This window comes from Halochromatium salexigens (genome assembly GCF_016653295.1).
Taxonomy (GTDB): domain Bacteria; phylum Pseudomonadota; class Gammaproteobacteria; order Chromatiales; family Chromatiaceae; genus Lamprobacter; species Lamprobacter salexigens.
Genome location: NZ_NHSF01000010.1, coordinates 1 through 82577, shown reverse-complemented (window position 1 = coordinate 82577; position 82577 = coordinate 1). Strand labels below are relative to the sequence as shown.

The 82577-nt window shown below is 62.7% G+C and carries 86 protein-coding genes, 1 other RNA gene, 1 pseudogene and 1 CRISPR repeat array; of the genes and pseudogenes, 37 read left to right on the top strand and 51 right to left on the bottom strand.

Annotated elements, in window-relative coordinates:
* Nucleotides 1-272: 272 nt before the first annotated feature.
* The 10 genes from CCR82_RS01670 to cas3 form a co-directional block, all read right to left on the bottom strand.
* Entirely contained in the window at nt 273-584 is a 312-nt protein-coding gene (locus tag CCR82_RS01670) for a HigA family addiction module antitoxin (RefSeq protein ID WP_201243586.1), read from the bottom strand.
* A gap of 269 nt (nt 585-853) precedes the next feature.
* Nucleotides 854-1135 (bottom strand): hypothetical protein, encoded by a 282-nt coding sequence (locus tag CCR82_RS01665; RefSeq protein WP_201243584.1) that lies wholly within the window; start codon nt 1133-1135, stop codon nt 854-856.
* Between the two features lie 141 nt (nt 1136-1276).
* A CRISPR array of direct repeats spans nt 1277-2586; the repeat unit is 29 nt; unit sequence GGGCCTATCCCCGCGAGCGCGGGGGAATC.
* A gap of 67 nt (nt 2587-2653) precedes the next feature.
* On the bottom strand, nt 2654-2950 hold the full coding sequence (gene cas2e / locus CCR82_RS01660; RefSeq protein ID WP_201243582.1) for a type I-E CRISPR-associated endoribonuclease Cas2e: 297 nt from the start codon (nt 2948-2950) through the stop codon (nt 2654-2656).
* Entirely contained in the window at nt 2922-3812 is an 891-nt protein-coding gene (gene cas1e / locus CCR82_RS01655) for a type I-E CRISPR-associated endonuclease Cas1e (RefSeq protein WP_201243579.1), read from the bottom strand. The genes cas2e and cas1e overlap by 29 nt, the downstream gene beginning before the upstream one ends.
* Nucleotides 3806-4534 (bottom strand): type I-E CRISPR-associated protein Cas6/Cse3/CasE, encoded by a 729-nt coding sequence (cas6e, locus tag CCR82_RS01650; protein ID WP_201243577.1) that lies wholly within the window; start codon nt 4532-4534, stop codon nt 3806-3808. Before cas6e ends, cas1e begins: the two co-directional genes overlap by 7 nt.
* Complete coding sequence (gene cas5e, locus CCR82_RS01645) at nt 4531-5256, bottom strand: type I-E CRISPR-associated protein Cas5/CasD (protein ID WP_201243575.1); 726 nt, start codon at nt 5254-5256, stop codon at nt 4531-4533. The genes cas6e and cas5e overlap by 4 nt, the downstream gene beginning before the upstream one ends.
* 1 nt (nt 5257) lies before the next feature.
* Nucleotides 5258-6463: a type I-E CRISPR-associated protein Cas7/Cse4/CasC gene (gene cas7e, locus CCR82_RS01640; RefSeq protein WP_201243573.1), complete on the bottom strand. Its 1206-nt coding sequence runs from the start codon at nt 6461-6463 to the stop codon at nt 5258-5260.
* Between the two features lie 2 nt (nt 6464-6465).
* Entirely contained in the window at nt 6466-7065 is a 600-nt protein-coding gene (gene casB, locus CCR82_RS01635) for a type I-E CRISPR-associated protein Cse2/CasB (RefSeq protein WP_201243570.1), read from the bottom strand.
* A gap of 140 nt (nt 7066-7205) precedes the next feature.
* On the bottom strand, nt 7206-8765 hold the full coding sequence (gene casA / locus CCR82_RS01630; RefSeq protein WP_201243568.1) for a type I-E CRISPR-associated protein Cse1/CasA: 1560 nt from the start codon (nt 8763-8765) through the stop codon (nt 7206-7208).
* 72 nt (nt 8766-8837) lie between these two features.
* Nucleotides 8838-11456 carry a CRISPR-associated helicase Cas3' gene (cas3, locus tag CCR82_RS01625; RefSeq protein ID WP_201243594.1) on the bottom strand — a complete coding sequence of 873 codons (2619 nt, stop codon included), beginning with the start codon at nt 11454-11456 and terminating at the stop codon, nt 8838-8840.
* 301 nt (nt 11457-11757) lie between these two features.
* On the opposite strand from cas3, the gene pmbA reads away from it, so the two are divergent.
* Together pmbA and CCR82_RS01615 are read left to right on the top strand one after the other, a co-directional pair.
* Nucleotides 11758-13107 (top strand): metalloprotease PmbA, encoded by a 1350-nt coding sequence (gene pmbA, locus CCR82_RS01620; protein WP_201243566.1) that lies wholly within the window; start codon nt 11758-11760, stop codon nt 13105-13107.
* Between the two features lies 1 nt (nt 13108).
* Nucleotides 13109-13381 carry a hypothetical protein gene (locus CCR82_RS01615; protein WP_201243564.1) on the top strand — a complete coding sequence of 91 codons (273 nt, stop codon included), beginning with the start codon at nt 13109-13111 and terminating at the stop codon, nt 13379-13381.
* A 6-nt stretch (nt 13382-13387) separates the two neighbouring features.
* On the opposite strand, the gene CCR82_RS01610 is transcribed toward CCR82_RS01615, so the two are convergent.
* Nucleotides 13388-13771, bottom strand: a complete 384-nt coding sequence (locus CCR82_RS01610) for a hypothetical protein (protein WP_201243562.1) — start codon at nt 13769-13771, stop codon at nt 13388-13390.
* 166 nt (nt 13772-13937) lie between these two features.
* Between CCR82_RS01610 and CCR82_RS01605 the strand changes: the two genes are divergently transcribed.
* Both CCR82_RS01605 and CCR82_RS01600 read left to right on the top strand, forming a co-directional pair.
* On the top strand, nt 13938-15293 hold the full coding sequence (locus CCR82_RS01605; protein WP_201243560.1) for an ABC1 kinase family protein: 1356 nt from the start codon (nt 13938-13940) through the stop codon (nt 15291-15293).
* Between the two features lie 70 nt (nt 15294-15363).
* Nucleotides 15364-16560 carry a TsoY family (seleno)protein gene (locus CCR82_RS01600; protein ID WP_201243558.1) on the top strand — a complete coding sequence of 399 codons (1197 nt, stop codon included), beginning with the start codon at nt 15364-15366 and terminating at the stop codon, nt 16558-16560.
* 9 nt (nt 16561-16569) lie between these two features.
* On the opposite strand, the gene CCR82_RS01595 is transcribed toward CCR82_RS01600, so the two are convergent.
* The 5 genes from CCR82_RS01595 to CCR82_RS01575 all read right to left on the bottom strand — a co-directional run bounded on the left by CCR82_RS01595 (nt 16570) and on the right by CCR82_RS01575 (nt 21207).
* Nucleotides 16570-17862 carry a RuBisCO large subunit C-terminal-like domain-containing protein gene (locus CCR82_RS01595; protein WP_201243556.1) on the bottom strand — a complete coding sequence of 431 codons (1293 nt, stop codon included), beginning with the start codon at nt 17860-17862 and terminating at the stop codon, nt 16570-16572.
* Between the two features lie 6 nt (nt 17863-17868).
* Nucleotides 17869-18306: a secondary thiamine-phosphate synthase enzyme YjbQ gene (locus tag CCR82_RS01590; RefSeq protein ID WP_201243555.1), complete on the bottom strand. Its 438-nt coding sequence runs from the start codon at nt 18304-18306 to the stop codon at nt 17869-17871.
* 78 nt (nt 18307-18384) lie between these two features.
* Nucleotides 18385-18825, bottom strand: coding sequence for a DUF29 domain-containing protein (locus tag CCR82_RS01585; RefSeq protein WP_201243554.1), 441 nt, complete (start codon nt 18823-18825; stop codon nt 18385-18387).
* 312 nt (nt 18826-19137) lie between these two features.
* Nucleotides 19138-20589, bottom strand: a complete 1452-nt coding sequence (locus CCR82_RS01580) for a phospholipase D-like domain-containing protein (RefSeq protein ID WP_201243553.1) — start codon at nt 20587-20589, stop codon at nt 19138-19140.
* 21 nt (nt 20590-20610) lie between these two features.
* Nucleotides 20611-21207: a hypothetical protein gene (locus CCR82_RS01575; RefSeq protein WP_201243552.1), complete on the bottom strand. Its 597-nt coding sequence runs from the start codon at nt 21205-21207 to the stop codon at nt 20611-20613.
* Between the two features lie 200 nt (nt 21208-21407).
* Between CCR82_RS01575 and CCR82_RS01570 the strand changes: the two genes are divergently transcribed.
* From CCR82_RS01570 to CCR82_RS01560, 3 genes are all read left to right on the top strand, one after another.
* Entirely contained in the window at nt 21408-22991 is a 1584-nt protein-coding gene (locus tag CCR82_RS01570) for an AmpG family muropeptide MFS transporter (protein WP_201243551.1), read from the top strand.
* 416 nt (nt 22992-23407) lie between these two features.
* Nucleotides 23408-25108, top strand: a complete 1701-nt coding sequence (gene leuA / locus CCR82_RS01565) for a 2-isopropylmalate synthase (RefSeq protein ID WP_201243549.1) — start codon at nt 23408-23410, stop codon at nt 25106-25108.
* A 4-nt stretch (nt 25109-25112) separates the two neighbouring features.
* Complete coding sequence (locus CCR82_RS01560) at nt 25113-25577, top strand: Lrp/AsnC family transcriptional regulator (RefSeq protein WP_201243547.1); 465 nt, start codon at nt 25113-25115, stop codon at nt 25575-25577.
* A 94-nt stretch (nt 25578-25671) separates the two neighbouring features.
* Here the strand turns inward: CCR82_RS01560 and CCR82_RS01555 are convergent, their stop codons facing one another.
* Both CCR82_RS01555 and CCR82_RS01550 read right to left on the bottom strand, forming a co-directional pair.
* Nucleotides 25672-27273, bottom strand: a complete 1602-nt coding sequence (locus CCR82_RS01555) for a methyl-accepting chemotaxis protein (RefSeq protein ID WP_201243545.1) — start codon at nt 27271-27273, stop codon at nt 25672-25674.
* Between the two features lie 114 nt (nt 27274-27387).
* Nucleotides 27388-27786, bottom strand: a complete 399-nt coding sequence (locus CCR82_RS01550; RefSeq protein WP_201243543.1) for a thioredoxin family protein — start codon at nt 27784-27786, stop codon at nt 27388-27390.
* Between the two features lie 147 nt (nt 27787-27933).
* Here CCR82_RS01550 and CCR82_RS01545 point away from each other — a divergent pair, with 147 nt between their 5' ends.
* The 5 genes from CCR82_RS01545 (at nt 27934) to CCR82_RS01525 (ending at nt 31725) form a co-directional block, all read left to right on the top strand.
* A complete protein-coding gene (locus CCR82_RS01545) occupies nt 27934-28380 on the top strand; it encodes a DUF29 domain-containing protein (protein WP_201243541.1) in 447 nt (148 codons plus the stop codon).
* Nucleotides 28381-28517: 137 nt separating this feature from the next.
* A complete protein-coding gene (gene hemB / locus CCR82_RS01540) occupies nt 28518-29531 on the top strand; it encodes a porphobilinogen synthase (RefSeq protein ID WP_201243539.1) in 1014 nt (337 codons plus the stop codon).
* Nucleotides 29532-29555: 24 nt separating this feature from the next.
* On the top strand, nt 29556-30524 hold the full coding sequence (aroE, locus tag CCR82_RS01535; RefSeq protein ID WP_201243537.1) for a shikimate dehydrogenase: 969 nt from the start codon (nt 29556-29558) through the stop codon (nt 30522-30524).
* A gap of 75 nt (nt 30525-30599) precedes the next feature.
* Nucleotides 30600-31295: a hypothetical protein gene (locus CCR82_RS01530; protein ID WP_201243535.1), complete on the top strand. Its 696-nt coding sequence runs from the start codon at nt 30600-30602 to the stop codon at nt 31293-31295.
* 58 nt (nt 31296-31353) lie between these two features.
* A complete protein-coding gene (locus CCR82_RS01525; RefSeq protein WP_201243533.1) occupies nt 31354-31725 on the top strand; it encodes a DUF6164 family protein in 372 nt (123 codons plus the stop codon).
* Nucleotides 31726-31742: 17 nt separating this feature from the next.
* Here the strand turns inward: CCR82_RS01525 and CCR82_RS01520 are convergent, their stop codons facing one another.
* The gene (locus tag CCR82_RS01520; RefSeq protein WP_201243531.1) at nt 31743-32330 is read right to left on the bottom strand and encodes an anthranilate synthase component II; all 588 of its coding nucleotides are present in this window, start codon (nt 32328-32330) and stop codon (nt 31743-31745) included.
* Nucleotides 32331-32541: 211 nt separating this feature from the next.
* On the opposite strand from CCR82_RS01520, the pseudogene CCR82_RS19220 reads away from it, so the two are divergent.
* Together CCR82_RS19220 and CCR82_RS19215 are read left to right on the top strand one after the other, a co-directional pair.
* Nucleotides 32542-32733, top strand: a pseudogene (locus CCR82_RS19220) (IS481 family transposase); the annotation flags it as partial.
* A gap of 310 nt (nt 32734-33043) precedes the next feature.
* Nucleotides 33044-33214: a hypothetical protein gene (locus CCR82_RS19215; RefSeq protein ID WP_242513164.1), complete on the top strand. Its 171-nt coding sequence runs from the start codon at nt 33044-33046 to the stop codon at nt 33212-33214.
* On the opposite strand, the gene CCR82_RS01510 is transcribed toward CCR82_RS19215, so the two are convergent.
* Both CCR82_RS01510 and CCR82_RS01505 read right to left on the bottom strand, forming a co-directional pair.
* On the bottom strand, nt 33211-33354 hold the full coding sequence (locus tag CCR82_RS01510) for a hypothetical protein (RefSeq protein WP_201243526.1): 144 nt from the start codon (nt 33352-33354) through the stop codon (nt 33211-33213). The two genes, CCR82_RS19215 and CCR82_RS01510, sit on opposite strands and share 4 nt — an antisense overlap.
* The gene (locus tag CCR82_RS01505; protein ID WP_201243524.1) at nt 33354-33599 is read right to left on the bottom strand and encodes a hypothetical protein; all 246 of its coding nucleotides are present in this window, start codon (nt 33597-33599) and stop codon (nt 33354-33356) included. The genes CCR82_RS01510 and CCR82_RS01505 overlap by 1 nt, the downstream gene beginning before the upstream one ends.
* 276 nt (nt 33600-33875) lie before the next feature.
* On the opposite strand from CCR82_RS01505, the gene CCR82_RS01500 reads away from it, so the two are divergent.
* Nucleotides 33876-34190: a DUF1840 domain-containing protein gene (locus CCR82_RS01500; RefSeq protein WP_201243522.1), complete on the top strand. Its 315-nt coding sequence runs from the start codon at nt 33876-33878 to the stop codon at nt 34188-34190.
* A 12-nt stretch (nt 34191-34202) separates the two neighbouring features.
* On the opposite strand, the gene ppa is transcribed toward CCR82_RS01500, so the two are convergent.
* The 12 genes from ppa to CCR82_RS01440 form a co-directional block, all read right to left on the bottom strand.
* Nucleotides 34203-34751 carry an inorganic diphosphatase gene (gene ppa / locus CCR82_RS01495; RefSeq protein WP_201243520.1) on the bottom strand — a complete coding sequence of 183 codons (549 nt, stop codon included), beginning with the start codon at nt 34749-34751 and terminating at the stop codon, nt 34203-34205.
* A 119-nt stretch (nt 34752-34870) separates the two neighbouring features.
* A complete protein-coding gene (locus CCR82_RS01490) occupies nt 34871-36907 on the bottom strand; it encodes a sodium-translocating pyrophosphatase (protein ID WP_201243518.1) in 2037 nt (678 codons plus the stop codon).
* A gap of 31 nt (nt 36908-36938) precedes the next feature.
* Nucleotides 36939-39134 carry a sodium-translocating pyrophosphatase gene (locus CCR82_RS01485; RefSeq protein ID WP_201243516.1) on the bottom strand — a complete coding sequence of 732 codons (2196 nt, stop codon included), beginning with the start codon at nt 39132-39134 and terminating at the stop codon, nt 36939-36941.
* Nucleotides 39135-39271: 137 nt separating this feature from the next.
* Nucleotides 39272-40048, bottom strand: a complete 777-nt coding sequence (locus CCR82_RS01480) for a hypothetical protein (protein WP_201243514.1) — start codon at nt 40046-40048, stop codon at nt 39272-39274.
* A 97-nt stretch (nt 40049-40145) separates the two neighbouring features.
* Nucleotides 40146-41399 carry a 6-phosphofructokinase gene (locus tag CCR82_RS01475; protein ID WP_201243512.1) on the bottom strand — a complete coding sequence of 418 codons (1254 nt, stop codon included), beginning with the start codon at nt 41397-41399 and terminating at the stop codon, nt 40146-40148.
* Nucleotides 41400-41650: 251 nt separating this feature from the next.
* Nucleotides 41651-41947: a DUF29 family protein gene (locus tag CCR82_RS01470; RefSeq protein ID WP_201243510.1), complete on the bottom strand. Its 297-nt coding sequence runs from the start codon at nt 41945-41947 to the stop codon at nt 41651-41653.
* A gap of 102 nt (nt 41948-42049) precedes the next feature.
* Nucleotides 42050-43732 carry a dihydroxy-acid dehydratase gene (ilvD, locus tag CCR82_RS01465; protein WP_201243508.1) on the bottom strand — a complete coding sequence of 561 codons (1683 nt, stop codon included), beginning with the start codon at nt 43730-43732 and terminating at the stop codon, nt 42050-42052.
* Between the two features lie 208 nt (nt 43733-43940).
* Nucleotides 43941-44519, bottom strand: coding sequence for a Uma2 family endonuclease (locus CCR82_RS01460; RefSeq protein ID WP_201243506.1), 579 nt, complete (start codon nt 44517-44519; stop codon nt 43941-43943).
* Nucleotides 44520-44554: 35 nt separating this feature from the next.
* A complete protein-coding gene (locus CCR82_RS01455) occupies nt 44555-45871 on the bottom strand; it encodes a UbiH/UbiF/VisC/COQ6 family ubiquinone biosynthesis hydroxylase (protein ID WP_201243504.1) in 1317 nt (438 codons plus the stop codon).
* Nucleotides 45864-47237 (bottom strand): 2-octaprenyl-6-methoxyphenyl hydroxylase, encoded by a 1374-nt coding sequence (ubiH, locus tag CCR82_RS01450; protein WP_201243502.1) that lies wholly within the window; start codon nt 47235-47237, stop codon nt 45864-45866. Before ubiH ends, CCR82_RS01455 begins: the two co-directional genes overlap by 8 nt.
* 29 nt (nt 47238-47266) lie before the next feature.
* Nucleotides 47267-48682 carry an aminopeptidase P N-terminal domain-containing protein gene (locus CCR82_RS01445; RefSeq protein ID WP_201243500.1) on the bottom strand — a complete coding sequence of 472 codons (1416 nt, stop codon included), beginning with the start codon at nt 48680-48682 and terminating at the stop codon, nt 47267-47269.
* 4 nt (nt 48683-48686) lie between these two features.
* On the bottom strand, nt 48687-49397 hold the full coding sequence (locus CCR82_RS01440) for a UPF0149 family protein (protein WP_201243499.1): 711 nt from the start codon (nt 49395-49397) through the stop codon (nt 48687-48689).
* A gap of 174 nt (nt 49398-49571) precedes the next feature.
* Between CCR82_RS01440 and CCR82_RS01435 the strand changes: the two genes are divergently transcribed.
* From CCR82_RS01435 to CCR82_RS01420, 4 genes are all read left to right on the top strand, one after another.
* Nucleotides 49572-49781 carry a TIGR02449 family protein gene (locus CCR82_RS01435; RefSeq protein ID WP_201243496.1) on the top strand — a complete coding sequence of 70 codons (210 nt, stop codon included), beginning with the start codon at nt 49572-49574 and terminating at the stop codon, nt 49779-49781.
* Nucleotides 49781-50143, top strand: coding sequence for a cell division protein ZapA (locus CCR82_RS01430; protein ID WP_201243494.1), 363 nt, complete (start codon nt 49781-49783; stop codon nt 50141-50143). The genes CCR82_RS01435 and CCR82_RS01430 overlap by 1 nt, the downstream gene beginning before the upstream one ends.
* A gap of 13 nt (nt 50144-50156) precedes the next feature.
* Nucleotides 50157-50343: non-coding RNA, 6S RNA (ssrS, locus tag CCR82_RS01425), on the top strand.
* 110 nt (nt 50344-50453) lie between these two features.
* Nucleotides 50454-51041 carry a 5-formyltetrahydrofolate cyclo-ligase gene (locus CCR82_RS01420; RefSeq protein WP_338073074.1) on the top strand — a complete coding sequence of 196 codons (588 nt, stop codon included), beginning with the start codon at nt 50454-50456 and terminating at the stop codon, nt 51039-51041.
* 16 nt (nt 51042-51057) lie between these two features.
* Here CCR82_RS01420 and ilvA read toward each other — a convergent pair whose 3' ends face one another.
* On the bottom strand, nt 51058-52587 hold the full coding sequence (ilvA, locus tag CCR82_RS01415) for a threonine ammonia-lyase, biosynthetic (protein ID WP_201243492.1): 1530 nt from the start codon (nt 52585-52587) through the stop codon (nt 51058-51060).
* A 135-nt stretch (nt 52588-52722) separates the two neighbouring features.
* On the opposite strand from ilvA, the gene rpiA reads away from it, so the two are divergent.
* The gene (gene rpiA / locus CCR82_RS01410) at nt 52723-53394 is read left to right on the top strand and encodes a ribose-5-phosphate isomerase RpiA (RefSeq protein WP_201243490.1); all 672 of its coding nucleotides are present in this window, start codon (nt 52723-52725) and stop codon (nt 53392-53394) included.
* Here the strand turns inward: rpiA and CCR82_RS01405 are convergent.
* From CCR82_RS01405 to dsrA, 15 genes are all read right to left on the bottom strand, one after another.
* A complete protein-coding gene (locus CCR82_RS01405; RefSeq protein ID WP_201243488.1) occupies nt 53387-54568 on the bottom strand; it encodes a sulfur reduction protein DsrS in 1182 nt (393 codons plus the stop codon). The two genes, rpiA and CCR82_RS01405, sit on opposite strands and share 8 nt — an antisense overlap.
* Before the next feature lie 36 nt (nt 54569-54604).
* On the bottom strand, nt 54605-54919 hold the full coding sequence (locus CCR82_RS01400) for a HesB/IscA family protein (protein ID WP_201243486.1): 315 nt from the start codon (nt 54917-54919) through the stop codon (nt 54605-54607).
* Between the two features lie 105 nt (nt 54920-55024).
* Nucleotides 55025-56401: a cobyrinic acid a,c-diamide synthase CobB gene (locus CCR82_RS01395; RefSeq protein ID WP_201243484.1), complete on the bottom strand. Its 1377-nt coding sequence runs from the start codon at nt 56399-56401 to the stop codon at nt 55025-55027.
* 99 nt (nt 56402-56500) lie between these two features.
* Nucleotides 56501-57733, bottom strand: a complete 1233-nt coding sequence (gene nrfD, locus CCR82_RS01390) for an NrfD/PsrC family molybdoenzyme membrane anchor subunit (protein WP_201243482.1) — start codon at nt 57731-57733, stop codon at nt 56501-56503.
* Between the two features lie 70 nt (nt 57734-57803).
* Nucleotides 57804-58583, bottom strand: coding sequence for a sulfate reduction electron transfer complex DsrMKJOP subunit DsrO (gene dsrO / locus CCR82_RS01385; protein WP_201243480.1), 780 nt, complete (start codon nt 58581-58583; stop codon nt 57804-57806).
* A 30-nt stretch (nt 58584-58613) separates the two neighbouring features.
* Nucleotides 58614-59081, bottom strand: a complete 468-nt coding sequence (locus tag CCR82_RS01380) for a sulfur reduction protein DsrJ (protein WP_201243479.1) — start codon at nt 59079-59081, stop codon at nt 58614-58616.
* Between the two features lie 28 nt (nt 59082-59109).
* Entirely contained in the window at nt 59110-61071 is a 1962-nt protein-coding gene (locus CCR82_RS01375) for an NAD(P)-binding protein (RefSeq protein ID WP_201243477.1), read from the bottom strand.
* A 136-nt stretch (nt 61072-61207) separates the two neighbouring features.
* Nucleotides 61208-62740 carry a sulfate reduction electron transfer complex DsrMKJOP subunit DsrK gene (gene dsrK, locus CCR82_RS01370; RefSeq protein ID WP_201243475.1) on the bottom strand — a complete coding sequence of 511 codons (1533 nt, stop codon included), beginning with the start codon at nt 62738-62740 and terminating at the stop codon, nt 61208-61210.
* Nucleotides 62741-62805: 65 nt separating this feature from the next.
* Nucleotides 62806-63537 (bottom strand): respiratory nitrate reductase subunit gamma, encoded by a 732-nt coding sequence (locus tag CCR82_RS01365; protein WP_201243473.1) that lies wholly within the window; start codon nt 63535-63537, stop codon nt 62806-62808.
* A 188-nt stretch (nt 63538-63725) separates the two neighbouring features.
* Nucleotides 63726-64058, bottom strand: a complete 333-nt coding sequence (locus tag CCR82_RS01360) for a TusE/DsrC/DsvC family sulfur relay protein (protein ID WP_201243471.1) — start codon at nt 64056-64058, stop codon at nt 63726-63728.
* A gap of 34 nt (nt 64059-64092) precedes the next feature.
* A complete protein-coding gene (gene tusB / locus CCR82_RS01355) occupies nt 64093-64401 on the bottom strand; it encodes a sulfurtransferase complex subunit TusB (protein ID WP_201243469.1) in 309 nt (102 codons plus the stop codon).
* Between the two features lie 26 nt (nt 64402-64427).
* On the bottom strand, nt 64428-64838 hold the full coding sequence (tusC, locus tag CCR82_RS01350) for a sulfurtransferase complex subunit TusC (RefSeq protein WP_201243467.1): 411 nt from the start codon (nt 64836-64838) through the stop codon (nt 64428-64430).
* A gap of 36 nt (nt 64839-64874) precedes the next feature.
* A complete protein-coding gene (gene tusD / locus CCR82_RS01345) occupies nt 64875-65267 on the bottom strand; it encodes a sulfurtransferase complex subunit TusD (RefSeq protein WP_201243465.1) in 393 nt (130 codons plus the stop codon).
* 35 nt (nt 65268-65302) lie between these two features.
* On the bottom strand, nt 65303-66376 hold the full coding sequence (gene dsrB, locus CCR82_RS01340) for a dissimilatory-type sulfite reductase subunit beta (protein ID WP_201243463.1): 1074 nt from the start codon (nt 66374-66376) through the stop codon (nt 65303-65305).
* A 108-nt stretch (nt 66377-66484) separates the two neighbouring features.
* Nucleotides 66485-67741: a dissimilatory-type sulfite reductase subunit alpha gene (gene dsrA / locus CCR82_RS01335; protein WP_201243461.1), complete on the bottom strand. Its 1257-nt coding sequence runs from the start codon at nt 67739-67741 to the stop codon at nt 66485-66487.
* 540 nt (nt 67742-68281) lie between these two features.
* Here dsrA and CCR82_RS01330 point away from each other — a divergent pair.
* The 4 genes from CCR82_RS01330 (at nt 68282) to CCR82_RS01315 (ending at nt 70542) form a co-directional block, all read left to right on the top strand.
* The gene (locus CCR82_RS01330) at nt 68282-68473 is read left to right on the top strand and encodes a sulfur relay protein DsrC (protein WP_201243459.1); all 192 of its coding nucleotides are present in this window, start codon (nt 68282-68284) and stop codon (nt 68471-68473) included.
* A gap of 142 nt (nt 68474-68615) precedes the next feature.
* Nucleotides 68616-69335, top strand: coding sequence for a hypothetical protein (locus CCR82_RS01325; protein WP_201243457.1), 720 nt, complete (start codon nt 68616-68618; stop codon nt 69333-69335).
* A 9-nt stretch (nt 69336-69344) separates the two neighbouring features.
* Nucleotides 69345-70040: a type I-MYXAN CRISPR-associated protein Cas6/Cmx6 gene (gene cas6 / locus CCR82_RS01320; RefSeq protein ID WP_201243455.1), complete on the top strand. Its 696-nt coding sequence runs from the start codon at nt 69345-69347 to the stop codon at nt 70038-70040.
* Nucleotides 70041-70203: 163 nt separating this feature from the next.
* Nucleotides 70204-70542: a TusE/DsrC/DsvC family sulfur relay protein gene (locus CCR82_RS01315; RefSeq protein WP_201243453.1), complete on the top strand. Its 339-nt coding sequence runs from the start codon at nt 70204-70206 to the stop codon at nt 70540-70542.
* 100 nt (nt 70543-70642) lie between these two features.
* Here the strand turns inward: CCR82_RS01315 and CCR82_RS01310 are convergent, their stop codons facing one another.
* Both CCR82_RS01310 and CCR82_RS01305 read right to left on the bottom strand, forming a co-directional pair.
* On the bottom strand, nt 70643-70912 hold the full coding sequence (locus CCR82_RS01310) for a DUF6489 family protein (protein ID WP_201243451.1): 270 nt from the start codon (nt 70910-70912) through the stop codon (nt 70643-70645).
* A 66-nt stretch (nt 70913-70978) separates the two neighbouring features.
* Entirely contained in the window at nt 70979-71461 is a 483-nt protein-coding gene (locus tag CCR82_RS01305; protein WP_242513163.1) for a hypothetical protein, read from the bottom strand.
* 61 nt (nt 71462-71522) lie between these two features.
* Here CCR82_RS01305 and CCR82_RS01300 point away from each other — a divergent pair, with 61 nt between their 5' ends.
* The 13 genes from CCR82_RS01300 (at nt 71523) to CCR82_RS01240 (ending at nt 82402) form a co-directional block, all read left to right on the top strand.
* A complete protein-coding gene (locus CCR82_RS01300; protein WP_201243449.1) occupies nt 71523-71831 on the top strand; it encodes an MTH1187 family thiamine-binding protein in 309 nt (102 codons plus the stop codon).
* A 65-nt stretch (nt 71832-71896) separates the two neighbouring features.
* The gene (hslO, locus tag CCR82_RS01295; RefSeq protein WP_201243447.1) at nt 71897-72769 is read left to right on the top strand and encodes an Hsp33 family molecular chaperone HslO; all 873 of its coding nucleotides are present in this window, start codon (nt 71897-71899) and stop codon (nt 72767-72769) included.
* Between the two features lie 92 nt (nt 72770-72861).
* Nucleotides 72862-73452 carry an NAD(P)H:quinone oxidoreductase gene (gene wrbA / locus CCR82_RS01290; RefSeq protein WP_201243445.1) on the top strand — a complete coding sequence of 197 codons (591 nt, stop codon included), beginning with the start codon at nt 72862-72864 and terminating at the stop codon, nt 73450-73452.
* Entirely contained in the window at nt 73334-74239 is a 906-nt protein-coding gene (gene hda / locus CCR82_RS01285) for a DnaA regulatory inactivator Hda (RefSeq protein ID WP_338073073.1), read from the top strand. Before wrbA ends, hda begins: the two co-directional genes overlap by 119 nt.
* A 230-nt stretch (nt 74240-74469) precedes the next feature.
* Entirely contained in the window at nt 74470-74916 is a 447-nt protein-coding gene (locus tag CCR82_RS01280) for a zinc ribbon domain-containing protein (protein WP_201243441.1), read from the top strand.
* A 114-nt stretch (nt 74917-75030) separates the two neighbouring features.
* Nucleotides 75031-75762: a bidirectional hydrogenase complex protein HoxU gene (hoxU, locus tag CCR82_RS01275; protein ID WP_201243440.1), complete on the top strand. Its 732-nt coding sequence runs from the start codon at nt 75031-75033 to the stop codon at nt 75760-75762.
* Nucleotides 75759-76367: an NADH-quinone oxidoreductase subunit B family protein gene (locus CCR82_RS01270; RefSeq protein ID WP_201243438.1), complete on the top strand. Its 609-nt coding sequence runs from the start codon at nt 75759-75761 to the stop codon at nt 76365-76367. Before hoxU ends, CCR82_RS01270 begins: the two co-directional genes overlap by 4 nt.
* 57 nt (nt 76368-76424) lie before the next feature.
* Nucleotides 76425-77858, top strand: a complete 1434-nt coding sequence (locus CCR82_RS01265; RefSeq protein WP_201243435.1) for a Ni/Fe hydrogenase subunit alpha — start codon at nt 76425-76427, stop codon at nt 77856-77858.
* Between the two features lie 8 nt (nt 77859-77866).
* A complete protein-coding gene (locus CCR82_RS01260) occupies nt 77867-78451 on the top strand; it encodes a hydrogenase maturation protease (protein WP_338073072.1) in 585 nt (194 codons plus the stop codon).
* 17 nt (nt 78452-78468) lie between these two features.
* Entirely contained in the window at nt 78469-79692 is a 1224-nt protein-coding gene (serB, locus tag CCR82_RS01255; RefSeq protein ID WP_276570515.1) for a phosphoserine phosphatase SerB, read from the top strand.
* 88 nt (nt 79693-79780) lie between these two features.
* On the top strand, nt 79781-80683 hold the full coding sequence (locus tag CCR82_RS01250) for an ATPase (RefSeq protein ID WP_201243431.1): 903 nt from the start codon (nt 79781-79783) through the stop codon (nt 80681-80683).
* Nucleotides 80684-80696: 13 nt separating this feature from the next.
* Nucleotides 80697-81773: a homoserine O-succinyltransferase MetA gene (metA, locus tag CCR82_RS01245; protein WP_201243429.1), complete on the top strand. Its 1077-nt coding sequence runs from the start codon at nt 80697-80699 to the stop codon at nt 81771-81773.
* A 371-nt stretch (nt 81774-82144) separates the two neighbouring features.
* Entirely contained in the window at nt 82145-82402 is a 258-nt protein-coding gene (locus CCR82_RS01240; protein ID WP_201243427.1) for a hypothetical protein, read from the top strand.
* The last annotated feature ends 175 nt before the right edge of the window (nt 82403-82577 follow it).

Below are 82577 nucleotides of genomic sequence, written 5' to 3'. Positions count from 1 at the left end.
GAATTGGGCGGCCTTTGCACGCCTCGCCAAGCGCTACCCACTCCCGCCCGCGCGTGTGGTTCATAGCATCTATGCCACGTAGCGAATGTCTAGATCGAGGAGCCGGATGCCCGAATTGGGCATGTCCGGATCTGTGGGAGCCGCGGGGGAGTAATCTCACGCGGCGACCCGGCGCCGGTGCCATGGCTCTGGCCGTTCATCACCCAGGTCGACCGCTAGGCGGCTGCCGCTACAGCAAACAGGCGCTGCCAGCCCCTGAATCCGCGGTGAATTTACGCGGCATTTAACGGGCGAATGCGCGCGACTTCAGACGCAAGCGCCTGCCTCGCCTCCCACAGATCAACGGCACGCTGAGCATTGAGCCAGAATTCAGCGGAGTTACCAAACAGCCGGGCCAGGCGGATGGCCATCTCGGGGCTGATCGCCCGTCGCTCACGTAAGAGCTCATTCACTGATTGTCGTGATACACCCAGCGCCTCCGCAAGGGTGGATACGCTCAACCCATAGTCAGGAGCGAAATCTTCGCGCAGCATTTCTCCTGGGTGAGTTGGTTTCCGTTGAATTCCCGTGTTTTCAAAAGTCATGGATCACACTCCGGTTAATGGTAATCGCAGACCTCGACTTCAAACGCATCGCCACCCTCAAATCGGAAACAAATACGCCATTGGCGATTGATAGCGATGGCACACGGAATCACCTCAATCCCCTCACGCTGGTACGCCTCGTCACCACCATAAGCGCGGGGGAATCAAAAGGCCGATGCCTCAGAGAGACACCGGCCTGGGCCTATCCCCGCGAGCGCGGGGGAATCCGGACTTGGTCGGCTTGGGCGCGGGCGCCTCCTGTTTCGGCGCTACCTCAGCTGATCCTTCGGCAGTTTGGGCCGTTTCGGGTGCTGCGGTTGATCCGCTCGCGCCCCGGACAGATACGCTTGCTCCGCTGTCAGCGCTTCCTCGGCTTCCTCCACGCTGACCTCCGCTAGTTCTGCTAGATACTGAGGGTCGTTGAGCCGCTGTTCCTCGGCTATCCCCGCTCTCGCCCCGCGCACTAGCGGTGTCTGTTCCAGGCTCTGCTGCAAATACGGAGGTAGCTCCGAGAGCATCTCCATCACTTCGCGGGGTTCCAGTTTCGGCATTGCGCACGACCTCTAGTAGTTTGTCTTGCTTCTTGCGAAGTATAGTCTCAGCAACCGCAGACTTCCCAGCCGCGATGAGCCCTTTTGCCTTAGCGACTGTGCTCTTGAACTCAGTTTGTTGCTCAGGCGACAGCGCCACGAAGGCCTATCCCCGCGAGCGCGGGGGAATCGGCGCAGCTCATCGGCTGGGGCGAGCACAAGCGGGCCTATCCCCGCGAGCGCGGGGGAATCGTCAACGCAACAGGGAATCAAATCGTCAGCGCGGGCCTATCCCCGCGAGCGCGGGGGAATCCGTCCTGTGACGATCGAAGCCAAGCCGTTGGAGGGCCTATCCCCGCGAGCGCGGGGGAATCAACGTCTGCAGCGCACCAAAGACGCGCACCCGGGGCCTATCCCCGCGAGCGCGGGGGAATCGCGCCTGGCGGCTGTCACGCCGTCCGGCCAGCGGGCCTATCCCCGCGAGCGCGGGCGAATCGCCCGTCACAGCAGGAGATAGCCATGTACCTCGGGCCTATCCCCGCGAGCGCGGGGGAATCCGCAACGAAACGGCAAAGGCTGTTGCTGTTCAGGGCCTATCCCCGCGAGCGCGGGGGAATCCGGGCCGCTGAGTCAAAACCTGTCGAGCTTTGGGGCCTATCCCCGCGAGCGCGGGGGAATCCAGGGTCGACGCATAGCTGGCCATGTGCGACAGGGCCTATCCCCGCGAGCGCGGGGGAATCCGGGCCGCTGAGTCAAAACCTGTCGAGCTTTGGGGCCTATCCCCGCGAGCGCGGGGGAATCAGGCTGTCGCGGTCGCGCTTCATGCCGCGATCGGGCCTATCCCCGCGAGCGCGGGGGAATCGTCAACGCAACAGGGAATCAAATCGTCAGCGCGGGCCTATCCCCGCGAGCGCGGGGGAATCCGTCCTGTGACGATCGAAGCCAAGCCGTTGGAGGGCCTATCCCCGCGAGCGCGGGGGAATCCATCGCTAAGCTCGCTTGCGTGTCCTCGGGATGGGCCTATCCCCGCGAGCGCGGGGGAATCCAGGGTCGACGCATAGCTGGCCATGTGCGACAGGGCCTATCCCCGCGAGCGCGGGGGAATCCGGGCCGCTGAGTCAAAACCTGTCGAGCTTTGGGGCCTATCCCCGCGAGCGCGGGGGAATCGCTAAGGTCAACTCAGCAGGCAATGCGCTCGAGGGCCTATCCCCGCGAGCGCGGGGGAATCCGGATGCCGAGAAGCCCGCGAGGAAGTCGCGCGGGCCTATCCCCGCGAGCGCGGGGGAATCGAGCACGCTCGACGATGCCGTTATAGCGACCCGGGCCTATCCCCGCGAGCGCGGGGGAATCAAGGACCGCCTGGCGCCGGCAGTGATAGCTCGGGGCCTATCCCCGCGAGCGCGGGGGAATCTGGTGGATCAGTGACGAGTGTATCCGTCATTGGGGCCTATCCCCGCGAGCGCGGGGGAATCCCTTGCAGTTAAGCCCATAGACTGCAAAGGAAAACGAGCAAATCGTTTAGATTGTAAAAGAGCCTGTTTACAACAACTTTCGGACCAACCAGAGACCATCTACATCAACCAGCTCCCTCGGCGGCGTTCCAAGCGTAGCGATCCCAACGCCTCCTGTGGCATTCACATCGCGCCAGACCATCACAACACTGCCTTGAGGTTCTGACTTGTACCAGCCAGAGAGCACGGTCCAGGTTCGCCCACGCACTCCCGGATTCATCCGGGGCGAGATGTAGACGGTCGGCGCGACCTCCAACATCAGCGATCCGAGAAAACCGCGATAACGGTCCGCAACATCACAGGTCACGATCATGACGAGCGGCATCGGTCTCCTCCAGACGGATCACCTGCTTGATTTTGTCGATCATCGCTGGAATCACGGTTTGCTTACGAAATACGTTCGCAGCCTCGCGTCGCACCAGCCGATCGATGGTTTGGCTATCGGTTTCCGCCTTCTTGGCCACCGTGAACGCGATCTGCAGTGTGATCGTATCTCGGAACAGATCGGCGATGTCGAGCACGAAGGCTTGCCCTGAGTCCTCGTGGATGAAGCCCAGTTGCGGGATAGCGGCCACGGCTTGGACGGCAATCGCGGCCGCAGCCTGAACCGCCGTTGCCGCGTGATTGATGGCCTGATTGGGAAGATCCGCCGCGTTCGGGTTGGCACGATCGTAGCGCCGCCCTTTCCAGTCGATGCCATAGCGTTGCGCCATCAGCTGATAGGTCACCTTGACCCGCGAGCCCTCGATCCCGCGCAACGTATCGAGATCGCGATGCGGTAGCACCTCGCCGAGCCGCAAGGCGTACATCTGGCGTGCGACGCTGATCCGGCGCCGGGGATTACCCCAAAGCTCAGCCTGGCGCCGCGCAATGTCGGAGCGATCCGGCATCAAGGGGGGCGCGGTGTAGCAACGCACTCCATCCTCGCCAACGGCTGCCATCAGGGTGCTATGTCTTGCCAGCAAACGCAGCGCATCATGGGTGACGGTACTGCCTGGTCCGAGCAGGATCATCGACACGGTTTGATGCGGGATCTGCACCGAGTAGGGCTTCAGCGAATCCTTGCCGGCAAAGAAGTGCAGACAGCCATCAATGACGCAAAGCTCACCGCGCTCGAACCAGATCAACCCATGCCGATCGGCATGCGGCATGCGCGCGGTCTCGAGTCCGAGACGCCCCTTCAACATGAGCCTGCGGGCTTCAGGAGCAGCATGCCAAAACCGAAGGCTCGGTGCCGACCAATGCCACGCCGCAGCAGTCGGTTGAACGCCTCATCATCGCGAACTTGGAGCACGCCCTTGAAGACCGCATCAGGTCCGGTGACGGTGCGTGCCTGACGTTCACTCGAGTTCTTGCCAGCTCCCCGCCGAATCACGCGGCTGAGCCGAAACGCCTCCATGCCAGCGCTGACAACACTGGCCGCCCCCTGTGCCGACAGTTGCCGTTCGAGCCAATCGGCATACACGGCTTCGCGATTGTCAGCCGCCGTAGTTGCTCCGGTGGCTGTGGACGACTCGATCGCATGCAGAAAGACATCGCGCTCACGTCCATCCTTGGCGCGCAACACCGGCCGAACGCGCACCTCGAACCCGAGCAACTGATCTTGTCGCCAAGTCTGAGGAAAGGCGCGCATAGCCAGTGTGTCGAGCCTAAGCGCCTGCTCGACATCCGGGGTGACCAACGCAGCCTGCTCGCGCAGTGACTCGGATGACTGGTCGGTATACGCAAGCAGCCCTTGCTGGGCGCCAAGATAGCGAAACGGCTTCGGCGCAGAGCCTCCAAAAGCCGCACTGAGCAGCGCATGGATGGCGTATCCAGCGTCTCCATCGGGGGAGAGCAGGCGATGACGGGTTGCCCAAAGGGTCAGGGCCTTGGGGTCGGGCGCGCAGTGCAGCAAGTGGAGGCTCATCCGGCTGACTCCTCGGCCTGAACCGCTTCACGCAGGCGACCTTCCCGCACCGGTCGCCAACCACCATGCACGCCACTGCGCCAATGGCGCTCGTCGCAGAGATCAAGCTGACGATCACCTGCAAGCGTGCCTTCACCCTCTGGCCATTGCAGACGGACTTCTGGCTGCGCTGCCGGCAGAGGGACAGACTGGAGCGCATCCAGGATATCTTCAGCGTCTTGCCAACCTGCGAACAGTCGTTGACTTGGCAGGCATGGCTTTCGCCCGATGAAAAGCGGCCGGGCTGGATGGTCGAGCGCGACCGCAAGGTCATCGAGGCTCGGTGGCTCGTCCGCTGGCTCGAGACGCAAGGCGATCAGCAGCGACTGATCGGCATGGTAGTCACGAAACCGGCGATGCGGGCTGTCGTAGGTCGCCGCCCCGCCTGCTCGTCCCTCGGGTCTCCCCCAGGTCGTCCAACCCGCGTCTTTGGCGCCAAGCCGTGCGTTCTGGTTATCCTGCAGACGTTTGCCCTGACGCTCGATGCGCGCGCCCATCACCAACCGTTCCTGCAGCCGATCATGCCGCTCGGTCTCCTCGCGTCGCCAGCCCAGGGCATTGGCCAGCAATCCGGTGATCATCGACAGGGCCGGGAAGTCGCGGATCACCCCGAAGTTATCGATGGTTTCGCCACCGAACGCCATCAGCGGCGCCTCCAAGCGCAACAGGAGATGACGCGGCATTTCAGCAAGCCCCCTGCTCGATCGCGTTTGCGGTCCAGTGCGCGAGATCGTTCAGGTTGAGACGTTGCGCATTCGGCAGCTCGGTGGGGTCCAACGCCAGAAAACGACGCGCCAAGGTCGCGCCGTAGGCCTCGTCCATCTTGGTGATCTCATCGCTCAGTCGATCGACAGCGCGCGTGCGGATTGCTCCAGCACCATCGTCTAGGGGTGCCAGCGGCAGGGCATCCTGAAAGGCGCCGGCGAGGCTACGTGGCTGCCAATCGCCTGCTTCAACCAGCATGAACTTGGCCCAATCAAACGGGGCAGTGGAGCCACGCTTCGCACCTGGACTCACTGTGGCGATCAGGTGCAACAGATGTTCGACCACCTTGCCGGCCAGGGCACGTTTCTCCGCTGGCGTCGACCCATCGAAACAGCGCTTGCGATCGATTGCTTCAAGGTTCTCGACCAATTGCGGGACATCGACCACGACATAGCCGTAGTAGAGGCCGGAGGCCAGCTCGGTATCGAAGATGCCGGCGGAGCCCAGCTCTCCACTCTCTTGTAGGAGATCATCGACGACGGTGAAATAGTCGTTCTCGACCTGTGCCTCATGCACCGTGAAGGCATGCGCAACATAGACGGCGGCATCGCGGCTGGCCAAGACATCGGAGGTCACCATCCGGCCGAACAGGGCCGACTCGAGACCACTGCCATATTTGAGCGCCTGGATATTCTTCTTCTCGTCCTTGAGCATTTGCGCGACAGCCGCGCGCAGCGCTTTCTCATCGGTCGCTTCCTTGGCCAAGTTGGTGCACTGGCCCACCAGGTAGTCGATCTCGGCCTTGCCCATCAACACCGCCTGCCCGGTTTTGAGCGCGTCGTCACCCGCGCGCTCCTTGCCTGCGGAGTCGACCAAGCCTGCCTTGCGCATGGCTTCAACGGCCGCTTGCGCTAGAGGCTCGGAGACGCCAGCTTCGGCGATCCGTTTGCGCATGAACTCGAGCGTCCCGCGCGAGCGCACGGCCATCGGCACATCCAGGGTGGACAAGGCAAAGCGATCCTCGGCGATCCGCCAGTGCCGCTTCAGGCATTGCGAGGAGATGCGTGTGCGCACGGCATTGCCCAAGGGCAAGCGCTTGGCGAGCCCGGCATCGTCGCGATTGAGCAGTGCGGCAGGATAACTGTGCAGGGTGTGGATCTGGATGAAACGGGGCTGCAGGGTCATGGTTACGATTCCTTGTTGTCGGCGTCGTGTCGTTCGGCTTTCGCCAGAGCGGAAAAATAGCGGCCAGCAATCTGCATGCGAATGGCCTCGGCTTTCTCCTCATTGCGTCCTTCGGACAGGATCAAGCCGCCTAGCTGATGCCAGTTAGGGGCGACCTCCTTGGAGGCGAGCAAACGCAAGAGACGGGGTAAGAGCTGCCGAAAGGCATCGCCGCGAGCGGTGAGGAGCTTGGTGACACGTGACTCGGAAATATCGGCCGCGTGAAGTTGCGTACCCAGCGCGCCAGCGGCTTGTCCTGTGAGCGCGATGCCGTGTGCGATCAAGGCCCAACGGCGCCAGGCATGCAACGACCAGTGCTCGGGATCGAGCCCGGCATGGATCAGCACGCGGGACAACGCGGCAACCTGGTGCGGTCGCCACTCGCCATCGGGATCGAGCCTAGCCAAGGCGGCTTGCTCGCCCCGTCCTAAGCCGTAGAGATCGCCGTCGAAACGGGCGGCTTGGCCGATGATCCGAGCGAGCTTGCCAATGGGCGCTTCGTCCTGCTGATGGGCTCGCTCGGGGCGGATGTCGTCGGATGATGCGGTTATCGTGGATGTCATGGCGAGTCAGCGGTAAACCTTGCTGCGGTGATCAGCTCCTGATGAATCAGGCAAACGTTACAGATTAAATTCGAGTTGTGCAGGCAGGCCGTTGTTCGAGCTTGGCTCAGGGTCTGAGAGTGCCGCTGAGGATGCGCTCTCTAACGGTCGTTATCCCTGTATTCCGCCAGCGTCGGAAACTCCTTGCGCAACCCGCCGTGGAATCGTCCCAAGGCGGCAGCGCGGGCGCGATAACGTTGCTCCCCGCTACGGGGGCCAGCCTCGAAGGCATTTCGCAGGATGTCTTCAGCGCGCTCGGCCATGTCTAGATACCAGGCCAGACGCACGGCCTCGGGATCTTCAGCTTCGATTTGGTCATTTAGACCGAGCCGACCCTCGAAGAATCTGGCGTCCTCGCCCTGCTCGAAGGCTTTAGCGAAGCGACTTGCTTTGTCGGTCACGCTGTCGTTGTCATTGAAGGCCGAAGTGCCATTTGCGAACAGCGTCGCAAGCGCCTTCCATAGCACCTTGCGCATCTTGCTGATGTCGGACACTCGACCTTCAGCGAGCTTCGCGAGTTTGTCGGTGCTCTTTTTGATCATCAACGCGCGAACCTTGGGTGAGATCGGGACACGCCGCTCATGGTAGCCCTCAGTCTTGCCTTTGCGCCTTGTCACCCCGCGCGCCAGCATGACAATGCCTTGTTTGCCATCCTCGTTCGTCAGTGTTTGCGCGATCGGCGCGCGGTATTTCTGGCCAAAGAGCAGTTCCGATGTGAGCTTGTAGTCGAACCCTTTGCTGCTGATGGTGAGTGCCTTGCCCACGGCTGTTTCGACTGGCATCCAGACATCTCCCGTCACACCGTTGCGACTCTTCGCCTCGATACGGGCGGCCTTGCTACCGGTGGCGAGGGCGCTGATCCCCTCAGCGGTTTCGATGAGGCGGATCCGACGGCAGATTTCGATGTAGAAGGGGTCGAGCGCCGAGAACGCGAGGCTGTCTGCTCCATTCCAGGGCCGCAACCAGACTAAGGCAACCCCGCTCTGCTCGCATAGCTCCAGCCTGCTCACAATCTCGGTTCTGGATGCCAACAAACGGCGAACATCGCGCGCCCAACGCGTTCCCCATCCACCCACAGGCATCGCACCAACTGCGGGTCGACTCGCGAATCCGCCGTTCATGCGTGAGATGCCATAGTTTCCCGCCCCGAGAAATCCCTCCTGGGTTTGCAAGCTGATCAAGGCCATCAGCCAATCCTCCGGCTCGGAGCATTTCATGCGCGCGGCCTTGAGGTCGTGATTCTTCGAGGTGACGAGCATGTCCAACTCGTCGGGTGTCTGGAGGGTGTTCTTCCAGTCTGACAGGTTGCCCTCTGGCACGGGCGCTTGCATCAATGCAGGACGATCGGGCGGCGCAATCAAACACCAAGCCGCGCCATCCGGATCACCAGGGGTCAGCGCCAACAAGGCCGACTTCCATTCGTCCTGAGTGGCAAATGGCTCACTCCGACCAGCTTGATGTAAAGCAATCGCCGCGAGCTGGACCAGAAAGGCATGCCAAGGATGGCGTTGATGCGGCCGCAGTGCCGGAAAGTCGCGGATACCATCCTCGGCCAAGGCGACGAACAGTGCTGGCAGGCTGAGATGAACTCGGCGAGCATCGGCCAAACGCACACCGATCAGCGGTTCATCAAGCAGTGAGTAACGCAAGGCCGTGGTCATCGTGAGTTTCTCCTTAACGTGAATCTCGCAGGATTCATCTGCCGGGGGTGCTGCCGCACCCTCCCCGTTAGGTCAGCCGTCGATCTTCTCCAACCCTAGCCGACTATAGCGGAAGCGCGTGTTTCCTAGGCTGAACAGAACGGTTCCATCCTGGCACTCGATGGCTGATGGCTGCGCATCGGGATCAATGCCCTTGACGAGGAAATGCCGCACCGGCAACTGACGTAGCGCTTGGCCAAAGGGGCCAATCGGCGCAGGCTCGAACAGCAGCAACCGGTCACGCTCTCCGAGGCGGGTGGCAATATCCAAATCCGTTGGGAAACCTTGCTGCTCATCGAAGGGTGTATCAACATCCAGGCCGTGCAACTGGGCAATGCTGCGCTCAGCCCCGGTTCTACCATCGATCTGCTGCCCGAGCCACTGCCAGTCTTCGCCCAAGGCTTCCATTGCCCGCAACGGCTCAGGGTGCGTGGCGGCCTCGACCAACGTCCGATTGTCAGCGGGAATGCTGACTGTTGGCCGTTCCTGGATGAGCCGGCGCGTTGCCTCAACACTGCGGAGGTCGGGATAGATGCCGCCGCCATCCCGAAAAGGTCCGAGTCCATGCTGGGCACGTTTGAGTAGCGGCGACAGCTCCTGACCCGGTGGTGTCAGCACCCAGGCTTGCGCGGTCCGATACGCCAGCGGGCGCTCGTCATCGGGGCGCTGATGGCGATGCAGCCGGCCGATGCGCTGCAAGAGCACATCGATCGGGCAAAGATCGGTGATGAGCAGGTCGGCATCCAGATCCAGGCTTTGCTCCAGGGTTTGGGTACCGACGACGATGCGCCCGCCTGGAGGCCGATGTTTGCCAAGCTGGGCTTGAATGGCCTGATCCAGCAACGGCCGATCCTCGCGGCTGAAGCGGCTATGGTGCAGCGTGGCAACGCCGTTGACGGCGAACAGCCAGTCGGCTGTTGGGATCAGCGCTTCCAGAGCCTGGAAGACGGCCAGCGCGGCCGGGACCGTGTTGCGCACGATCAGCACCTTAGCACCCGCCGATGCGGCCTCGATCGCCAAGCGCGCAATCGCTTCGGGATCATCGATCAGATCACGCACACCCCAAGCAACGGTCTTGGCCGGCGTGGTCGACGTGATGCCGCGCAGCCCGTCGCGGTCGGCGAGCGCTGGATACGGCATCTGGCAGGCGACATCAAACGCCGGTAGCGCAGCCTTTACCTGCGCGCTCAGACCCAAATAGCGCGCTCTGGCACTGGCGCCAAGCGTCGCCGACAGCAGCAGCGCATGGCCGCCGCAACCGAGATGGGCTTTCAGCAAACGCTCCAAGAGGGCCGTCATGTAGGGGTCCGAGGCATGAACCTCATCGACGACCAGCAGACTGCGCGCGAGCAGCGCATGACGCAGATGCGAATGGCGCACCTGAAGCGCACCGAGCAACGCTTGGTCGATCGTGCCAATCGCGATCGAAGCGGCGAGAAAGCGCTTCGGCGATTCAGCGGCCCAGCGCCGATGCGCCTCGGCGTCGGTCGGCTCATCCGGCCAGAGCACCTTGAACTGAGGCAGTGCTTTTGGCTCCTGTCCATCGGCGCCGGCGTAACCCGGCAGAGCGCGCACCGTGACGGGTGGATCAGTCGGCCAAAGGTGCCCGACGGCCGCCAAGATGCGCTCGTAGACTTGGCTCGCGGACACCCGAGTAGGCAGTGCGAAGTAGAGGCTGTCGACCTCGCCGCGTTGGAACAGATGCACGAACCGCCAGAGCGCCGCTTCGGTCTTGCCGCTGCCGGTCTCTGATTCGAGCACGAGTAAGGGGCCAAGCGCCGCATCTGCCATCGCGGCCTGGATCGGATAAGGCGGATAGCCATCGAATACAGCTTCAAAGCGGGGGGAGGTCTGCGCTAGCCCCGTCTGCCAGCAGGTCGCATCCAGGCCCAGCGCCATCACAGCCTGCTCGGCGAACGCGGGCACATCCTGGGCGCGATCACCGATCCCATTGGAGAGCGGAAAGAACTGGGTATCCGAACCGAGCCAATCCGCCAACTGCACCAAACCCGCGAACAGATGACCGAAGGCGGGCGCATCAGGGAGCGGCTCGCCACCGACGGCAAAGGCCTCTGGATAGAACTCGAGCGCGCGTTGACCAATCTCGGCGAGCACGGGAGCCGGATCGTAGACGGGCTGAGCATCGGCGCCGATCACCGGTCTCCAGTTGGCGCGAGCCCAATCACCAGGGTCCGGATCAGCGATCGGTCGCCCATGATGGCTGATGGAGGCGCGAAACAGCGGCAATACCGCATCGCCCCATTCGGTGATGGCCTCGAGCGGTAAACATTCGAGCAAGGGCTCCAGAAAGCGCTCGTCGCGAAAGAGATCGAGAGCTTGACCGCCATGTCCGGCAGGTTTCGGCCAGCCTTGAGGCGCTGCCTGTTCTCGCCAACGCTTCGCCTGAAACCCGCTATTGGCCTTTCCGAGATCATGCAAAAACACCAGCACGGCAAGCCGCGTGATGTCTTGCGGTGTCAGCTTGCGCCCAGCAGCTCGATCCAAGGCTCGCCGGACATTTCGGCAGGCACACAACCGAACAAAACAAGCAGCAACATCGATGAGATGATCGAGCAGCGGCAGCCAGGCGATCAGATTGCCATCCGCATCGCGCTCCAGCTTCCCGAAGGCCCTAGATGGCGGGAGAGACATCCTAGACATACCAAAGCTCATGTTCTTTACCATGTGGCCTGTGGCCACTGAGCCCATCAGCGCGAGATCATCATTTGATCCTCGTGATCTCGATCTTACGCGCCTCTCGATCGTTTGGCAGGGACATTGATGGCATGGTCAATCGAGCGCCACGTTGCGCATGGGTTGCGAATTTCACCCATGATCGCAACATCCTGTCGATTATGCTGCAATCCTTGGCCTAACGGTCACCTTTGGCCTCAGGGTCACCGCCTGGATCAGGCAACACTCACATTCAGCAAGCAACACTAGACATCATCACATGGCAAATCTGGCCACTGCAGACAGCGGCACACAGCTCCAACAGCTCGAAGCAGCCATCGATCATCTCCTCAGCGAGGCCAAGCGCTGCGGCGCCAGCGCAGCCGAGGCTGGCGTCAGCGCCAGCACCGGGCTCGAGGTGGCGGTGCGCATGGGCGAGATCGAGACCATCGAGCACACACGCGACCATGGGCTCGGCATCACCGTCTACTTCGGCAAGCGCAAGGGCTCGGCGAGCACCTCGGATCTGAGCGCCGGGGCGATCAGCGACGCGGTTGCGCAAGCCTGCAGCATCGCCAAGCACACGCAGGAAGACCCCTGCGCCGGCCTGGCACCAGCGGAACTGATGGCGAGCGAGACCCCAAACCTGGACCTCGAACACCCCTGGGGCATCAGCGTCGAGGACGCCGTGCGCCTGGCGACCGAGTGCGAGGACGCGGCGCGCGCGCATGATCCGCGCATCGTCAACTCCGAGGGCGCAAGCCTCAGCACTCACGCCGGAATTAAGGTCTACGGCAACAGCCACGGCTTCGTCGGCGGCTATCCCAGCACACGCCATGGTCTGAGCGTCGCGGTGCTCGGCAAGGTCGGCGATGAGATGCAGCGCGATTATTGGTGGACATCGGCGCGCGCGCCGGAAGACCTGGAATCCGCCGAGAGCGTCGGCCGGCGCGCCGCCGAGCGCACGGTCGCGCGTCTCGGCGCCCGGCGGCTCGGCACCCGGCGCGCGCCGGTGCTGTTTCGCGCCGAACAGGCGGCCGGACTGTTGCGCCATCTGTGCGGCGCGATCAATGGCTCCAGCCTCTATCGGAAGATGAGCTTCCTGCTCGATCAGCTCGGCGAGCCGATCTTCCCGGACTTCGTCCAGCTCAGCGAAGACCCATTGCGTCCGCGCGGTCTCGCTAGCGCGCCCTTCGATGGCGATGGCGTGGCGACCGCGCCCAAAGATCTCCTGCGCGACGGCGTGCTGCAGACCTACCTGCTCGATCACTACTCGGCCTGTCGACTCGGCATGACGACGACCGCCAATGCAGGCGGCGTGCGCAACATGCGCGTCGGCATGAGCGAGCGCGATCGCGCGGCGATGCTGCGTGAGCTGGGCACCGGGCTGTTCGTGACTGATCTCATGGGGCAAGGCGTGAACAACGTGACCGGCGATTATTCGCGTGGCGCAACCGGCTTCTGGGTCGAGAACGGCGAGATCCAGTACCCGGTCGAGGAGATCACCATCGCCGGCAATCTGAAGGACATGTTCAAGCGCCTGGTGGCGATCGGCAACGACTGCGATTTCGTCGGCAGCACAACGACCGGCTCCTGGCTGCTCGATGAGATGACCATCGCCGGTGAGTGAAATGATCGACCACAACCAAGCCATCGCCGACACCATTGCTGTGATTGAGGCTACCCCGGAATCGGCTGCGGCTTTGACCCTCTACGCACTGGTCAACACGCTCGAGTACGACCGCGCCGGGCGGCTGTTCAAGCTCAGCAAGCTCGGCGATCTGGCGCCGGAACAGCGGCGCATCGCCTATGCGTTGATGGAGCGCTCGGTGGTTGACGGCATTGGTGATCCGGCCTGGGTCGAGGCCAAGGCGCGCATCGACCGCGCCATTCGCGGTGTCTGAACGCACTCAGTGCCGGCGCGGTGTGATCTGCACCGGATGCTGTTTGATGTAGGCCTCGTCGAACTCGAGTTCGATCGCGAAACCACCCTCCTCTTCGCGCAGCTTGACCTGCTTGAGGTCGGGCAGCCGCACGGCGAGCCAGGTGGTCATCGCCGCGACCTGGGCCTCGTCATCGGCAAGGATTGCGCTGGCGAGGTTCGCGGCGACAAACTGCGCCTTCTGCGCCAGCGTTGGCGCTTGCACGGGCTCACCATCGATCTCGATGCCCTCGGCCTCCATCTTTCGATCCATCTTGTCGAGGTAGGCGCCCTGGTAGTCCGGCAGGGGCTTGGCGCGGTCGTATTCGACCTGGGCGACGCCGTTCAGTAGCACGGCCATCATCGTACTCATAGGGCTGGAATTCCTCTGTGCGGCTTGGCGACTCAGGCGCTGGGCTTGCGATCTGAGCCTGCGATCTATCATCTACAATCGATGATGGGCCCTGTTAGGCTTGTGCATTAATTGTCGAGCCCCCACGACGACAACAGTGTAACGGATTTTTTTCAAGGTGCCCTCTATGGCGAACAAACCATCGACAACCGGACTTGCCGTCCCAAGCAAGCGCCTGAGCCGCCTCTGGCACATGGGCCGCGCCACCACCGATTTCGCCAGCGGCATCGGCCTGCGCGGCATGATCGAGCTAGCGCGCAGCCGCGAGGGCGATGGTCAGCGCATCAGCCTCAGCCCGCAGGCCACGCAGCGCCTCACCAACCGTCTCGCGCGCATGCGCGGTGCGGTGATGAAGATGGGCCAGCTGATGTCGATGGACGGCTCCGATGTGTTCACCCCCGAGGCCGCCGAGATCATGGCGACCCTGCGCGATCGCGCCGAGCCGATGCCGCTGAGTCAGCTCAACCGCGTGCTCACCGCCGAATGGGGCAAGGACTGGAACAAGCAGTTCAAGCGCTTCGAGTTCCAGCCCATCGCCGCCGCTTCGATCGGTCAGGTACACCGCGCCGAGACCCGCGACGGTCGGCGCCTGGCGCTCAAGGTCCAGTTCCCGGGCGTGCGCGAGTCGATCGACAGCGACATCGCCAATCTCGGCTTCCTGAGCCGCAACTTCGGCATGATGCCGGAGGGCTTCGATCCGGCGCCGATGCTCGAAGAGGCCCGGCTGCAACTGCACGAGGAGGCCGATTACGAGGCCGAGGCGGCATCCCTGCGAGCCTATCGCGCGCTGATCGGCGATGACCCGGACTTCCTGGTGCCCGCCGTGCATCCTGACCTCTCCACCTCGCGCATCCTGGCGATGGACTTCGCCGAGGGCGTGTCGGTCGAGCGACTCAGCGCCAGCGACTTCAGCCGCGGCGAGCGCAATCGGGTCGCCAGCCTGCTCTCGCGGCTGATGATCCGCGAGCTGTTCGAGTTCGCCCTGGTGCAGACCGACCCCAACTTCGGCAACTTCCTCTACGACGCCGACTCGCGCCGCATCGTCTTGCTCGACTTTGGCGCCACGCGCGCGGTGTCGCCGGACCTGATCGAGGGCTATCGAGCGCTGGCCCGCGCAACGCTCGCCAATGACCAAGCCGGCATGCGGCAGGGCGCGGTTGCACTGGGCTATATCGGCGACGACGTGCCCGCCGAGCAGGCCGCCCGCCTGATCGACCTGATCAGCCTCTCCGGTGAGGTCATCACCAGCGAGGGCCCCTATGACTTCGGCAGCTCGACCCTGTTCGAGCGCGTCTTCGCGCGTGGCCGCGATATGTTCCAAGACAAGCAGTTCAGCCACATGCCAGAACCAGCGACGATGTTCCTGCAGCGCAAGTTCGCCGGCATCTTCATGCTCTGCCGCCGGCTGCGCGCCGAGGTCGATCTACGCGCGATGCTCGAGCCCTATCTGCTCGACGCCAGCGCCCACAGCGGCGTCGATTGATGATAATCAATGAGAGTATTAGCAAATTCTTAAATACTGTCCGATATTCTTTCTTGATCGGAGCAGTCCCATGACCAAGACACCGCCGCAGGGGTATCACCCCCTCTATTTCCTCGCCGCCCTCGGCGCGGGCGGACTCACCGTGACCTTCTTCCTCTACTTCATGTTCCTGGTGCCACACCCGCAGACCCCAGTGGTCACCGCCGATGATTTGCTGCTGCTCTGGGCGACCGGTGCCGACTGGATGCGACCGCTGATCATCCTCGGGCTCGCTGGCATGCTGGTGATGGCCGGTATGCACATCCGGCTGCTGATCTGGAACCTGCTGCAATATCGGCGCTGGCGCAAGACCACCGATCTGGAGCAGATCGAGGCCCGCAACAAGGATGTCGCCTTCATGGCCATCCCGCTGACCCTGACCATGACCATCAATGTGCTGTTCGCGGTCGGTGCCGCCACCATCCCCGGTCTTTGGAGCATCGCCGAGTACCTGTTCCCGGGCGTGCTGGTGGTGCTGATCATCATCGGCGCCGCCGCCCTGCGCATGTACGGCAACTACCTCTCGCGGCTGGTCATGACCGGCTCGTTCGACTTCATCGGCAACGCCAACCTGAGTCAGATGATGCCGATCTTCGCCTTCGCGATGATCGCCGTGGCCTTCGCCGCGCCGGGTGCGATGAGCCAGAATCAGCTCATCAATGCTATCGGGCTGTTCTTCGCGATCTTCTTCTTGAGCCTCTCGGCGCTGCTCGGCTTCGTCAAGCTGGTGGTCGGCGTCAATGCCATGCTGCGCCATGGGCTCACCGCCAGCGCCTCGCCGAGCCTCTGGATCTTGATCCCGATCCTGACCCTGTCCGGGATCACCCTGGTGCGACTGATCATGGGGCTGCAGCATGGGTTCGACCTGACGGTGCCAAAGCCCGCGCTGTTCGTGCTGACCTCGATCATCCTCTCGCTCGAGATCCTGTTCGGCCTGCTCGGTTATGTCGTCATGCAGCGCCTCGGCTACTTCCGCGACTACCTGCGTGGCGAACAAAAGAGCCCTGGTGCCTACAGCCTGATCTGCCCTGGGGTGGCCTTCTTCGTCTTCGGTTGGTTCTGGATCATGTTCGGGCTGGTCGGCAACGACATCGTCACACCGCTGACGCCGGCCTTCTTCGCGCTGATGCTGCCGCTGATCTTGGTGCAGTGGAAGAGTCTCGAGACCCTGCTCAAGCTCAACCGTAAGCTGTTGCGGAAATCCGCGCAGCCACAAATCGCGACCTGAAGACCGCGCTTAACCAAAAGTACCGATCGCTGCCGCCAGCTCTGGATGCTGAGCGGCATGCTCAGCGAGTGGCACGCCAGCGGCGATCGCCTCCCAGGCTTGGCGCAGGCTCGCCGCTCCACCGCGCGGTCCCATCGGATGGCTGAACACCCCGCGGCCAGGGACGAAGCCAAAATCCGCATTGCCGACATGCTCATGCACGCCTGGCAGGGTCACCGCCGAATCGCTGCCACCCGGTACCGGGAGGCAGGGTTTGATCGGCCCCATCGGCTCGACGCAGGCGGCGATGCCTTCCAGCACCTCATCCTCCGCCGTCATCATCCGAGGCCCGAACCCTGGCATGATCACCACATCGAAGCCGGCCAGGCGCTGCAGCTTGGTCCAGACCCGGGTATGCACGCCGAAATAGGGCAGCCGGCTCGAGGCGGCGATCAACGGGAAGTGCGCGACCAGCGGTACTTGGGCTTGCTTGCGCAACATGCGTACCGCGCTCAGCCCCACCGGCAGCGCATTGACCATCACCGCGTTGGCGCCGTTCGCCACGACCAGATCGTGCAGCGGCAGCAGTCGGTCGACCTCATCGGTGATGTTGGCGAGATAGACCTTGTGCTCGCCGGTCGCTTGCTCGGCCCGCTGGCGCGCGGCGCCGAGCAGCGCCGAGCGGCGCGCGATCGGTGACCAGTCGGGATCGGCCAGCATCTCGTCGTCCTTGGCGATATCGAGCCCGCCGAGCCAGCCCTGATAACCAAGCTCGGTAAAGGGCTCGGGGTCCAAGCCGATGTTGGGCTTGATCACTCCGAAGAAGAAGGGCCGGTCGTGAATCTGCCAGCGTTCACGCAGCCCATCGAGCCCGAACTGCGGCCCCTCGAACGCGGCCAGGAAGCTGTCCGAAAACGTGATATCCAGCAGCTTGATCAGCGGCACATCGGGGGCAAAGAAGGGGCCTTCGCCCAGGATCGCGCTGAGCAGATTCGGGAGGCGCGGGCCAAAATTCGCATGCGGATGCGCAATGCGCACCCGGCAGACGCTGACCGGACCATCCACCGGTGGGAGGAGCGGATAGCTGGTGCCGGACAGCTCGGTCTCGACCTCCAGATCCAGCACCTTGGCTGCGAAGCGCGGGCGATAGTCTTCATCGACATCGACCCGGCGCCATTGTGCGGTCGACTGCTCGCTGCACAGATGGGCCGCGGCGACACGCGGATCACCACGGCACTCGATGCGGTAGTCGAGGATCAGATGCGCCTCGGCATCGAGCGTCGATGCATCGGTATAGAAACCGTCGATATCAGCAGCGCGCATGATCGTTCAATCCTCTGCGACCTGGCCGAGGAACTGCAGGGTCACGGCACGCTCCGGGCGCGGCCCGTCCAGCTCGACGAAGAACACCGACTGCCAGCCGCCGAGCAACAGCTCGCCATCGGCGATCGGGATGGTCTCGGAGGCATTGGTGAATAGCGCCATCAGATGCGCGTGGGCGTTGTCGCGATCATCGACCGGCGCCAGGTTGTGCAGGTAATCGCCATCGCGCGGCACCAGGCGCTTGAGGAAGGTGACCATATCGCGCTGCAGCTGAGTCTCGCGCTCATTGAGGCAGATCGCGGCCGTGGTATGGCGCGAGAGCAGCGTCACCAGGCCATTGCGCACGCCACTGCGCACACAGCATTCGCGCAGTGGTTCGGTGATGTCGATGAGTTGGATCGGGGCTGTCGTCTGCAGCGTGATGGTGTCCAGGCGTGTCAACATAGGGATGGCTCTCAGCTTAATGGCCCTCAGCGTGATGGATCTGAGCGTGATGGATCTGAGCGTGCGTCAGGGTAAACATCATCCTCCGGGGAGGAAGGTGTCGTCCATGATCTCCTCCAGGCTCCAAGGGCAGTCCTCGGGGAATCCGCCCAGCCCCGTCTCCTCGATCGCCTTGGTCACCGCATCGGCCCAGATCGCCCCCCACCAACCCGAGTCGGCGAGCCTTGGCTTCAAACTGGGCACCTGTTTGAGATGAAAGCGCAAGGCTCGGCGCTGCTCTTTGATCGTGCGTCGCCAACTGCTGCTCTGACGTTCCGGTTGGAATTGCCACTTGAGTAAGTGGGCCAACAGCACCGCCATCCGGCTCGCAAGCTCGCGTCGCTCACTCTTGCCCACGTCTTCGATCTCATCGGCGATATGGGCCAGATCGAGCCGCTCGAACTGTCCAGCCCGGATCAATGCCGCTTGCTGCTCGGCCCAGGCGGCGACGTCTTGCTCATACAAACTCGGTGCTGTCATAGCGAATGCTCAGAAACGGCAGGAGCCACAGTATAGGCGAGCACGAAATACCCTGCGTTCATGGGCCGTTGGCCGACTGGCTCAAACCGCGTTGACGGACTCAAAGCTCGCCAGCGCCGAGCGCAGGTGCTCGACGATTTCCTCCGCCAGCACCGCGCAGCGTGGTGCAGAAGCTCCAGACGATGGGGGCGGTGGTCATGGCAGCGCTAGCTCGTCTCTGAGGTGCCGTGCAAGACCGCTAATGCATTAGGATTGGCCTCGACAATACGCGAGAGCGCCTAACCGTCAAAAGGTCAGACTACCATCATTCCCTCAAAGATAAGGCGTCAGCAGGCGCGCAAAGCCATCGCGCAAACGGATCGGCAGAGTGCGAGCCCGCATATCGGCGGCGCGGATCTCGATCGCGTCCGCCACCTTCTCATCAACCAGCGCATGGAGCCGACGCGCCAGCGCGGCGTCATAGCACTCGATATTCAGCTCGAAATTCAGACGCAGGCTACGTGGGTCCCAGTTCGCCGAGCCGAAGAAGCACCAGGCCTCGTCGATTAGCATCAGCTTGGTATGGTCGAACGGCGGCGGGGTCACGAAGATGCGACTGCGCCCGTCGAGGATCTGCTCGGCCTGGGCCTCGGCCGCCCATTGCACGAAGCGCAGGTTGTTGCGTTGCGGGACCAGGATCTGCACCTCGACCCCGCTCATGGCGATGACATTGAGCGCCGTGATCAGGGTCTGATCCGGCAGGAAATAAGGCGTGACGATCCGCACCCGCTGTCGCGCATGCGCCAGCGCGCCCAGAATCAACCGGCGTAGCACGTCGAAGTCCTCGTCGGGCCCATCCGGCACGCAGCGCGCGATGCTCTCGCCCGCCGGTTCCAACACCGGATACCAGGCATCACAGCCGAGACGCTCGCCGGTGGTGAAGGCCCAGTCGAGTCCGAACGCTTCCATCAGCCCGCGCACCACCGGCCCCTCGACCTTGAAGTGCAGATCCTGCACTGGATGGCGGGGATTGCTCTCGAGCAGACAGCCCTCGCGCAGATTGAGCCCGCCGGTGAACCCGAGCCGACCATCGACGACCAGGATCTTGCGGTGATTGCGCAGGTTCAGATAAGGGTTACGGATCGGCAGCGCCGACTCGAGGAAGACCCCGGTCGGGATGCCCAGCTGGCGCAACACCTTGGGCGTATGCGGACGGCTGTACCACTGGCCGACGCCGTCGATCAGCACCCGCACCTGCACGCCGCGTCGATGCGCCCGTTGCAGCGCGGCGATGAAGCGCTGACCGGCGAGGTCGTTATCGAAGATGTAACTCGAGAGCGCCACGCTGCGTTGCGCGGTATCGATTGCGGCGAGCATCTCGGGATAGGCCGCGTCGCCATTGACCAGCGGCGTGATGCGGTTACCCGCCTCGAGTTCCGAGAGGGTCAGCTCATCGCCCAGATGCCCCAGCGGGATCAGCCCAGGGAAGCGGCTCTCGAGCAGACGATGGGCGCGTTGCTCGGCGCGCACGCTGGCCTCCTCGCTCAGCAGCGAGGTCTCCGGGCGCAGCCGGTGCGCCTTGCGCTTGATCCGGTTGATGCCAAACATCCAGTACAGCACCACGCCGACCAAGGGGGTGAGCAACACCAGCCCGGTCCAGCCCACGGTCGAGGGCACATCGCGGTTGCTCAGCACCAGATGCGTGGTGGTCAGGACCACCGCCGCCGTTTGCAGGCCGAGCAAGCTGATGATCCAGAGGTCGGATAAGAGATGGCTCAGGTCCATGTGCCTGGTTAGAAAGCCGGGTCAGAACTCGCCGCGTTCGCGCAACGCCTCGGGATTCAGCACTTGCATGGCCTCATCCCCCATGCCCATGACCAGGATGCCGGCGGCGGTGGCCCGACAAACCACGCTCGGGTCGGGATAGAGACTGGAGAGCACGCCGACCACGCGCTTGCCGGCGTACTCCGGGCAAAACACGGGCAGATCGGCCAGCTTCGCCAAGAACGCCTCGACATGGCTGCTCTGGAGACTGGGCTTGGTCTCGTTGATCAGGAGACTGTCCTTGCAGACGGCCATCGCATCGTATTCACGAAACTCGCCGTTGCGGCGTCTGACCACTCGCAGTGCAAATAGCTCCGGGGCATCGCAACCAAGCAGCTCGGCCGCCACCCTGGGCAGGCTGTGAGCGACGATATCCTCGACCAGCGTACCGAGCCGGTTGGCCAGGTCGCCCCATTGCTTGTTCATACGTTGTCGGTCGCGGAGGGTCTCGTCCTTGAACTGACGCATCTCGTCCGACAGGCGATTCAGCGACACCTCGGTACGCATCGCCTGATAACTGAGTTCCTTCATGTATTCGCGAAGTTCATCGACGTCTTGTCTGAGTACAACGCTGGCCATGACGATCATTCTCTCGAAACCTTAAACGACAGCAGTATAGCTCTCAAACATCTCACATCGATCGCCTGCGGGCATAGCAAAGGATCAGCACCAGTGGCGGCCAATCCGCGTTAGCATGACGCACGCCACCGGCCTGGACTGCTTGAACGGTTCTGCCCGCGCTCACTGCCCTGCCCCCATGACCCGAGCCACCTAGCCCGATGAAGACCCCCAAGACAAGCGCTTTCTCTACCACTGTTGCCGGCGAGCCTCAGGGCTGGGGCAAGGTACTGAGCGCGTTACGCGACCGGCGCGTGCTCACCATGCTCTTGCTCGGCTTCGCCGCCGGCATTCCACTGCTGCTAATCTTCTCGTCGCTGTCGCTCTGGCTACGCGAGGCCGGGGTCGAGCGCGGCGCGGTCACTTTCTTTAGCTGGGCCGCGCTCGGTTACTCGTTCAAGTTCATCTGGGCACCGCTGGTCGATCGCCTGCCACTGCCCTGGCTGACGCGCCGCCTCGGTCGCCGACGTGGCTGGCTGCTGCTCTCACAGCTGGCGATCATCACCGCCATCGCGCTGATGGCCTCGGTCGACCCAGCCACAGGCTCTCAGGGCCTGGTGCTGATGGCACTGGCGGCGGTGATGCTCGGCTTTTCGGCCGCGACCCAAGACATCTGCATCGACGCCTATCGCATCGAGATCGCTCCGCCAGCCCTGCAGGGCATGCTCTCGGCGGCCTATATCGCCGGCTACCGGATCGGCATGGTCACCAGTGGCGCCGGTGCGTTGTTTCTTGCCGCGCTGTTCATGTCGTCGATGGGAGACTACTCCTACCAAGCCTGGCGCCTAACCTATCTGATCATGGCCGCGACCATGCTGATCGGCGTGGTGACAACCTTGGTTGTGCGCGAACCAGAGGTCGAGCGCGCCGATGTTTACCAGTACGGACCTTACGACTATGCGCGCCTGGTGCTGGTGTTTTTGCTCGCGGTGGCCGCCTTTGCCGGCACCTTCTTCTTCACCAGCGGCACGGTCGCGGCCCTGAAGCAGGCCACCGGTGGCGGTCCGATCGGCGCCTTCTTGCTCGAGACGCTGCACTTCGCACTCGCGCTTGGGATCGCCGGGCTGGTCGGCTGGGCGCTGGTGCTGGCCGGTGCCGTCAACCGGGAGATGGCGCGTCAGACCTGGGTGGCGCCTGTGCTCGATTTCTTCCGCCGCTACGGACTGCAGACCGCGCTGCTGCTCTTGGCGCTGATCGGTCTGTACCGAATCTCCGACATCGTGCTCGGAGTCATCGCCAACGTCTTCTACCAGGACCTCGGCTTTACCAAGCCCGAGATCGCCCAGGCGGTCAAGACCTTCGGCGTCGTGGTGAGTATCGCCGGTGGCTTTATCGGCGGGCTGATGGCAACCCGTTTCGGCGTTATGCGCATCCTGATGCTGGGCGCGGTGCTCTCGGCGCTGACCAATCTGATCTTCGTCGGGCTTGCCTATGTCGGCCACAGCCTGGCACTGCTCTATCTAACCGTCGCCGCCGATAATCTGGCCGCAGGACTGGCGAGTGCCGCCTTTGTTGCCTTCTTGTCCAGTCTGACCAGCGTCTCGTTCACCGCCGTTCAATACGCGATTTTTAGTTCCCTGATGACGCTGCTGCCAAAGGTGATCGGTGGCTACTCGGGCTCGATCGTCGACGGCATCGGCTATCCGGGCTTCTTCATCTTTACCACCCTGATTGGGGTGCCGGTGCTGCTGCTGGTGTGGCTGGCCGGACGCAAACTCGCGCTGCGCGGACAGCCTGACTCATAACCCCGCCAAAGGGCCCCTCTTGGGATACGCTTGACACCGTTTAAGACCTATAGACGAATGGATGGCCTGAGGCACGACAAGGGGCGTTAAGTGGCAGATCATTGTGCAATTGCGATCAAAACCAGCGTCGTTTGCAATCTTATGCGCAGACTAATAGCGCATCCTATCAATCGTCGGCCACAAGCCGACGCTCAGGGTAAGACTCACAAGGTCAGCCCCGAATCAGGATCACCGGCGGCACTGGATTAGCATACAGCGCCTTTGTGAATAGCCCGATGAGCACATCTCATCGAGCTCCGCCGGTACCCGCTTCGCGCACACCGTAGCGCATGCCAGTCTCACCCTGGACTTGCGCTGCGGCAGCATCCAGTCGCTTAGTTCGATCGCGCAATCGATCGTTAGAAGGAGTTCGCACCATGCCCGTCCATCACGCGAAGTATCACCCGAGCCCGCCGATGCCCATCCGCAACCGCCTCTGGCCTGATCGCACCATCGAGCAGGCCCCGCGCTGGGCCAGCGTCGACCTGCGCGACGGTAACCAGGCCCTGCGTGCGCCGATGAGCGTGGCCCAGAAGCAACAGCTCTGGGCCTTGCTCCTGGACATCGGCGTGAAGGAGGTCGAGGTCGGTTTCCCCTCCGCCAGCCAGCCCGATTACGACTTCGCGCGTTGGCTGATCGAGGAGCGGCGCATCCCAGAGGATGTCACCATCCAGGTGCTGGTGCAGGCGCGCGCCGACCTGATCGAGCGCACCTTTGCGGCATTGGATGGTGTGCATCGTGCCATCGTCCATGTCTATAACTCGACCTCGCCGGTGCAGCGCGAGTGGGTGTTCGGCGCTGATCGCGCTCAGGTCAAGGCAATCGCGGTACAAGGCGCCGAGTTGGTGCGCGCCGAGGCCGCTAAGTACCCCGGCACCGACTGGACCTTCCAATACTCGCCGGAAAGCTTCTCGCAGACCGAGCCCGACTACGCGGTCGAGGTCTGCAACGCGGTGCTGGATGTCTGGCAACCAACGCCAGCGAACCCCTGCATTCTGAATTTACCGGCGACGGTGGAGTCAGCCAGCCCGAATGTCTTCGCCGATCAGGTCGAGTGGTTCTGCCGTCATCTCGCACGGCGCGAGAGCGTCTGCGTCTCCCTGCATACCCACAACGACCGCGGTGGCGCGGCGGCGGCGGCCGAGCTGGGCCTGCTCGCCGGCGCCGATCGCATCGAGGGCACCTTGCTCGGAAACGGCGAGCGCACCGGCAACTGTGATCTGATCACACTCGCGATGAACCTCTACAGCCAGGGCGTTGATCCACGGCTCGATCTCAGCGACCCGGAGCGCATCATCGCCACCGTGGAAGCATGCACCGGCATCGCCTGTCATCCACGCCACCCTTGGGTTGGCGAGCTGGTCTATACCGCCTTCTCCGGCAGCCATCAGGACGCGATCAACAAGTCACTGCACCAGCAGCGGGCCACGCACAACCGCGACCTGCCCTGGCAGGTGGCCTATCTGCCGATCGATCCACAGGATCTCGGTCGCAGCTACGAAGCAGTGATCCGGGTCAACAGCCAGTCCGGCAAGGGCGGCATCGCCTTCGTGCTCGAGCGCGATTACGGGTTGCAATTACCACGCTGGATACAGCAAGAGCTGGCACCGGTGGTACAACGCGTGAGTGAAGAGCAAGGCGGGATCATCGACTCGACGCGCATCCGCCAGTTGTTCGAGGCCCAATTCATCCACGAGCAGGGACCGAACCGGCTTGGCGGCTACCGTCTTAGCCGCAACGGGCATGATCGGCTTGAGGCCACCCTCGTCAGCGACGGAGGCGAGCAGCGCATTAGCGGCGAGGGCGACGGTGCCATCGCCGCCTTCGCCGATGCCTGGAGCAGGACCTTTGGGCAGGTGATCGACGTGCGCGATTACCGCGAGCATGCGCTCGGAGCCGGCACCCATGCCGAAGCCGCGGCCTATGTCCAGCTTGAGATCGACGGCCAGTCGATCACCGGCGTCGCGATCGACCGTGATACTGTCAACGCCTCGCTCAAAGCGGTGATCTCGGCGCTGAATCGGGCCGCGGATGCGCCGTCAATGGATGCCTTGAGGCCCTATTCTGAGCTAGTCTGATGAGATGAAACTTGACCGCTATGACCGACACATCCTCGCGATCCTGCAAGAGGATGGCCGCATCAGCAATCAGGAGCTAGCCGACCGCATCGGCCTATCACCCTCACCCTGTCTGCGGCGGCTGCGAGCGCTGGAGGAGACGGGCATGATCGCCGGCTATCGAGCGATGGTCGACGCTAAGAAGCTCGGCCTGAGCCTGATCGCCTTCGTCAGTATCTCGATGGATCGCCATACCCCAGAGCGCTTCGCGAACTTCGATGCGACCGTCTCCGCGCTGCCCGAGGTGTTGGAATGCTCGCTGATCACCGGTCGCGATGCCGATTATCAGCTCAAGGTGATCGTGCGCGACATGGACGCCTATCAGGATCTGCTGTTGCAGAAGATCACCCGCATTGAGGGCGTCTCCGGGGTTCACTCCAGTTTCGTACTGCGCCAAGTGCTCGAGCGCACCGCGCTGCCGCTAGGCTAAAACTGCCGCTGATCCGCCAGTGGTCGCCGGCTTACGGCCCTAGCTGGAATTTATGGCTTCTAGCACGCCCAATACGGCGTTTACGGATCGCTTTTCAGGCCCCGGGATGTGCGAAGCGGCGTGCGAGTCGGGCGGCTTGGTCGATGAGTTCGCCGAGTTCGCTGACCCGTGCGCCAGCTTGCTCAGTGTAGTTCTGGACCTGCTTTGCTAACTGATCGATGTTGTTGATGTTGGCGTTGATCTCTTCAGTAGTGGCACTCTGCTGCTCGGTGGCACTGGCAATCTGTAGGCTCATCTCCTGCATTGAGGCCACGGCGGCGCGGATCGCCTCAAGGGCGTTATGGGATTCGTCAGCCAGAGTGAGGCTATGCGCGGCTCGCTCGCTGCTCTCGTCCATGGCGGTGACGGCGCGATGCGTGCCTTCCTGCAGCGAGTCGGTGATCGTCTTGATCTCGGCGGTCGCAGCGGAGGTGCGGTCGGCAAGCACGCGCACCTCCTCAGCAACCACCGAGAAGCCGCGACCAGCCTCCCCGGCGCGGGCCGCCTCGATGGTGGCATTGAGGGCAAGCAGGTGGGTCTGCTCGGTGATCTCTTGGATCAGGTCAAGCGCGGTCCCGATGCGCTTAGCTTCGTCGGCGACTTGGTGGGTTACCTGCGAGGAGCTGCGCATGCGCTCGACCAGCGTGCGAACGGCCTCGGTGCTCTGCTGAACAGTTTCCATGCCACGGTCGGCCTGCTCGCGCACCTGCTCGCTGATCTGTGCCCCCATGGAAGCGTTGCGCGCGATCTCCTGCACGCTTTGCGCCATCTCTTCCATCGCGGAGGCGACCTGAAGGGTCTCAGCCGTCTGGCGCTCGGCCTGGACGCGGGTCTCGGCCACGGCCTCGCCAGCCTGGGTACCGACCTGCTGTAAGTGATCAGTGACGTTAGCCAGCCGCTTGGGAACCGCCGACATCTCGGTGCGCAGTTTCAGCAAGGCCAACCGCAGGTGCCCAACCTCGTCGTTGCGATTGCTATAAATCTGTTCGGCCAGCGGATCGTCGATCAGTTGTTGCGACTCAGCAACCGTGGACTTGAGGCCTCGCCACAGGTGCAGGAAGCCATAGGCGCTAAGGGCTGCGGCGATGATGCTGAGTGCCGCTAACGCGAGGGGCGACAGGCCGGCCAGCGCGGCGAGGCTGGCCACCAGCGGGGTCGGCAACAGCAGCGCCAGAAAGCGTTCGCGCAGACCGAGAGATCCTGATGGCTTTGGGGGTGGCGCTAGCTCGCCCTGGTTTGGCTCCGTGGCGCGCAACTGAGCGTAGATGGTTGCGGCACGCTCTACGGCGGCCTCGCTCGGCGGGGCTAGGCGTACCGACTGGAACTCGATGATCTTGCCATGATCATCGAGAATCGGGGTGGCATAAGCATGAACCCAATAATAGTCGCCATTCTTGCAGCGGTTCTTGACCATGCCCATCCATGAGCGACCCGCAAGCAAGCATGACCACATCTGCTGATAGGCCGTACGCGGCATATCAGGATGGCGCATGATGTTGTGCGGCTGGCCGAGCAGTTCAGCGCGATTATAGCCACTGATGTGCTCGAATTCCTCGTTGATGTAGGTGATCCGCCCTTTGGGATCAGTGGTCGAGAGGATGGTCGCATCCGGCGCGACCGGGGCACGTTGCTGAGTGACTGGCTTGTTGATGCGCATGGAGACTCCCCGTTAAATTCCGACCCCCCTGCCGCATCCGTCTCCGGACATCCTTGGCGTGTCACATTAGAGCAATCCGCGAGGCAGCGCCAATCCTTCTATAAAGATAGGGTTTTAGAGTACTGCATCGTGCTGATATCCGAAAGGCTCATCGAGATGCGCATCGAGCCAGGCGCGGATCTGCACGCTCGAGCGCGAGCCGCTGAAGCGCCCGTGCTCCTCGCCCTGCTGGAACAGGAGCACGGTTGGAAAACCGCGCAGCCGGTAGTGGCCGGCGAGCTTCATGTTCTCGCCCTCATCGACCTCGACCTTGGCGAGCCCGACCGCGCCCTCAAGCTCATCGATCACGCGGTAGAGATGCGGCGCGAGCTGATGACAGGGCGCGCACCAATCGGCCCAGAAGTCGACCAGGATCGGCCGTGTGCGCGAGGCTTCGATCACGGCCTGCTCGAACCCGTCGTGGTCGACATCGAAGCAATCAGCGCACGGCGGTTGGTCGGAGGGAAAACGCATCGGATCATCTCCATCATGGCCGGGAGTCTATCGCACCACAGCCGAAGCAAAACCGCCAGTTTGAGTATCCGCGGCAGCGGACTGCTAACATCAGCGAATCATCAGTTTGCCCCCGTCACTGTCAGCGATCACCCATAGGCCCCCTTGATGAGCAGTTATGAAACCGACTTCCACCAGTGGATCGAAGAGCAGTCGGACCTGCTGCGCTCCGGCCGCTTCGCGCAGCTGGATGTCACGCACTTGATCAAGGAGCTGGAGAGCATGAGTGCAGGCGAACGGCGCGAGCTGATCAACCGTCTCGCTGTGTTGCTGGCGCACCTGCTCAAATGGGAGTACCAACCCGAGCGTCGCAACACCAGCTGGCGCTTGACGGTCAATGAGCAGCGGCGCCAGCTCGCCCTGTTACTGGAAGACAGCCCCAGCCTACGGCAGCGCCTGCCAGAGCTGCTCCCGCGCAGCTATCGCAACGCGACCCGCGCGGCGATGGAAGAAACAGGGCTTCTCAAGTCGCCATTCCCCGAACACTGCACCTATAGCATCGCCGAAATCCTAGACGAAGACTACTGGCCAGGCGTTCGATTTGGGGCGACGTGACCCGGTTTTCCACCGTCGGACTGGCCGCCGATCGACCGGGTGCGCTATGGTTAGCGGCCGATGCGTGAGCCGATGACCAATGGCCGTCGCGCATCCTGAATCGCCCGCACCACCTCGTTCTCAGAGAAGAGCCGCCGATGTCCGATCTGCACCCCAATCGCGCCCCCTACCCCACCACCCGCATGCGCCGGATGCGCCGCGATGCGTTCTCGCGCCGGCTGATGCGCGAGACGACCTTGACGCCGGATGACTTCATCTACCCGGTCTTCGTGCTCGAAGGCCAAGGCGAGCGCGAGCCGGTGCCCTCGATGCCCGGCATCGAGCGCCTGAGCATCGACCTGCTAGTCGAAGAGGCACAGACCATCGCCAAGCTTGGCATCCCGGCGATGGCGCTGTTCCCGGTCACGCCGATGTCGGCCAAGTCCGAGGATGCGCGTGAGGCCTTCAATCCAGATGGTCTGGCGCAGCGCGCAGTGCGGGCGCTCAAGGACGCGTTGCCCGAGCTAGGCGTGATGACCGATGTCGCCCTCGACCCCTTCACCACCCATGGCCAGGATGGACTCATCGACGAGACTGGCTATGTGATGAACGATGCCACCGTCGAGGTGCTGGTCAAGCAGGCGGTCTCGCATGCGGCGGCCGGCGCCGACATCGTCGCGCCCTCGGACATGATGGACGGGCGCATCGGCGCGGTGCGCGAGGCGCTCGAAGCCGACGGCCACATCCACACCCGCATCATGGCCTACTCGGCCAAGTACGCCTCCAGCTTCTACGGCCCGTTCCGCGATGCGGTCGGCTCGGCGGCCAACCTCGGTGGCGGCAACAAGTACACCTATCAGATGGACCCGGCCAACTCCGACGAGGCCCTGCACGAGGTCGGGCTCGACTTGGCCGAGGGTGCCGACATGGTGATGGTCAAGCCCGGCATGCCCTATCTCGACATCGTTCGGCGGGTCAAGGACCGCTTCGGTGCGCCGACCTTCGTCTATCAGGTCAGCGGCGAATACGCGATGCTGAAGGCCGCGAGCCAGAATGGCTGGCTGGTGGAGCGCGATGTCGTGCTTGAGGCGCTCATGGGCGTGAAGCGCGCGGGGGGCGATGGCATCCTCACCTACTACGCCAAGCAGGCCGCGCAATGGATGGGCGCCTGAGTCCGCACAGCCGGAGTAGCGTGGATGACTGATCAGTATGCGGTGATCGGCAACCCAATCGCGCACAGCAAATCGCCGGCCATCCATGCGGCCTTTGCCGCACAAACCGGCGAGCCGATCGAATACGGGCGCATCCTCGGCGACCCGGACGACTTCGCCGGGGATGTGCGCCATTTCGTCGCCGAGGGTGGGCGGGGCCTCAACGTCACGGTACCCTTCAAGACCGCCGCTTTTGAGCTGCTCGATGATCTCAGCGAGCAGGCGCAAGCCGCCGGTGCGGTCAATACCCTGATCGTGCGCGATGGTGGTTTGCTGCGCGGCGACAACACCGACGGTGTTGGCCTGCTGCGCGATCTGACTGAGAACCACGGCTTCACGCTAGCCGGCAAGCGGGTGCTGCTGCTCGGTGCCGGCGGTGCCGCGCGCGGGGTGCTGCGCCCGCTGCTCGAGGCTGGCCCCGCTGAGTTGCTGATCGCCAACCGCACCGCGCGCAAGGCCGAAGCGCTCGCCGCTCAGTTCAGCCACCTCGATGCCAGTGCGACCACCTCCGCGCCCGGCAATACGCTCCGCAGGGCGGCCTACGGCGATGATCGCCAACCCCGAACCTCGTCCACCGCCGCGTTGTCGACCGAGACAGGCCAACGCCCTGATCAAAGTCTGGGCGCTTGCCAAAAAACACACTCGGTCGCGGGCCGCGGTCTCGACGGCATCGCCGGGCAGCGCTTCGATCTGATCATCAACGCCACTTCGACCGGGCTCGACGATCAGGTGCCAGCGATCCCTAACGATTGTCTCGCCCGGGGCGGCTGGGTCTATGACCTGCTCTATGCCGATGAGCCGACCCCATTCTGCCGCTGGGGCCAGGCCCGCGATGCCGCCCGTGTGCTAGATGGACTCGGCATGCTGGTCGAGCAGGCGGCGGAATCCTTCTGGCTATGGCGTGGACTGCGACCGCAAACCGCGCCAGTGATCGCCCGTTTGCGGGGCGGTTGATAACGGCCTTGGTGATCTCGATTACTCGGCCCTTTACGAAACCCTAGTTGAAGGGCGCTAGCGCCCCATCGCCCCATGGAACTGCCCTTTACCCACAAGCCGGGTCGCCGAGAGCGCCATCTGCGGCGTCGGCACGAGAATCCCCTATTCGCCTGGCCACCGCACGAGGTGCCGCCCGAGGATCTACTCGCCGCGCAGAAGGCCGACCATGACGACATGCTGGCCTTTGACGAGACCTTACAAGCCCTCATCCAGCGCGCGGTCGACCTGCCCCCCGATGCCGGCAGTGATGCCGTATTGAGCCTCAAAGAGGCGCTCGAATCTCATTATGAGCAAAGCTATGCCTTACCCGAGGACCACAGCGAGGCCCGCACGGCACTGAAGCGGCTTATCGGGCTGATCATGAAGACGCTCTGGCGTCACGCCGGGTCCGATCCGGTCGCACACCAAGAGCTAAGCGACGAAGAAACCGCTCGGGCCATCCATTTACGGCTCATCGAACAGCCCTTGGTGGCCGATCTCCTTCACCCCGAGAGTTGTATCGGCCCCGAAGAGCTGGTACCGAGCCTGCTATCGGCCCCTGAAGCTGAGATTGAGGCGGCCTGCGAATTATTTGACGCTCGCGAACTGGCCGAGCTGCTCGAGCACAGTGAGAGACGATTAGAGGCACTGGACGCCCAAGGCATCGGTGACCTCGACCAGGCACGAAACCGATTGACGCTGATCCGCCTGCACGCGCAACAGTCCAACCCTGCACAACCGCCGCACTGAGCGGTAGGCACGACGCGCCACAGGCCAAGCCCACCGCAACTCGGCGAGAACAACTGCAATGTCTGTCCTTATCTTCCGGCTCAATGGCGTCGAAGACGATGAAGCGGCCGATGTGCGGCGCCTGCTTGATGAGCGGGGGCTCACCTACCATGAGACTAGCGGTGGCTTTCTCGGTTTTGGCATCGCCGGACTCTGGCTATTAGACGCCAGCCAGAAGACGACGGCGCGCGCACTGATCGACCGCTATCAAGAAGAACGCTCGGCACGCCTCGTAGCCGAATACGTCACCCGTTGGCGCGCAGGCCAAGCCGAGACCACGCTGCAACGCGCGATCCGTCAGCCGCTGCGCACCCTGTTCTACCTCGCCGGCGCTGCCGCAGTGCTCTATCTGGTGCTGGTACCCTTCCTGACGTTGGGAAACCAGAGCTGACCACACTGGCCCAGCGGTCAACGAACGCCGATTTTCATGAAATTCCGCAGCAGATCATGGCCATGCCGGGTCAGAATCGACTCCGGGTGAAACTGCACGCTTTCGATGGGTAAGTCGCGATGACGCATACCCATGATCTCATCGCGTTCACCCTCAGCCGTTTCGGTCCAAGCCGTAATCTCAAGCTCGGTCGGCAGCGATGCTTCCTCGACCACCAGCGAATGATAGCGCGTGGCCTCGAACGGCTGCGCTAAGCCTTGGAAGACACCAAAGCCCTCATGATGGATCGGCGAGGTCTTGCCGTGCATCACCGCATGCGCCTTGACCACCTTGCCGCCAAAGGCTTGGCCAATCGACTGGTGCCCTAGGCAGACCCCAAGCAGCGGCACCTTGCCAGCCGCAGCCTGGATGAGTTCCACCGAAACCCCAGCCTGGCTTGGCGTACAGGGCCCCGGGGAGACCACAATCCTCTCCGGCCGCAATGCCAGCGCCTCAGCCACTGATAGCTCATCATTGCGCACCACCCGCACCTCAACACCTAGCTCACCCAGGTACTGCACCAGGTTGTAGGTGAAAGAGTCATAGTTGTCGATCATCAGCAGCATTTGATACTTAACCTACTGTTTATTAAACTAATAATTTCGTTTTCCCTGGATTAGTACCCCATAGATACCTGTTTAGTCCCGGGTGATCATATTCCCCGAAGGAGTTATCCTTTGCTGCGTACCCGCAGGGCGCTGGAGCTGGGCAGCACAGCGACGATGCGCTTCCTTGCCCTACCGCCTGCTGCGGCCCTGCCGACGGAGACGAGTAACCATGGTGATCCGACTGCACAAGCAAGCCCGCACTACGCCGGCGGTGCGTCGTGAGCTGCAAGTGGCCGAAGGCTCTCACAAGACCTTGGCACGGCGCTACAACCTGAGCGCAGCCACGGTGGCGAAGTGGCGTGGCAGGGACGACGTGAACGATGCCTCGCACCGTCCACAACGGCTGCAGACCACGCTGAGCGCGGCGCCGGCGCCGGTTCCACCTCGTCCGGTATGCGCCAAAGCCCCATCCTCGTCAGTCGCCGCCCGAGCGCGGGCGATGCGCTACTCACCGCGATCGGCACCGCCAATAGAGCGCCGACAAAGAACGGCGAGATGACCAATGCCCCGGGCGGCGCATAGAGCGCCATCCAGCCGAAACCGAAGACACCAAACGCTGTTTGCGGCCAAAGCCGTTGGACGGCCTCGATTGGTCGCACCTGATGGATCGCGCGCCGCTGCGCCCCCCAGACCACGGCACGGCCGAATAGGAGACCGAGCAGGAAACGACTATGCGCAATCGCCATGATCGGCGCCAGCAAGGCGCTGAAGCCGATTTCGGCAAGGCTGCCGGTGATCAGCCGCACGCCACACCCGAAGCGCCGCCGCCCGGCGCTACTGCTCAGCGCATCGATGATAGTCGCGAGCTTGGGCGCAAACACCATCATCATGATAAGGGCTAACTGTCAAGTCCCGCGAGCTGCGCGCGTCCAAGCCGCAGGTACTGCATGTTGCCCTGACACCAACGCAGATCACGGCGGAGGAACTCAAGCAGGGTCGGCGGATTCTCCTCCCAGCCCCAGCTCCCACCCTCGATCGGCATCACCCGCACTTCGTAGCCAGCGCGGCGTCGGGCGTTAGGCGCATGACCAATAGCCCGATGACGGCATTCCAGAACCCGATGACCGTCCAGGGCAAGGTCATCGCGAAGCAGAACATGAGCAGCGCATCAAGCCAATCGAAGCCGCCGGCGCGCAAAGTCCACGCCATCAGCCCGAGCGCGCCGCCGGTGGTCAAAATCACTAAGGCCACGAACAGCTGGCGCCGCCCACTAGGTTCGGCGCGCATGGAACGCGGGCCCTTAGGCGATAGCGCGTCGCGAAATGGCAGCCTCATCGATGTCGAGAACACGGCGCGACCTCTTGCTGAAGAACCTGTCTAACTCGCAAGAGCGTTGGGGCAGACAAAATCTGTTCAACGCTGGAAGCTCGCCGAGGTTTGGCAAGAACCGCATTTCATCAGCACTCCCAAACCAAGAAATTCAACGCTCGATAGGGTTACAGAAGACCCCAGGTCGGGCTATGGTTGGTGGAGACCCCTTGCCTTTATCACCCGAGGATCTCAATGCTGATCACCTTCAAGACCCCTGTCCATGCCGACATCACCATGTTCGGTGACGTCGCCAAGGCGTTAATCCGTATGATGGGCCATAGTGGGTCGGTGCCAGGCGCCCTCCTCGCCGAGGATATCCCGGCCGCAATCGAGCGGCTCAAGGTCGCGGTGGAAGCGAACCCAGAGGCGCCGCTCGATCCACAGCACGAAGAGCGCGACGATGACAGCCGCACTCAAAGCGTGAGCCTCAAGCACCGTGCCCTGCCATTGATCGAGCTACTCGAAGCCGCCGCGCGCGACGAGAAGAACGTGATCTGGGATGGTTGAGACCGATTTCGCTTAGAAATGCGGCTTGTCCGGCTCGGCCTCGAACATCTCGACGCTGGACATGATCTCGGCGCGGGCCTCTTCGCGTCCACCCCAGCCCCCGACGCGGACCCATTTGCCTTCGTCCAGATCCTTGTAGTGCTCGAAGAAGTGGGCGATCTGATCGAGCAGATGCGGAGGCATATCGCGGAAGCTCTCGATGTTGCGATAGCCTTTGAACAACTTATCGTTCGGTAGCGCTAGGATCTTGGCGTCATCGCCAGACTCATCGGTCATCGTCAACACACCGATGGGCCGGCACTGGATCACCGAGCCGGAGATCAACGGATAAGGCGTCACCACCATCACATCCACCGGGTCGCCGTCGGCCGATAGGGTGTGCGGTACATAGCCGTAGTTGCAGGGATAATGCATCGCGGTCGACATGAAGCGGTCGACGAACATCGCGCCGGTAGCCTTGTCCATCTCGTACTTGACCGGCTCCGAGTGCGAGGGGATCTCGATGATGACGTTAATCTCGTTCGGGATATTGTGTCCGCGTGGGACGCGCTGCAGGTCCATAATCAATCTCCTGGCTCAAGCTCGATGGAGTGGCGGTACAAGGACCGCGCACGATAAAGACCGTACAGGATAGCCCGAACGAGCTACGATCGGTAGTGGCGCGCTCGGCAGCCCCCGCGTTACAGCAGAGGAACCATCAAGAGCGCGACGATATTGATGAGCTTGATCACCGGATTCACCGCCGAGCCAGCAGTATCCTTGTAGGGGTCGCCGACGCTATCGCCGGTCACCGCAGCCGCATGCGCATCCCCACCCTTGCCACCGATATGACCGGCCTCGATGTATTGCTTGGCATTGTCCCAGGCACCACCACCGAGGGTCATGGAAAGCGCGACAAACAGGCCGGTAATGATGGTCCCAATCAGCAGACCACCAAGCGCCAAGGCGCCGGCATCGCCACCTATCAACCATTGCATACCAAACCCGATCGCCAAGGGCACCGCCACCGGCAGCAATGACGGAATGAGCATCTCCTTGATCGTAGCTGTGCTCAGTCTCTCCACCAAGCGCGAAGCGTCCGGCGCTTGCATATGTTCTACGAGGCCCGCAGCCGTTCGACCAACTGCTTCCAGGGCCATGGCGCTGAACAAATAAGGGACCAAGCCACCGATGAAGAGTCCGATTAACACGACGGGGTCGTCCAACGTGAACGACAGGCGCCTGCCCTCAGCTGCCAAGCTGTAGGTGAAGTCGGCAAACAGCACCAGCGCCACAAGACCCGCCGAGCCAATCGCAAAACCTTTGGTCATCGCCTTGGTACTATTGCCAACGGCATCAAGCGACGCGGTCACAGCACGGACAGGATCCCCCATCTCCGCCATCTCGGCAATCCCGGCAGCGCTATCGGCGATCGGCCCAAAGCTATTCAAGGCCAGAATAATGCCGGTCATCGAGAGCATCGTGGTTGCGGCAATCGCGATCCCATAAACCCCAGCCATCTCGTGAGCCGCCCAGATCGCCACACAAATCACCAACGCCGGCGCAGCAGTCGCCCGCATCGAGACGCCTAAACCAGCAATGACATTGGTCGCATGTCCCGTACTCGAGGCTTTGGCGATGCTGCGCACCGGCGCATAGTCGATGCCGGTATAGTATTCGCTGATCACCGTCATCAACCCAGTCAGCCCCAGACCCACAGCGGCCGCGCCCAACACACCCCAGCGGCTGAGTTCAGCATTGACCTCTTGAAGCGTGAAGGTCGCAGGCAGGTACATCCAGGTCACCGGCACAAAGAAGATGAAGGCGAGCACTCCGGAAGCCGTCGTTCCCTTATAGAGCGCGGTCATTATCCGGCTATCATCAGGCTCAATCTTGACGAAAAAGACCCCTACCGCCGAGGCGAGGACCGAAATGCCGCCGAGCAGCAATGGATAAACGATCGCGTTCGCGCCATCATCGCCGAGCAACAGCCCACCGAGGAGCATGCTGGCCACCAAGGTCAACACATAAGTCTCGAACAGATCCGCGGCCATCCCCGCGCAGTCGCCAACCTGATCGCCAATCATGTCGGCAATCGCCACCGGGTTACGCTGGTCGTCCTCGCGCAGATCAACCTCGACCTTGCCGACGATAGCGGCGCCAACATCCGCGCTCTTACTGAAGATGCCACCGCCGAGCCGAGCGAAGATTGAACTCAGCGAGCCACCAAAGGCAAGCCCCAGCAACGCGTGTAGCGCACGCATCTGCCCCTGTATGTCGCCGGCATCATGCGGGACCAATATCATGTAGTAACCAACCACACCGAGCAGCGCGAGCCCAATCACCAGTAGGCCGGTGATCGCGCCGCCACGCAAGGCGACCTGCAACGCCGGTTCGACGCCCTTGCGCGCGGCCTCAGCTGTGCGCAGATTGGCGCGTACCGAGATCTGCATACCCAAGTAGCCAGCCGCGCCCGACAACAGAGCACCGATGAGAAAACCGATACCCGTCTCAACTCCGAACCAGTGCGACAGGCCGGCCATCATAAGCAAACCGACCACCGTCACCGTGAGGTATTGACGATGGAGATACGCCGAAGCGCCTGCCCAAATGGTCTTGGCCACCTGTTGCATGCGTTCGTTACCCCGCGGCTGCACAAGCACCCAGCTCACCAGGGTGAGCCCATGGCCAAGCGCAACAATCGCGCAGAGCAGCGCGAAGATCAGACCCAGCGACATATGGACAGCGCCTCCCGACCAACCCCCCCGATCAGAGCAGGGTGTAAGAGATTGTCACCCCACCCATCACGATCGCCACGATACTCATTAGCTTGATGAGGATGTTCAGACTCGGTCCCGAGGTGTCCTTGAAGGGGTCGCCGATGGTATCGCCGATCACCGAAGCGCGGTGCGCTGGCGAACTCTTGCCGCCATGATGGCCAGCCTCGATGTACTTCTTCGCATTATCCCAGGCGCCACCCGCGTTCGACAGGAACACCGCGAGCACAAAGCCGGTCGATAAGCCCCCGGCGAGCAGGCCAATGACGCCAGCGACCCCGAACAGCAAACCGACCAACACCGGCGCCGCGATTGCGATCAGGGACGGGATTACCATCTCGCGCTGTGCACCGATGGTGGAGATCGCCACACAGCGCTCGTAATCCGGCTCCGAGGAACCGTTGAGGATGCCCGGCTTCTCGCGGAACTGACGCCGCACTTCCTCCACCATGGTCTGCGCCGCCCGGCCCACGGCCTGCACCGTCAACCCGCTGAAGGTAAAGGCGACCATGGCGCCGAGGAACAGGGTGATCAGCACCGTCGGATTGAGCAAGGTGACCTGGTAGTAGGCCATGAAGTCGATCAGGGTCGCCTCGGCGGTCGCCACGCTGATGCCGTGACCGAGCTCGAGCAGGGTCTGACCGGCGCTGATCATCTCGATGCGGATGACCTCGATATAGGAGGCGATCAGCGCCAGCGCGGTCAGCGCCGCCGAGCCGATCGCAAAGCCCTTACCGGTCGCGGCGGTGGTATTGCCGAGCGAGTCCAGTGCATCGGTGCGCTCGCGCACCTCTGGTCCGAGCCCGCTCATCTCGGCGTTGCCGCCGGCGTTATCGGCGATCGGCCCATAGGCGTCGCTCGCCAGCGTGATGCCGAGGGTCGAGAGCATACCGACTGCGGCGATTGCGATACCGTACAGCCCCTGCCCCATCTGCGCCGGATCGAAGCCCGAGGCGAACAGATAGGCGAGCATGGTGCCAGCCGCCACCGCCAGCACCGGAATCACGGTCGAGAGCATGCCGACGCCGATGCCGGCAATGATGGTGGTTGCCGCACCGCTTTCGGCCGCAGCCGCGATGCCACGCGTCGGCTTGAACGACGGCGAGGTTGAATACTCGGTCGAGCGCCCGATGATCAGCCCCGTCACCAGGCCAGCGACCACCGCGCCCCAGATCCCCCAGGGGTTGTCGATGCCGAGCAGCCAGAGCACCACCGCCGAGGCCACTACGATCAGCGCCGCGCTGGTATTGATGCCCTTCGATAGCGCCCCGAGCAGCTCTTTCTGATCGGCGCCCTCGCGCGTCTTGACCAGGAACACGCCGTACACCGAAAGCATGATGCCGATACCGGCGATCGCCATGGGTGCGGCGATCGCCTTCATCTGCATCGCCGGATCGGCGACGAAGGCCGCCGCGCCGAGCGCCGAGGCGGCGAGGATCGAACCGCAGTAGGACTCGAACAGATCCGCGCCCATGCCGGCGACATCGCCGACGTTGTCACCGACATTGTCGGCGATCACCGCCGGGTTGCGCGGATCATCCTCGGGGATACCGGCCTCGACCTTGCCCACCAAATCGGCGCCGACATCGGCCGCCTTGGTGTAGATGCCACCGCCGACGCGGGCGAACAGCGCCTGCAGCGAGGCGCCCATGCTGAAGGTCAGCACCGTGGTGGTGACCAGCACCAGATAGGCGCCCTGGGTCGCATCGCCAGGCGTGAACAGATCGATGAGCACGAACCAGAACGCCAGATTGCCCAGGCCGAGCCCGACCACCACCAAGCCCATCACCGCGCCACTGCGAAAGGCGACGTTGAGGGCGCCAGCCAGCGAGGTCCTGGCCGCAGCCGTGGTGCGCGTCGAGGCCAGGGTCGCGGTCTGCATGCCGAAATACCCGGCCAGCGCGGAGAAGAAGCCACCAAAGATGAAGGTGACCGGAAGCCAGGGATTCTGCACCCCGAGCCCATAGGCCAGATAGGCAAAGAGGCCGGCCACCAGGGCGAAGACCACCAGCATGATCTTGTACTGCTGGCGCAGATAGGCCATGGCGCCCTTGCGCACATGGGCGCCGATCTCGCGCATGGTCTCGGTGCCTTCGTCCTGGTCGCGCATCTCCTTGAAGAAGCGCCAGGCGAAGTAGAGCGCGAACAGGGAAGCGAGCGGAGCGAGCCAAAAGATGGGTTCGTTCATGGTTCCACGTCTACAGCAATAAAGGGCCGCGCACGGACAGCGGCACGGCAAAATTTAGGGTGACGAGTAACAGCCGTTAGCACGACAGCCCGCCCTGTCGGTCGATCAAGCCCCCGATCAAGCAGTTAACCAATCGCTCAATCGAAATGGGCAATCTGCGCTGAACGCCACCAATCGTAATAGGTGGACTGCAACGCCCCCCGACTTGGGAAGGGGTAGTAGGCAAAATCCTCATGGTCGCCGACATAAAAGCCGGTCTGCACCATGCGATAGAGCACCCCATCGCGCACATGCTTGATCACTAGCTTACTGTCCTTAGTATTGGTACTGAAATCCGCAAGCACATCCCGTAGATGCGAGATGTAGCGATAGGGCAAATCGTCCGCCTTACCGTTGAGCGGATCATAGGCGAGTTCGCCGAGCTTCAGATCCGAGAAGGCGATACGGGGTAGAGTCACCGGATGCTGCGGATCAGTGATCGAACGGCAGAACGTTTGCGGCTCGAGCCGGCTCGCCACCATCGGACTCTTCGGGCAAAACTCCTGGTAGAGATGCAGCGGATGTTCCTTGTCCGGACTATAAGGCGCGCGTTCCAGCTCGAGCGTGCGGCCGTCATCGGTGACCAGATAGAGGTTACCGATAGCCGAAACCGGAATCCGCCCCAACACATTGTAGATACCCAGATAGACCGATGACTTCGGCGCCCCGTCCGGCTGGGTGACACAACGCTCGTCGGCAAGCGAAAACGCGAAATCCTCGGAGCGGAAGTTCGGATCGAGTTCGAAGAAGATGGCTTCGCCAAACACGCGCCCGCGTGTTCCGACCGCATAGTAGGAACCAAACTCTTTTGGCTCCAGCATGGAGGCGATCAGCGCCTCCGGGATCAAGGACAGATAAAGATGGTAATCGCTCATACACGCGCTCCTGAGCACTCGCAGCAAGAAGTCGGCTGCCGCCGCTGAAGCCACGGCAGCCATGAGAGACCCTATTTCAGCGGCAACGACAGTGCACTCAGAGTTCGAAGACGTCGAGCTTCTTCGCCACCGGCGCGTTCTTTAAGGTCACGAAGCGCGGCAGCCCGTTCTCGAACGCCGGATAGTCCTCGCCCTGGATCAGCGGCAGCAGGTAGAGCTTGCATGCATCCGTGATGCCAAAACCATCTTCGGTGATGAACTCACGCGGCATGAACTTCTCAACGTTGGCGACCTCCGACAGCGGCGCCTTGCCGACCTGCCACTGATAGGGATCGGCGCTGACGCGATCGATCGTCGGCATAATCGCATTCTCGCCGGCCAGCGCTAGTTCGACCGCCGCGCGGCCGGTCGCATAGGCCTGCTCGACATCGGTCTTCGACGCCAGATGACGCGCGGCACGCTGCAAATAATCAGCGACCGCCCAATGGAACTTGTAACCAAGCGCTTCCTTGACCAGATTAGCAACGACTGGCGCGGCGCCGCCGAGCTGGGCATGGCCGAACGCATCGAGCGTCCCCTGCTCCGCGAGGAAGCGTCCATCAGGATATTTAGCCCCCTCGGACACCACGATGGTGCAGAAATCGTGTTCATCGACCATCGCCTTGACCTTAGTTAGAAAACGCTCCTGATCGAATTCGATCTCCGGGAACAGTACCAACACCGGCATGCCATGATCCTCGATCAGGCCACCCGCGGCGGCGATCCAGCCGGCGTGGCGGCCCATCACCTCGAGCACGAAGACCTTGGTTGAGGTCTTAGCCATCGAGCGCACATCAAAGCTAGCCTCTAGCGCTGAGGTCGCAATGTATTTAGCCACCGAGCCGAAGCCAGGACAATTGTCGGTGATCGGCAGATCGTTATCGACCGTCTTCGGCACATGGATCGCCTGCACCGGATAGCCCATGGTCTCGGAGAGCTGGCTCACCTTGTAGCAGGTATCGGCTGAATCTCCCCCCCCATTGTAGAAGAAGTAGCCGATATCGTGCGCCTTGAAGAGCTCGATCAGGCGCTCGTACTCACGCTTGTTGGCCTCTAGGCTCTTGAGCTTGTAGCGGCAGGAGCCGAAGGCTCCAGACGGCGTATAGCGTAGCGCCGCGATGGCATCATCAGACTCCTGACTGGTATCGATCAGATCCTCGGTCAGTGCGCCAATGATGCCGTTACGTCCGGCATACACATTAGTAATCTTATCCGGATGCTGACGCGCGGCCTCGATCACGCCGCACGCGGAGGCATTAATCACAGCGGTGACACCGCCCGATTGGGCGTAGAAGGCGTTCTTCGCAGGCATATAGATACTCTCAAATTGGGCGTTATCGAAGCAACAAACAAACGGGCGATCGAGGGCGCCTGCCGGCGCAATGCGGCCGCAGCACTGGCGAGGCCCGCAGTACCGCAAATCAAGGATTCATCACGAGATGGACGCCCGATCGCGATTAAGAGTATACCTTTCCGCAGAGCACGAACGACGGCGCAGGGCATCGTGGGATCAGCGGATCGGCATCAAATTAAGTATTAGAATACAGAATGGGTTAAAAGGCTTCATCCATGATCTCGGAGAAGGCAAGCGGACAGGTCGGGGAAAACGTGGATTCCAGGCAGTCCGGTTTCGCGCTCGGCTTCGATCAGCGCCAGACAATAAGCCTGAATCATCGCCTCATCGAGCTTCGGCTTGAGGCTTCGGTTATCCGCAAGATGGCCCTCCAGGCGGATGTGCTGCTCTTTGATCGACAACCGACAGGAGTTCCCCGCAGCCCAGGCTGACAATACCATTTCAGCAGATGGAGCCGCAGGATGGCCCAAGCAATTGACGAGTTCACGCTTTTCGCTTCGTCCCACGCTTTCGATCTCCTCGATGAGATGAGATGAGGCAGTCAGCCTAACCCGAAGCGGTCGTGTCACCGAAGCGCGCACTGGCCGCATCCAGGGGGCCATTATCACCTACTCGTCGGTCACGCAGCCCTCGGAAGCGGGCTTGACGGTCTTGATGTACTTGTAGAGCGTGCCGCGCGTGGACTTATAGGGCGGCATGGTCCAGGCGGCACGACGCCGCTCGAGTTCGGCCTCGTCGACATCCATCGCCAGCAGGCGCTCACTGGCGTCGATGGTGACTTTGTCGCCGTCTTGCAGCAACGCGATCGGGCCGCCTTCCTGCGCCTCGGGACAGACGTGGCCGATAATGAAGCCGTGCGAGCCGCCCGAGAAGCGCCCGTCGGTGAGCAGCGCGACGTCCTTGCCCAAGCCGGCGCCCATGATGGCGCTGGTCGGGGTGAGCATCTCCGGCATGCCGGGGCCGCCCTTGGGACCTTCGTAGCGGATCACCACCACATCGCCCTTCTGGATCTTGCCCTCCTCGAGCGCGTGCAGCATGTTCTCCTCGGCATCGAAGACACGCGCGGTGCCCTCGAAGCGTAGCCCCTCCTTGCCGGTGATCTTGGCCACCGCGCCCTCGGGCGCGAGATTGCCGCGCAGGATCTGGATGTGGGCGGTCTCCTTGATCGCCTGTTCGACGGGCATGACGATCTGCTGGCCGTCACTCAAGCCCGGCAGCTCGGCGATGTTCTCGGCCAGGGTCTTGCCGGTGCAGGTGAGGCAATCGCCGCTCATCAGGCCCTGCTCCAGCAGGTACTTCATTACCGCCGGGGTGCCGCCGACCTGGTGCAGGTCTTCCATCACATACTTACCGCTCGGCTTGAGATCGGCCAGGAAGGGGGTGCGATCGCTTGCCGCCTGCACGTCGTCGAGGGTCAGATTGACGCCCACCGCGCGCGACATCGCGATCAGGTGCAGCACAGCGTTGGTCGAGCCGCCGAGCGCCATCACCATCGCCAGCGCATTGTCGAAGGCGGCGCGGGTCATGATGTCGCTCGGCTTGATGTCCTGCGCGAGCAGGTTGCGCATGGCCTCGCCGGCGCGCTGGCATTCCTCGAGCTTGCCGGGATCGGTCGCCGGCAACGAGGCGCTGTAGGGCAGCGACATGCCGAGCGCCTCGATCGCCGAGGCCATGGTGTTGGCGGTATACATGCCGCCGCAGGCGCCGGGGCCAGGGCAGGCGTGGCGGACGATGTCCTCGCGCTCGTCCTCATCGATGTTGCCACTGATGAACTGGCCGTAGCTCTGGAACGCCGAGACGATATCGAGCGCCTGCCCGGACTTGCCATGGCCAGCGCGGATGGTGCCGCCGTAGACCATGATGCCGGGGCGGTTCAGCCGCGCCATGGCGATGATCGAGCCGGGCATGTTCTTGTCGCAGCCGGGCAGCGCGATCAGGCCGTCGTACCACTGGGCACCGACCACGGTCTCCATCGAGTCGGCGATCAGGTCGCGCGACTGCAAGGAGTAGCTCATGCCCTCGGTGCCCATCGAGATGCCATCGCTGACGCCGATGGTGTTGAAGCGCATGCCGACCAGCCCGGCCGCATCGGTCCCGGCCTTGACCTGGGCGGCCAGGTCGTTGATGTGCATGTTGCAGGGGTTGCCTTCCAGGTAGACGCCGGCGATGCCGATCATCGGCTTGCCGAGATCCTCCTCGGAGAGGCCGGTGGCATGCAACATGGCCTGGGAGGCGCCCTGGGACTTGGGCTGGGTGACACGGGCGCTGTAGCGGTTGAGCGGTTGGGTCATAACGGGTTCGGAGATCGTATCGTCAATGGAAACCAACCCGTCAATTTAGCTCGAGCCGTGCCAGGCTTCCAATGATATTTGCGTCGCGTTGCATTGCACCCCGGCGCACGGCGGCGCCAACGGGGCGACGGGCTGAGGGCGGATGGGGTTGGTTAGGGTCAGCTCAGCTGCCGCGAGGGCCTGGCCGGGACGCGGCCTCAGGCTTCATTCAGCCTTCATCGCCGAAGACCGCACTAAGGTCGATCTCACCCGCCTCGAAGGGTGCGATTCGCGCCCGCTCCGGCGTCTCGCCCTCGGGATACTCGGCCGAGAAGATGAGCGTGTAGCGGCCATCTTCGAGCGCATAGGCGATCAGCGAGCGATCCTCGGGCGAGATGATCCAGTAGTACGGCACGCCGACGCGCTGCAGCAGCAACAGGTGATGGACCAGGTCTTTGCGCTCGTGGCCGGGCGAGAGGATTTCGCAGACCCAATCTGGCACGATATCCACCACGCCAGCGGGCGGCGTCGGTAGGCGCTCCCGCCGCCAGCCCGCGAGATCATGGCTGGGGCACTGATGCTCGTTGTAGCGCACGCTGACTTCGGTGACGATCCACCAACCGCCCCGCTGGCCACCACCAAGCTGCTGAGTCTGGACCTGGAAATTCAAACCCGATTGCGCGAGTCCATGATGGAACCGCGCCATCGGGCGCTGAACGATCTCGCCATCGATCAGCTCAAGACGCTCGTCCTGAGCCCAGGCATCCATCAGGTCATCGATCGTTTGCCGGCGTATTGCTTCGCTCATGTGTCGCCACCTCTGCAGCCGTTATAGGGCTCGCCTCAACCCACCCGCGCCAGCGTCGGCAGATCCTTGCCGAGCCCGAGCGCCTGGCGGATGAACAGCGGCTTGACCCCAGGCAGATGCTCGGCGGCGGCGAGCCCGAGCGTGCGCGCGCCGACCAAGGCCGGATGGCGATTGCCGAAGACGCGCTTGAACAGGTCCATCGCGCCGACCATCGTGGCGTTGTCGCCACGGCGCGCGCGTTCGTAGCGGCGCAGGATGTGCAGGCTGCCGAGCGAGCGACCTTTGGCACGGGCATGATCGATGGCATCGACCAGCGCCGCGACATCGAGGAAACCGAGGTTCACGCCCTGTCCGGCCAGCGGATGGAGACCGTGCGCGGCATCGCCGACCAAGGCCGCGCGCGGGCGCACATACGCGCGTGCATGCTGGCGGTTGAGCGGAAAGGCGGCACGCGGTCCCGCACTCAGGATGGGGCCGAGGCGCTTGTCGAAGGCGACCTCGAGTTCGGCGATGAAGCCGGCATCGTCGAGTGCCAGCAGTTGCTCGGCGCGCGCTTCATCGGCCGACCAGACGATCGAGCAGCGGCCATCGGCGAGCGGCAGGAAGGCGAGCGGCCCGGTCGGCAGGAAGCGCTGCCAGGCGGTCTCGCGATGCCAGTGCGCGACCTCGACGTTGGCGACGATGGCGCGCTGCGCGTAATCGGCCGCATCCAAGCCAATGCCGAGCGTCTCGCGCACGAACGACGCACGGCCATCGGCGCCGACGACCAGATCCGCTGACAGTTGGCGTTGATCGGCGAGTCGCAGCCGCGCCTGCTGATCATCGATCTCGAGCGCGGCCAGCGCCGCCGGGGCCAGCAGCTCGAGCCGCGCCGAGGGGAGCGATAGCGGGTGACTCGGCGCTGGGTGAGCCGACTCCGAGTGGCCTGATGCCTGACCGCTCGCTGCCAGGCCGCTCGCCGCTTCCAGGCGCTCCCAGAGCGCGAGCCGGGTGACGCGATTCTCGACGATGTGACCGAGATCCGGCTCGCCGAGATCGGCTGAGTCGAAATGGATCTCGGCACCGCCGACCGCATCCCAGACCTGCATCTCGCGATACGGGCTGACGCCGAGTTCGACCATGCGCGGCCAGACACCGAGACGCTCGAGGATGCGCTGGCTGGCGCGACTCAGCGCCGAGACGCGCAGATCGACCTGTCCTGCCGGCCAGGTGCGCTGCGGCGGTTGGCCATCGATCAACGCCAGCGACAGCCCGCGCTCGGCACAAGCGCAGCCGAGCGCGGCGCCGACCATGCCACCGCCAACGATGGCGATATCGAAGTGCCCGAGGTTGTGGTGCTCATGGTCAGACATCGGTCAGTTCCTCATCGCCGGCGCTGGTGGTAGGTATCCGGTTTGGCGCTGGAGCTGGCGTTGGCGTTGGCGCTGGCGTCGGCGTTGGGGCTGGGGTTGGCGCTGGCGTGGGAGGCAACGCGGGTGGCAGCGCGCTCGCGGCCGACAGGCCGCGCGCCAGGCGTGGCTGGCGTCCGCTCGCGCCCATGAAGCGGCGCGCCAGGTGATGGCGTGCCATCGGCACCAGATCCAGCCCGAGCAGCCCCAGGTTGCGCCCGGCGCGCACCGGCCCCCAGGGGTTGACGAACAGCCGCGCCAGGCCGTCGGTGAGCCCGGCGATCAGCGCATGATCGGGCACGCGCCGGCGCCGATAGGGGCCGAGCACCGAGGGACCGCCGACGTCCTTGGCCGTGCGCTGCGCCTCGACCAACAGATCGGCCAGCTCGGCGACATCGCGCAAGCCCAGATTGAAGCCCTGCCCGGCCACTGGATGCAGCGTGTGCGCGGCATTGCCGATCAGCAGCAGCCGCTCGCGTGTGAGCTGGTTGGCCAGCATCAGCCGCAGCGGATAGGCACGGCGCGGGCTCGGGCGCGTCAGTTCGCCGAGCCGGCTGCCGAAACGCTGCTGCAAGGTCGCGATGAAGGCCTCGTCCGACAGCCCGAGGAGGCCAGCGGTCTCGGCCCGGGGCGCAGTCCAGACCACCCCATAGCGGCCCTCGGTCATCGGCAACAAGGCCAGCGGGCCGCTGTCGGTGAAGCGCTCGAAGGCGGTGCCGGGGCGGGTCGTGGACGGGATGCGCTCCGGGGTGACGGTGGCGATGATCGCGTCATGGTCATAGTCGCGCTCGCGCACTTTGAGTCCAAGCCGCTTGCGCACCGAGGATTCACCACCATCGGCGGCCACCAGCAGCGCGGCGCGCAGCAGACGCGACTCGCCGGCCACCGCCACCTCCAGGTGGACGCGCTGCTTGGTGATCTGCAGCCCCTGCAGCCGCCCCGGTCGCAGCACTTCGATGCGCGGCGAGGTCGCCATGCGGGCGCTGAGCGCGGCGCCCATCACCCGCGCCGGGGCGACGTAACCGAGCGCCGGGACGCCTTCGTCCTCGGCCTCGAGATGGGCGAAGCCGATGTGGCCGCGATCGGAGACATGCACCTGCTGGATCGGCGCCGCATCGGGCGCGATCTTGGACCAAAGGCCCATGCCTTGGAAGATGCGCGCGCTGCCGAGCGAGAGCGCGATCACGCGCTCGTCATAGCTCGGGTGCGCCGGTGTATCGGCGGCGGTGGCCTCGACCACCGTGATGCGCAGCCCGGTCTCGGCGAGCGCCACGGCAAGGCTGGCGCCGACCAGGCCGCCGCCGATGATGACCAGATCAGTGTCGTGCATGGGAACGTCTCGGACCTCGGTGTTAGGTGTCAGTTGTCAGGCGCGCTCGCCGCCATCAGTGCCTCGATCGCGTCCGGGTCCTTCGGCACCCCGGCCGAGAGCACTTCTGGCTCGCCCTCGGTGACCAGCACATCGTCCTCGATGCGGATGCCGATGCCGCGATACTCGGCTGGCGCCTCGGCGTCCGGGGCGATGTAGAGCCCCGGCTCGACGGTGAGCACCATGCCGGGCTCGAAGCGGCGCCATTGGCCGTCCTGCTTGTATTGGCCGACATCGTGCACATCCATGCCCAGCCAGTGGCCGGTCTTGTGCATGAAGAACGGCTTGTAGCGCTCGTCCTTGATGAGCTGTTTCAGGTCGGTGGCGACCCCGTCGATGACGCCCTCGCCGGTGATCAGGCCAAGCTCGACCAGCCCTCGGGTCAAGACTTTGAGCGCCGCTTGGTGCGGCTGGTTCCAGTGCTTGCCGGGGCGCACCTTGGCGATCGCCGCCTGCTGCGCCGCCAGCACCAGCTCGTAGAGCCGGCGCTGGGGCGCGCTGAAGCGACCGTTGGCGGGGAAGGTGCGGGTGATGTCGGAGGCATAGCCGTGCAGCTCGCAGCCGGCATCGACCAGCACCAGATCACCTTCGCTCAGCACATCGGCGTTCTCGACATAGTGCAGCACGCAGGCATTGACGCCGCTGCCGACGATCGGCGGATAGGCCTGGAAGCGCGCGCCCTGCTCGGCACAGGCGGCGAGGAAGGTCGCCTCCAGACGCTGCTCCGAACAGCCCGGCGTGGCGGTCTGCATCAGGCGCTGGTGCGCCGCCGCCGAGATAGCCGCAGCGCGGCGCATGAGCTTGAGTTCGGCCTTGGATTTGATCAGCCGGCGCTCGTGCAGATAGGGGTCGGAGCTGACCAGCTCGCTGGGCGCGCCGATGCCCTTGCGCGCCAGTGCCCGCACCGCGCGTAGCCAGCCGATCACGCGCCGATCGAAGCCGTCGTCGTGCCCGAGCGGATAGACCACCCGGCGCCGGTCGCCGAGGATCTCGGGCAGGCGCTCATCGAGTTCGGTGATCGGGAAGGCCTGATCGGCGCCGAAATGCGCGCGCGCGCCCTCGACCCCGTGGCGGAAGCCATCCCAGACCTCGCGCTCGGGATCGCGCGCGCGACAGAACAGCACGAAGGCGCCGTCCTTGCGCTTGGGCGCGAGGACCGCGACCGCCTCGGGTTCGGGGAAACCCGTGAGCCAGGTCAGATCGCTCGACTGACGATAGGGGTGATGGACATCGCGATTGCGGATCACCTCCGGCGCCGCCGGCACCAGCAGCACGGACTCATCGCCGAGCGCCTTGAGCAGGGCTCGCCGCCGGCGTCGCAGCTCGGCGTTGCTGTAGGGATGGGGAGCCCTGGCGGTGGTCGCGCGCGCGGCGCTGCCAGCCGCCGCCTTGGTCGCTTCTGTCATCGGTTTAATGCCATCCTCTCTCGTGCGCCTGCTGGGCTTGCGCGTTGGGCAGGGTCTTGGCCGTTTCCTCGCGGATCAGCATCGCGGCGATGCGCAAGAATTCAACGATTTCGGTGAGCGCCTGTTCATCGGCATCGTCTTCCGCGACCGATTCCAGATCCAGGCGCGTGAGTTCGACCAGATCATCGAAGGCCTCGCGCGCCTGTCCCTGCAGGCGCTCACGCTCCAGGCCCCCGAGCGCGAGCCCGAACAGCAGGCCGCGCACCCAGTCGAGCACGCCGTTGGCGCGCTCGTGCAGCGGCCGCTCCTCGCCTGGCAGCAGCAGCTCGAAGCTCACCGACGGTGGGGCGATCGCGGACTGGGTCCAGGTCGCGAGCTGGTCCAAGGCCGCACGCCGCGCGGCGGCATCGCCATCGGCCTGCTTGGCGGGCGCTGGCGCGTGCCCGTGGTCGGTCAGATCCAGCGGCGCGACTGAGCCATCGGCATCGTGCGCATGGGCTGGTGCTTCGCACCTGTGCACAGCCGGCGCATCCGCCGGTGGTGCCAGCAACTGCGCGTGCCAGCGCTCGAGCGCATCGGGCAGATGCAGCGCGAGCAGACCGCAGAGCATGCCCTGAGCCTCGGCGGGCGTGGGCGCCAGCTCGGCACCGACCAACAGCTGAGCCAGGCGCTCGTAATCCGGGTGGGCGTCGAAGAAGGGGGGATCGGAGACCATGTACGAAATCCTAATCATCGGTGGGGGGCATGCAGGAGCCCTGATCCAGTCCCGCTCGGGCCCGGATGACACCGGCCCCGGCGGTGGCGGCGGACAGTCGGATCAAGTCAGTTGGTTTGACCCAACCTTGACCGCCTTCTATAGTCGCGACAAGCTTTCCCGCTGGGGCTCGGCATGGCCGACTTCGATATCGATCTCTTAGAGCAACACGTGGACGCATTGATCCGCAAGTGTCAGCAGCTTAAAGAGGAAAATGCCTCGTTGCATGCAAGCCAAGAGCACTTGGTCGCGGAGCGTGCCGAGCTGATCGAGAAAACCGAACTCGCACGCAGCCGGCTCGAAGCCATGGTCGCACGCCTGAAGGCGATGGAGGAGCAATTGTAATGAACGCATCCGACGACGGCAGGTCGATGCCTGTCACCATTCGTATCCTCGACAAGGAGTACCGGATCGCCTGCGCGCCCGAGGAGCAATATGGGTTGATCAATTCCGCGCAGCTGCTCGATCGGCGGATGCGCGAGGTGCGTCAGAATGGCCGCATCATCGGTGCCGACCGGATCGCCGTGATCGCGGCCCTCAATCTCATCTACGAACTCATGAGCGAGCGCGACACGATCAGCCAGCAGCACGAGCGGCTCAAGGCGATCCAAGAACGCTTGACCAATGCCATTGAGCCGGAGGTTCCTAGCAACCCATCTCCGGGCCCCCAACCGACCGGGGTGGACGCTGTCGAGGATAAAGTATAGTCTCGGTGTTAGACATCTCCTGCGGTGAACGGCAGCGGCCTGGGTATTTTCTTGAGCCTAATCCGTACCCTGGGGACGCTAAGAATCGAGCCGTTGTGCGTGTCCGCCGAAGAGCGGAAAGCCTGAAGCGCGATGCAGCGTCCCCACTTGAACCCTCTGGTTCAAGAACGAAGGACTGCACCGGCACAGGCGGGAGGTGTCTCCCCTCCTTCGCTCACCGAACCGCGCCCCCTCATGTCCAGCCAGGTCTCGTTGGACCAGCGAACACTGTGATTGGCTCGAATGTCGCCGGCCGCTTGCGCTCACCATTGTGACCGATCCCTTACTCCGCCGCCGCCTCCGTCGTGCCCGCCGCGAACTCAGTCAGCGTGCGCAGCGTGATCATGCTGCGGCCGTCTGTCGCCGGTTGCTCAGCAGCGGCCTGATCCGCTCGGCTCGTCGTATCGCGTTTTATCTGCCGATCGCTGGCGAACTCGACCCGACGCCGATCCGCGAGCAACTCCGAGGCCGTCGCCACTGGTACCTACCAGTGCTGCGACCCCATACGCCGGGTCGGCTCTGGTTCGTTCACGACGCACCCAAGACGCGCTGGCGACGCAATCGTTTCGGCATCCTGGAGCCGAGCGGGCGCTACCGCCAGATCGTGCCGCCTCAGGGCCTGCATGTGATTCTGGTGCCGCTCGTTGGGTTCGATGCGCACTGTCATCGCATCGGCATGGGCGCGGGCTTCTATGATCGCAGCCTGGCCTTCCTGCGCGATCGCCGGCATTGGCAACGCCCACGTCTGATTGGCCTGGCGCACGAATGCCAACGTCTGGACGCCATCGAGCCCGAACCCTGGGATCTTCCCTTGGATGCCGTCGTCACCGAGCACGCCCTCTACCAGCGCGGGCCCTGATCGAGGATGCCCGCGATCAGGCCCCGCGCTCGCTGCCGGCGAACAGCCGATAGGCCGGGTTCTCGCTCTCATCCCAAAACGGATAGCCTAGACCGGTCAACAGTTCATGGAACCCGGCTTCCTCGGCCTCTGATACCTGAATCCCCATCAGCACCCGGCCATAGGCGGCGCCATGGTTACGGTAATGGAACAAGCTGATATTCCAGCGCCGACCCAACCCGGAGAGAAACGTCAGCAAGGCCCCGGGGCGTTCCGGGAACTCGAAGCGGATCAGGCGCTCATTGGTGACGCCGGGGGCATGGCCACCGACCATGAAGCGGATATGCAGCTTCGCGGTCTCATTGTCGCTCATATCCGTGACCTCGAAGCCCTTCTTCTCGATGCGTTCGATCATCTCATGGCGCTCGGCAAGGCCGCCGCCGAGCTCGACCCCGACAAAAACGACGGCCTGATGCTGATCGGCATAGCGGTAGTTGAACTCAGTGATCTGACGCTTGCCGAGCGCCTTGCAGAAGGCGAGAAAACTGCCCGGTCGCTCCGGGATCGCGACCGCGAACAGGGCCTCACGGCGCTCGCCGAGTTCGGCACGCTCGGCGACATGGCGCAGGCGATCGAAGTTGATGTTGGCGCCGCTCTCGATCGCGATCAGCGCCGCGTCGCGCACACCGGTGCGCTCGACATATTGCTTGAGCCCAGCCACGGAAAGCGCCCCAGCGGGCTCGGCGATACCACGGGTGTCGTCGTAAATATCCTTGATCGCGGCGCAGATCGCATCGGCGCTGACCAGCACCACCTCGTCGACGGTCTCGCGCGCGATGCGGAAGGTCTCCTCGCCGATCCGCCGCACCGCAACGCCGTCGGCGAACAGTCCAACCTCAGGCAGCAGCACGGGCGCATCAGCGGCCAGCGCGGCGTGCAGGGTTGGCGCCTCCTCGGGCTCGACGCCGATGATCCGCACCTCGGGATGGATCGACTTCACATAGGCCGCGATCCCGGCGATCAGCCCACCGCCGCCGACCGGCACGAAGAGCGCATGTGGTGGGTCGGGATGCTGGCGCAGGATCTCCATGCCGATGGTGCCCTGACCGGCGATGACATCCGGATCATCGAACGGATGCAGGAACGTCAGCGCACGCTCCTCGGCCAATGTCATGGCATGGCGATAGGCCTCGTCGAACGAGTCTCCGTACAGGACCGCCTTGCCCCCCCACTGACGCACCGCGTCGACCTTGATGCCCGGTGTGGTCTTGGGCATCACGATCACCGCCTGCACCCCAAGATGCGAAGCTCCCATCGAGACGCCTTGCGCATGGTTGCCCGCTGAGGCCGCGATCACGCCCTGCTCAAGGGCAGCGACGGGCAGGTGGCGGAGCTTGTTGTAGGCACCACGAAGCTTGAACGAGAACACCGGCTGGAGATCTTCGCGCTTGAGCAACACGCGGTTACCGAGGCGCCGCGAGAGTCCCTTGGCGAGGGTCAACGGTGATTCGATCGCGATATCGTAGACGCGGGCCTTGAGGATTCGCTCGATATAGGAGTGCAGCATAGGGATCGCGTCGGGCCAGGGAAAATAACCGAGGATAACGGGGCAAAACGCCTCAGGATACGACAGATCCGTCCGAAAGGCCTTTGATATACTTCGCATCCTTTCTATCAACCAAACAGCAATCGAGGAGCGGCCATGGACCCTGCACAGCATCAGGATCAGTTCAAGAAGCAGGCGGCGGAGGCCGCACTGAGCCAGGTTGAGGGCGGCGTCATTGGCGTCGGCACCGGCTCGACGGTGAACCACTTTATCGATTACCTAGCGACCATCAAGGGGCGCATCGACGGCGCCGTCTCCAGCTCCGAGGCCTCGAGCGCGCGTCTTGCCGAGCACGGCATCCCGGTGCTCGACCTCAATGCCAGCGGCGACCTCTCGCTCTATGTCGATGGCGCCGACGAGTCGAACAAGGCGCTGCAGTTGATCAAGGGCGGCGGCGGCGCGCTGACGCGCGAGAAGATCGTCGCCGCGGCCAGCGAGCGTTTCGTCTGCATCGCCGATGAGAGCAAGCTGGTCTCGGTGCTCGGCGACTTCCCGCTGCCGGTCGAGGTCATCCCGATGGCGCGCAGCTATGTCGCGCGCGAACTGGTCAAGCTCGGCGGCAACCCGGTCTGGCGCGAGGGTTTCACCACCGACAATGGCAACCTGATCCTCGACGTCCACGGGCTGCAAATCATGGAGCCGATGAAGCTGGAGCAGGGGATCAATAACCTCGCTGGCGTGGTCACGGTGGGCATCTTCGCGCTGCGTCCGGCCGATCTGCTGATCCTGGGCTCCGCTAGTGGACCGCGCACGGTAACGGCTAGCTGAGCAGCCGCGCGATCCGTGCCTGCAGCGGCTCGGTCACCGGCGTGAGTTTGCGCCGCATCAAGCTACCGAGCGTGGCGGGATCAGGCAGTAGCGGCCGGATCAGCCCGTAGCCCGTGCCCGAGAGCACGCGCATTGCCGCTAAATCGGGCGTCGCCTCTGGCAGCTGTTTAAGAATGCGCCGTACGCTGGGGGATACAGAGTCCGATACAGGATCGCGCGAGATGGAATCCGCCGGGGCGCCCTCTGGCGGGGTCAGCGGCCCATCGAACCCGGCAAAGGCCTGGCCATCGGCGAGTAAGGCATCGATGGTCAGATTAGGGTCACCCTCGGGGCGCAGTACCGAGAAGTAGCCGCGCAACAGATCAAAGCTGGCACTGACAACCTCTTGGTTCGGCGGCTTCGCGAGCACCGCCGATAGCGTCTTCATAAAGCCTTGACCACCCGCACTGGTGACGCGCACCAAAAGGCCGGCAATCGCATTGCCCGCTCGCAGTTCGTCGGCGAGTGCCTCGGCAATCGCCTCGGCATCGGCGCGCGGCTTGGGCTGATCCGGCAGATCATCGGGCCGCGCACGCAGGAAGCCGACCAGATAGGCCTGCTTACGCGCCGATTTGCGCCACAGATCAAGGATCGTCTCCTCACTCAACAAGCCCGGTTGCAGGACCAGCCGAACCGATTCCATCATCTTCTCGTGCTCGGTCTCGAACGGCAAGTACTCGACCAGATAGGCGGCCAGCATCGGGCCCATGTCGCTGGCGGCGATGGTGGGATTGGCGAGCATGCGCCTCGCGTTCTCGGCGTCCTCCATCGCCCACCAAGCACGCCGCGCCAGTTCGGGCGTCAGGCCTGGCGAGCCGACCACGGCGACCACCGCCTCGGATTCACCAAGCATCAACAGCTGCTCCAGGCTTTGATCGCGCATCTGTCCCATGCGCGTCCAGCGCCGCAGATAGACCGGATAACCACCCGGCGAGCCTAGGATGTGGCCCGAGATCAGTTCCTTGACAGCACGCAGATAAGCATCCGCAGCACCGCTCGGGTTCAACACCACCTTCGCCTCTCCTCGCTGCGAAAGGCCGTAGACGATCAGCCGCGACTCATCGATGCGAATCGCCTGCGGCTGATTCGCCAAGAGCACGTTCAGGCGTAACTTGTCCTCGCTCGCGAGTTCCATGGGTCAGTGGCCAGAGCAGTGAACAGGCACCAGCGCTCAGGCATCGGCCGGAGGTTGATAATTGGGGTCCTTCGGATTCAGGAAGATGAAATGTGGCTGACCAGGCTCGATCTCGACGAAATCCATCATGGTTTCATCGAGCAGCGGCACATCCTCGGGTGTCATCACGAGGTCCACGCCTTCGCTCTGAAAGCGAATATCCTCTTCCGTCGCGGCATCGAATCCCATGCGATACTCAATGGTGCCATCGGCCTGTTGGCTCGCCGCGAGCCGCAACGACATCCCTTCGGCTCCCCCTTCTTTCGCTGCCTTCAAGACCTGCTCAGCGGCCGCTGTCGTCAATTTGAACATAAGCCCTCTTTTAACTCGTTACCTTAGTCCAGCTCATGGCGCGAGTGCAGGGACTTCCGCACCTAACGCCGAGCATCGGTTTTGAGGCTGCGGCAGCGCTGCGCGCTAACGCATCGACCTGATCCGCTCGACGAAACGTCCTGTCCAATTCACCGCGCCGACATCGCGCAAGTGCGCATAGCTCGCCAGGAGATTCTGGTGAATGATACCGTCATGTTGCCCGTCAATGCCGGTGCCACGCAGGACATTGAAAGCGTAGCGCCAATCGGGGCTCGCCTCGACAATGGCCGAATGATGGAATTCATGCGCGCGGATTTCAGTCACATTCGCGGGTGCGTGCGGCCAGGGAAAGGCGTCGGTTTCACGCAAATGCACATAACCGCGTCCCTGGGGACGGTCATGCATGGCCACGTCGGCATCGAGCACGCCGCACATTGCGCACGATTGGCGCTCCCAGTGCAAACGCTCGCAGAGGTACATCAGGCCGCCGCATTCGGCATAGGCGACACCGCCATCGGCAATAAAAGCGGCAATCGACTCGCGCATTGCTCGATTCGCTTCGAGTTCAGCCATGCGCGACTCCGGAAACCCACCCCCAAGGATCAGGCCATCGACAGCGGGCAGATTCGCATCAGCGAGTGGACTGAAAGGCACCAACTCGGCCCCAGCCCGCTCCAAGCCGGCAAGATCATCGGGATAATAGAAGCCAAAGACCTCATCCTGGGCAATGCCGATACGAACCTGGGGCTCACCAGGGGGCCTGTGTTCTAGCGGACTCGGCACCGCGTCCGACTCGGGCGCGCGTTCGGCGATCCCAAGCACCCGGTCGACGTCGACCGTTTCCGCCACCGCTCGGTGAATCGCCTCGATCGTCGCCTCCACCGCCATCGCCTCATTACTCGGGATCAGCCCGAGATGCCGTTCCTCGATCGCAAGTTCGGCCGAGCGCGGCACTGCCCCGAGGACCGGAAGATCCGTGTAATACTCGATCACCCGTCGCAGATTGGACTCATGGCGCGATCCTCCGACCTTATTGAGGATGACGCCGCCGATCCAAAGGTCCGGGTCAAACGCCTGATAGCCGAGCAAGAGGGGCGCGATCCCACGCCCCATCCCCTGGGCATTGATCACCAGCACTAATGGCGCGCCGAGTAGCTTGGCTAACTCGGCATTGGAGCCGGCACCGTTGATGTGGATGCTATCGTAGAGACCGACATTGCCTTCGATCAGACCCAGTGTCGAGGTTTGCAGCAGACGGGCAAAATTGCTGCGGATCTCGTCGACCGGCATGGTGTGGTAGTCAAGATTGTGACAAGCGCGTCCCCCCGCTGCTCGTGCCAGCCACAGCGGATCGATGTAGTCGGGACCTTTCTTGAATGGCTGCACGGTCTGGCCGCGCCGATAGAGTTCGCGGATCAGCCCAATACTGAGCGTCGTCTTCCCGGAAGACTTTTGCGACGCCGAGAGATAGAGATGCGCCATAGGATTGTCATCGGGCCCAGCGGATCCAGAGTCAAGTCGTCATGGCGCCGCGCGGCCATGCCGGAGATGGAGATGCCCGCGCCGGAACGCGAGTCGCGCTTAGGCGGCCGGGCGTGCGCTCGCGTGCGGATCAACATCACGGTCGGCGAGTGACTCAGGCAGGAATTGCAGCACGCGCACACCAACGGCAGTGATTAATAGCGCGATACCAACGCCGCCAATACCGAGCAGAATTTCAGGCAAACTCGGCGAGTAAGGTGCAATCCGGCCACCAACATCACCTGGCGCGCCGAATTGGATGACGTTGTGACCGGGGAACATCTCCTGAGGATAGGCTTGACTACCGACGATGATCACATACATCGCGGCAAACCCACCGACGATGACGAGGGCACAGGCCGTCGTGATCCAGTCGCGCTGCTGATTGAGTTCGGGATGGTAAATGATCCCGAGCGGCAGCAAGCCACCGATCAAGATCCAACCGACCCAAAACATAGCGCTGTAGAGACCGCCATTGATCAGAATGAAGGCCTCGATATCGCTATGCTTGGCGCCGTAGAGTTTGGTCAGATGATAGACCAAGGTGAAGTACAGGATCGCGGCGACGAAGAGCCCCAGTAAGTTCCGCAGGCGCTTGAGCATCGCGGGGCCAATCGGCCGGCCATCGGCATCAAAGGTATAAAACAGCACCAGCATGTAGACCGCCAGCCCATAGGCGAACGACATGACCACGAACATCGGCGCCAGGATCGCGGCATCGTAGGCCTCGCGCCCGACGAGAAAGCCAAAGATCGAGCCCGTCCCCGTGGTCAGCGCTAGACGCCAGAGAAAGGCGAAGGTGCCGACCGGCTTCTGCAGATGATTGCCCTTGCGCTCGGCCATGGTCCAGAGGTAGCCGATCACAATTGCCGCGAATCCGGAGTAGAGGAAGATATTCCAGGCAAAGATCGAGCTGAAATTGTAGGTCGTCATGGCGACGAGGAGCCGATCAGGGCGGCCCAGATCGAGCACCAGCACCAGCAGACCGCCAATCAGCAGCGCGACAGCCAATAATCCGGACAGACGCGCAAGCGGCTTGTAGGCCTTCTTGTCGAACACGGTCCCGATCGAGGCCACATTCAATGCACCCGAGGCGGCGATGATCAAAAACACGGCAAACACATGGGGTGTACCCCAGACCACTGAATTCGTCATACCAGTGACCCAGTGACCCTCGTGCTCCATGTACAGTGCCGACAGCCCGCCGACCGCGACCAGGGCCGCGAGGATTGCGAGTAAGCCCCAGTAGCGTTGAGGCTGGACCAGCCATTCCCGATAGACGATTCTTTTCATGCTGACTTCTCTAGCGTGGTGCGTTGGCGCCAACAGCGTGGACGGCAATCACAAGCCTGGAGCGCGGTGGTTAGAGGCCGGTATAGCGCACGCCGGTATTGAGGCCGAGGTCTTGGCGGATCTGCCGGCTAGGCGCCTTGGCCAGCGCCTGGCGTAAAGGTCCAGTCGGATCTTTCAGGTCACCAAAGACCAGGGCCTGATGCCCCTCCGCGGAGCAGGCATCCGCACAGGCTGTCGAGATATCGCCAGAATCCAGCCGATGGACGCAGAACGTACAGCTCTCAACGCAGCCCTTGCCGCGTGGTGCACGGGTAAGCTTTTGATCGACCTGCTCATGAATGAATGAGCGCGCTTTGTAGGGACAGGCCATCATGCAGTAACGGCAGCCGATGCAGGTGTGGCGATCGACCATGACGATGCCATCCGCGCGCTTGAACGATGCGCCCGTTGGGCAAACGTCAACACAAGGGGGATGTTCGCAATGCTGGCACATCAGCGGCAGGTTGGTCACGTTGCCAGTCAGATTGTCCTGCAGCTTGACCTTGCGTATCCAGGTAGACCGCTGATTCTGCCACTTGAGCTTATCGTCGCCGAGCGGCTTGGATTGCAGGTTCAGGCCGTTTTCGGTATCGCACGCATCGACACAGGCAGTGCAGCCATCGGCACATTTACTGGTGTCTACAAGCAGACCCCAGCGGTGCATATCCGTCACTGGCTCGGTACGCGCCGCAGCGTTGGCCACGGGGGTGTGAAGGAACATGCCAGGTGCGACCGCAGCCGCGCTCACACCGGCGGCAGCGCCAAGGAAGTCTCGGCGGCCTTGGTTCATCGATTCGGTTTCGTGATTCATCGTAACGATTGCCTCGCCTCGCTAACTGCCTTACCGCTCGGCGCTCGTTGGTCCGGTCTTAGCGGCCCCGGGCAGGTGTGCATGTGCCGCGGCAACCTCATGGTTCCAGGCTTCACCCGTGGGAACGGTTGCATGACAGTCGAAGCAGTTCAACTCGACTGCCGCATACTCATGGCAGCTTTGGCAGAATTGCCCTTTCCCATCGATTTCAACCGGCGCGCCCTTGTCATCGTAGCCAACATGGCATGAGACACAGCCGGAAATCCCATGATCGCTGCCACGAATACCGCCGTAGACGGTCTGGTCGCGTTGATGACGGATCAGTTCGAAGTGATTGCGCCGCATGTATTCGGTCGGTTCAACGCAATTCTCGAGCGATGCCGCCTTCGAACTCGGCAACACATAATCTCCGACCTCCTCGGCTTGGGCCACCACCCCCATTCCGAAGGTGGCGACCAGTGACGCGAGGAGGACGCCTTTCATCATGACCGTTGCCATCGACGTCCCCTGCATGGTTGCGGATAGTTTATTCACCGAGGCCCATCTTGATGTAGCCGGTCGGGCAGACATCGGCGCAGATATGGCAGCCAATGCACTTATCGTAGTCGGTATCGACGTAGCGGCCCGTCGTGCTCTCACTTTTGTTGACTCGGAATACGGCATCTTGCGGGCAATAGATCACGCAATTGTCGCACTCGAAGCACATCCCGCAGCTCATGCAGCGCTTGGCTTCGTTGACCGCGTCCTCATCGCTGTAGCCGATCACGCGCTCCTTGAAGTGGCCGAGAACCTCCTCGGCGCTGGGTACCTCTTCCTTTCGCAGCACGCGCGGCTCGTACTTGAAATGCCCCAGGAAGAGTTCGTCGTGCGGGATGACCTCGGCACTCGAGCGATCCTCGTAGTTGTGGATCGCGTATTTAGCATCGGCGGTACCGCGAAGATCACTGTCCTCGTCGACCTTGAACTCCTCGGGTGCCAACTTGGCCTCATTGAGCTTCGCCAGCAGGTCGAAGTGATGCACGTCGACCTTCGGGCGGCGTTTGTGCTCTTCCTTGTTGACGTACTCATTAATCGACTCGACCGCGATCCAGGCTTGACCGATCGCCGTAGTCAGTAGATGGGGTCGAATGATATCGCCGGCGACGAAATGACCTGGGCGATCTGGGTACTGATAGAACTTGTCACTGTTCATCAGTCCGCGTCCGTTGTCGAACTCCTCAAGCCCAGTCAGCTCGCCGCCCTGACCAATCGCAGCGACGATCAAGTCGGCATCAAGTACCCGCTCGGTACCCTCGACCGGGGTCGGCCGACCGTCCTTCATCTCGCAATCGGCGACTTTGAGACCCACCGCGCGTCCGTCGTCGCCCTTGATAACCTCGACGGGCATCACGCCGTCGAGCACAGTCACGCCTTCGTGCAGCGCGTCATGCACCTCATGCTCGGAGGCGGTCATCTTCTCGCGCGGGAACAGCGAGGTCAGGGTGACATCGGCCCCCTCGGCCGCCGCGGTCATCGCGGTATCGTGAGCGACGTAGCCATCGTGGATCACGGTCTCGGGCAAGTCTCGTTTATTGGACTTGGTGATGTGACCGAGACGACGCGCCACCGAAACGACGTCAATCGAGGTATCGCCACCGCCAACGCAGACCACTTTATCGGTGGTGATCTTCATGCGGCCTTCGTTGAAGGCCTTCAGGAAGGCGACACCGGAGACACAATTCGAGGTTCCTTCCCAGCCGGGTACCGGCAGACCGCGGCCGGACTGACAGCCGATCGCCCAGAGGATCGCGTCATAATCCTGCTCGAGCTGCTCGACGGTGACGTCGACACCGACCTTCGTGCCCATCTTGAGCTCGATCTGACCCATGTCGAGGATGCGATTGATCTCGGCATCCAGCGCATCGCGCGGCACCCGGTAGCCCGGAATACCATAGCGGAACATGCCGCCCAGCTCGTTGAATGCCTCGAAGATGGTCGCGGCGTGGCCCTTGCGCCGCAGCTGATAGGCCGCCGCCAAACCGGCTGGACCACCACCGACGATCGCAATACGTTTACCAGTATCGACCGCCGCCGGCTCGAACTTATAGCCGTTCGCGGTGGCAGTATCGCCGATGAACTGTTCGACCGCGTTGATACCGACGAAGTCCTCGACCTCGTTGCGGTTACAACCGTCTTGACAAGGCGCTGGGCAAACGCGGCCCATCATCGACGGAAATGGATTCGCATCGGTGGAGCGGCGAAAGGCATATTCCTGCCAAGTCATGCCTTCGGGCGGCTGCTCGAGGCCGCGCACGATTTGCAGCCAGCCCCGGATGTCCTCGCCAGATGGACAACTCCCCTGACAAGGCGGCGTCTTGTGCACATAGGTGGGACATTTATGGGACGTATCCTGAACAAAGATCTGCTCGGTGAGATTGTCCCAAACGTTGTCGCCATCCTCGAAGCGGCGCCAGGAAAGATTCGTCATTTCGTCAGTGGAAGTTGCCATCGATAACGCTCCTAAGAAGAGTCGAAGTCGAGCTGAGGCCCTTGATTGGCCACCGGCGCTAGATGCGCTTATCGCACCCGAAGCTCGTCGTCGCTACAGTCGCTAATGGTCGGTAGATGCTAGGCTTCGCATCTACTCAGGCAGCCTCATCGGCAGCCTCGTCTTCGTCGTCGGTCTCCTCGCCAGTCAACACCAATGCATTCGAGACCAGTTGATGGACACTGACGATCTGATCCAGGTCCATCCCGTAGTAAGGCAGTACCTTCGTAAATTGGCTCTTGCAGATGGCGCAGATCGCAGCCATATGGGTCACGCCTTTTTCCTGCATAACGTTATTCAGGGCCTCGACACGCGGTTGAGCCCCCTTGACCCGGATCTCCATGAGGTCGTCGGTGAGCAGGCCGCCACCACCGCCACAGCAGAAGGTGCGATCACGGATGGTCTCCTCGTCCATGTCATAGAAGTTATTGCAAGTCGCGCGGATGATCGCGCGCGGAATATCGAATTGACCCCCGGGTCGATCCCCCATCCGTGAGGCGCGCGCCACATTGCAGGAATCGTGGTAGGTCAACACCATGTCGTCGTTGCGGGTCTTATCCAGATTCAGCTTGCCTTCCTGAATCAGGCCATAGGTGAATTCGCAGATGTGCTGAGGAACCGGGTAACGTTGATCGAGGAAATCCCAGGGACCAGCGAGCGTATTCAAAAAACTGTAGGCAACGCGCCAGGCATGACCGCATTCACCGAAGACGATACGCTTGACCTTGAGTTTGATCGCCGCCTCGCGGATGCGCAGTGCGACCCGGCGCATATTCTCGTAGGAGCCGATGAACATGCCGAAGTTGGCGGCCTCCGAGGCGTGACTGCTCAGGGTCCAGCTAACCCCCGTCTCGTGGAAGACCTTGCCATAACCGATCAGACCATCGACATGCGGCTCGGCAAAGAAGTCTGCCGAGGGCGTGACCAATAGGATCTCGGCGCCTTCCTGGTCAAGCGGATACTTAACCTCGACACCGGTATCGTCGAAGACATCTTCCTCCAGGCCTTCAAGGGTGTCAGCCAAAGCCGGCCCAGGTAGACCCAGATTGTTCCCAATCTTGTAGACCTTGCCGATGATCTCATTACAGTACTTTTGGCCAACACCGATATGGTCCATGATCTCGCGTGCGGCCATGGAGATCTCGGCGGTATCAATACCGTAAGGGCAAAATACCGAGCACCGGCGGCACTGAGAGCACTGATGAAAATAGCTGTACCAATCACCGAGTACCTCCTCGGTGAGCTCCTCGGCGCCGACGAGCTTCGGGAACAAGCGCCCAGCCAGGGTAAAGTGGCGACGGTAGACCTTGCGCATCAGATCTTGGCGGCCCACCGGCATGTTCTTTGGATCGTGAGTACCGAGGTAGTAGTGGCATTTATCGGTACAGGAGCCGCATTTGACGCAGGAATCAAGATAGACACGGAGCGAGCGATAACGCCCTAGCAGATCACCCATCTTGTCGAGGGCCTTGGTCTGCCAGTCGTCGACCAGTTCACCCGGAAAGCCGAGTTCGGCCTGGAATTGGGGCTTCGACTTGAACGGGCTCGAATGCGCCGTGGCGCCCGGCTCGATCTCCGGGATCTCTGGGTACTGCTTGAGTACGGGGACTTGAAAGTCGGCTTTCGCCATGATTCAACCTCGTTTCGGAACGTCGCCAACCGGGATCATAAAGAGTGTGAGAGGCAACGCGCCGCTCAGTCCTGCTCCATGCGCCGAGCCCAAGGCGCAATGTGACGCTGCTCGCGGGGATTATCGACCTGATTTCGCGAGGGACTGAAGAAGAGCCCCGGCGCATGCAAGAGCTTGCTGTACGGAAAGATGATCATCAGTAGCGCAACGAGCAGCAGATGCATCAGCAGTATTGGATCAGCCGGCAGCGTCTGGACGTGGCCGACATAGAGCCCCTGGAAGAATTGCTTCACGCGCATCACATCGGTATGCACCACAAAGCGCATCAGCAGGCCCGAGAAGCCGATGACAATCAGTAGCACTAGGATCAAATGATCGGAGAGCGCGGTGATATAGCGCACCCGATCAACAAAGAATCGGCGAACCCAAAGCCCGGCGAGACCAATCACCATCGCGATCCCGCCATAGATCCCGAAGGGCTGGATCATTTGGATCGGCACCGGCACCGGATCAAGGAAGTAGCGTAGATGGCGCAGCGTGACGAGGAAGAGACCGAAGTGAAACATCCAGCCAAAGATCCAGGTCCATTTGCTGCCACGGAACAGGCTCTCGAAGAACACCACCTCGCGCGTCATACGAAGGGCCACGCCCGTCTTCGTTGTTGGCGCTGGGGTCGTTGGAATCTTCAGCGGAGCGGGTGTGCGTACATATTGGATGACCTTATTAGCCAACCCAGCGACCAGCACGAAAGCCGCGAAGTAAAACAGACCGGCATAAACATCCGACAGAAACGACATGTTTCCGCTACCTCAGTGGCGTTGGCCCAATGGCGTCTGCTCTGATCGAGCGCCCCGAGTGGTGGGCGAGCGAATGAGCGTTATCTTATCGATGCCGGCAGCGCCGCGGCGTTGCCGGCAAAGCACCCGGGCTCACTCGAACCCGAGGCAACCGGCCGGCCTAGCAGCTGGCACGGCTATTGGTCTGCTTAGACGCAACCGGTCGGCTTCGGCAGACCCGCGTAGCGGCACGCCTGCTTGGCTGGGCCATACGGGAACAGACCGTATAGATACTTGCTGTTGCCTTTATCCTTGCCGAACTTTTTGCCGACGGCCTTAGTCAGCACGCGCACCGCAGGGGCAATTTGATACTCCTCGTAGTATTCGCGCAGATAATTGATGATGTCCCAGTGCTCGTCGGTGAGTTCCAGATCATCTTCCTTCGACATCACCTCGGCAACGCCCGGCTCCCACTCGTTGATGTTGGCCAGGTAGCCTTCTTCGTCGGTCTCGAACGTCTTACCATTCACTTCGATGGGCATCGATACTCTCCTAATTAGTGAGAAAGAAAAAAAACTACAACCAGGCCTGAACCTTGTCGTGCTCCGCGGCAAGATCCACGAAGCCGGCATAGTCCACAACGCTGATTCCAGGAATGACGCGATCCTCTAACAAGCCACGAGCCTGTAGGTCGGGGCCGAGTGCATAGACCTTAAGGTTGTCGAGGGCGCCCTTGACCTGCCCTTCAACGCTCGTCCGCGTCAGCGCCGCATAAACGCCATCCTCCATCAGAAGGACCGCAGCGCCAGCGCTTGCGTGATCAAGGCAGGCAGCCAACGACGTCTTCTCGAACGGCGACTTGTTGACGGTGTGCAATGTGCTCATCGTGTTCCTCGGATGTTCGCTCGATCTCAGAAGCTGAAGACGACGTCGGCGTCGTCCATGATAGCCGCCATCTCGGCGCGGTTAACAAGGTGGATCGAGTCTTTCTCGGCCCAATCCTCATCTTCGTCCTCCCAGGTCAAGTGCTGGAGGTCATCCAGCGAGAGACCACGCTCCTCAAGCGACTCCTTCTCCACGAAGATCTTCTTGACCTCATAATCGCCAAGCGCCGCATAGGTCGGCGAGAAATTCTTCATCCCGACCGCCGAGGTGTTCTGACTCTTGGTGAGCTGGAAGACGCCGTCATCGACAAACGCCAGACTCACGTCCTGATCGAAGGCGGCTCCAATCAGCACAACCTCAAGTGACTCCCAGGCGTAAATCGTGCCGTAAGGCGCCTTGCGGTTCAGGTACAGAAAATTCTTGATGGTTTCAGACATGGTGCATTCCCCTAGTTTCTGCTTCCGGATGCTTGATCAGTCGCCGAAGACAACAAGCCGATCGGACTGGACTGCCGCCTCTACGAGCTGGCCAAGACCAGAGATACGAAACCGGGGGTGAATGTTCGTGGCGTCCTTGCCGTTGCGTTGTGCCTCACCCTCATCGGCCACGCCGCGCCGCTGAGCGGCGGCGACGCAGACGACCATATCGAGATCATGTTGTTCGGCAAGCTCAGCCCAGCGCTCGACGACGTTGCGATCATCCTGCGGCGGCGTGGTCAACCGCGTCGAGTTGTTGACGCCATCGTGGTAGAAAAAGATCCGAAAGATCTCATGTCCCTTCTCGAGCGCTGCCTTGGCGAAGAAATACGCCGAATCGGCAGCCTGGTGCTGGTAGGGTCCTTCATTGACCTGGATTGCGAACTTCATTGCGACCTCGCTGGTGTGGGCTCCAAATCCGCGACTTAGAAACGGATGTAGGAAGAGGCGTTGAAGCTGGCACGGGAGCCGCGCCAGGTATCGATATGGTACTTGGTGAACGGCAGCTCGACCTCCTCGAAGAAGCGCGGCCAGCCGATGCGCTCGATCCACTCGTTGACCCGCTCCCAATCCCGCGCGCCTTCCTTGTAGGCCTTGAGGATGCGCTTGACGATCGCGGTCGCCTCGGGCCAGCGTGGCGGGTTGTTCGGGATACCGGCGGCGACTAGCTTCTGGAAGGTCGGCTTGCCGCGCGCATTGGAGTGGTTACCACCGACCCAGATTGCCAGCTTGGAGTGCTCGGCGTCGTTGATCTGCATCGGCGGACAGGGCGGATAGCAAGCGCCACAGCAAATGCACTTGCGCTCATCGACCTCGAGCGAAGGCTTGCCGTTGACCATGGCCGGGCGGATGGCCGCGACCGGGCAGCGGGCAACGACGCTCGGGCGCTCGCAGACATTGGCGACCAGATCGTGATTGATCTTCGGCGGCTTGGTGTGCTGGATATTGATCGCGATGTCACCCTGGCCGCCGCAGTTGATCTGGCAGCAGGACGTGGTGAGGTGGACGCGGTTCGGCATGTTGGCGTTGCGGAACTCGTCGATGAGCTCGTCCATCATCGACTTGACCACGCCGGAGGCGTCGGTGCCGGGGATGTCGCAGTGCAGCCAGCCCTGGGTGTGCGAAATCATCGCCACCGAGTTCTGGGTACCGCCAACGATGAACCCAGCCTCTTCAAGCGCATTGATCAGCGGGTCGACACGCGACTCTTCAGTCACCATGTATTCGATGTTCGAGCGCAGCGTGAAATGGACATAACCGTCAGCGAATTCGTCACCGATGTCGCACAGCTTACGGAGCGTGAAGACATCAAGGATACGCTGAGTACCGGCACGCACGGTCCAAATCTCGTCGCCGCTATAGGCAACGTGGCGCAGCACACCCGGGCGCGGGTGGTCGTGGTACTTCCATTGACCGAAGTTCTTACGCATCGTCGGATGCATATACTGCCAAGGATCAGGGCAGCCGGACTCGATGGGCTCGCGCATGTCTTTAGCCATCGGTAACTCTCCAGTAAATCAGTAAACAGTTAGGTGCTGATCGAATTCGGCGAAACCGGCACCGACGGGCGTTCCCCGCCGGTGTCCACGGCCAACCTGAGCGACCCCTTAGCCGGCAGCCTTCTCAGCCTGGCGCTCGAACCATTGCTCGGCGGCCTCGTCCCAGCCGTCCATGCGCACATAGGAACTCTGGCGCGGGTGGCTGAGCATGTTCGGCTCGGGCTCGATGCCGATGCCATCGAGGAAGTTAGCCAACCCGATGCGCTCGATCATCTCACCACAGCGCTCGTGCTCGAGGCCGTTCTCAGCCCAGAAGTCGATGATGTTCTCGCCCATCTCGACCATCTCTTCGTAGTCTTCCTCGGTTTCGAGCTTGCGGAAGGGTACGATCACGGTGCCCATCAGATCGCCGATCTTAAGCGTGCGCTTACCGCCGATGAGGATGGTCACGCCCTTATCGTCGCCGGGATGCAGCGCCTTCGGCATCACGTTCAGGCAGTGCATGCAGCGTACGCAATCGCGATTATTGACCTCTAGGGTATCGTCGTCATTCAGCGACAGCGCCTGGGTCGGGCAGCGGGTGATGACATTGTCGACGATATACTGACGACCCTTGGCCTGGACGTAGGCCTTCACCTCGTTCTGATCGACCTTCATATCGTCACGCCAGGTGCCAAGCACGGCGAAGTCCGAGCGCTCGATCGCGTTCTGGCAGTCGTTCGCGCAGCCCGAGACCTTGAATTTGAACTTATACGGCAGCGCCGGGCGATGGACGTCGTCGACGAAGTTGTTGACCAGCGCCCGGTGCGCCTTTAGCTCATTGGTGCAAGACATCTCGCAGCGAGCCGCGCCGACACAGGACATCGCGGTGCGCACACAAGGTCCAGCGCCGCCGAGATCCCACCCATAGTCGTTGATCTCGTCAAAGAAATGCTGCGTGGCATTGGTGTCGGCACCGATGAACATGATGTTGCCGGTCTGACCGTGGAAGGTCACCAGGCCAGAGCCATGCTTCTCCCAGCTATCGGCGAGCTGGCGCAGCATCGCGGTGCTGTAGTGGTTACCCGCTGGCGGCTGCACGCGCAGGGTGTGGAATTCCTTGGATTTCGGGAAAGCCTTACCGACCTCGGAGAAGCGCGGAATGATACCGCCACCGTAGCCATAGACCGAGACGGTCCCGCCCTTCCAATAGCCTTTGCGGGTTTCATAGGAGTGCTCGAGCTGCCCGAGCAGGTCGTTCGTGAGGGCATTGATGCGCTCGTCGCCGTGCTCGTCACGAAGACGCTTGATGCCCGAGATGAAGCTCGGCCAGGGGCCGTCTTCAAGTTGGTCGAGCATCGGAGTTTGGTGCTTGTCGAGGGCCATGTCGCTATCTCTCCTATCGAGAAACGTCGTGGTAAGACACAGATCGCATTCGGATTTGTTCGCGGCGCCGCGTGCCACGGAGCTGCACTATACGGAGCGGCATGCCCAGCTGGAAACCGCACCTTAGGGAGAGAGGTACACCCCCTCATATCCCCTTGGGGATAGTTGACAGCCACACTTTTTCTCTTTCCCGATCAGCAACCTAAGTGCGCGAGCGTTGGCGGCTGACTCTGGCCGTGGAGCATAAGCCCCCGCTCCTCCTATGTCAACATATCCTAATATTCCAATAACTTATTCAGGTGGCACTCCCGACCCCGCCACCCCTGCCAGACCGTTTCTCAACTGCGTGCGCCAGCCCCTCGCCCCGATACCTGACCGTTCGTGGAGGCAGCCCCCCGCTGCACGAGTTGTTTTTATGCCGTTGTGGCTTTACCTGCTCGGAACGACGTTGACCTGTTCAGTCGGCGATAACGCCGAATCAGCGCCATCGGAATTTAACCGGATCAATCGGCGGCTTTCAGCCAGAGAGGTTCAGACCGCATGCTCAAGCTCAGCGATATTCTCGTCTCCAACAAAGAACTTGAGAGCTTTGAAGAATTGATTCCCGCGATTCAGGAGATTGCGCGGCACGGTGAGCGATTCTTCCGCATCGACGTGAAGCCTCCGTTCTCCGACACACCGGATGACTGGGAAGATCGGCTCGAGGCTGCATTTAGCGGTCTTGTGCGTTAACAACGGCAACCACCTGTCGCTAGCCACAGCAAGGCGAGCGACACATCCAGCGCGTCCGCGCCCGATTGCGCGGTCGTCGCGGAATTGAGGCATCCATTCATAAAGAGGACAGCGCCGTACGCGGCGACAAAGAGCAGTTGCCATGAAGCATTACGACATCACGCGGAGTCAGTTGCAGGATACAGCCGCTGATTCCATTACTCCTCGAGCCGCTGAGGATGCAGCGCTGGAGTCACACCTGCTGGCGCTCGAGGAGCAATACGCCACCCTCCAACGTATGGGCGCCGATCGCCCGCAATTAGCCGAGCTGCAACTCCAACAGGCCCGCACCTTGGTGGGGCTGGGCCGCGGCGAGGATGCCTGGCCGCTGGCTCGCGAAGCCTTCGAGGCTTTCATCGCCAGCGACGCCTTCGAATCCGCGGCCGATTGTTGCGATGTCCTGTTCCGCGCCGAGCAATCGCAATCGCTCAGCGCTCTTGGTCAGGGGATCTGGCTCGCGGTCACCTACCCGATCGATGTCGAACTCTCGATCGAACTCCTATCGCATGTCGTCGACGAGACCCCAGATGATGCCGACGGGGCTGCGGTCGCCGCGACCACCGCGCTCTTTCTCGCCGACGTCCGCGCCGAAGGCGTACAACGCGAGAACCTCCGCTTCTTCGCATCGCAGATCCTCGCCGATGTCGCCCGCCGTCATAGCGGCGTTGAATCGCAAGAGGCTTTCGATCTCTGGCGCGATCGCCTAGAACTTCGCGAGCCCGAGAAGTTCCTCGTCCGGCTGCGCAATGTGGTCGACGTACTCGTGCAAGATCAGTGGTGGTTCGATCGCGACGCCTTACAAGGCAAACTCCCCGTCAACTGAGACAGATCCATGTTCTGGCAAGAATCCGATTCGGAGCCCCAGCAACCCCAAGTTCCCGATGATGTCATCGACCTCATGTTCCCCCTGCAACGATGCAAATCGCTGCCCGTGGATCATGCACACGCGCTCTCCGAGGCCCTGATCAGCGCCGTCGCCTGGCTTGCCGACGAGCCACGGGCGGCCATTCATACGATTCACGTCGCGGGCTCGCAAAACGGCTGGGAACGCCCCTCGCACGGGCGCGAGCAGCATCTGCTACCCTCGCGCCGCACCAAGCTCGGTATCCGCCTCCCACGTGCCCGCGCTGATGAGCTAAAAACCGCGCTCGAAGGGCGAACCCTCGAGATCGAGGGCTCAAGCTTCACGCTCGGCCCGGCCAAGGAGCGCCCGCTCAGCCCCGAAAGGACCTTGTTTGCACGCTACGTCGTCGCCAATGCCGACGAGAACGAGGATCAGTTCCTGCAACGTATCGCCAGCGAACTCGGGCAGCGCGGAATCAAGATACGCAAGGCCTTGTGCGGAAAGACCATATCACTCAGCACCCCCACCGGCCCTATGCTGACACGCAGTCTGATGCTCGCCGAGCTCAACCACGATGACGCCATCGCGCTGCAGCAACAGGGCATCGGCACTCACCAGAGCATGGGATGCGGCATCTTTCTGCCGCATAAGGGTATCGACGCAGTTGCAAAGACCGCTAGCTGAGCAAGCGCCACGCGTGCAGGTGACGGCCGCACAACAATTGACTAATATTCGCGGGTTTTCATAGGCGGGCGCCGGTCCCGATCGGCTGCATGCCCATGATTGATCAACCCCAGACCGCCAAACTGACCGTTGGCGGCATTGAACGACGAGAGGAGCATTCGACATGACGATCGAAGTGAACGGCAAGAGCATCGAAACCACCGACTCCGGGTTCCTGGTCAACCCCCTCGATTGGAACGAAGATGTCGCCCAAGCGCTGGCCGAGATCGAGGGTATCGAGCTGAGCGAGCGCCACTGGGACGTGATCAATTATCTGCGCGATGAGTACCTCAACAACAACCAAAACCAACCCATGGAGCGGGCTCTCCTCAAGGACATAGGCAAAAAGTGGGGTAGCAAGCCGAGCAGCAAGGAGGTCTACCAGCTGTTCCCGCTGGCACCGACCAAGCAAGGCACCAAGATCGCCGGTCTCCCCGAGGTGCAGCGCAAAGGCGGTTACTGAGTACAGGCCGACCTAACCTGCGCAAAGCCGGCCTTTAGGTCGGCTTTTTTGGCGTCGGCTCAATGCTCGGACTTCTCAAGCAGAGACCAACGGCGAACGATCAGCGCCTGTTCTCTTCATTCCCCGGAGTTTGGCCCGACGCCGCCGCCCCCATTCCTGCGGCGAATAATCGTTGCATCATGTCCATCCCAGCGAGGCTCGTTTTGAAGTAAGGCTGCATCAGCTCCATCGGGTCATAGCCCTCGGCGCCTTGCTCAATGCGCGCCTGAATATCATGCAGCATACGCTGCTGTAGCCCCTCGAGATCTGGAAGCCCCATGAGTTGACGCAGCTCGGCTGGCGACACCTCGACGTCGATATGAAATTTCATCAGCTTTCCCCAGTGGTGATCCTATGGCTCAAATCTGGGCTCCTCGGATGAGAGTGGGCCCCTCTGTCAGTGCCGGCTTGAGCGCGGCGGTAGTTCTGGCCGCACCGGCTCTTCGACGACCAGACTACGGCGCACACGCCGACCTAGCAGCACGCAGGCGCGCTCAAACGCACGTTCGGCCGCGGCGGCCGACCACTCCCAATCCACCGCCGGAGCACTCGAGCGTGCCTGCCAATGAGCCAGGATAAAGACAGACCCGACCCGCACTTCGAGGGTCCAATCATGCCAGGCAGCGGTGTTATCCTGCTCATCGATAAACTCCTGCTCGATGAGCCGGATACTTTTATCGCCTGTCTCGTCCATCGCCGCAATCTGTGACAGGATCGCGTCATCGTCAACGCAGCTCTCCCATCCCGTGTGTACCGCAGAGGCTGTCTCCATCAGCGCATGCGCGATGAGTTCGGGCGTTAGCTTGAAGTTCAACGGGCTGTCCCAGTCAGGATCGGCACCGAACTTGAAATCTGGCGTTGGGTTGATGGTCATCGACATGTGCGAGCGCGACAGCAAGGAACGGCGAATACCCGCTTAGCTTAAACCCGGAGGCATGTTCATGTCTGTTCTCGCTGATCTCAGCATCTTCCCCGTCGGTCAAGGCGAGCACCTGAGCGGCTACGTCGCGTCCGTGGTGGCATTGATCGCCGACAGCGGCCATCCCTATCAGCTGACCGCCATGGGGACCCTGTTCGAGACTGAACACATCGGCGCTGCGTTATCGCTCATCGAACAGGCGCACGCAGTGCTTGCCGAGGCTGGCTGCCAACGCGTCTATGCCACGGTCAAGCTCGATATTCGAGAGGGAACCCAGGGCCGCCTCACGCAGAAAACAGCCAGCGTCGAGGCGCGCCTGCCGCGTCCCTGACACCCGCCGCCAGACCAACCGACCATTGGCCATCCCGCCTGCTTTCGATCGACGCTGGAGCTAGTATGTCGTCCGATTCCGATTCGTTGCACCGCTTCGTCTTCGAACACTCGCGCGTCCGCGGCGAGCTGGTTCGACTCGATACCACCTGGCAAACCGTACTCGAGCGTCACAGCTATCCACAGGCCGTGAAGCAGCCGCTCGGTGAAGCACTGGTCTCGGTGCTGCTGCTCACCGCCACGCTCAAGCTCGAGGGCTCGCTGATCCTCCAGGCTCAAGGCGAGGGCCCGATTCGCACGCTGGTTGCCCAAGCGACCCACAAGGGAACGGTCAGGGGCCTGGCCCGCTGGGAGGGTGACATCCCGGCTGGCGATCTACAGGACTTGTTTGGCAATGGGCGATTAACATTGACAATCGACGCCAAGCATCGCGACCGTTACCAAGGCATCGTGCCGCTGCAGGGCGCTGGAATCGGCGCCGCTCTCGAGGGCTACTTCGCCTCCTCGGAGCAACTGCCATCGCGCTTCTGGCTTGCCGTGAATGACAAACGCGCGGCCGGCATGATGCTGCAGCGCTTGCCAGGGGATACCGATGACCAGGACGACTGGAACCGAGCCGTGATCCTGGCCGATACCGTGCAGTCGCATGAACTGCTGCAACAAGACGCGCCCAATCTATTGCGGCGTCTGTTCCATGAGGAAGACATCCGGCTCTTCGAACCCGAACCAGTGGCCTTCCGATGCAACTGCTCACGCACACGGATTGCCGACAACCTGCGCGCGCTTGGATCGGAGGAGATCGATGACCTCATCGCCGAGCAGGGGGTGATCGACGTGACCTGCGAATTCTGCAATCGCGGTTACCGCTTCGATGCGGTTGATGCGCGCGGGCTGTTCACGGGTGTCGTCAACGCCACCGCGCCCTTGGCCCAACACTAAAAACGCGGCGCGCAGGGCCCGATGACAGCCTCATGCTATCCTGCTAAACCATAACCACCCTCTCGAAACCGCATCCGCGAGAACCGATCACCATGTCTTACCTGCTCGTCCTCTATTACAGCCGTTATGGTGCCACCGCGGAGATGGCGCGCCAGGTCGCGCGCGGCTCTGAAGAGGCCGGCATGGAGGCCCGATTACGCACGGTCGCGCCCGTCTCGACGGTCTGCGAGGCCACCGAGGAGGCGATTCCCGACGCCGGCGCCCCCTATGCCGAACAAGCCGATCTGCGCGACTGTAGCGCGCTCGCGCTCGGCAGCCCGACGCGCTTCGGCAACATGGCGGCGGCCATGAAGTACTTCCTCGACGGCAGCTCGCCGCTCTGGCTAGCGGGCGGGCTGAGCGGCAAACCGGCCGGGGTCTTCACCTCCACCTCCAGCCTGCATGGCGGTCAGGAGACCACGCTGCTGTCGATGATGCTGCCCCTGATGCATCACGGCATGCTGTTGGCTGGGCTCCCGTATAGCGAGACTGGCCTGCTCCATACCCAGGCCGGCGGCACACCTTATGGCCCTTCGCATGTGGCCGGCATCAATAACGACCAGCCCCTCACCGAGATCGAGCGTCAGCTCTGCCAGGCACTCGGTCATCGTCTTGCCACCACGGCCGCGGCTCTCGGGCGCTGAACCCCCGGTGCACGAGCCGCCACCTCCGCAGCTTGCGCTCGCGCTACGCCAACCGGAACCGAGCGGACTTGACGGTTTTGTGTCACATGGCAACGCGTCCGTCGTAGCCGCCGTGCGGCACTGGGCTGATGGTAGCGGCGAGCCTTATCTCTATATCCATGGCGCGGCGGCGAGCGGCAAGTCACGCTTACTGGTTTGCGCCGCCGGCGAGATCCGCCAGCGCGGGCTCAGCGTCATCTACCTGCCGCTGGATACACCCAAGCTCACCCCGGATGTCCTTGATGACCTCGAGCAGCGCGACGCCATTCTTCTCGACGCGGTCCAGGCCATTGCCGGCAATCGCGCCTGGGAGCAAGCACTGTTCAACCTCTACAACCGCGCCCGAGATGCCAGACGACGGTTGCTCGCGGCCGCGCGCCAGCCGACCGGCCGGCTCGGCCTCCAGCTCCCCGATCTCTCATCGCGCCTGGCCGCAGGCCCAAGCTATAACCTGAAACCCCTGAGCGACGCCGGCCGGGCTGAATTATTGCGCATCGGCGCCGAGCAGCGCGGACTGCGCCTCGGCGACGCGATGATCAGCTATATCCTCAGCCGCTGCCCGCGCGACCCAGGCGTCCTGCGCGAACTCCTCGATACGATCGATCGCAGCGCCCTTGCCGAACAGCGGCAACCCTCGATCAGATCGATCGGCCGGCTTCTCGAACAGCTCGAGCGAAGCACCAGCGACCCCCAAACCAACACCCTGTCCGCCGCAGAGGAACAGTTCCAGCCCAACGCGGCCGATTGAGCGCGTGTATCGAGCGCGCTTGGCGCGTATCTCCGTGATATCGCCGAGATCCTTGAGCCCGCGCAATAGAATACCGAGCCCGGTCTTGAACGCTTGCGGCGGACTTGCTTTGATACCCGGCGAATTTCAGGGCATCTGCTCAAGTTGCCCGCTCACCGGCAACAGCACGCGCCCTGATCGACTGCGATGCCCAACCCGCACCCTGCGGACCAAACCATAGAGTTCACAGCATGGCCTTGATCGATTGTCCGGAATGCGGCGGCCAGGTCTCGGACCGCGCCCCAACCTGCCCGCACTGCGGCGTTCCCATCGCCAACAGCGCCAATGCGTCCATCGGCGCCAAGTCCGAGCAGCGTACCCAAACCGCCACCGCGCCCATGAATACCGCCGAGCCAGCGGCCTCCAACACTGTCGATGCGAGCGATTCGAGTCTGCATGAGACCGTCGAGCCATTCAAATTACGCCTCGCCGGGCGCCCAATCCCGATTGCCGGCATCCTGTTCTGGGGCGGCATGGTGGTCGGTATCATCATGCGCTACATGTTCCCGCCCGAGCCCGACGCCGAACTCGAGATCTGGCGGCGCGTGCCTTGGCTCATGATCTGGGCCGGTGTGCTCTGGTTCGCGGTCACCGAGTTTGGCGCGCTGATCAAGAACAAACTCAGCAAACAACGCTAACGGCAGGGTTTTAGCGGCAGCGGGCGGACATGCACCGCTCGCGGAGGTCGTGTATCGTCGGGCCCTGAGGCTCACGCAGCGCCATACCCACCCTCGACGGATACGGTAAGACCGATGCCCATCATCGCCACGCAACCGAGTGTTCGAGTCGTCACGCTGAGGATCGATGGTCACGATCTCTCGGCGCGCGAAGACGAAACCATCATCGAAGTGTGCCGGGAGAACAAGATCCCGATCCCAAGCCTGTGTTGGATGGACGGGCTCTCCGTGGTCGGCGCCTGCCGGCTGTGCATGGTCGAGGTCGCCGGTCAAAACCGCCTGCTCGCGGCCTGTGCGACCCGCGTCGCCGAGGGCATGGAGGTCACCACCACCTCCGAGAAGCTGCAGCGCTATCGGCGCACGCTCGTCGAGCTGCTGTTCGCCGAGCGCAATCACATCTGCTCGGTCTGCGTCTCCAACGGCCACTGCGAGCTGCAGTGGCTGGCCACGACCTGTGGTGTCGACCATGTGCGCATGCCCTACCGCAATCACGGCTACGCGGTCGACAGCACGCATGAGATGTTCCGCGTCGACCACAACCGCTGTGTGCTCTGCACCCGCTGCGTGCGCGTCTGCGACGAGATCGAAGGCGCCCACACCTGGGACATCATGGGCCGCGGCAGCGACTGCCAGGTCATCACCGATCTGGCCAGACCCTGGGGCGCGAGCGACACCTGCACGAGCTGTGGTAAATGCGTGCAGGTCTGCCCGACCGGTGCCCTGGTCAAGCAGGGCACGTCGGTCGGTGAAATGGTCAAAGATCAGCACTTCCTGCCGATTCTGGCCCGACGGAGGTCCGCACGATGACCACCCACAGCAACGCCTCGACCTCGAGCGCCTCTCAGCCGCAGCCCGCCGCAGGCGCTGAGACGAGCACTGACGACAAGATCCAAGTCGCGACCATCTGGCTCGATGGCTGCTCCGGCTGCCATATGTCCTTCCTCGACATGGACGAGCGCCTGGTCGATCTGGTCCAGAAGATCGACATCGTCTACAGCCCGTTCGTCGATACCAAGACCCTGCCCGAGCAGGTCGATGTCGGCATCATCGAGGGCTCGATCAGCAACGAGGAGGATCTGCACAAGGCGAAGCGCTTTCGCAAGCACTGCAAACTGCTCATCAGCCTGGGCGACTGCGCGGTCAACGGCAACATTCCGGCGATGCGCAATCCGTTCAAGCTCGAGAGCGTCTACGAGCGCGCCTATCTCGAGAACGTCAACGTCCACCAACAGATCCCGAGCGTTGGCGTCCCGGCACTGCTCAAGACGGTCCTGCCGGTGCATGCGGTGGTCACGATCGATGTGTTCGTGCCCGGCTGTCCGCCGAATGCCGATGCCATCCACGCTGTGCTGAGCGAATTGATCGCCGGGCGCACCCCGCAGCCGCTGAGTCACACGCGCTTCGGCGCCTAGCCGAATGGCGCACCGAGTGCTCCCCCATCCACGCATCATGCCCCGGACCCAGCGACCATGAGCCGAACCATCAGCATCGACCCGGTCACCCGCATCGAGGGCCATGCCCGCATCTCGCTGCAGCTCGCCGACAGCGGCGCCGTCGAGGACGCCAAATTCCATCTGACCCAATTCCGCGGCTTCGAGAAGTTCTGCGAGGGCCGCCCCTACCGCGAGATGCCGGCCCTGACCGCGCGCACCTGCGGCATCTGCCCGGTCAGCCACTTGCTCGCCTCCAACAAGGCCTGTGACGACCTGCTCGCGGTCACCATCCCGCCCACCGCCGAGAAGCTGCGCCGGCTGATGAACCTCGCGCAACTGCTGCAATCGCACGCGCTGTCGTTCTTCCACCTCTCCTCGCCGGATCTCCTACTGGGCTGGGATTCCGACCCGGCCAAGCGCAACATCTTCGGCGTCATGGCCAAGGACCCGGAACTGGCCAAGCAGGGCATCAAGCTGCGCCAGATCGGCCAGACCATCATCGAGATGCTCGGCGGCAAGAAGATCCATCCGACCTGGGTGGTGCCGGGCGGGGTCAACGAGCCGCTCGACAGCGACAAGCGCGAGGCGATGCTGAACATGCTGCCCGAGGCGTTGACCATCGCCAAGGACACCTACGCGCTGTTCAAGACCATGGTGCCCACGTTCAAGGACGAGGCCGAGCACTTCGGCACCATGCAGACCATGTTCCTGTCGCTGGTCTCACCCAAGGGCCAGCTCGAGCACTACGACGGCTTCTTGCGTCTCAAGGACGCCCAGGGACGCATCGTCGAAGACAGGGTGCCGCCGTCGGACTATCCCCGCATCGTCGGCGAGGCGGTCGAGGACTTCAGCTACATGAAGTTCCCCTACTACAAGCCGATGGGCTACCCGAACGGTATTTATCGGGTCGGCCCGCTGGCCCGGCTCAATAACGCCGAGAGCTGCGGCACGCCGTTCGCCGATGTCGCCCTGGCCGAGTTCCACATGCTGCAGGAAGACTCCGGGCCGGTGCGCTCGAGCTTCCACTACCATTACGCGCGTCTGGTCGAGATCATCTTCGCGATCGAGATGATGCAACGGCTGCTCAAGGACACGGGAATCCTCGACACGCGGGTGCGCGCCCATGCGCGCGGCAACCGCGACGAGGGCATCGGCGTCTCCGAGGCTCCGCGCGGCACCCTGATGCATCACTACAAGATCGACGAAGCGGGACTGATCACCTGGGTCGATCTGATCATCGCCACCGGCCACAACAATCTGGCGATGAACCGCAGCATCAAGCAGGTCGCCGATGCCTATGTCGATGGCAACAAGCTGTCGGAAGGCATGCTCAATCGGGTCGAGGCGGTGATCCGCTGCTACGACCCCTGCCTCTCCTGCGCCTCGCATGCGTTCGGCCAGATGCCGTTGAGCATCGAGCTGAAGGATGCCTCAGGCACCGTCATCGATCGGCTGGTGCGCGACGCATGAGCGCCACGGTGCCTCAGCGTGATGAGCACTCGCACAGCACCGCTGGCGGGCCAACCCCTGACGCAGAAGGCACTGCCACTGTCCACCCGAGCAGCACCACGAGGCCGCTGCGAGCACTGGTGATCGGCTACGGCAGCCCGATTCGCGGCGACGATGCGCTCGGCCCGCTGGTCGCCGATCAGCTCGAGACGCGCGTCAGCGCCGATCCCGAGCTGAGCGCCCAGGTCGATGTCCAGGCACGCCACATCCTGACCGCCGAGCTGGTCGACGATCTCGCCCGCGCCGAGCGCGTCATCTTCATCGACGCGGCGGCCAATCTGCCGCCCGGCGAGGTCAGTCGCCAACGCCTAGCCCCGGATGCCAGCGCCCTCTCGACCATGGCCCATTTCCACGATCCGCGCGAGCTGCTCGCCTGGTGTCAGGCCCTGTATCAACGGGTGCCCGAGACCTGGCTGGTCTCGGCCGGCGGCGCCGACTGGGGCTATGCCTGCTATGCGCTGAGCGAGACGGCGCAGACGGCAGTCGCGCCGATGATTGCCGAGGTGCTGAGCCTCATCGGTGCCGAGCCCGACATCCCTGACACCGGCCCCTAAAATCGTTGCTGACCCCAATGCGCGAGATCGTCCAGATCGATATCTCCGGCCCCGACCGGCCCGGTATCACCATGGCCTTGACCCAGGTGCTGGCCCGCTATGAGGTCGCGGTGCTCGATATCGGCCAATCGGTGATCCACGACACCCTCGCCCTCGGCATGCTCATCGAGCTGCCCGAGGAGCCGGCGAGCTGCCCGGTGTTCAAGGAGCTGCTGTTCGCCGCCCATGAGCTGGGGCTCGCGGTGCGCTTCACCCCGGTCGAGGCCGATGCCTACGAGCGTTGGGTCGATGAGCAAGGCAAGGCGCGCCACATCCTGACCCTGCTCGGGCGCGAGATCACCGCCGCGCAGATCGCCCAAGTGTCCGCCGTGGTCACTCAGAACGGGCTCAACATCGAGCAGATCACGCGGCTCTCGGGGCGCATCTCGCGCCGCGCCAGCCGAGCGAGCCGCCCGGCCAGCGTCCAGCTCTGGCTCAAGGGCCCGGTCGCCGATGTCGGCGCCCTGCATGCGAGCTTCCTCGAGCTTGGCCATCACCTCGAGGTCGATATCGCCATCCAGGAGGACGACATCTTCCGCCGCAACCGGCGCCTGGTCTGCTTCGACATGGACTCGACCCTGATCCAGACCGAGGTCATCGACGAACTCGCCGCCGCCGCCGGCGTCGGCCCGCAGGTCGCCGAGATCACCGAACGCGCGATGCTGGGCGAGCTGGATTTCAACGAGAGCTTCCGCCGCCGCATGGCGCTGTTGGAGGGGCTCGAGGAGACGGTGCTTGCCGGTATCGCCGAGCGACTACCGATCACCGACGGCGCCGAGCGGCTGATCAGCGCCTTGAAGCAGCTCGGCTACCGGGTCGCGATCCTCTCCGGCGGCTTCACCTACTTCGCCGAGCACCTGCAGCGGCGCCTCGGCATCGATGACGTGCATGCCAATCAGCTCGAATTCGAGAACGGCCGACTGACCGGCCGCGTCACCGGCCGCATCGTCGACGGCCAACGCAAGGCCGAGCTGCTGCGTGAGATCGCCGCCCGCGAAGGCATCCGGCTGGAGCAGGTCATCGCCGTCGGCGACGGAGCCAACGACCTGCCGATGCTCTCGATCGCCGGCCTCGGCATCGCCTTCCACGCCAAGCCGCTGGTCAAGGAACAGGCGCGCCACTCGATCGCCACCGTCGGCCTCGATGGCATCCTCTATCTGATCGGCATGCGCGATCGCGATCTGGAGGCGCTAGCCCTCTAGTTGGCGAATCGCGTATAGTGCCGCGTTTGTAGCGAGCCGGTGCGCGGCCTCGGCTTCGCGTTGGTTTGGCTGTCTCGAGGATGTCGTTTTGCGACTGACGATCGACGAATTTCGCCACTGGCAGCATCGTTGCGTCACGCTGCTGGGGATGTCCGGGGTCGGCAAGACCTATCTCTCCGGGCTCCTGCGCCGCAACGATTGGTTTCATTATTCCGGCGACTATCGCATCGGCACCCGCTATCTCGATGAGCCGATCCTTGACCTGATCAAGCTGCAGGCGATGCAGGTGCCCTTCCTGCGCGATCTCCTGCGTCGCGATTGGGTTGCATTCCAGAACAAGATCCAAGTCGATGACCTGGGGCCCGTGTTGAGCTTCGTCGGCCAGCTCGGCGATCCAGACAAGGGCGGTTTATCGCTGCCCGAGTTCAACCGGCGTCAGGCGCTCTATCGCGATGCCGAGATCCGTGCCATGCAGGATGTGCCGGAGTTCATCCGCAAAGCGCGCGAGATCTATGGCTATAGCCACTTCGTCAACGATGTCGGCGGCAGCCTCTGCGAACTCGAAGAACCCACGGTGATCGATCTCTTAGCCCAGCACAGCCTGATCCTCTACATCCGCGTACCCCAGGCCGACGAGATCAAGCTCATTCGGCGCGCCCAGGCCGATCCAAAGCCGCTCTATTTTCGCCCGGCCTTCATCAAGACCGCGGTCAAGGACTATCTCAACGAGCATGGGCTCGAGTATGTCGCCGATATCGATCCGAACGACTTCACGCGTTGGGTGTTCCCGCGCCTGTTCCACTCACGGGTGCCACGCTACGAAGCGATTGCGCGGCCCTATGGCTATACGGTCGAGTCAACCGAGGTCGCCGCGGTGCGCGATGAGCAGGATTTCCTGACCCTGATCGAAACCGCGATCGCGCGCACGCCGGTGCCGGCGCCCGAGGATGAAACCGAGACCTTTCAGTGGCTCGATCGCAGCCAAGGCTGACAGGAACACACCGATGCCGATCGTTGCCCATAACGACTTGCCAACCTTCAATCGCCTGCGCACCGAGGGGCAGAACATCCTCGAGTCCGACTGGGCGATCCATCAGGATATCCGCGAACTCCACGTTGGCCTGCTCAACATGATGCCGGATGCGGCCTTGGCCGCCACCGAGCGTCAGTTCTTTCGGCTGGTCGGGCAGAGCAATCAGATCGCCCAATTCTATGTGCATCCCTTCTCACTGCCGGGCCTGCCGCGCGGTAAGAAGGCGAGGGCGCATATCGAACGCTACTATCAGCCCTTCGAGACGGTGCGCGAGCAAGGGCTAGACGCGCTCATTATTACCGGCGCCAATGTAAGCGGCCCGGAACTGACACAACAACCGTTTTGGTCACCGTTGATCGAGGTGGTGGACTGGGCCTTCGAGCATGTCACCTCGATCCTCTGCTCCTGCCTTGCAACCCATGCGGTGATGCAGTTTCGCTACGGACAACCACGCCAGCCCCTGCCGCGCAAGCGCTGGGGTGTATTCACGCATCGCGTGGTCGACCAAACACATCCGCTCGTCGAAAGTACCAACACCCTGTTCGACGTCCCGCATTCGCGCTTCAACGAGGTCAGCCGAGACCAGTTCGAAGCGGTTGGGGCGCGGGTTCTGGTCGAGAGCGATGTATCCGGCGTGCACCTGGCCACCAGCCCAGATGGGCTGCGCATCGTCATGTTCCAGGGCCACCCTGAGTACGACACCATCTCGTTGCTCAAGGAATACAAACGCGAGGTCCAGCGTTTCGCGACCGACGCTCGCGCCGACTACCCACCCTTCCCGGACAATGTGTTCTCGCGCAAGGCGGTGGCCGTGCTCGAAGAGCATCGCCATATGCTTCAACGGGCTCTAGACCGCGGCCGGGAACCGCCACCGTTTCCTGAGGCACGCATCGCGGACGGACTCAACAATACCTGGCGCGATACCGCCGAAGGGGTGGTCGGGAACTGGCTGGGACTGATCTATCGGGTGACCCACAACGACCGCTGTCTCCCCTTCATGGACTGGGTTGATCCTGCTGATCCGCTGCGTATGCTCATACGATCCTGACTCGTCCTTCGTCAGCGAAAACAACGGCTTCCCTAGTGAGCCGCACTGCCTTACGTGAGCTTGATCACGGTGATGGTGCTGTTTTGCATTTTTTGTTGCGGAAACGCACTTTTGTTGTTTTTTTAAAACTAAAAAGAATTCATCGATCTTTCTGCTAGAAATGTGCGTAGTTCCGCATTTTTTCCGTCAAACAAAGGTTAGACTTTCCCTTGTCAAGTGGCATTCACGCTTATAGACTATGCAACAAGAGGCCGCAAGACGTACTTTTGCGACATGCGCGGTTTTGACGTTCGGGAAATCCCGAATGCAGCGGCTCTCCCATGTCGCTGCTCGACTTTCCGGATAGATCATTAAATACAATAGGTTAAGAGATGTTTGACGAAAAAGAACAAGTCATCCGCTACAAGTGGGACTCCTGGACCGGGTCCGGCTACCGTTTACGCTATGACGCCGCAGACCGAGCACACAGCTACCACGTTGAGGACTGCAGCAACCACGTCGTGATGGACGACTACGGCTGCTCGGACCTCGACGAGGCCCTGTTGGTGCTGAACCGCTTTTTCAGCATCGACGAATCAGACGAGCGCAGCCGGATTGCCGGTTGGCTGCCGCAGCAACGGCTACAATGACAGCGAGCTGAATCCTCGCGTAGTGCCTACCACCCTGAGCAGAGAAGACACGGCAAATCCGTTCTAACCAGCGGTCGCCAATCGGGCGTCGTGGGGTGGGGAATTTGCCGTCATGCCCAGATAATCGAAGACGCGGCGGACCTTGCGCGCGAGCTTATCGATGGTCGCAGCCACG

Coding starts and splice junctions, on each gene's coding strand:
- CCR82_RS01400 (WP_201243486.1), bottom strand. CDS start 54,919: ATGTTCAAATTGACGACAGCGGCCGCTGAGCAGGTCTTGAAGGCAGCG.
- ilvD (WP_201243508.1), bottom strand. CDS start 43,732: ATGACCCAACCGCTCAACCGCTACAGCGCCCGTGTCACCCAGCCCAAG.
- serB (WP_276570515.1), top strand. CDS start 78,469: ATGCGCGAGATCGTCCAGATCGATATCTCCGGCCCCGACCGGCCCGGT.
- CCR82_RS01580 (WP_201243553.1), bottom strand. CDS start 20,589: ATGGACCTGAGCCATCTCTTATCCGACCTCTGGATCATCAGCTTGCTC.
- CCR82_RS01500 (WP_201243522.1), top strand. CDS start 33,876: ATGCTGATCACCTTCAAGACCCCTGTCCATGCCGACATCACCATGTTC.
- casB (WP_201243570.1), bottom strand. CDS start 7,065: ATGACATCCACGATAACCGCATCATCCGACGACATCCGCCCCGAGCGA.
- CCR82_RS01305 (WP_242513163.1), bottom strand. CDS start 71,461: ATGTCGATGACCATCAACCCAACGCCAGATTTCAAGTTCGGTGCCGAT.
- CCR82_RS01365 (WP_201243473.1), bottom strand. CDS start 63,537: ATGTCGTTTCTGTCGGATGTTTATGCCGGTCTGTTTTACTTCGCGGCT.
- CCR82_RS01600 (WP_201243558.1), top strand. CDS start 15,364: ATGACCAAGACACCGCCGCAGGGGTATCACCCCCTCTATTTCCTCGCC.
- CCR82_RS01380 (WP_201243479.1), bottom strand. CDS start 59,081: ATGGCAACGGTCATGATGAAAGGCGTCCTCCTCGCGTCACTGGTCGCC.
- hda (WP_338073073.1), top strand. CDS start 73,334: ATGGCCCTTCGCATGTGGCCGGCATCAATAACGACCAGCCCCTCACCG.
- CCR82_RS01460 (WP_201243506.1), bottom strand. CDS start 44,519: ATGAGCGAAGCAATACGCCGGCAAACGATCGATGACCTGATGGATGCC.
- aroE (WP_201243537.1), top strand. CDS start 29,556: ATGACTGATCAGTATGCGGTGATCGGCAACCCAATCGCGCACAGCAAA.
- CCR82_RS01240 (WP_201243427.1), top strand. CDS start 82,145: ATGTTTGACGAAAAAGAACAAGTCATCCGCTACAAGTGGGACTCCTGG.
- CCR82_RS01555 (WP_201243545.1), bottom strand. CDS start 27,273: ATGCGCATCAACAAGCCAGTCACTCAGCAACGTGCCCCGGTCGCGCCG.
- CCR82_RS01405 (WP_201243488.1), bottom strand. CDS start 54,568: ATGGAACTCGCGAGCGAGGACAAGTTACGCCTGAACGTGCTCTTGGCG.
- CCR82_RS01265 (WP_201243435.1), top strand. CDS start 76,425: ATGAGCCGAACCATCAGCATCGACCCGGTCACCCGCATCGAGGGCCAT.
- CCR82_RS01325 (WP_201243457.1), top strand. CDS start 68,616: ATGAAGCATTACGACATCACGCGGAGTCAGTTGCAGGATACAGCCGCT.
- dsrB (WP_201243463.1), bottom strand. CDS start 66,376: ATGGCTAAAGACATGCGCGAGCCCATCGAGTCCGGCTGCCCTGATCCT.
- CCR82_RS01445 (WP_201243500.1), bottom strand. CDS start 48,682: ATGACAGAAGCGACCAAGGCGGCGGCTGGCAGCGCCGCGCGCGCGACC.
- tusD (WP_201243465.1), bottom strand. CDS start 65,267: ATGAAGTTCGCAATCCAGGTCAATGAAGGACCCTACCAGCACCAGGCT.
- cas7e (WP_201243573.1), bottom strand. CDS start 6,463: ATGACCCTGCAGCCCCGTTTCATCCAGATCCACACCCTGCACAGTTAT.
- CCR82_RS01560 (WP_201243547.1), top strand. CDS start 25,113: ATGAAACTTGACCGCTATGACCGACACATCCTCGCGATCCTGCAAGAG.
- CCR82_RS01615 (WP_201243564.1), top strand. CDS start 13,109: ATGATCGACCACAACCAAGCCATCGCCGACACCATTGCTGTGATTGAG.
- CCR82_RS01480 (WP_201243514.1), bottom strand. CDS start 40,048: ATGAGCGATTACCATCTTTATCTGTCCTTGATCCCGGAGGCGCTGATC.
- CCR82_RS01270 (WP_201243438.1), top strand. CDS start 75,759: ATGACCACCCACAGCAACGCCTCGACCTCGAGCGCCTCTCAGCCGCAG.
- ilvA (WP_201243492.1), bottom strand. CDS start 52,587: ATGCTGCACTCCTATATCGAGCGAATCCTCAAGGCCCGCGTCTACGAT.
- CCR82_RS01585 (WP_201243554.1), bottom strand. CDS start 18,825: ATGACAGCACCGAGTTTGTATGAGCAAGACGTCGCCGCCTGGGCCGAG.
- CCR82_RS01375 (WP_201243477.1), bottom strand. CDS start 61,071: ATGGCAACTTCCACTGACGAAATGACGAATCTTTCCTGGCGCCGCTTC.
- CCR82_RS01395 (WP_201243484.1), bottom strand. CDS start 56,401: ATGGCGCATCTCTATCTCTCGGCGTCGCAAAAGTCTTCCGGGAAGACG.
- leuA (WP_201243549.1), top strand. CDS start 23,408: ATGCCCGTCCATCACGCGAAGTATCACCCGAGCCCGCCGATGCCCATC.
- CCR82_RS01595 (WP_201243556.1), bottom strand. CDS start 17,862: ATGCGCGCTGCTGATATCGACGGTTTCTATACCGATGCATCGACGCTC.
- cas2e (WP_201243582.1), bottom strand. CDS start 2,950: ATGCCGCTCGTCATGATCGTGACCTGTGATGTTGCGGACCGTTATCGC.
- CCR82_RS01330 (WP_201243459.1), top strand. CDS start 68,282: ATGCTCAAGCTCAGCGATATTCTCGTCTCCAACAAAGAACTTGAGAGC.
- hemB (WP_201243539.1), top strand. CDS start 28,518: ATGTCCGATCTGCACCCCAATCGCGCCCCCTACCCCACCACCCGCATG.
- tusC (WP_201243467.1), bottom strand. CDS start 64,838: ATGTCTGAAACCATCAAGAATTTTCTGTACCTGAACCGCAAGGCGCCT.
- CCR82_RS01490 (WP_201243518.1), bottom strand. CDS start 36,907: ATGTCGCTGGGTCTGATCTTCGCGCTGCTCTGCGCGATTGTTGCGCTT.
- CCR82_RS01280 (WP_201243441.1), top strand. CDS start 74,470: ATGGCCTTGATCGATTGTCCGGAATGCGGCGGCCAGGTCTCGGACCGC.
- CCR82_RS01525 (WP_201243533.1), top strand. CDS start 31,354: ATGTCTGTCCTTATCTTCCGGCTCAATGGCGTCGAAGACGATGAAGCG.
- cas5e (WP_201243575.1), bottom strand. CDS start 5,256: ATGCCGCGTCATCTCCTGTTGCGCTTGGAGGCGCCGCTGATGGCGTTC.
- CCR82_RS01545 (WP_201243541.1), top strand. CDS start 27,934: ATGAGCAGTTATGAAACCGACTTCCACCAGTGGATCGAAGAGCAGTCG.
- CCR82_RS01610 (WP_201243562.1), bottom strand. CDS start 13,771: ATGAGTACGATGATGGCCGTGCTACTGAACGGCGTCGCCCAGGTCGAA.
- cas3 (WP_201243594.1), bottom strand. CDS start 11,456: ATGTCTCTCCCGCCATCTAGGGCCTTCGGGAAGCTGGAGCGCGATGCG.
- CCR82_RS01590 (WP_201243555.1), bottom strand. CDS start 18,306: ATGTTGACACGCCTGGACACCATCACGCTGCAGACGACAGCCCCGATC.
- casA (WP_201243568.1), bottom strand. CDS start 8,765: ATGACCACGGCCTTGCGTTACTCACTGCTTGATGAACCGCTGATCGGT.
- CCR82_RS01510 (WP_201243526.1), bottom strand. CDS start 33,354: ATGCCGATCGAGGGTGGGAGCTGGGGCTGGGAGGAGAATCCGCCGACC.
- CCR82_RS01670 (WP_201243586.1), bottom strand. CDS start 584: ATGACTTTTGAAAACACGGGAATTCAACGGAAACCAACTCACCCAGGA.
- dsrK (WP_201243475.1), bottom strand. CDS start 62,740: ATGGCGAAAGCCGACTTTCAAGTCCCCGTACTCAAGCAGTACCCAGAG.
- cas6 (WP_201243455.1), top strand. CDS start 69,345: ATGTTCTGGCAAGAATCCGATTCGGAGCCCCAGCAACCCCAAGTTCCC.
- CCR82_RS19215 (WP_242513164.1), top strand. CDS start 33,044: ATGCGCAATCGCCATGATCGGCGCCAGCAAGGCGCTGAAGCCGATTTC.
- CCR82_RS01430 (WP_201243494.1), top strand. CDS start 49,781: ATGAACGCATCCGACGACGGCAGGTCGATGCCTGTCACCATTCGTATC.
- dsrO (WP_201243480.1), bottom strand. CDS start 58,583: ATGAATCACGAAACCGAATCGATGAACCAAGGCCGCCGAGACTTCCTT.
- ubiH (WP_201243502.1), bottom strand. CDS start 47,237: ATGCACGACACTGATCTGGTCATCATCGGCGGCGGCCTGGTCGGCGCC.
- CCR82_RS01435 (WP_201243496.1), top strand. CDS start 49,572: ATGGCCGACTTCGATATCGATCTCTTAGAGCAACACGTGGACGCATTG.
- CCR82_RS01665 (WP_201243584.1), bottom strand. CDS start 1,135: ATGCCGAAACTGGAACCCCGCGAAGTGATGGAGATGCTCTCGGAGCTA.
- CCR82_RS01315 (WP_201243453.1), top strand. CDS start 70,204: ATGACGATCGAAGTGAACGGCAAGAGCATCGAAACCACCGACTCCGGG.
- cas6e (WP_201243577.1), bottom strand. CDS start 4,534: ATGAGCCTCCACTTGCTGCACTGCGCGCCCGACCCCAAGGCCCTGACC.
- CCR82_RS01505 (WP_201243524.1), bottom strand. CDS start 33,599: ATGCGCGCCGAACCTAGTGGGCGGCGCCAGCTGTTCGTGGCCTTAGTG.
- tusB (WP_201243469.1), bottom strand. CDS start 64,401: ATGAGCACATTGCACACCGTCAACAAGTCGCCGTTCGAGAAGACGTCG.
- CCR82_RS01605 (WP_201243560.1), top strand. CDS start 13,938: ATGGCGAACAAACCATCGACAACCGGACTTGCCGTCCCAAGCAAGCGC.
- CCR82_RS01550 (WP_201243543.1), bottom strand. CDS start 27,786: ATGCGTTTTCCCTCCGACCAACCGCCGTGCGCTGATTGCTTCGATGTC.
- CCR82_RS01530 (WP_201243535.1), top strand. CDS start 30,600: ATGGAACTGCCCTTTACCCACAAGCCGGGTCGCCGAGAGCGCCATCTG.
- wrbA (WP_201243445.1), top strand. CDS start 72,862: ATGTCTTACCTGCTCGTCCTCTATTACAGCCGTTATGGTGCCACCGCG.
- rpiA (WP_201243490.1), top strand. CDS start 52,723: ATGGACCCTGCACAGCATCAGGATCAGTTCAAGAAGCAGGCGGCGGAG.
- metA (WP_201243429.1), top strand. CDS start 80,697: ATGCCGATCGTTGCCCATAACGACTTGCCAACCTTCAATCGCCTGCGC.
- CCR82_RS01310 (WP_201243451.1), bottom strand. CDS start 70,912: ATGAAATTTCATATCGACGTCGAGGTGTCGCCAGCCGAGCTGCGTCAA.
- CCR82_RS01440 (WP_201243499.1), bottom strand. CDS start 49,397: ATGGTCTCCGATCCCCCCTTCTTCGACGCCCACCCGGATTACGAGCGC.
- dsrA (WP_201243461.1), bottom strand. CDS start 67,741: ATGGCCCTCGACAAGCACCAAACTCCGATGCTCGACCAACTTGAAGAC.
- pmbA (WP_201243566.1), top strand. CDS start 11,758: ATGGCAAATCTGGCCACTGCAGACAGCGGCACACAGCTCCAACAGCTC.
- cas1e (WP_201243579.1), bottom strand. CDS start 3,812: ATGTTGAAGGGGCGTCTCGGACTCGAGACCGCGCGCATGCCGCATGCC.
- CCR82_RS01575 (WP_201243552.1), bottom strand. CDS start 21,207: ATGGCCAGCGTTGTACTCAGACAAGACGTCGATGAACTTCGCGAATAC.
- CCR82_RS01485 (WP_201243516.1), bottom strand. CDS start 39,134: ATGAACGAACCCATCTTTTGGCTCGCTCCGCTCGCTTCCCTGTTCGCG.
- nrfD (WP_201243482.1), bottom strand. CDS start 57,733: ATGAAAAGAATCGTCTATCGGGAATGGCTGGTCCAGCCTCAACGCTAC.
- hslO (WP_201243447.1), top strand. CDS start 71,897: ATGTCGTCCGATTCCGATTCGTTGCACCGCTTCGTCTTCGAACACTCG.
- CCR82_RS01455 (WP_201243504.1), bottom strand. CDS start 45,871: ATGTCTGACCATGAGCACCACAACCTCGGGCACTTCGATATCGCCATC.
- CCR82_RS01570 (WP_201243551.1), top strand. CDS start 21,408: ATGAAGACCCCCAAGACAAGCGCTTTCTCTACCACTGTTGCCGGCGAG.
- hoxU (WP_201243440.1), top strand. CDS start 75,031: ATGCCCATCATCGCCACGCAACCGAGTGTTCGAGTCGTCACGCTGAGG.
- ppa (WP_201243520.1), bottom strand. CDS start 34,751: ATGGACCTGCAGCGCGTCCCACGCGGACACAATATCCCGAACGAGATT.
- CCR82_RS01520 (WP_201243531.1), bottom strand. CDS start 32,330: ATGCTGCTGATGATCGACAACTATGACTCTTTCACCTACAACCTGGTG.
- CCR82_RS01300 (WP_201243449.1), top strand. CDS start 71,523: ATGTCTGTTCTCGCTGATCTCAGCATCTTCCCCGTCGGTCAAGGCGAG.
- CCR82_RS01475 (WP_201243512.1), bottom strand. CDS start 41,399: ATGCCTGCGAAGAACGCCTTCTACGCCCAATCGGGCGGTGTCACCGCT.
- CCR82_RS01360 (WP_201243471.1), bottom strand. CDS start 64,058: ATGCCCATCGAAGTGAATGGTAAGACGTTCGAGACCGACGAAGAAGGC.